Source organism: Kitasatospora sp. NPDC088264 (genome assembly GCF_040685715.1).
In the GTDB taxonomy this organism is placed as follows: Bacteria; Actinomycetota; Actinomycetes; order Streptomycetales; family Streptomycetaceae; genus Kitasatospora.
Map to the genome: position 1 here is coordinate 1 of NZ_JBFBIR010000019.1, position 115,343 is coordinate 115,343.

General features: G+C 73.2%; 94 protein-coding genes. 27 read left to right on the forward strand and 67 right to left on the reverse strand.

Annotated features, from left to right (window positions below):
* Positions 1-242: 242 nt before the first annotated feature.
* The 3 genes from AB0O82_RS17285 to AB0O82_RS17295 all read right to left on the reverse strand — a co-directional run bounded on the left by AB0O82_RS17285 (position 243) and on the right by AB0O82_RS17295 (position 2,158).
* Positions 243-1,046 (reverse strand): DUF3710 domain-containing protein, encoded by an 804-nt coding sequence (locus tag AB0O82_RS17285; protein WP_363584459.1) that lies wholly within the window; start codon positions 1,044-1,046, stop codon positions 243-245.
* Positions 1,047-1,115: 69 nt separating this feature from the next.
* A complete protein-coding gene (dut, locus tag AB0O82_RS17290) occupies positions 1,116-1,583 on the reverse strand; it encodes a dUTP diphosphatase (protein ID WP_363584461.1) in 468 nt (155 codons plus the stop codon).
* On the reverse strand, positions 1,580-2,158 hold the full coding sequence (locus tag AB0O82_RS17295; RefSeq protein WP_063351415.1) for a PaaI family thioesterase: 579 nt from the start codon (positions 2,156-2,158) through the stop codon (positions 1,580-1,582). Before AB0O82_RS17295 ends, dut begins: the two co-directional genes overlap by 4 nt.
* 135 nt (positions 2,159-2,293) lie before the next feature.
* Here AB0O82_RS17295 and AB0O82_RS17300 point away from each other — a divergent pair, with 135 nt between their 5' ends.
* Positions 2,294-2,743, forward strand: coding sequence for a DUF3093 domain-containing protein (locus AB0O82_RS17300; RefSeq protein WP_350880051.1), 450 nt, complete (start codon positions 2,294-2,296; stop codon positions 2,741-2,743).
* Positions 2,744-3,037: 294 nt separating this feature from the next.
* On the opposite strand, the gene AB0O82_RS17305 is transcribed toward AB0O82_RS17300, so the two are convergent.
* The 4 genes from AB0O82_RS17305 to AB0O82_RS17320 form a co-directional block, all read right to left on the reverse strand.
* Positions 3,038-3,337, reverse strand: coding sequence for a DUF4193 domain-containing protein (locus AB0O82_RS17305; protein WP_030057692.1), 300 nt, complete (start codon positions 3,335-3,337; stop codon positions 3,038-3,040).
* Between the two features lie 473 nt (positions 3,338-3,810).
* Positions 3,811-4,794 (reverse strand): acyl-ACP desaturase, encoded by a 984-nt coding sequence (locus AB0O82_RS17310; protein WP_363584463.1) that lies wholly within the window; start codon positions 4,792-4,794, stop codon positions 3,811-3,813.
* Positions 4,795-5,033: 239 nt separating this feature from the next.
* A complete protein-coding gene (locus AB0O82_RS17315; RefSeq protein ID WP_363584465.1) occupies positions 5,034-6,317 on the reverse strand; it encodes a HAMP domain-containing sensor histidine kinase in 1,284 nt (427 codons plus the stop codon).
* 124 nt (positions 6,318-6,441) lie between these two features.
* Entirely contained in the window at positions 6,442-7,095 is a 654-nt protein-coding gene (locus AB0O82_RS17320) for a response regulator transcription factor (protein ID WP_188296105.1), read from the reverse strand.
* A gap of 442 nt (positions 7,096-7,537) precedes the next feature.
* Here AB0O82_RS17320 and AB0O82_RS17325 point away from each other — a divergent pair, with 442 nt between their 5' ends.
* Entirely contained in the window at positions 7,538-7,723 is a 186-nt protein-coding gene (locus AB0O82_RS17325; RefSeq protein WP_030057688.1) for a hypothetical protein, read from the forward strand.
* Positions 7,724-7,864: 141 nt separating this feature from the next.
* Here the strand turns inward: AB0O82_RS17325 and AB0O82_RS17330 are convergent, their stop codons facing one another.
* Positions 7,865-8,683, reverse strand: a complete 819-nt coding sequence (locus tag AB0O82_RS17330) for an inositol monophosphatase family protein (protein WP_363584467.1) — start codon at positions 8,681-8,683, stop codon at positions 7,865-7,867.
* Between the two features lie 32 nt (positions 8,684-8,715).
* A complete protein-coding gene (locus AB0O82_RS17335) occupies positions 8,716-9,873 on the reverse strand; it encodes a ferrochelatase (protein ID WP_363584469.1) in 1,158 nt (385 codons plus the stop codon).
* 127 nt (positions 9,874-10,000) lie between these two features.
* Between AB0O82_RS17335 and AB0O82_RS17340 the strand changes: the two genes are divergently transcribed.
* Together AB0O82_RS17340 and AB0O82_RS17345 are read left to right on the forward strand one after the other, a co-directional pair.
* Positions 10,001-11,269 (forward strand): MFS transporter, encoded by a 1,269-nt coding sequence (locus tag AB0O82_RS17340; protein WP_363584471.1) that lies wholly within the window; start codon positions 10,001-10,003, stop codon positions 11,267-11,269.
* Positions 11,270-11,373: 104 nt separating this feature from the next.
* Entirely contained in the window at positions 11,374-12,696 is a 1,323-nt protein-coding gene (locus AB0O82_RS17345) for a D-arabinono-1,4-lactone oxidase (protein ID WP_363584473.1), read from the forward strand.
* Here AB0O82_RS17345 and AB0O82_RS17350 read toward each other — a convergent pair whose 3' ends face one another.
* Entirely contained in the window at positions 12,697-13,581 is an 885-nt protein-coding gene (locus tag AB0O82_RS17350; protein ID WP_363584475.1) for a hypothetical protein, read from the reverse strand. It lies immediately after the preceding gene.
* Between the two features lie 517 nt (positions 13,582-14,098).
* On the opposite strand from AB0O82_RS17350, the gene sepH reads away from it, so the two are divergent.
* Positions 14,099-15,157, forward strand: coding sequence for a septation protein SepH (sepH, locus tag AB0O82_RS17355; protein WP_363584477.1), 1,059 nt, complete (start codon positions 14,099-14,101; stop codon positions 15,155-15,157).
* Positions 15,158-15,247: 90 nt separating this feature from the next.
* Here sepH and AB0O82_RS17360 read toward each other — a convergent pair whose 3' ends face one another.
* A complete protein-coding gene (locus AB0O82_RS17360; protein ID WP_363584479.1) occupies positions 15,248-16,123 on the reverse strand; it encodes a sulfurtransferase in 876 nt (291 codons plus the stop codon).
* A gap of 182 nt (positions 16,124-16,305) precedes the next feature.
* Between AB0O82_RS17360 and AB0O82_RS17365 the strand changes: the two genes are divergently transcribed.
* Positions 16,306-17,046, forward strand: a complete 741-nt coding sequence (locus AB0O82_RS17365) for a VOC family protein (RefSeq protein WP_363584481.1) — start codon at positions 16,306-16,308, stop codon at positions 17,044-17,046.
* Between the two features lie 18 nt (positions 17,047-17,064).
* Here AB0O82_RS17365 and AB0O82_RS17370 read toward each other — a convergent pair whose 3' ends face one another.
* The 4 genes from AB0O82_RS17370 to AB0O82_RS17385 all read right to left on the reverse strand — a co-directional run bounded on the left by AB0O82_RS17370 (position 17,065) and on the right by AB0O82_RS17385 (position 22,520).
* Positions 17,065-17,718: a thymidine kinase gene (locus AB0O82_RS17370; RefSeq protein ID WP_063349376.1), complete on the reverse strand. Its 654-nt coding sequence runs from the start codon at positions 17,716-17,718 to the stop codon at positions 17,065-17,067.
* Between the two features lie 61 nt (positions 17,719-17,779).
* On the reverse strand, positions 17,780-18,967 hold the full coding sequence (locus AB0O82_RS17375) for a nucleotide pyrophosphatase/phosphodiesterase family protein (RefSeq protein ID WP_363584483.1): 1,188 nt from the start codon (positions 18,965-18,967) through the stop codon (positions 17,780-17,782).
* A 35-nt stretch (positions 18,968-19,002) separates the two neighbouring features.
* On the reverse strand, positions 19,003-19,602 hold the full coding sequence (locus AB0O82_RS17380) for a DUF5998 family protein (protein ID WP_063349374.1): 600 nt from the start codon (positions 19,600-19,602) through the stop codon (positions 19,003-19,005).
* Positions 19,603-19,694: 92 nt separating this feature from the next.
* Positions 19,695-22,520 carry a GNAT family N-acetyltransferase gene (locus AB0O82_RS17385; RefSeq protein ID WP_363584623.1) on the reverse strand — a complete coding sequence of 942 codons (2,826 nt, stop codon included), beginning with the start codon at positions 22,518-22,520 and terminating at the stop codon, positions 19,695-19,697.
* 233 nt (positions 22,521-22,753) lie between these two features.
* Between AB0O82_RS17385 and AB0O82_RS17390 the strand changes: the two genes are divergently transcribed.
* Entirely contained in the window at positions 22,754-23,035 is a 282-nt protein-coding gene (locus tag AB0O82_RS17390) for an HPr family phosphocarrier protein (protein WP_360258304.1), read from the forward strand.
* Between the two features lie 141 nt (positions 23,036-23,176).
* Complete coding sequence (locus AB0O82_RS17395; protein ID WP_363584485.1) at positions 23,177-23,989, forward strand: LAGLIDADG family homing endonuclease; 813 nt, start codon at positions 23,177-23,179, stop codon at positions 23,987-23,989.
* Positions 23,990-24,027: 38 nt separating this feature from the next.
* On the opposite strand, the gene AB0O82_RS17400 is transcribed toward AB0O82_RS17395, so the two are convergent.
* The 3 genes from AB0O82_RS17400 to AB0O82_RS17410 form a co-directional block, all read right to left on the reverse strand.
* The gene (locus AB0O82_RS17400; RefSeq protein WP_363584487.1) at positions 24,028-25,221 is read right to left on the reverse strand and encodes an RtcB family protein; all 1,194 of its coding nucleotides are present in this window, start codon (positions 25,219-25,221) and stop codon (positions 24,028-24,030) included.
* A 315-nt stretch (positions 25,222-25,536) separates the two neighbouring features.
* Complete coding sequence (locus AB0O82_RS17405) at positions 25,537-26,901, reverse strand: pitrilysin family protein (RefSeq protein ID WP_350880226.1); 1,365 nt, start codon at positions 26,899-26,901, stop codon at positions 25,537-25,539.
* Positions 26,902-26,921: 20 nt separating this feature from the next.
* Positions 26,922-28,283 carry a pitrilysin family protein gene (locus AB0O82_RS17410; protein ID WP_363584489.1) on the reverse strand — a complete coding sequence of 454 codons (1,362 nt, stop codon included), beginning with the start codon at positions 28,281-28,283 and terminating at the stop codon, positions 26,922-26,924.
* A 250-nt stretch (positions 28,284-28,533) separates the two neighbouring features.
* Here AB0O82_RS17410 and AB0O82_RS17415 point away from each other — a divergent pair, with 250 nt between their 5' ends.
* Together AB0O82_RS17415 and AB0O82_RS17420 are read left to right on the forward strand one after the other, a co-directional pair.
* Positions 28,534-30,984 (forward strand): DNA topoisomerase IV subunit A, encoded by a 2,451-nt coding sequence (locus tag AB0O82_RS17415; protein WP_363584491.1) that lies wholly within the window; start codon positions 28,534-28,536, stop codon positions 30,982-30,984.
* A gap of 95 nt (positions 30,985-31,079) precedes the next feature.
* Positions 31,080-31,982, forward strand: a complete 903-nt coding sequence (locus AB0O82_RS17420) for a sucrase ferredoxin (RefSeq protein WP_363584493.1) — start codon at positions 31,080-31,082, stop codon at positions 31,980-31,982.
* A 196-nt stretch (positions 31,983-32,178) separates the two neighbouring features.
* On the opposite strand, the gene AB0O82_RS17425 is transcribed toward AB0O82_RS17420, so the two are convergent.
* The 3 genes from AB0O82_RS17425 to AB0O82_RS17435 all read right to left on the reverse strand — a co-directional run bounded on the left by AB0O82_RS17425 (position 32,179) and on the right by AB0O82_RS17435 (position 35,050).
* A complete protein-coding gene (locus AB0O82_RS17425) occupies positions 32,179-33,255 on the reverse strand; it encodes an ABC transporter substrate-binding protein (RefSeq protein WP_350880086.1) in 1,077 nt (358 codons plus the stop codon).
* Positions 33,256-33,360: 105 nt separating this feature from the next.
* Complete coding sequence (locus tag AB0O82_RS17430; protein WP_363584495.1) at positions 33,361-34,236, reverse strand: ABC transporter permease; 876 nt, start codon at positions 34,234-34,236, stop codon at positions 33,361-33,363.
* Positions 34,226-35,050, reverse strand: coding sequence for an ABC transporter ATP-binding protein (locus AB0O82_RS17435; RefSeq protein WP_063349366.1), 825 nt, complete (start codon positions 35,048-35,050; stop codon positions 34,226-34,228). The genes AB0O82_RS17430 and AB0O82_RS17435 overlap by 11 nt, the downstream gene beginning before the upstream one ends.
* Before the next feature lie 219 nt (positions 35,051-35,269).
* On the opposite strand from AB0O82_RS17435, the gene AB0O82_RS17440 reads away from it, so the two are divergent.
* Both AB0O82_RS17440 and AB0O82_RS17445 read left to right on the forward strand, forming a co-directional pair.
* Complete coding sequence (locus AB0O82_RS17440; protein WP_363584497.1) at positions 35,270-36,865, forward strand: sensor histidine kinase; 1,596 nt, start codon at positions 35,270-35,272, stop codon at positions 36,863-36,865.
* The gene (locus tag AB0O82_RS17445; RefSeq protein WP_363584499.1) at positions 36,865-37,554 is read left to right on the forward strand and encodes a response regulator; all 690 of its coding nucleotides are present in this window, start codon (positions 36,865-36,867) and stop codon (positions 37,552-37,554) included. The genes AB0O82_RS17440 and AB0O82_RS17445 overlap by 1 nt, the downstream gene beginning before the upstream one ends.
* 67 nt (positions 37,555-37,621) lie before the next feature.
* Here the strand turns inward: AB0O82_RS17445 and AB0O82_RS17450 are convergent, their stop codons facing one another.
* From AB0O82_RS17450 to AB0O82_RS17475, 6 genes are all read right to left on the reverse strand, one after another.
* Complete coding sequence (locus tag AB0O82_RS17450) at positions 37,622-39,358, reverse strand: cation acetate symporter (protein WP_363584501.1); 1,737 nt, start codon at positions 39,356-39,358, stop codon at positions 37,622-37,624.
* The gene (locus AB0O82_RS17455) at positions 39,355-39,918 is read right to left on the reverse strand and encodes a DUF485 domain-containing protein (protein ID WP_363584503.1); all 564 of its coding nucleotides are present in this window, start codon (positions 39,916-39,918) and stop codon (positions 39,355-39,357) included. Before AB0O82_RS17455 ends, AB0O82_RS17450 begins: the two co-directional genes overlap by 4 nt.
* 125 nt (positions 39,919-40,043) lie before the next feature.
* Positions 40,044-40,739: a response regulator transcription factor gene (locus tag AB0O82_RS17460; RefSeq protein WP_363584505.1), complete on the reverse strand. Its 696-nt coding sequence runs from the start codon at positions 40,737-40,739 to the stop codon at positions 40,044-40,046.
* A 73-nt stretch (positions 40,740-40,812) separates the two neighbouring features.
* Complete coding sequence (locus AB0O82_RS17465; RefSeq protein ID WP_363584507.1) at positions 40,813-41,973, reverse strand: histidine kinase; 1,161 nt, start codon at positions 41,971-41,973, stop codon at positions 40,813-40,815.
* A 54-nt stretch (positions 41,974-42,027) separates the two neighbouring features.
* A complete protein-coding gene (locus tag AB0O82_RS17470; protein WP_363584509.1) occupies positions 42,028-42,513 on the reverse strand; it encodes a CcdC protein domain-containing protein in 486 nt (161 codons plus the stop codon).
* Positions 42,514-42,676: 163 nt separating this feature from the next.
* A complete protein-coding gene (locus tag AB0O82_RS17475) occupies positions 42,677-44,788 on the reverse strand; it encodes a DNA topoisomerase IV subunit B (protein ID WP_363584511.1) in 2,112 nt (703 codons plus the stop codon).
* Positions 44,789-45,325: 537 nt separating this feature from the next.
* Here AB0O82_RS17475 and AB0O82_RS17480 point away from each other — a divergent pair.
* A complete protein-coding gene (locus AB0O82_RS17480; protein WP_363584513.1) occupies positions 45,326-45,559 on the forward strand; it encodes a hypothetical protein in 234 nt (77 codons plus the stop codon).
* Positions 45,560-45,752: 193 nt separating this feature from the next.
* Here AB0O82_RS17480 and AB0O82_RS17485 read toward each other — a convergent pair whose 3' ends face one another.
* The 7 genes from AB0O82_RS17485 to AB0O82_RS17515 form a co-directional block, all read right to left on the reverse strand.
* Positions 45,753-46,682 carry a serine protease gene (locus AB0O82_RS17485; protein WP_363584515.1) on the reverse strand — a complete coding sequence of 310 codons (930 nt, stop codon included), beginning with the start codon at positions 46,680-46,682 and terminating at the stop codon, positions 45,753-45,755.
* A gap of 171 nt (positions 46,683-46,853) precedes the next feature.
* On the reverse strand, positions 46,854-48,491 hold the full coding sequence (locus AB0O82_RS17490) for an RNA polymerase sigma factor (RefSeq protein ID WP_363584517.1): 1,638 nt from the start codon (positions 48,489-48,491) through the stop codon (positions 46,854-46,856).
* Positions 48,492-48,945: 454 nt separating this feature from the next.
* Positions 48,946-49,878, reverse strand: coding sequence for a FadR/GntR family transcriptional regulator (locus tag AB0O82_RS17495; protein WP_363584519.1), 933 nt, complete (start codon positions 49,876-49,878; stop codon positions 48,946-48,948).
* Positions 49,879-49,996: 118 nt separating this feature from the next.
* Positions 49,997-50,920: a hypothetical protein gene (locus AB0O82_RS17500; protein WP_363584520.1), complete on the reverse strand. Its 924-nt coding sequence runs from the start codon at positions 50,918-50,920 to the stop codon at positions 49,997-49,999.
* Between the two features lie 3 nt (positions 50,921-50,923).
* Positions 50,924-52,399, reverse strand: coding sequence for an ATP-binding cassette domain-containing protein (locus tag AB0O82_RS17505; protein WP_363584522.1), 1,476 nt, complete (start codon positions 52,397-52,399; stop codon positions 50,924-50,926).
* Between the two features lie 228 nt (positions 52,400-52,627).
* Entirely contained in the window at positions 52,628-53,386 is a 759-nt protein-coding gene (locus AB0O82_RS17510; RefSeq protein WP_350880113.1) for an NUDIX domain-containing protein, read from the reverse strand.
* 106 nt (positions 53,387-53,492) lie between these two features.
* Positions 53,493-55,616 (reverse strand): glycogen debranching N-terminal domain-containing protein, encoded by a 2,124-nt coding sequence (locus tag AB0O82_RS17515; RefSeq protein WP_363584625.1) that lies wholly within the window; start codon positions 55,614-55,616, stop codon positions 53,493-53,495.
* 762 nt (positions 55,617-56,378) lie between these two features.
* Between AB0O82_RS17515 and AB0O82_RS17520 the strand changes: the two genes are divergently transcribed.
* Positions 56,379-57,692: an alpha/beta fold hydrolase gene (locus AB0O82_RS17520; RefSeq protein WP_363584524.1), complete on the forward strand. Its 1,314-nt coding sequence runs from the start codon at positions 56,379-56,381 to the stop codon at positions 57,690-57,692.
* Positions 57,693-57,753: 61 nt separating this feature from the next.
* Here the strand turns inward: AB0O82_RS17520 and AB0O82_RS17525 are convergent, their stop codons facing one another.
* A complete protein-coding gene (locus tag AB0O82_RS17525; RefSeq protein ID WP_363584526.1) occupies positions 57,754-59,331 on the reverse strand; it encodes a DUF4192 family protein in 1,578 nt (525 codons plus the stop codon).
* Positions 59,332-59,559: 228 nt separating this feature from the next.
* Between AB0O82_RS17525 and AB0O82_RS17530 the strand changes: the two genes are divergently transcribed.
* Positions 59,560-61,755 (forward strand): RecQ family ATP-dependent DNA helicase, encoded by a 2,196-nt coding sequence (locus AB0O82_RS17530; protein WP_363584528.1) that lies wholly within the window; start codon positions 59,560-59,562, stop codon positions 61,753-61,755.
* Positions 61,756-62,114: 359 nt separating this feature from the next.
* A complete protein-coding gene (locus AB0O82_RS17535; protein ID WP_363584530.1) occupies positions 62,115-62,813 on the forward strand; it encodes a hypothetical protein in 699 nt (232 codons plus the stop codon).
* 255 nt (positions 62,814-63,068) lie between these two features.
* Here the strand turns inward: AB0O82_RS17535 and AB0O82_RS17540 are convergent, their stop codons facing one another.
* From AB0O82_RS17540 to AB0O82_RS17550, 3 genes are all read right to left on the reverse strand, one after another.
* Complete coding sequence (locus tag AB0O82_RS17540) at positions 63,069-63,746, reverse strand: hypothetical protein (protein WP_363584532.1); 678 nt, start codon at positions 63,744-63,746, stop codon at positions 63,069-63,071.
* A 99-nt stretch (positions 63,747-63,845) separates the two neighbouring features.
* Positions 63,846-64,544 carry a ribonuclease HII gene (locus AB0O82_RS17545; protein ID WP_363584534.1) on the reverse strand — a complete coding sequence of 233 codons (699 nt, stop codon included), beginning with the start codon at positions 64,542-64,544 and terminating at the stop codon, positions 63,846-63,848.
* A gap of 125 nt (positions 64,545-64,669) precedes the next feature.
* Positions 64,670-65,221 carry a TetR/AcrR family transcriptional regulator gene (locus AB0O82_RS17550; protein WP_363584536.1) on the reverse strand — a complete coding sequence of 184 codons (552 nt, stop codon included), beginning with the start codon at positions 65,219-65,221 and terminating at the stop codon, positions 64,670-64,672.
* Between the two features lie 372 nt (positions 65,222-65,593).
* On the opposite strand from AB0O82_RS17550, the gene AB0O82_RS17555 reads away from it, so the two are divergent.
* Complete coding sequence (locus tag AB0O82_RS17555; protein ID WP_363584627.1) at positions 65,594-67,135, forward strand: MFS transporter; 1,542 nt, start codon at positions 65,594-65,596, stop codon at positions 67,133-67,135.
* Between the two features lie 142 nt (positions 67,136-67,277).
* On the opposite strand, the gene AB0O82_RS17560 is transcribed toward AB0O82_RS17555, so the two are convergent.
* The 9 genes from AB0O82_RS17560 to nrdR form a co-directional block, all read right to left on the reverse strand.
* Positions 67,278-68,795 (reverse strand): DUF4173 domain-containing protein, encoded by a 1,518-nt coding sequence (locus tag AB0O82_RS17560; RefSeq protein ID WP_363584538.1) that lies wholly within the window; start codon positions 68,793-68,795, stop codon positions 67,278-67,280.
* A 290-nt stretch (positions 68,796-69,085) separates the two neighbouring features.
* Positions 69,086-70,033, reverse strand: coding sequence for a carbohydrate ABC transporter permease (locus tag AB0O82_RS17565; RefSeq protein ID WP_363584540.1), 948 nt, complete (start codon positions 70,031-70,033; stop codon positions 69,086-69,088).
* Positions 70,030-71,052: a sugar ABC transporter permease gene (locus tag AB0O82_RS17570; RefSeq protein WP_363584542.1), complete on the reverse strand. Its 1,023-nt coding sequence runs from the start codon at positions 71,050-71,052 to the stop codon at positions 70,030-70,032. The genes AB0O82_RS17565 and AB0O82_RS17570 overlap by 4 nt, the downstream gene beginning before the upstream one ends.
* Before the next feature lie 209 nt (positions 71,053-71,261).
* Positions 71,262-72,665: an ABC transporter substrate-binding protein gene (locus AB0O82_RS17575; RefSeq protein WP_363584544.1), complete on the reverse strand. Its 1,404-nt coding sequence runs from the start codon at positions 72,663-72,665 to the stop codon at positions 71,262-71,264.
* 419 nt (positions 72,666-73,084) lie between these two features.
* Positions 73,085-73,648, reverse strand: a complete 564-nt coding sequence (locus AB0O82_RS17580; RefSeq protein WP_363584546.1) for a Clp protease N-terminal domain-containing protein — start codon at positions 73,646-73,648, stop codon at positions 73,085-73,087.
* A 3-nt stretch (positions 73,649-73,651) separates the two neighbouring features.
* Positions 73,652-73,888: an RNA polymerase subunit sigma-70 gene (locus AB0O82_RS17585; RefSeq protein WP_363584548.1), complete on the reverse strand. Its 237-nt coding sequence runs from the start codon at positions 73,886-73,888 to the stop codon at positions 73,652-73,654.
* A 48-nt stretch (positions 73,889-73,936) separates the two neighbouring features.
* On the reverse strand, positions 73,937-74,686 hold the full coding sequence (locus tag AB0O82_RS17590; RefSeq protein ID WP_363584549.1) for an NAD(P)H-binding protein: 750 nt from the start codon (positions 74,684-74,686) through the stop codon (positions 73,937-73,939).
* Between the two features lie 188 nt (positions 74,687-74,874).
* Positions 74,875-77,760, reverse strand: a complete 2,886-nt coding sequence (locus tag AB0O82_RS17595; protein ID WP_363584551.1) for a vitamin B12-dependent ribonucleotide reductase — start codon at positions 77,758-77,760, stop codon at positions 74,875-74,877.
* Between the two features lie 203 nt (positions 77,761-77,963).
* Positions 77,964-78,461 (reverse strand): transcriptional regulator NrdR, encoded by a 498-nt coding sequence (gene nrdR, locus AB0O82_RS17600; RefSeq protein ID WP_063349343.1) that lies wholly within the window; start codon positions 78,459-78,461, stop codon positions 77,964-77,966.
* A 356-nt stretch (positions 78,462-78,817) separates the two neighbouring features.
* Here nrdR and lexA point away from each other — a divergent pair, with 356 nt between their 5' ends.
* Positions 78,818-79,699, forward strand: a complete 882-nt coding sequence (lexA, locus tag AB0O82_RS17605) for a transcriptional repressor LexA (RefSeq protein ID WP_363584553.1) — start codon at positions 78,818-78,820, stop codon at positions 79,697-79,699.
* Positions 79,700-79,823: 124 nt separating this feature from the next.
* Here lexA and AB0O82_RS17610 read toward each other — a convergent pair whose 3' ends face one another.
* Genes AB0O82_RS17610 through AB0O82_RS17630 form a run of 5 tightly spaced genes read right to left on the reverse strand, consistent with a single transcriptional unit; the run spans position 79,824 to position 87,605 of the window.
* On the reverse strand, positions 79,824-81,965 hold the full coding sequence (locus AB0O82_RS17610) for an ATP-dependent DNA helicase (protein WP_363584555.1): 2,142 nt from the start codon (positions 81,963-81,965) through the stop codon (positions 79,824-79,826).
* Positions 81,966-81,977: 12 nt separating this feature from the next.
* Complete coding sequence (locus tag AB0O82_RS17615; protein WP_363584629.1) at positions 81,978-83,771, reverse strand: IucA/IucC family siderophore biosynthesis protein; 1,794 nt, start codon at positions 83,769-83,771, stop codon at positions 81,978-81,980.
* 7 nt (positions 83,772-83,778) lie between these two features.
* A complete protein-coding gene (locus AB0O82_RS17620) occupies positions 83,779-85,233 on the reverse strand; it encodes a SidA/IucD/PvdA family monooxygenase (RefSeq protein WP_363584557.1) in 1,455 nt (484 codons plus the stop codon).
* 9 nt (positions 85,234-85,242) lie between these two features.
* On the reverse strand, positions 85,243-85,812 hold the full coding sequence (locus AB0O82_RS17625) for a GNAT family N-acetyltransferase (protein ID WP_363584558.1): 570 nt from the start codon (positions 85,810-85,812) through the stop codon (positions 85,243-85,245).
* Complete coding sequence (locus tag AB0O82_RS17630) at positions 85,809-87,605, reverse strand: IucA/IucC family protein (protein ID WP_363584559.1); 1,797 nt, start codon at positions 87,603-87,605, stop codon at positions 85,809-85,811. Before AB0O82_RS17630 ends, AB0O82_RS17625 begins: the two co-directional genes overlap by 4 nt.
* 334 nt (positions 87,606-87,939) lie before the next feature.
* Between AB0O82_RS17630 and AB0O82_RS17635 the strand changes: the two genes are divergently transcribed.
* Together AB0O82_RS17635 and AB0O82_RS17640 are read left to right on the forward strand one after the other, a co-directional pair.
* Positions 87,940-89,112: a hypothetical protein gene (locus AB0O82_RS17635; protein WP_363584561.1), complete on the forward strand. Its 1,173-nt coding sequence runs from the start codon at positions 87,940-87,942 to the stop codon at positions 89,110-89,112.
* Between the two features lie 67 nt (positions 89,113-89,179).
* Positions 89,180-90,304 carry a hypothetical protein gene (locus AB0O82_RS17640; RefSeq protein WP_363584563.1) on the forward strand — a complete coding sequence of 375 codons (1,125 nt, stop codon included), beginning with the start codon at positions 89,180-89,182 and terminating at the stop codon, positions 90,302-90,304.
* 157 nt (positions 90,305-90,461) lie between these two features.
* On the opposite strand, the gene hflX is transcribed toward AB0O82_RS17640, so the two are convergent.
* From hflX to miaA, 5 genes are all read right to left on the reverse strand, one after another.
* A complete protein-coding gene (gene hflX / locus AB0O82_RS17645; RefSeq protein WP_363584565.1) occupies positions 90,462-91,964 on the reverse strand; it encodes a GTPase HflX in 1,503 nt (500 codons plus the stop codon).
* Positions 91,965-92,068: 104 nt separating this feature from the next.
* Positions 92,069-94,408: an HD domain-containing protein gene (locus tag AB0O82_RS17650; protein WP_363584567.1), complete on the reverse strand. Its 2,340-nt coding sequence runs from the start codon at positions 94,406-94,408 to the stop codon at positions 92,069-92,071.
* Positions 94,409-94,605: 197 nt separating this feature from the next.
* Positions 94,606-95,517 carry a diaminopimelate epimerase gene (gene dapF / locus AB0O82_RS17655; RefSeq protein WP_363584569.1) on the reverse strand — a complete coding sequence of 304 codons (912 nt, stop codon included), beginning with the start codon at positions 95,515-95,517 and terminating at the stop codon, positions 94,606-94,608.
* Between the two features lie 98 nt (positions 95,518-95,615).
* Entirely contained in the window at positions 95,616-96,116 is a 501-nt protein-coding gene (locus AB0O82_RS17660; protein ID WP_363374361.1) for a hypothetical protein, read from the reverse strand.
* A 226-nt stretch (positions 96,117-96,342) separates the two neighbouring features.
* Complete coding sequence (miaA, locus tag AB0O82_RS17665; protein WP_363584571.1) at positions 96,343-97,308, reverse strand: tRNA (adenosine(37)-N6)-dimethylallyltransferase MiaA; 966 nt, start codon at positions 97,306-97,308, stop codon at positions 96,343-96,345.
* A gap of 188 nt (positions 97,309-97,496) precedes the next feature.
* Between miaA and AB0O82_RS17670 the strand changes: the two genes are divergently transcribed.
* Complete coding sequence (locus AB0O82_RS17670) at positions 97,497-97,760, forward strand: antitoxin (protein ID WP_363584573.1); 264 nt, start codon at positions 97,497-97,499, stop codon at positions 97,758-97,760.
* A gap of 15 nt (positions 97,761-97,775) precedes the next feature.
* Here AB0O82_RS17670 and AB0O82_RS17675 read toward each other — a convergent pair whose 3' ends face one another.
* On the reverse strand, positions 97,776-98,474 hold the full coding sequence (locus AB0O82_RS17675) for a class III extradiol dioxygenase subunit B-like domain-containing protein (RefSeq protein WP_363584575.1): 699 nt from the start codon (positions 98,472-98,474) through the stop codon (positions 97,776-97,778).
* 98 nt (positions 98,475-98,572) lie between these two features.
* Entirely contained in the window at positions 98,573-100,075 is a 1,503-nt protein-coding gene (miaB, locus tag AB0O82_RS17680; protein WP_363584577.1) for a tRNA (N6-isopentenyl adenosine(37)-C2)-methylthiotransferase MiaB, read from the reverse strand.
* 85 nt (positions 100,076-100,160) lie between these two features.
* On the opposite strand from miaB, the gene AB0O82_RS17685 reads away from it, so the two are divergent.
* Complete coding sequence (locus AB0O82_RS17685) at positions 100,161-101,180, forward strand: TAXI family TRAP transporter solute-binding subunit (protein ID WP_363584579.1); 1,020 nt, start codon at positions 100,161-100,163, stop codon at positions 101,178-101,180.
* Positions 101,181-101,296: 116 nt separating this feature from the next.
* Here the strand turns inward: AB0O82_RS17685 and AB0O82_RS17690 are convergent, their stop codons facing one another.
* Together AB0O82_RS17690 and AB0O82_RS17695 are read right to left on the reverse strand one after the other, a co-directional pair.
* Entirely contained in the window at positions 101,297-102,730 is a 1,434-nt protein-coding gene (locus tag AB0O82_RS17690) for a HAMP domain-containing sensor histidine kinase (RefSeq protein ID WP_363584581.1), read from the reverse strand.
* Positions 102,731-102,736: 6 nt separating this feature from the next.
* A complete protein-coding gene (locus tag AB0O82_RS17695) occupies positions 102,737-103,492 on the reverse strand; it encodes a response regulator transcription factor (RefSeq protein ID WP_350880177.1) in 756 nt (251 codons plus the stop codon).
* 371 nt (positions 103,493-103,863) lie between these two features.
* On the opposite strand from AB0O82_RS17695, the gene AB0O82_RS17700 reads away from it, so the two are divergent.
* The 5 genes from AB0O82_RS17700 to AB0O82_RS17720 all read left to right on the forward strand — a co-directional run bounded on the left by AB0O82_RS17700 (position 103,864) and on the right by AB0O82_RS17720 (position 109,085).
* Positions 103,864-104,637: an amino acid ABC transporter ATP-binding protein gene (locus AB0O82_RS17700; RefSeq protein ID WP_363584583.1), complete on the forward strand. Its 774-nt coding sequence runs from the start codon at positions 103,864-103,866 to the stop codon at positions 104,635-104,637.
* A 120-nt stretch (positions 104,638-104,757) separates the two neighbouring features.
* Positions 104,758-105,660 (forward strand): glutamate ABC transporter substrate-binding protein, encoded by a 903-nt coding sequence (locus tag AB0O82_RS17705; protein ID WP_363584585.1) that lies wholly within the window; start codon positions 104,758-104,760, stop codon positions 105,658-105,660.
* Between the two features lie 55 nt (positions 105,661-105,715).
* Positions 105,716-106,366, forward strand: coding sequence for an amino acid ABC transporter permease (locus AB0O82_RS17710; protein ID WP_363584587.1), 651 nt, complete (start codon positions 105,716-105,718; stop codon positions 106,364-106,366).
* Positions 106,363-107,214, forward strand: coding sequence for an amino acid ABC transporter permease (locus AB0O82_RS17715; RefSeq protein WP_363584589.1), 852 nt, complete (start codon positions 106,363-106,365; stop codon positions 107,212-107,214). The genes AB0O82_RS17710 and AB0O82_RS17715 overlap by 4 nt, the downstream gene beginning before the upstream one ends.
* A 122-nt stretch (positions 107,215-107,336) precedes the next feature.
* Positions 107,337-109,085 carry an FAD-dependent monooxygenase gene (locus AB0O82_RS17720; RefSeq protein WP_363584591.1) on the forward strand — a complete coding sequence of 583 codons (1,749 nt, stop codon included), beginning with the start codon at positions 107,337-107,339 and terminating at the stop codon, positions 109,083-109,085.
* Between the two features lie 68 nt (positions 109,086-109,153).
* On the opposite strand, the gene rny is transcribed toward AB0O82_RS17720, so the two are convergent.
* From rny to AB0O82_RS17750, 6 genes are all read right to left on the reverse strand, one after another.
* On the reverse strand, positions 109,154-110,623 hold the full coding sequence (gene rny, locus AB0O82_RS17725; protein WP_363584593.1) for a ribonuclease Y: 1,470 nt from the start codon (positions 110,621-110,623) through the stop codon (positions 109,154-109,156).
* Between the two features lie 156 nt (positions 110,624-110,779).
* Positions 110,780-111,532, reverse strand: a complete 753-nt coding sequence (gene recX / locus AB0O82_RS17730; RefSeq protein ID WP_363584631.1) for a recombination regulator RecX — start codon at positions 111,530-111,532, stop codon at positions 110,780-110,782.
* 340 nt (positions 111,533-111,872) lie between these two features.
* Positions 111,873-112,991, reverse strand: coding sequence for a recombinase RecA (gene recA, locus AB0O82_RS17735; RefSeq protein ID WP_363584595.1), 1,119 nt, complete (start codon positions 112,989-112,991; stop codon positions 111,873-111,875).
* 177 nt (positions 112,992-113,168) lie between these two features.
* Positions 113,169-114,302 (reverse strand): AI-2E family transporter, encoded by a 1,134-nt coding sequence (locus AB0O82_RS17740; protein WP_363584633.1) that lies wholly within the window; start codon positions 114,300-114,302, stop codon positions 113,169-113,171.
* Between the two features lie 207 nt (positions 114,303-114,509).
* On the reverse strand, positions 114,510-114,704 hold the full coding sequence (locus AB0O82_RS17745) for a DUF3046 domain-containing protein (RefSeq protein WP_363584597.1): 195 nt from the start codon (positions 114,702-114,704) through the stop codon (positions 114,510-114,512).
* Complete coding sequence (locus tag AB0O82_RS17750; RefSeq protein ID WP_363584599.1) at positions 114,701-115,291, reverse strand: GNAT family N-acetyltransferase; 591 nt, start codon at positions 115,289-115,291, stop codon at positions 114,701-114,703. Before AB0O82_RS17750 ends, AB0O82_RS17745 begins: the two co-directional genes overlap by 4 nt.
* Positions 115,292-115,343: the final 52 nt, after the last annotated feature.

Here is a 115,343-nt window from a genome sequence, read left to right on the forward strand (position 1 = left end):
GGAACGGACACTTCCTTCGGACCGCCTTCCAGCGGGCCCTCCGGGCGCTTCGTTCTTTCGTGTTTCAAGCTTATCAGATGTTTTCCGCTCCGTTTTCCGGAGTTTCATTCATCGGAATTCGCTTTCCGCTTGCCCCCGCTCTCTCGCGGCGACTCCGGAACTGTACGGGGACAGGACCGCCACATGCAAATCGCCCCCGCCCGGGGTCCCGGGCAGGGGCGATCAGTGCGACGCGGACCAGGTCAGCGGACCTCGGTGATCTCCGGACCGCGGGCGAACGGGTCGAGGGCCGCGCTGCCGAAACGGTTGTCGCCCTCGCCGGCCGCCGCAGCCGTACCGCCGCCGTCGGCGACCATCTGGGCGTCCTCGGGGAGCTTCAGCACGATCGGGTCGCGGGGCGCCATCGGGCTCTCGCCCCGGACGACGACCGTCTGCTGGAAGACCTGTTCCAGGATCCCGGCCATTTCCGGCTGCACGGCGGCCTGGCCCGAGATCACACCCCGCAGGAACCAGCGCGGGCCGTCGCAACCGACGAAGCGCACCAGCTGTACGCCCTGGGTGCCGTCCGGCAGCTGCACCGGGACCTGCGCGCGGAGGTGCCAGCCGAGCGGGCCCTCCTCCTCCTCGATGAGGCCGCCCTGCGCGGTGATGCCGTTGGCGATCTCCTCCCGGACCTCCCCCCAGATGCCCTCCGACTTGGGAGCGGCGAAGGCCTGCAGCTGGATGGCGCTGTTGCCGAGGACGAGGGTCGCGGCGACGATCGCGTCACCGGCGACCTCCACCCGCAGCTCCATGCCCTCGACGCCGGGGACCAGCAGACCCCCGAGGTCCACTCGCCCCTCCTCGGGGTTCTCCAGCTCGGAGTGGTCCCACGGACCGTCCGGCCGCGGGGCCGGCGGCAGGCCGACCTTGTCGGACGGGTCCAGCTCGGTCACGTTCTCGCTCTCGGCGGAACCTTCGACGTCATCGGCCGTCTCGTCGGCGCTGATGGCGTCGTCGGCGAGCTGCTCGACAGCGTCCTCGCTCTTCTGGCGACGACGGAACACGGTCACTGTCCTTCCCGGTCCAAGACCGATGCGAATACCTGCTCGGCTTCCTGCGAGGCCGCGGGAATGCTAGACCGCGGCGTGGCCGCCGGTCGACCCGAACCCGCCCTCGGCACGTGCCGACCCAGGCAGCTCGGCCACCTCGTGGAAGCGGGCCTTCTCGACCTGCTGGATCACCAGCTGGGCGATCCGGTCCCCTCGGCGGAAGCTGACCCCCTCGCGCGGGTCCAGATTGACGACGATCACCTTGATCTCTCCACGGTACCCGGCATCGACCGTCCCCGGGGCGTTCACGAGAGCAACTCCGCAACGAGCTGCCAGCCCGGACCGGGGGTGGACGAAGGCCGCGTAGCCGTCCGGGAGGGCGATCGCGATGCCGGTGGGCAGGACGGCCCGCTCACCGGGGGCCAGCTCGGCGTCCACGGTGGTGCGCAGATCGGCTCCCGCGTCGCCGGGCTGCGCGTAGGCGGGCAGCGGCAACTCGGGGTCGGTGCGCCTGATCAGGACGTCCAGCGGCGGGCGGGGGGTGTTGCTCAAGGGTTCACCTCAAAGGCTCGTGCGCGCTTCATCAGATCCGGGTCGTCGAGGACCTTCTCGATGTCCTCGGGACGACCGTGCGTGGTGAAGTGTTCCAGCTTCACCTGGATGAAGAGCGCCTGCGCACGCACCGCGACCGGTCCGTCGGGGCCGCCGATGCGCGCCTCGGCGGCGCTGTAGATCTTGCGGCCGTGGACGCCGGTGACCCAGGCGCGCAGGTGCAGCACCGAGTCGACCGGGACGGGGCAGAGGAAGTCGGTCTCCAGCCGGCCGGTGACGGCGGGGGCGTGCAGCAGCCAGTTGAGCGTGCCGAGGGTCTCGTCCATGGCGGTGGTCAGCACTCCGCCGTGGGCCAGGCCCGGACCGCCCTGGTGGACGTCCCGGACGGCGAACTCGGCGGTGACGTCGAGTCCCTCGCCGGCGACCGCGTCGATCCGCAGCCCGCCGGGGTGTTGCGGTCCGCAGCCGAAGCAGTGCTCGTAGTGGGAGCCGAGCCGGGTGCCGGGGGCGGGCGCCTCGGGGGCGCGCGGCGGCAGTACGGCGTCCGGCGGCGGGGTGGTCGGGGACGGCGGCAGCGCGGGCGCCGGCCGGTCGGCGGGGGCGGTGGGGGTGGTCGAACCGGTCACGGGGCCCCAGCCTACCCAGGGGTAGGCGCGCGGCCGGTGGGGGTGGCGTCCCGCTACCGGCGTCAGGGCGCCCACAATGGGGGCATGTACGACGAACGCCTCACGGTGCCGCGCTCCTGGTGGCTGCTCCCGGTCGCGACCGGGCTCACGCTCGCCCTGATCCTGCTGCGGGTCAGTGGTCTGGCCGCGCTGGTCGGGCTGGTGGTCGGCATCGCCGCCGGCGCGGTCGCGATCAGCAGCTACGGCTCGGTCCGGATCCGCGTGGTGCAGGGCTCGCTGGTGGCCGGGCCGGCCCGGATCCCGGTGGACGCCCTGGGCACCGCGCACCCGCTGAGCCCCGCCGAGGCGGTGGCCTGGCGCGGGCCGAAGGCCAACCCGCGCGCCTTCATGCTGCTGCGCAGCTACGTCCCGACGGCGCTGCGGATCGAGGTGACCGACCCGTCCGACCCGACGCCCTACCTCTACCTGTCGACCCGCTCGCCGATGAAGCTGGCGGAGGCGCTGGAGGAGGCCCGTCGCGGCGCCCGCACCTAGGGCCTGTCCGGCCGACCCTGCCGGGACAGCACCTGGCGGAGGGACCCGCGCACGCCTGGGGCAGCCCCGGAACGCGCACAGGCCCGAAAAAACGGAGAGGGACGGTTCCGCTGATGCGGGACCGTCCCTACGACTTTGTGCCGGCCGACGTGCTCATGGCCGACCCCGTCCTCCCGGTGCCGTCCGTCAGGACGGCGACCGGACCTGCCGTCCGGCCCCGCTGCCCGGGGCCGGAAGGGGCGCTGTGCCGGCCCCGCGGAAGCCGCGGGTGCCGGGCCCTGTCCGCCGCGGTGCTCAGGCGCCGCAGTCCCGGCAGATCGGGTTGCCGTTCTTCTCGCTGTACAGCTGACTGCGGTGGTGCACCAGGAAGCAGCTCATGCAGGTGAACTCGTCGGCCTGCTTCGGCAGCACCCGGACCGCGAGCTCCTCGTTCGAGAGGTCCGCGCCCGGGAGCTCCATGCCCTCGGCCGCATCGAACTCGTCGACGTCGACAGAGCCGCCGCCCTTGTCGTTCCGCCGAGCCTTGAGTTCCTCGATGCTGTCTTCGTTGAGCTCGTCGTCGGTCTTGCGTGGGGTGTCGTAGTCCGTTGCCATTGTTCGCTCTCCCCCTCCGGGTTTGTGCGGTGTGTGCGGTATCTCCAGCGCACGTAACGCATGGGGGGTCGGTCTTGTGCCCGACCCGAGGCGGAGATTTTGCCTTACTTCAAGCCCTGTTACTCAATCGACACTCAGCCAGGGGTCCGTTGGGGTGATCCACCAGGCTGCGGGAGGCCTCACGCTGGGCCATCGCCAGCCTCCTCCAGCATCCGCTCAGCGGCCACTCACAGTGAGCACGGGTCGCACTGATGCTCGTCCGTTCCCTTGCCCACCTGGGGTGCCGGCCAATCATCCGGCCGGGTGCGGACCCGAAATCCGGTCACGGACTGCGATCGGCACCCCAGTTCGGGTGATCACTCTCCGAGGTCGGGTGAAGTCACGGAGCGACACGATGTGAGCTTGGTCACGTTCAGAATCTTCCAGGGCAAACCACGGAAAATCCACCCACTTCGGCTGCTCCGTCGAACACCCTAGTCGGTGCTCCGGCGCGCGGCCCGACGGGCCAGGATCGCGGCCTGGCGCTCCTCGAACTTGCGCGCCTGGCCGTCCAGCTCGTCCAGGAAGACGCCGAGCTCGTTCTGCGCCAGCAGGCCCTCCGGGCCGAGACCGCCGATCTCCATCACGCGCAGGTGGCGCAGCACCGGCTGCAGCACGTCGTCGTGGTGGATGCGCAGGTTGTAGACCCCGCCGAGGGCGATCTGCGCGGCGGCCCGCTCGAAGCCGGGGATGCCGTGGCCGGGCATCCGGAAGTCGGTGACCACGTCGGCCACGGCCCGCATGGCCTGGTCGGGGGCGATCTCCAGGGCGGCCTTCAGCAGGTTCCGGTAGAAGACCATGTGGAGGTTCTCGTCGTTGGCGATCTTCGCCAGCAGCTGGTCGCAGAGCGGGTCGCCGGCGTGCTTGCCGGTGTTGCGGTGCGAGATGCGGGTGGCGAGCTCCTGGAAGGCCACGTACGCGACCGACTGCAGCATGCTGTGCGCGTTGTCGGACTCGAAGCCCTCGGACATGTGGCTCATCCGGGCCCGCTCCAGCTCCACCGGGTCGACGGCCCGGGTGGCGAGCAGGAAGTCGCGAATCGCTATCCCGTGCCGGCCCTCCTCGGCGGTCCAGCGGTGCACCCAGGTGCCCCAGGCGCCCTCGCGGCCGAACATGCTGGCGATCTCGTGGTGGTAGCTGGGGAGGTTGTCCTCGGTCAGCAGGTTCACCACCAGCGACACCCGGCCGAGCGGCGTCACCTGGGACTGCTCGACGGCCCAGGCGTCGCCGCCCAGCACGCCGTCGAAGTCACGGCCCTGGCTCCACGGCACGAACTCGTGCGGCATCCACTCCTTGGCCACGGCGAGGTGGCGGTTGAGCTCCTTCTCCACGACCTCTTCGAGGGCCAGGATCAGCCGGGCGTCGGTCCAGCCAGTCGATCCGAGGGAGGCGCTGCTCTGCACAGGGGCGATGGTCACGGTCTTGCTCCTGGGGGACGGCACGCGCGGGACGGGCGCGTTGGGCGGGCACGTCTGCGACGCACTTACGGTTCCGTAGGTTACGACACCGTAAGTTGCCCGGGCGGGAAATGACAAGCCGCCCCCGCCAGGCCTTATGTCGTCTTGACGGGCCTGACGGGGGCGGCGGTGAACGGTCGCTTACGGAGCGCGGCGGCGGGGAGGGCGCGGCGGGCCCGGGAGGGGCCCGGCGGGCGGGGTCAGGGGTTGGGGATCCGGACCCGCATGGTGAGGCCGCCACCGGCGCGCGCAGTGGCCTCGATGGTGCCACCGTGGGCGCGCACCACCGAGCGGACGATGGACAGGCCGAGCCCGACCCCCTTGTCGCTGCGGGTGCGGTCGGCGCCCTTGACCCGGCGGAACGGCTCGAAGATGTGCTCCAGCTCGTAGCCGGGCACCACCGGGCCGGTGTTGGACACCACCAGCTCGCCGCCGCCGGGCACCTCGGCGGTGGCCAGCTCGACCCAGCCGCCGGGGGTGTTGTACCGGACGGCGTTCTGCAGCAGGTTGAGCGCCAGTCGCTCCAGCAGCACGCCGTTGCCCGCGACCACGGCCGGAGCGAGCTTGGAGCGCAGCTCGACCTCGCGCCGGTCCGCCTCGGCCCTGGTCTGCTCCAGGGCTCGGGTGGCCACCTCGGAGAGCTCCACCGGGCGGCGGTCGGTCAGCTCGTTCTCGCTGCGGGCGAGCAGCAGCAGGCCCTCCACCAGCTGTTCGCTGCGCTCGTTGGTGGCCAGCAGGGTCTTGCCGAGCTGCTGGAGGTCGGGCGAGGCGGCCGGGTCGGAGAGCTGGACCTCCAGCAGGGTGCGGTTGATCGCCAGCGGGGTGCGCAGTTCGTGCGAGGCGTTGGCGACGAAGCGGCGCTGGGAGTCGAAGGACCGGTCCAACCGGTCCAACATGTCGTCGAAGGTGTCGGCGAGTTCCTTGAGCTCGTCGTCCGGCCCGTCCAGCTCGATCCGCCGGTGCAGGTCGGAGGAGGCGACGTCGCGGGCGGTGCGGGTGATCCGGCCGAGCGGGCGCAGCACCCGGCCGGCCAGCGCGTAGCCGGCCGCGAAGGCGATCACGGCGAGGCAGACCAGCATCGTGAGCGACTTGCGCAGCAGGGTGTTGAGCGCCGAGTTGGAGCGCAGCAGGTAGTCGCCGGCCTGCTCCTGGTTGAACTGCGCGCTGTTCATCGGGACACCGTTGACCCGCAGGCTGCCGTCGAACTGGAACGTGCGCGGCGCCAGGTTGTTCACGGCGTCCTGGAAGAACACGTACATCAGCAGCAACAGGACCACGCCGGCCATCAGGAACATGCCGCCGTAGAGCAGGGTGAGCCGCATCCGGATGGTCGGCCGGAAGGGCAGCCAGGCGAGCATGCCGTCGCCGGGTGCGTAGCGTCCGGACTGGGGCGCGCGCGGGGGGTGCTGGGGCTTGGGCGGTACGGCGCGCGGGCCGCCGGCAGGCGCGCCGGAGGGCCCGCCGGCCGGGGGCGGGGTGGTCATGATGGTCCTCTCGGGGCGTCCGCCGGGGCGGGCGCGGGGTGGGGGGGAGCCCGACCGGGTCCGGCGAACGGATCCGGTCCGCTCGGATCCGGTCAGGTGGTCCGGCGCGTCCGGTCAGATCCGGTCAGATCCGGTAGCCGGAGCCCGGGACGGTGATGATCACCGGCGGGTCACCGAGCTTGCGGCGCAGCGTCATCACGGTGACGCGCACGACGTTGGTGAACGGGTCGGTGTGCTCGTCCCAGGCCTTCTCCAGCAGCTGCTCGGCGGAGACGACGGCGCCGCCGGCCCGCATCAGCACCTCCAGGACGGCGAACTCCTTGGGGGCGAGCTGGACGGTGCGGCCCTCGCGGATCACCTCGCGGCGGCCCGGGTCGAGCGAGATGCCGGCCCGCTCCAGCACCGGGGGCAGCGGAACGGTCGCGCGGCGGCCCAGCGCCCTTACCCGGGCGACGAGTTCGCTGAAGGCGAACGGCTTCGGAAGGTAGTCGTCCGCGCCGATCTCCAGGCCCTCGACCCGGTCGCTGATGTCGCCGGAGGCGGTCAGCATGATCACCCGGGTGGCCAGGCCCTGTTCGACCACCTTGCGGCAGACGTCGTCGCCGTGGACCAGCGGGAGGTCGCGGTCCAGGACCACGACGTCGTAGTCGTTGACCGCGATGCGCTGGAGCGCGGCCTCCCCGTCGTACACCACGTCGACGGCCATCGCCTCGCGGCGCAGGCCGGTGGCGACAGCCTCGGCGAGCAGCTGCTCGTCCTCGACGACGAGAACCCGCACGATCGTTGTCCCTTCTCCAGGCCGGCCCCGGAAGCGGACGCGCGGCTCCGACGGTGCCCCCATCCTGCCTGGTCCGCCGGTAAAGCAGCGATAAGCTGCCGCTCAGGCACGGAGCGTTGGCAGCGGGTGATGACCGTTCGTGTCGGGACCAGTCCGGTTGGACTGTGACACAGGCAACTTTCTCGGGCCGGAAGGTTTCCCCATCTCCCCGGCGGGGAGGACAGCTTCACACCCGCGATCTGGCTGTTGGCCGATCGCACCCACCCGCCGTGCGTTCATCCGCGCCGGCCCTGGGGCTGGGACGTCACCGGGAGCGGCCGAAGGCCGTCTCCGCGCTCGACCGGAGATTCACGATCTGCCGGACGGGGCGCTGCCGCTGGCCACACCTCCTCGGGGCGGAGAACGTACGACCGTGCACGTCCGACACAGTAAGGGGGCCCGTATGGACGCCTTCAAGGCCGGAATCCTGCAGCGCATAGCCAACGCCGAGCAGGATCTGCACCGCGCGATCGAGGCCGGGGACGAGTTCCTCGCCGAGGTGGAGCAGTCCGAGCTGGACGACCTCCGCCGGCTCGCCGCCGAGCACGGCGTGGACACCGTGCTGGAGCGCCACCGCACCGCCGCCTGATCCACCCGACCTTCCGACCCGACGCCGGACCTCCGGCACCAGCGGCCCTGCGGGGGTCGTGCGAAAATCCCAGGCCCTGGCATCCCCCGTATGCCAGGGCTCTTCGCTGTCCAGGACCGTCCAAGGGCCCAGGGCGTGTCCTCAGTCCGCCCAGGCGCGCAGTGCGGCCAGTCGCTCCTGCAACGGCTGGTACACGCCCGGCGCGGCGGCCACGGTCAGCTCGCCGTCCGGGCCGTGCCCGGGACGGCCGCCGACCAGGGCCCCGGCCTCGGCGGCGATCAGGCAGCCGGCCGCGCGGTCCCAGGGGGCGAGGCCGCGCTCGTAGTAGCCGTCCAGCCGCCCGGCGGCGACGTCGCACAGGTCCACCGCGGCGGCCCCGCCCCGGCGGATGTCCCGCACCTCGGGCATCAGGGACAGCAGCACCTCGGCCTGGCGGGTCCGCACCGACTGGACGTAGTTGAAGCCGGTGCCGATCAGCGCCTGGCCCCACGGCGGGGCCGGGCGGGTGGAGAGCGGTCGGCCGTCGAGCCGGGCGCCGCGCCCGAGGACGGCGTGGAACAGCTCGCCGCGGGCCGGCGCGTACACCACGCCGACGACCGCCCGACCGTCCAGCTCGGCGGCCACGCTGACCGCCCAGGAGGGCAGCCCGTACAGGTAGTTGACCGTGCCGTCGAGCGGGTCGACGACCCAGCGCACCCCGCTGGTGCCGGGCCGCTCGGCGCCCTCCTCGCCGAGGTAGCCGTCCTCGGGGCGGCGCTCGGTGACCAGTTCCAGGACGAGCTTCTCGGAGGCGAGGTCCATCTCGGTCACCACGTCGACCGGGCTGCTCTTGGTGCCGGCCACGCCGAGGTCGGCGGGCCGGCCGTCACGCAGCAGGGCGCCGGCCTGCCGGGCCGCGTCCAGGGCGACCTCCAGCAGGTCGTCGAGGAGCCGGTCGTCGGGCAGGGCGGGAGTGGGCACGGGTCTCTCCTCCGGGAAAGCGGGACGGGCGGTCAGCGCTCGGCGGCGGCCGGGCGGGGGGCTCGCGGGTTGGGGCAGCAGGCCACCGCGCACACGTCGTGGCTGGGGCCGAGCGCGCCGAGGGCGCAGCGGTTCACCGGCTCGCCGCGCTCGGCGGCGGCCCGCTCCAGGACCAGTTCGCGCACCGCGGCGGTGAACCGCGGGTCGGCGCCGACGGTGGCGGCGCGGGCCACCGGCAGGCCGAGTTCGGCGGCCTTGGCGACGGCCTCGGTGTCGAGGTCGTACTTGACCTCCATGTGGTCGGAGACGAAGCCGATCGGGACCATCACCACGGCGGGCGCGCCGTCGGCGTGCTGGGCCTCCAGGTGGTCGCAGATGTCCGGTTCCAGCCACGGCGTGTGCGGGGCGCCGCTGCGGCTCTGGAACACCAGCTCCCAGGGCCGGTCCGCGACGCCGGTGCGTTCGGCGACGGCCCCGGCGATCAGCCGGGCGACGTCCAGGTGCTGGGCGACGTACGCGCCGCCGGGGCGGCCGCGGGCCGGGTCGTCCGGGGCGCCGGAGGTCTCGGCCATGGTGTCCGGGATGGAGTGGGTGGTGAACGCCAGCCGGGCGCCGGCCCGGACGTCCTCGGGCAGCCGCGCCAGGGCTGCCAGGGTGGCGTCGATCATCGGCTGGACGAAGCCGGGGTGGTTGTAGAAGTGCCGCAGCTTGTCGACCCGCAGCTCGGGCAGGCCCTCGGCGGCGAGGGCGGCCAGCGCGTCGGCCAGGTTCTCCCGGTACTGGCGGCAGCCCGAGAAGCCGGCGTAGGCGCTGGTGGCGAGGACGGCGACGCGGCGGTGGCCGTCGGCGGCCAGTTCGCGCAGAGTGTCCACCAGGTAGGGCGCCCAGTTCCGGTTGCCCCAGTAGACCGGCAGGTCCAGGCCGTGCTCGGCGAAGTCCTTGCGCAGCGCGGCGAGCAGTTCGCGGTTCTGCTCGTTGATCGGGCTGACCCCGCCGAACAGGAAGTAGTGCTTGCCGACCTCCTTCAGCCGCTCCTTGGGGATGCCGCGGCCCCGGGTCACGTTCTCCAGGAACGGGACGACGTCCTCGGGGGCCTCGGGCCCGCCGAAGGAGAGCAGCAGCAGGGCGTCGTACGGCTGCGGCGCTGCCGGGGCGGCGCCGGACGGTGAGGGTTTGCGCGCGTCGGACATGGCACCGATCCTGCCATTGAGGGGCCGGAGACCCCCGTCGGGGCTGCGAGGGTGTCCGGAAAATACTGTTTGCCAAGGTACGTAAGCTGTGTTGACCAGCCTCGTTCCTTACCCCCGCGGAGCTCCCGTGCTGTCCAGCTACCGCCAGATATTCGCCTCCCCCGGCAGTCTGGCCTTCTCCACCACCGGCTTCGTCTCCCGGCTGCCGATCTCCATGACCGGCATCGGCATCGTGACCATGCTCTCCCAGCTCAGAGGCTCCTACGGGGTGGCGGGCCTGGTGTCGGCGACCCTGGCGATCTCCGCCGCGCTGCTCGGCCCGCAGGTCTCCCGGCTGGTGGACCGGCACGGGCAGCGCCGAATAATCGTCCCGGCCATGGCGCTCACCATCGTCGCCGTGGTCGGCCTGCTGCTGTGCGCCCGGTTCAAGGCGCCGGACTGGACTCTCTTCGTCTTCGCGGCCGGGATGGGCGTCATGCCGAGCACCGGCGCGATGGTCCGCGCCCGCTGGGCCCACCTGTACCGCGACGACGCCCCCAAGCTGCACACCGCGTACTCCTTCGAGGCCGTCGTCGACGAGGTCTGCTTCATCGTCGGCCCGATCCTCTCGATCGGCCTGGCCACCTCCGTCTTCCCCGAGGCCGGCGTCCTGCTCGCCGGGGTCTTCCTCGCCGTCGGCGTCCTGCTGTTCGCCGGGCAGCGCGCCACCGAACCGCCGGTCCACCCGGGCGCCCGGCACGTCGGCGGCTCGGTGATCCTCAACCGCGGCCTCCAGGTGCTGATCCTCACTTTCGTCGCCACCGGCGCGATCTTCGGCTCCGTCGAGGTCGTCACCGTCGCCTACTCCGAGACCCAGGGGCACAAGTCCATCGCCAGCGTGATCCTCGCGCTGTGGGCGCTCGGCTCCTGCCTGGCCGGCGTGGTCTTCGGCACCCTCAAGCTCACCGGCTCGATGGCCGGCCGCTTCTTCGCCGGTGTCCTGTTCATGGCGCTCAGCATGGCGCCACTGCTGCTGGTCGCCGAGTCGGTGCACGGAGTCGGCGGCCTGATCGCGGTCGGCGGCGCGCTGCTGATCGCGGGCATCGCCATCTCCCCCACCCTGATCACCGCGATGGCCCTGGTCGAACGGCTCGTCCCGGCCGCCCAGCTGACCGAGGGCATGACCTGGACGACCACCGGGCTCGCCCTCGGCGTCGCCGTCGGCTCCTCCGCCGGCGGCTGGGTGGTGGACGCCGCCGGCTCCGCCGCGGGCTACTGGGTGCCGCTGACCGCCGGGGTCTTCGGCGTGGTCACCGCGCTCGCCGGGCTCGGCCGCCTGCGCGCCGGGCTCGCCTCCGAGCAGACCGCCGACGAGCCCGCCGAAGCAGCCGAACAGACCGTAGACCTCGAACGGTGAACTGACTAATCTCTCCCTACCCGCGGGCCTACCCGTGGGTAGGGCGGCCCCCACCGCCCCGGACCGCGCCGACCCCGGTCGGCCACGGAGCAGGAGGCGGCGCCATGCCCCAGGCCAGTACCGCGACCCCCACCCGGTGGACCAACTGGGCCGGGAACCAGAGCGCCCGGCCCACCCGGGCCGCCACCCCCGGCACCGCGGAGGAACTGGCCAAGGAGATCCTGCGCGCCGCCGAACAGGGCCGCACCGTCAAGGCCGTCGGCTCCGGCCACTCCTTCACCTCGATCGCCTCCGCCGGCGACGGCGTCCTGCTCCGCCCGCACGCGCTCACCGCCGTCCGCGAGATCGACCGTGAGGCCGGCACCATCACCGTCGAGTCCGGCCTCCCGCTCGCCCGGCTCAACCGGATCCTCGCCGCCGAGGTCCTCTCCCTCACCAACATGGGCGACATCGAGGTGCAGACCGTGGCCGGCGCCACCAGCACCGGCACCCACGGCACCGGCCGCGACTCCGGCTCGCTCGCCGCCCAGATCCGCGCCCTGGAGATCGTCCTCGCCGACGGCAGCGTCCGGCGCTGCTCCCCCACCGAGCACCCCCGGCTCTTCCAGGGCGCCCGGCTCGGCCTCGGCGCCCTCGGCGTGATCACCGCGCTGACCTTCGCCGTCGAACCGGCCTTCCTGCTCACCGCGCACGAACAGCCGATGGCCTTCGACGAGGTGCTGGAACGGCTGGACGACCTCACCGCGGTCAACGAGCACTTCGAGTTCTACTGGTTCCCGCACACCGACCGCTGCGCCACCAAGCGCAACAACCGCAGCCAGGGCCCGGCCGCCCCGCTGCCCCGGTTCAAGGAGTGGCTGGAGGACGACTTCCTCTCCAACACCGTCTGGGAGGGCGCCTGCCGGGTCGGCCGGCGCTTCCCCGCCAGCATCCCCGCCATCGCCTCGCTGGCCAGCCGCGCCTGGTCCGACCGCAGCTACACCGACACGGCGCACCGGGTGTTCACCAGCCCGCGCAAGGTGCGCTTCGTGGAGATGGAGTACGCGGTGCCGCGCGCGGCCGTCGCCGGAGTGCTGCGCGAGCTGAAGGCCCTGGTCGAGCGCTCCGACTGGAAGGTCGGCTTCCCGGTGGAGGTGCGCTTCGCCCCCGCCGACGACCTCTGGTTCTCCACCGCCTCCGGCCGGGACAGCGCCTACATCGCCGTCCACCTCTACCGGGGCACCGCCGACCAGGGCTACTTCACCGGCGTCGAGCAGCTGATGTGCGCCCACCAGGGCCGCCCGCACTGGGGCAAGCTGCACACCCGGGACGCCGAGTACCTGTCCGGCGCCTACCCGCACTTCGGCGACTTCACCGCCCTGCGCGACGAGGTCGACCCGCAGCGCGTGTTCGGCAACGACTACCTGCGCCGGGTCCTCGGCGCCTGATCACGGGGTGGCGCCCTGGGTCGGCGCCGCGGGCTGCGGCGGGGCCACGGAGGCGGGGGCGTTGCTCGGCACCGGCGGCTGCGGGCTCGCCCCGCCGGAGGTGCCGGAGGGCTTCCCGCCGTCCGCGGTCGGTGACGAACCGGCCGACGGCGTCATGCTCGGGCCCGCCGAGGGCGAGGCCGTACCTCCGCCGTGCTCACCGGCCCCACCGCTCGGGCCCGCGCTCGGGCCGGTGCTCGGCTCCCGGCTCGGCCGCGTCGTCGGCGGGGCCGAGGCACCGCCGGACGGCGAGGGCTCCGAGCCGCGCCCGCCGCCGGTGGAGGGCCGCTCCGTCGGCGGCGTCTCCCGCGGGGTGGAGGACTTCGGGCTCACCACGCCGCCGAAGGAGGTGCCGTTGCCCGACTCGCCCTTCACCGTCGCCGACACCGGCTGCCCGGTGGCCAGTTCGAACGCCAGGATCGGCGTCATCGCCACCACGAACACCAGCCCCGACACCGCCGCGTAGGTCTTCCACGTCCACCGCCGACGCGCCCGGACCACCTGCGGCTCGTTCCACTCCGAGGAGATCGCCGACGGCGCCGGCTCCACCGGACGCTCCGGCACCTGGCGCAGCCCGTTCGCGGCGTGGCCGGGCCCCCGCTCCACCACCGCCTCGCGCAGCTGCTCTCCGGTGCGCCGGAAGACGTGCTGGAACACCGCACCGCCGGTGGTGGCCCCGACACTGACCACCGCCGCACCCAGGATCGTTCCGTACACGCCGAGTTCGGAGGCGAGCAGCGCCCCCACCACCGTGGCCAGCGCACTCGCAGCGACCTGAGCCACGCTCAGATCGATCCGCTTGCGCTCCTTCTTGCCGCCCTCCTCGGCGGGGCTCCGCTCCGGCATCAACATCCCTCGGTCCGTACGACTGTTCCTCGAACAAGTCACTCCATCTTGCCCAAAGAAGGACACAAGGGACGAAAATGCGGTTCTCCGGCCCCGATATATGTGAAGATGATCACCGTTCACCCGCCGGTGGTCCGCCGTTGGGGGCATGCGCTCTTGAGATTCCCGTGAATCGCGGGAGACTTGAGCGGCGAGCCGCCCCTTCGGATGCCACGAATGGAGTACTGTTCGTAAAGCCTGAGCCTTGGGTCGACTTGTCGACTGCGCCCACACCGGTAGCTTGACGAAGAGCCACGGAACAGGCACGCACGGCGACGCCCGTCCCGGACCGTCGCGAACACTCCGCGTGCGAGGACGGCCGGGGCACCCAGGCGCGACGTCGACGGATGGCGTGGCAAAAAGGCAACCGTGCCACAGCGGCGTGACCGGGCGTACGCCCGACACGCCGGGGAACTCAGCAAGGTTGTGGCCAGTCGCGAGCGGGCAGGCCACACTCAGTACGGGAGCAGCGACGCAGGTGACGTCGGCAGGCACCACCCGGGAGGTAACCGTGCCCGAACTGCGGGTTGTGGCCGTCAGCAACGACGGCACACGGCTGGTGCTCAAGGCTGCCGACAGCACGGAGTACACCCTTCCCATCGACGAGCGGCTGCGCGCCGCCATCCGTGGGGATCGTCCGCGCCTCGGCCAGATCGAGATCGAAGTCGAGAGCCATCTGCGGCCCCGGGACATCCAGGCCCGGATACGAGCCGGTGCCTCCGCCGAGGAGGTCGCCCAGGCCGCCGGCATCTCCGTCGACCGGGTCCGCCGCTTCGAGGGTCCGGTCCTCGCCGAGCGCGCCTTCATGGCCGAACGCGCCCGAAAGACCGCCATCCGCCGCAACGGCGAATCCACCGGGCCCCAGCTCGGCGAGGCCGTCGCCGAGCGGCTCGCGCTGCGCGGCGCCGAGAAGGACACCGAACGCTGGGACTCCTGGCGGCGCGACGACGGCACCTGGGAGGTCATCCTCGCCTACCGTGCCGACGACGAGGGCCGCAGCGCCTCCTGGACGTACGACCCGCCCCGGCGCCTGGTCCAGCCCAACGACGACGAGGCCCGCGCGCTGATCGGCGAGAACGTCGAGCGCGAGGAGGAGTCGGTCTTCCCGTTCATCCCGCGGATCGCCCGGCTCCCCCAGGACCGGCCGCCCCGCCCGATGATCGACCGGCCCTCCGCCGACCGCATCATGTCCGCCCGCGAGGCCACCGCCGAGTCCAGGGACTCCCTGACCAGCCTGCTCGACGTGGTCCCCGCCTTCCGCGGCGACCTCGCCGTCGGCCCCGCCCCGATCGAACCGGTGCCCGCAGAGGTCGCCGAGGAGAGCGAGGAGGCGGCCGCGGCCGCCGCACCGGCGGTCGGCGCGGGCTCGGCCTACGCCGACATCCTGATGCCGCGGGCCGTCGCCCCGCACCGCGAACGACTGGTCGGCACCACCGACCGCCAGGCCGAGGCGGACGGCGTCCGGCCCGGCCGCCGGGCCACCGTGCCCAGCTGGGACGAGATCGTCTTCGGCAGCCGGCGCAAGAAGCAGGAGTAGCAGAAGCAGAGTGATGCGGGGCGCCGGCTGAGCCGGCGCCCCGCATCACTCTGTGCGCGTCAGGAAATCCCGCCTCAGACCGCCCCCGGCTCAGCCCGGCTGGTCGGTCACCGCCACCGGGCGGGCCTCGTCGCTCGACCACTCGCTCCACGACCCCGGGTACAGCGTCGCCGGCAGGCCCGCCACCTCCAGCGCCAGGATCTGGTGCGCCGCCGTCACCCCCGAGCCGCAGTACACCGCCGTCTCCCGCTCACCCACGCCCAGCGCGCGGAACCGCGCCGCCAGCTCCGCGGCCGACCTGAACCGCCCGTCGGCCGCCACGTTCTCGGCCGTCGGCGCCGACACCGCACCCGGGATGTGCCCGGCGCGCGGGTCCACCGGCTCGCTCTCGCCCCGGTAGCGGTCCCCCGCCCGGGCGTCCAGCAGCAGCGCACCGCGCGCCCAGGCCGCCGCACCGTCCGCGTCCACCACGGGCAACTGCCCCGGGACCGGCTTGAAATGACCCTCCGCCGGCGCCGGGACCTCCGCCGTCACCGGCAGTCCGGCCGCCGACCAGGCCGCGTACCCGCCGTCCAGCACCCGGACGTCCCGGTGCCCGGCCCAGCGCAGCAGCCACCAGGCGCGGGCCGCCGCCAGCGAGGCCGCGCCGTCGTACACCACCACCGGGCGGTCGGAGTCCACCCCCAGGCGGCGCATCGCCGCGCCGAACTCCTCCGGGTCCGGCAGCGGGTGGCGGCCGCCCCGGCCTGGGGCGCCCGGCGGGGCCGCGAGGTCCCGGTCCAGGTCGACGAAGCGGGCGCCGGGCAGGTGCCCGGCCCGGTACTCCTCGGCGGCGGTCGGGCCGGACTGCGCGGCACCGACCAGCCGGTAGCGCACGTCCAACAGCACCGGCGGGAGCGCGGAGGCGAGCGCCTGCGCCAGCCCGGCCGCGGAGATCAGCGGGGAACCGTCGTTGTAGGTGGTCATGGCGGCCATTGTCGCGCAGCGCCGCCACCCCGCCGCTCTTTGTGCGGTCTTTGCCGGAATTTCCGCGCGGCCCGAGGGTTCGACGCGCGCCAGAGTGGAAGCATCACCCTCGCGCGCGAGGATTTCCGTGCGCCAACCACCCGTTGCGCCAACCACCCATGAGGGGGCCCGCATTGCCCGCGGTGGAACTCCGACTGGCCCAGGGCACCCCCTGCTGGGTCAGTCTGCTGACCGACGACCTGGCCGGCGCCCGCGTGTTCTACGCCGACCTGCTCGGCTGGACCTACACCCCGGGCCCCGGCCAGCTCGGCGCCTACGTCCGCGCCGAACTCGACGGGGCACCGGTCGCCGGCCTCGGCGTCTCCACCGCCACCGGCTTCCCGGTGCAGTGGACCAGCTACTTCGCCGTCGACGACGCCGACCACACCGCCCAACTGGTGCGCGCCTGCGGCGGAACCGTGGCCGTCGGGCCGCTCCAGGCCGAACGCGCCGGGCGGATGGCCATCGCCGCCGACGTCTCCGGCGCCGTCTTCGGCCTCTGGCAGGGCGAGGAGCACACCGGCCGGGAGGCCGGGCCCGAACCCGGCGGACCGGCCTGGACCGAACTGCTCACCCCCGACACCGACGGCGCCGTCGCCTTCTACACCGCGGTACTCGACCGCCCCGTCCGGCACGCCGACGACGAGTCCACGCTACTCGTGCACGGGCGACCGGTCGCCGGCATCCGGCACCGCGCCGAACTGCGCGGCCATCCGCCCCGCTGGCGGGTCCACTTCGCCGTCCGCGACGCCGACGCCACCGCCCGGCACGCCGTCGGACTCGGCGGCCGCGTCCTGGTCGAACCGCACGACACCGCCCGCGGCCGCGCCGCCCGGCTGTCCGACCCGCAGGGCGGGCACTTCTCGGTGCTGGAACTCCGTTAGCGCGCCCGGGAGCAGGACTCAGACCTGCTGCTCGAAGGGCAGCACGTCCGGCGAGAGCACCGAGGCCCGGGCCGTCGCGGCGGTCAGCCGGCGGCGGTGGTGCCGGCGGCAGAGCACCTCGTACCCGACCTCGTCCTCGTTCACCGAGATGTCGCCGACCACCACCTGGGCGCCCTCGACCACCATCACCCCGCCCACCGTCCGGGCGTTGTGCGTCGCCCGCGCACCGCACCAGCACAGCGCCTCGACCTGGAGCACCTCCACCCGGTCCGCCAGCTCGATCAGCCGCTGGGAGCCGGGGAACAGCCGGGTGCGGAAATCCGTGGTGATCCCGAACGTGTAGGCGTCGATGTCGAGTTCGTCCACCACCCGGGCCAACTGGTCGACCTGCTCGGCGGCGAAGAACTGCGCCTCGTCGCAGATCAGGTAGTCCACCCGGCCGCCCGCCGAGAGCCGGTGCACCACGTACGCGTGGAAGTCGAAGTCGTCCGTCACCTCGACCGCGTCCGCCCGCAGGCCCAGCCGGCTGGAGATGGTCGCCGCACCAGCGCGGTCGTGGCGGGTCAGGATGAGGCCCTGCCGGCCGCGGGCGGAGTGGTTGTGGTCCATCTGCAGCGCCAGCGTCGACTTGCCGCAGTCCATCGTGCCCGAGAAGAACACCAGTTCAGCCATGGGTGGAGCAAAGGCCTTTCACATCAGGGGAGTTCGGGCACAGAAGAGTCAAGGACCCGGCTCAGCCGCGAACTTCGAGCAGCGGCACGAACTGCTCGACCGGGGTCATCGAACCGTGCAGGCCGATCATCGCGGACTCGCCCGGCTCGTTGCGGGAGGCGGTGATCGCGATGTCGTCCCGCGCCGCGGCCACCACGTCGCCGATCCGCCCGTACACCCGCTCGTCCACGGCCGGACCGAACCAGCCCGCCGCGATCGCCTGGTCCCGGGTGGCCACCCACATCCGGTCGCCCAGGACCTCGCTCCAGACCGCGAACACGTCGGCCGCCGCACCGGGCACCGCGTACACGTGCCGGGCCCGGCCCTCGCCGCCCAGCAGGGCCACGCCGGCACCCAGCTCCCAGTCCTCGTCGAAGTCGATCCGGTCCTCCGGCGCGATGTCGATCATGCCGTGGTCAGCGGTCACGTACATCGCCGAACGCGGCGGCAGCCGCTCGGCCAGCCGGCGGGCCAGCCGGTCCACCGCGTCCAGGGTCATCCGCCACTCGTCCGAGTCCACCCCGAAGCGGTGGCCCGCACCGTCCAGCTCGCTGACGTACGTGTAGACCAGCGCCCGGTCGTGCTCGGCCAGCCAGGAGGCCGCCAGGTCCATCCGCTCCTCGCCCGTGGTCCGGCCCAGGAAGGTGCCGCCGGACAGCGCCACCCTGGTCAGCGGCGTCTGCGAGAACAGCGGGGAGGACACCTGCGCGGTCGCCACCCCGGCGGCGTCCGTCCGCTCGAAGACCGTCGGGTACGGCTGCCAGACGTGCGGGTCGGTGTGCGGCTGCCAACGCAGCTGGTTCATCAGATAACCGGCGCCCGGCACCGCGACCGTGTACCCGGCCAGGCCGTGCAGCCCCGGCGGCGTGCCGGTGCCGACCGAGGCCAGCGAAGTCGCCGTGGTCGACGGGAAACCAGCGGTCAGCGGGCGGCCCGAACCACCCATCGAACTCCCGGCCAGCGCGGACAGGAACGGCGCGTACTCCGGGTGCCGCAGCAGCAGCTCCCAGCCCAGGCCGTCCACCAGGAACACCACCACCCGGTCCGCCGGGGCGATCGGCAGGGTCGCGGTGAAGCCCGGGACGCCCAGGCCCGCCGCCACCGAGGGCAACAGGTCGCAGAGCGAACCACTGCCGTACGGGGGCGCGGGAGCCGCGGCCGGGTCGAGGATCTCGAAGGCGTCGAAGCCGCCGGAGGGTGCGAAGGACATGAAACCGGATTCGTAGCAGTCGAAGGCGGCGGCGCTCAGACCCGCGGGCCGTTGCTGATCGTCGCGTCGGAGAGAGCGCGGGCGAACACCAGCGCCTGGGCCACCGTCTCCGGGCCGTCACCGGCCTCGCTCACCCGCAGTGAGAGATCGTCAGCCGTCGCCGAGCCGGTGTAGCCGTGGTCAGCCTCGCAGTTCGGATCCGAACAGCCCGCGGGCTCCAGGTCCAGCCGCTGCACCGCACCCCAGCCGATCGTCAGCACCACCTCGCGCGGCAGCGTCCCCGGCGTGTACGTCTCCGGGTTCGCGACCATCCGGCTCAGCACGACCGAACCGATCCGGTCCAGCCGGACACTCTCCGTCGACGTCGTCGCGAACGGCACCGCCGGGCTGCCCGCGTCCCCCGACTGCTCATCGGTGTGGCTCACCACGAACCGCGTCGGGGTCAGCACCAGCACCGTCACGTGCCGACGCACCTCGTTGGCGTCGAAGGTCGTCTCCTGGTGCACCAGGTAGGAGCTGATCGGCTCCGGGCCCACCGCGGCCTCGACCGCCTCGGACACCAGGGCCGGGTAGTAACCGCTGCGCTCGATCGCCGAGCGCAGGTCCTGAGTGCTGGTGGTACCGGTCTTCGCCATAACTCCATCCTGGCATGGTCCGCCGACGAAGCGGGCGGCACGGCGCCGAGCTTCGAACAACAGCGCCCACAGGCAGGCGCAACCAAGGAAGGTTACAGGGTGCTCATCGCGCGCGGGCCCAGATCGCTGCGGACGGGCAGCGGCGCGATCCGCACCCGCGCCCCCAGGATCGCCAGCCCGTACGGGGCCACGACCACCGGTTCGAGATCCACCGAGGCGATCTCCGGCACGTCGTCCACCAACTGCGACACCCGCAGCAGCAACTCCTCCAGCGCGTCGGTGTCCACCGCCTCCGCGCCCCGCCAACCGAACAGCAGGGGCGCCGCGCGCACCTCCCGGACCAGCCCGGCCACCTCCTGGTCGGTCGCCGGGACCAACCGGTGCGCCACATCGCCCAGCAGCTCGGCGGGCGCCCCGGCCAGGCCGAACGACAGGATCGCGCCGACCGCCGGATCCACCGTGGCACCGATCACGGTGTCCACCCCGCGCGGCGCCATCCGCTGCACCACCAGCTCCGCCTGCGCCGCACCGCCCAGCAGCGCGTCCAGCTCGCGGTGCGCCCGGCGCAGCCCGGGCTCGCCGGTCAGATCCAGCCGCACGCTGCCCAGGTCCGGGCGGTGGCGCAGATGCGGGGCGGTGGCCTTCAACGCCACCGGGTAGCCGAGCGTCGCCGCGGCCCGCACGGCCGCCTCCTCGTCCGGGGCCGGCAGCGCCGGGAAGACGTCGATGCCGTAGCGGGCCAGCAGCTCGCGGGCCCCGGCGTCCGGCAGGGTGATCCGGGCGCCGCCCGGCTGCGTCCGCGCGGCAATCGCCGTCCGGGTGCTCAACGCCGCCTCGACCAGCGCGCGGGCGCCCGGCTCGTCGATCCGGTCCAGCTCGGGCACCCGGGCCGTCTCCTCCGCCTCGGCCGTCCGGCGCCGCCACTGCGCGTAGTGCACCGCGTGCGCCAGCGCCCGCACCGCCCGCTCCGGCGCCGCGAACGCCGGCACGCCCCCCGGGCGCAGCCGGACCGGCAGATCGGTCAACGCCAGATGGGCGAGCACCAGCGGCTTGCCCAACTCCCTTGCCCTTCGGCTGGCTTCGAGCAGTGCGTCGGCGATCTCCGGATCGTCCGAACCCATCTCCGGATCGTCCGGGCCGGTCAGCCGGCCGCCCATGAAGGCGTGCGCGGACGTGCCGATCGGCGGGATCGCCACCGCGATCACCGCGTCCACCGCCGGATCGGCCAGCGCCACGTCCAGCGCGATCCGGAAGTTCTCGCCCGTCGCGGCCGTGGTCAGGTCCACCGGGGTGCGCGGCCGCAGGCCCGCGCTCAGGCAGGCGTCGTAGGTCAGCAGGCCCAGCGAGTCCGAGTTGCCGACCACCGCGACCCGGTCCCCCGGCGGCAGCGGCTGCAGGGCCAGCAGCTCCCCGGTGTCGTACAGCTCGGTGATCGTCTCCACCCTGATCACGCCCGCCTGCTCGAACAGCGCGTCCACCGTCGCGTCGCGCAGCCCCGTCGCGGTCGCCGGCACCGCGTGGCCCGGCGGCAGGCTGCCGGTGTGCCGGGCGCCCTTCACCACCACGACCGGCTTCACCGCGGCCAGCCGGCGCGCGATCCGGGTGAACTTGCGCGGGTTGCCGAAGGACTCCAGGTAGAGCAGCACCACCTCGGTGGCCTCGTCCTCCGCCCAGTACTGCAGGAAGTCGTTCCCGGAGACGTCCGACCGGTTGCCCACCGAGGCGAAGGAGGACACCCCCAAGCCCCTGCGGTGCGCCGACTCCAGCAGGGCCACCCCGATCGCACCGGACTGGCAGAAGATCCCGAACCCGCCCCGGCCCGGCAGCTGCGGAGCCAGCGAGGCGTTCAACGGGCGGTCCGGATCGGTGTTGATCAGGCCGAAGGCGTTCGGGCCGATCACCCGCATCCCCGCCGCCCGCGCCTGGCGCACCAGCGCGCGCTGGCGGTCCCGGCCCTCCGGACCGGTCTCCGCGTACCCGGCGGTCACCACCACCAGGCCCTGCACCCCGTGCGCACCGCACTCGGCGACCGCCGCCGGGACGGCCCCCTCCGGGACGGCGATCACCGCGAGATCCACCGGCCCCGGAATGTCCAGAACCGAACGGTGCACCGGGACGCCGTCCAGCTCGGTGCCCGGCGGGGCGTTGCGGTTCACCGCGTACACCGGGCGCGTGTCGTCGGCACTGCCCAGCAGGTCCCGCAGGATCGCCCGGCCCACCGTCTGCGGATTGCGCGACACCCCGATCACCGCCACCGACCGCGGGGTCAGCAGCCGCTGCACCGACTTCGCCTCCGCCCGGTGCTCGCGCGCCCGCATCACCGCCAGCGAACGGTCCGTCTGCTCAAGATCGAACTCCAGGTGCACCACACCGTCGGTGAAACTGCGGCGCTGCGTGTAGCCGGCATCGGTGAAGACCTTCACCATCTTCCGGTTCTCCGGCAGCACCTCCGCCTGGAACCGGCGGATCCCGCGCTCCTGCGCCACCGCCGCGATGTGCTCCAGCAGCGCCGACGCCACCCCGCGGCCCTGATGGGCGTCCTGCACCAGGAACGCCACCTCGGCGTCCGTCCCGGCCTCGGACGGACGGCCCTGCGCGTCGATCCGGTCGTAGCGGACGGTCGCGATGAAACGGTCCCGGACCACCACCGCCAGCGCCACCCGGTCCACGAAGTCGTGGTGGGTGAAACGGCGGACGTCCTTCTCCGACAACCGGGGGTAGGGGGCGAAGAAACGGAAGTACTTGGACTGGTCCGATACCTGTGCGTAGAACTCCACCAGACGCTCCGCGTCCTCCGGCGTGATCGGCCGGATGCGGGCCGTACCGCCGTCCCGCAGCAGGATGTCGGCCTCCCAGTGCTGGGGGTAATCCGGTCCGGATTCCCGCCGGTCACCGGGGTCCTGCTCGGGCTGCGCCACTGCGGAGTCGTCCACATTCGTCAGGTTATCCGGCAGTGAGCCGAATGGCGCCGGGTGCACACTGGCTGCAGGGTGGGCAGGGCCGCCGGCCGGGCCTTATGCCCCGAAAAGAAACAATCACAAGTCCCGAACGCAGCGGCTCGCAGGGACCGCCTGCGTGCAACACTGGTCTAGACAACATGGCCGCTTCCCCGAGCACGGCCGTAACCAGCTTCACCGGAAAGGCACGTCTCATGGCTGAGCGCCGCGTCACCATCGGTTGGGCCGAGGGCCTGCACGCCCGTCCCGCCTCCGTCTTCGTCCGGGCCGTCACGGCCACCGGCGTGCCGATCACCATCGCCAAGCCCGGCGGCAACCCCGTCAACGCCGCCTCCATGCTCGGCCTGCTCGCCCTCGGCGCCCAGGGCGGCGACGAGGTCGTCCTCGCCTCCGACGCCGAGAACGCCGACGACGCGCTCGACCGCCTCGCCAAGCTCGTCCAGGAAGGCCTCGACGAGCTCCCGGCCGCGGCCTGAGCCGACTCGACCGACGGAAGCGCCCGGCAGCCATAGCGCTGCCGGGCGCTTCTGTTCGCGGAATCGATCGTATCCACACCATTGAGCGAACTGGTGAGCGATCACGCTCCTTCGGCGATTGATCGCACAGATGCTCGCCGCATGACGTTCTTCGACCTCGAACGACCCGAGCACGCCTACATGTTCGCCTTCCTCCAGGCAGACGGACACCTCACCGAGCAGTCCCGCAACCGTGGTCGGCTCTCCGTGGAACTCTCCGCGCGCGACGCGCCCATCCTGGAGGAGTTCCAGCGGCTCTGCCCGTACAACAGCAGCATCCGATACCGGACGCGCAGCACGAACTTCAAGACGGAGCACACCTCGGTGATGTGGACCGTCTGTGCCCGGGAGTTCCGCGAGGAGTTGCAGGGCCTCGGCCTGCCGGTGGGGCGGAAGTCCGAGATCGTCGCGCCGCCGAGCGTGCCGTTCTCCGAGCGCGACTACCTGCGCGGCCTCATCGACGCCGACGGCTCGGTCGGCCTCACGTCCAAGGATCTGCCCTTCGTCAGCCTGGCCACCAAGAGCGACGCAACGGCCGTCTTCACCGCCACCTATGCAGAACGCCTCTGCGGAGCCCGACGCAAGCTCAACCGCAACAAGCGCGACAACATCTACAACATCCTCTTCCTCGCGGAAGCTGCTGTGGCCTTGACTACCGATCTCTACTACCCGGGCAGTCTGGCACTACCCCGCAAGCAGGCCGGTGCCGATCGAGTCAGCGCGTGGGTTCGCCCACCGACCATGGGGTTCGCTCCCCCTCGGCGCGGTTGGACTCCAGAGGAGGACGAAGTGATCCTCACCGCACCAAACATGGAAGCGGCCTCCGAGTACCTGGGCCGAACGCTCAAGAGCTGCAAGGTCCGTCACTGGCGACTTGCCGGCCCGAAACGTCCGAGAGTCTTTCCGCAGCGGTGAGGATGGCCCCTGGCGATGCCGGGGGCCATCTCGTCCGACTACCCCTTGACGCAGACGACCTGCTTGAGGTGGGCGACCACCTCGACGAGGTCCTTCTGCTGCTCGATGACCTTTTCGATGGACTTGTAGGCGCCCGGGATCTCGTCCACGACACCGCTGTCCTTGCGGCACTCCACACCCTTGGTCTGCTCCACCAGATCCTGCGTGGAGAACCGCTTCTTCGCGGCGCTACGGCTCATCTTGCGGCCGGCGCCGTGCGAGGCCGAGTTGAACGCCGCCTCGTTGCCGAGACCGCGGACGATGTAGGAGCCGGTGCCCATGGACCCCGGGATGATCCCGTAGTCGCCCGTGCCGGCCCTGATCGCGCCCTTGCGGGTCACGAGCAGGTCGACACCGTCGTACGTCTCCTCCGCCACGTAGTTGTGGTGGCAGCTGATGACCTCGTCGAAGGTGACCTTCGCCTTGGGGAACTCGCGACGGACAACGTCCTGGAACAGCGCCATCATCACCGCGCGATTGTTCTTGGCGTACTCCTGGGCCCAGAAGAGGTCCTGTCGGTAAGCAGCCATCTGCGGGGTCTCCGCGATGAAGACCGCGAGGTCCCGGTCGATAAGACCCTGGTTGTGAGGAAGAGACCGTGCCACCTCCATGTGGTGCTCGGCTAGTTCCTTGCCGATATTGCGCGATCCAGAATGCAACATCAACCAAACAAAACCGGTCCCATCTAGGCACACTTCCGAAAAGTGGTTGCCGCGCCCGAGCGTTCCTATCTGCTGCATGGCCCGCTCACGCCGCCAATGCACCGCCGGAGCGACCCTCTCAAAGCGCTGCCAGAAGCCGTTCCAGCCAGCCGCCTGAAAGCCGTAGAGCTTCGTCGGGTCAACCGGTTCTGTGTGAACGCCAGCGCCAACCGGGATGGCCTGCTCGATCTTGGAGCGGAGGCGGGACAGGTCGTCGGGGAGGTCCTTTGCGGTGAGGGAGGTCTTCACCGCGCTCATTCCGCAGCCGATGTCGACACCGACCGCCGCCGGGCAGACGGCGCCCTTCATAGCGATGACGGAGCCGACGGTCGCGCCCTTGCCCAGGTGGACGTCGGGCATCACGGCGAGGCCGTGCAGCCAGGGCAGGGAGCTGATGTTGCGCAGCTGCTGCAGGGCCTGGCCCTCGACGGTGGCCGGGTCGGTCCACATCCGGATCGGGACCCGGATTCCGGGCACCTCGGTGTACGTCATGGTCGAACGACCTCCAGCGGTCGGGTGGTTCGGGGAAGGGGGTGCCGTGCGAAGAAGCCCGGTGCGGCTCGGGGAAGTTCGGGGGTAGGGCTCAGGCGCCCTGGGCACAGGGGGAGGACGGCCTCGGGGAGCGTCGGCGTATGGCTCGCTCGACCCGCATGGTGACCGCCTCCCTTCGTTCGTCGTCGTTCGTCGTCGTTCGTCCGTGTGTGCCGGGGATATCTATCCACGGAACGCCGCTGGCCCGCAACGGATTTAACAACGCGACGGCCCGGCGGAGCGGGTGCTCCACCGGGCCGTACGGGAAACGCCGGGTCAGCTGACGACGGTGACCTCGCCGATGCCGAGAGCCCGCACGTCGTCGGCGATGACGGCGGCGTCGCCGACCAGCACGGTGACCAGGCGGTCCGGCGGGAAGGCGGCGACGACGGCCTCGGTGGCGGCGGCGGTGGGCAGTTCGGCGAGCTGCCGGTAGACCTCGGCCTGGTAGTCGTCCGCGAGGTACTGCTCGACCTGGTCGGCCAGGGTGCCGGCGACCGAGCCCGCGGTCTCGTACTTCAGCGGTGCGACGCCGACCAGGAACTGCACGGCCTCGTCGCGCTCGGCGTCGGTGAGGCCCTCGGCGGCGAGGGTACGCAGGATGGTCCAGGTGTCGGCGAGCGCCGGGGCGGTGGAGGCGGTGTCCACCGAGCCGCTGATGGCGAGCAGCGAGCGGCCGCTGCCGTCGGCGGCGGAGCGCAGCGGCTGGGCGAAGGAGCGGACGCCGTAGGTGTAGCCCTTCTCCTCGCGCAGGACGCGGTCGAGGCGGGAGGTGAGGGTGCCGCCAAGGCAGTAGGTGCCGAGGATCTGGGCGGCCCAGACGGGGTCGTGGCGGTCGGGGCCGATGCGGCCGATGAGGAGTTGGGTCTGGACGGAGCCGGGGCGGTCGACGATGACGACGCGGCCGCGGTCGTCGGCGGTGACGGGGGCGTGGGCGGAGGCTTCGGCGGTGTTGCCGGTCCAGGTGCCGAGGGTGCTCTCCAGGAGGGCGGGCAGGTCGGTGCCGGTGAGGTCGCCGACCACGACGACGGTGGCGGTGGCGGGGCGCACGTGGGCGTCGTAGAAGGCCTTGACGGCGGCCCGGTCGATGGCCTTGACCGTGTCGGCGGTGCCGCTGCGGGGCCGGGAGAGGCGGTCGGCGCCGTCGAAGAGCTCGGCGTAGAGGGCCTTGGCGGCGCGCCGGGCGGGGTTGGCCTGCTCGTGGACGATCTCGTCGAGGCGGTTGGCGACGAGGCGCTCGATCTCGTCCTCGGGGAGGGCGGGGGCGCGCAGGGCGTCGGCGAGCAACGAGAGGCCGCGCTGCAGGCGGGAGGCGGGGACCTCCAGGGAGACGCGGATGCAGGGGTGGTCGGCGTGGGCGTCGAGGGTGGCGCCGGCGCGTTCGAGTTCGGCGGCGTACTCCTCGGCGGTGAGGGTGTCGGTGCCTTCGCTGAGGGCGCGGGCGAGGATGGCGGCGATGCCGTCGAGGCCGTCGGGTTCGGCGGCGAGCGGGGCGTCGAGGAGGACCTCGACGGCGACGAGCTGCTGGCCGGGCCGGTGGCAGTGCAGGACGGTGATGCCGTTGCCGAGGGCGGCGCGCTCGGGGGCGGGGAAGGCCCAGGGGCCGGGGGTGCCGGGCTCGGGCTGGGGGTGGAACGTCATGGCGGGGACGTAGTCGGTGCTCATGCGGCGGCACCCTCCTCATCGGTGGCGGCGGGGGCGTCGGTGTCGTCGGCCGTGGTGGGCTCGTAGACGAGGACGGCCCGGTTGTCGGGGTGGAGCCGGGCCTTGGCGACGGCCTGGACCTCCTCGGCGGTGATGTCGAGGACCTTGGGGAGGGCGTCGTTGAGAAGCTTGGGGTCACCGAACAGGACGGCGTAGCGGCAGAGTTCGTCGGCGCGGCCGGCAACGGTGGTGAGCCGGTCGAGCCATTCGCGCTCGATCTGGGCCTGGGCCCGTTCGAGTTCCTCGGGGGTGGGGCCTTCGGCGGCGAAGCGGGCGAGTTCCTCGTCGACGGCGGCGTCGATCTGCTCGATGGTGGCGTCGCCGGAGGTCTTGACGTCGAGCCAGCCGAGGCTGGGGGCGCCAGCGAGGCGGAGCAGGCCGAAGCCGGCGGCGACGGCGGTGCGGTCGCGGCGGACGAGCCGGTTGTAGAGGCGGCTGGACTCGCCGCTGCCGAGGATGGTGAGGGCGAGGTCGGCGGCGTCGGCGTCGCGGGTGCCGTCGTGCGGGAGGCGGTAGGCGGCCATCAGGGCGCGGGAGGGGACGTCCTCGCGGACGTGCTCGCGCAGTTCGCTGCCGATGGTGTCGGGGAGTTCGCCGGAGCGCGGCGGCTGCTTGCCGTCGTGGGCGGGGATGCTGCCGAAGTACTTCTCGACCCAGGCGATGGTCTGCTCGGGGTCGATGTCGCCGACGACGGTGAGGACGGCGTTGTTGGGCGCGTAGTAGGTGCGGAAGAACGCGCGGGCGTCGTCGAGGGTGGCGGCGTCGAGGTCGGCCATGGAGCCGATCGGGGTGTGGTGGTACGGGTGGCCGTCGGGGAACGAGAGCGCGGTGAGCTTCTCGAAGGCGGTGCCGTAGGGGACGTTGTCGTAGCGCTGGCGGCGCTCGTTCTTGACGACGTCGCGCTGGTTCTCCATGGACGTCTCGTCGAGGGCGGCGAGCAGCGAGCCCATGCGGTCGGCCTCCAGCCAGAGGGCGAGCTCCAGCTGGTGGGCGGGCATGGTCTCGAAGTAGTTGGTGCGCTCGAAGCTGGTGGTGCCGTTGAGCGAGCCGCCGGCGCCCTGGACGAGCTCGAAGTGCCCGTTGTTGGAGACGTTGGCGGAGCCCTGGAACATGAGGTGCTCGAAGAGGTGGGCGAGGCCGGTGCGGCCCTTGACCTCGTGGCGGGAGCCCACGTCGTACCAGAGGCAGACCGCGGCGACCGGGGTGAGGTGGTCCTCGGAGAGGACGACGCGCAGGCCGTTGGCCAGGCGGTGCTCGGTGATGGCGATGGCAGCGCCATGTCCTCCGGTGGAGGCGGATGCGGGGGCCGGGTTGGCCATGCGCTCGGGTCCTTCCCGTCGTCGATGTCGGGGTTCGTGTGGCGTCCCCCATTGTGGTGCAACGCGCGGGGGGCGTGTTCGTGTCCCGCGCAGACAGGGCGTTCGCCAGGGGCGGAAGAGGGGCGCTGGCCGGGAGTGTCGGCGCGAGGGTCCACAATGGGGGCGCCGAGCCCTGTTGACGAGGGTCGGCGGATGGACGTCAGAGACTGACCGAGACACAGCAAGCGAGACGTAAGGGAGCCCCGCCGCGATGGCCCGCCGCAGTTCGCAGACCCCGCCGCCCGGAGACTTCGAGGAGCGGATCCTCGATGTCGACGTCGTGGACGAGATGCAGGGCTCCTTCCTGGAGTACGCCTACTCGGTGATCTACTCGCGTGCGCTTCCGGACGCGCGGGACGGCCTGAAGCCGGTGCACCGCCGGATCCTGTACCAGGCCAACGAGATGGGCCTGCGGCCGGACCGCGCGCACGTGAAGTGCGCCCGTGTGGTGGGCGAGGTGATGGGCCGGCTGCACCCGCACGGCGACGCGTCGATCTACGACTCGGTCGTCCGGATGGCGCAGCCGTTCTCGATGCGGCTGCCGCTGATCGACGGGCACGGGAACTTCGGTTCGCTGGGCAACGACGACCCGCCGGCGGCGATGCGCTACACGGAGTCGCGGCTGACGGCGGCGTCGATGGCGATGGTGGAGTCGATCCACGAGGACACCGTCGACTTCGGTCCGAACTACGACGGCAGCGAGCAGGAGCCGTTGGCGCTGCCGGCGGCGTTCCCGAACCTGCTGGTGAACGGCGCGACGGGCATCGCGGTCGGCATGGCGACGAACATGCCGCCGCACAACCTGTCCGAGGTGGTGGCCGCGGCCCGGCACCTGATCAAGCACCCGACCGCGGACCTGGACACGCTGATGCGGTTCGTGCCCGGTCCGGACCTGCCGACGGGCGGGCGGATCGTGGGCCTGTCGGGGATCCGGGACGCGTACGAGTCGGGCCGCGGCACGTTCAAGATCCGGGCGACCACGACGGTCGAGGCGGTGACGGCGCGCCGCAAGGGCATCGTGGTGACCGAGCTGCCGTACAACGTCGGCCCGGAGAAGGTCATTTCGAAGATCAAGGACCTGGTCAACGCGAAGAAGCTGCAGGGCATCGCGGACGTCAAGGACCTGACCGACCGCGAGCACGGGCTGCGGCTGGTGATCGAGGTGAAGAACGGCTTCGTGCCGGAGGCGCTGCTGGAGCAGCTGTACAAGCTGACGCCGATGGAGGAGACCTTCGGCATCAACAACGTGGCGCTGGTGGACGGCCAGCCGCTGACGCTGGGGCTGAAGGAACTGCTGGAGGTCTACGTCGACCACCGGTTCACCGTGGTGCGGCGGCGCAGCGACTTCCGCCGGCGCAAGCGGGAGGAGCGGCTGCACCTGGTCGACGGCCTGCTGGTCGCGCTGCTCGACATCGACGAGGTCATCGCGATCATCCGGTCGAGTGACAACGCGGGGCAGGCGAAGGAGCGCCTGATGGAGCGCTTCTCGCTGTCGGAGACGCAGACGGCGTACATCCTGGACACTCCGCTGCGGCGGCTGACCCGGTTCGACCGGGTGGAGCTGGAGCAGGAGAAGGCGAAGCTGAACGCGGAGATCGCGGAGCTGACCGAGATCCTGGACTCGGACTCCCGGCTGCGCAGCGTGGTGTCGTCCGAACTCGGCGCGGTGGCGAAGCAGTTCGGGACGGAGCGGCGGACGGTGCTGCTGGAGGCGGGGGCGGCGCCGTCGGCGGCGCTGTCGGTGCCGCTGGAGGTGGCGGACGACCCGTGCCGGGTGCTGCTGTCGTCGACGGGCCTGCTGGCGCGGACGGCGGACGGGGAGCCGTTCGAGCTGTCGGAGAAGCGGTCGAAGCACGATGTGATCGTGTCGGCGGTGCCGGCGACGGCGCGGGCGGACGTGGGTGTGGTGACGTCGGCGGGCCGGGTGCTGCGGCTGCCGGTGATCGATCTGCCGGCTCTGCCGCCGACGCCGTCGCCGACGCTGGCCGGCGGGGCGGCGGTGGGCGAGTTCCTGCGGTTGGAGGCCGGGGAACGGGCGCTGGCGCTGACCACGCTGGACGAGTCCTCGCCGGGGCTGGCGCTGGGCACGGCGCAGGGCGTGGTGAAGCGGGTGGTACCGGAGTGGCCGGCGAACAAGGACGAGTTCGAGGTGATCGCCCTCAAGGAGGGTGACGAGCTGGTGGGCGCGGTCGAACTGCGCACCGGCGAGGAGGACTTGGTCTTCATCGCTTCGGACGCGCAGCTGCTGCGCTACCCGGCGGGGCAGGTGCGCCCGCAGGGCCGTCCGGCGGGCGGCATGGCGGGGATCAAGCTCTCCGACGGGGCGCGGGTGCTGTCGTTCACGGCGGTGGATCCGGCGTCGGACGCGGTGGTGGTCTCGGTGGCGGGGGCGTCGGGGACGCTGAGCGGCGAGGAGCAGACGTCGTGGAAGGTGACGCCGTTCGAGCAGTACCCGCGCAAGGGCCGGGCGACGGGCGGTGTGCGCTGCCAGCGGTTCCTGCGCGGCGAGGACGGTCTGACGTTCGCCTGGGCGGGCGTGGCCCCGGCCCGGGCGGCGTCCGACAAGGGCGCGCCGGTGGACCTGCCGGAGCGCGACCCGCGCCGTGACGGTTCGGGCACGCCGGTGACGGCTCCGATCGCGGTGGTGGCCGGCCCGGCGTAGGGCGCGGGCGTGGTGGAGGAGGGGTGCCGGAGCCGTCCGGCGCCCCTCCTTCGTCGTTCCGGGGCGCGGCGGGTGCCGAGGGTAGCCTTACCCGGGTGAGCACCTGTGCGACGCTGTCGCGTGAACTGTCGGAGCCGCTGACCGCCACCGCCGCGGTCGCGACCACCTGGCTGCTGGTGGAGCAGAACGGGCCGTGGGGCGCGAAGGCGCTCGGGGAGAGCCACCTGGACCCGGCGACGGGGCGGGCGCTGGACGCGGCCGCGGCGGGCACCGGGGTGCGGGTGGCGCTGATCCGGCGGCCGGGGCGGCACGCGGACTGCCTGCCGACGGCGCGGCACGAGGTGGTCGTGGCGCACACGGTGCCGGGTCGCGGCTGGGTGCGCCGGGCGGAGGTGGCCGATCCGGCGGAGCTGCTGGAGCTGGACTTCGCGGCGCTGGGCGTCGGTGACCACGGCGGTTTCGGGGTGGAGCACGTCGGCGGCCCGTTGGCGCTGGTGTGCACCAACGGGCGGCGGGACCGCTGTTGCGCGCTGCTGGGCCGCCCGTTGGCGGCGGAGCTGGCGGCGGCCGGGCACAGCGAGGTGTGGGAGGTGACGCACCTGGGCGGGCACCGCTTCTCCCCCACGATGCTGGTGCTGCCGTACGGCTACGCGTACGGGCGGCTGACGGCGGAGGCGGCCAAGGAGGTGCTGGCGGCGACGGCGGCCGGGCACATGGTGCCGGCCTGGTCGAGGGGCTGTTCGGGCTGGGAGCGTCCGGGTCAGGCGGCCGAGCACGCGGTGCGGTTGGCGACCGGGGAGACCGGGGTGGACGCGCTGACGCTGGCCCAGCGGCCGGACGGCGCGGGCCGTTGGCTGGTCTCGGTGCTGCACCAGGACGGCCGGGCCTGGGAGGTGGACGTGATCGAGGCGGTGAGCGAGCCGGCGCGTCCGGAGAGCTGCGGCAAGGCGGCGGGGACGCCGTCGCGGATGGACGTGCTCTCGGTGCGGGGTCGGTAGCGGGACGGAAGCGCGCCGGCAGGGTCTTCAGCAGGTCGGGAGCGCGCGGGCGGCCCCGCGCCCGTGGGGGTGAGCGCGGGACCGGAGCGCGCGGGCGGCCCCGCGCCCGTGGGGGTGAGCGCGGGACCGGAGCGCGCGGGCGGCCCCGCGCCTGCTGTCCACGGAGGTGCGCGGGGCCGTCACGTCGGGTGTCGGCTCAGCCGGTGACGGCCTTGCCTACGAACTCGGTGGTGTAGGTGCGGGAGAGGTCGATGGTGCCCTCCTTGCCCTTGACGTCCGGGTGGAAGGCGGCGAGCACGGCGAGGACGGTCTTGGGGCCGTCGGCCGGCATCACGCCGTCGGTGGTGAACATCGGCAGGGTCGCCTTGATCGCGGCCGCGTACTGCTCGGCGCCGCCCTGCGCGTAGTCGGCGGGCATCTTCGCGGCGATCTCCTCGGGGCTGTGCGTGGACATCCACTTGAGGGTCTTGACGAAGGCGTTGGCGAGCTTCTGGGTGGTGTCCTTGTTCTTCTCCACCCAGTCGGTGTTCATGTAGAGCGAGGACGACGGGTAGAGGCCGCCGAGGGCCTCGCGGGAGCCCTCGGGTGTGCGCATGTCGTAGAGGATTTTGCCGAGGCCCTTGTCGAGGACGTTGGCGACGGTCGGGTCGGTGGTCATCCCGCCGTCGATGCTGCCCTGTTGGAGCGCGGCGATGAAGGTCTGGCCGGCTCCGACCGCGATCGGGCTGAACTCGCTGACGGCGGTGCCGTTCTTGACGGCGAGGTACTTGGTGAGGAAGTCGGTGGAGGAACCGATGCTGGTGACGCCGAGCTTCTTGCCCTTGAAGTCGGCGCCGGACCTGATGGCGTCGGCCTGCTTGGTGGAGACGAGTTCGACCTCGCCGGGGGCCTGGGAGAACTGCACCACGGACTCGACGATCTTGCCCTTGGCCTGGAGGTCGATGGTGTGGTCGTAGAAGCCGACGGCGCCCTGGACGTCGCCGGCGAGCAGCGCGGTGGTGGCGTTGACGCCGGCGGGCTCGCTCATCAGCTCGACGTTGACGCCCGCGTCGGCGAAGAAGCCGAGCCGCTGGGTGAGCATCGCGGGCAGGTAGATGACCTTGTCCAGGCCACCGACCATGATCTTGACCTTCGGCCCGTCGACCTGCCGGCCGGCCGGGGCGGCGGCGCCGTGGGTGGTCGTGGCGGCGTCGTTGGCGCAGGCGGAGAGCGGGAGGAGCAGGACGGCGGCGAGGGCGGCCGCGGCGGGTCTGCCGATCGGGTTCGGGCGCATGGGTGGGGGTGCCTCTCTCTGCGAGGGGGGGATCAGCGGCGCAGGGGGTTCAGCGAAGCGGGGGGTTCGCGACGCAGGGGATGGGGTTCAGCGACGCAGAGGGGCTCAGCGGCCGTCGCCCGTGTCTGCGGGCTTCCAGCGGAACAGCTTCGTCTCGGCGAAGGTCAGCAGCCCCTCGGTGAGCAGCGCCACGACGGCGAGGATGGTCATGGCGGCGTACACGCCGGCCGCGTTGAAGGTGCCCTGGGCGGCGGCGACGAGCAGGCCGAGGCCCTTGGTGGCGCCGATGTACTCGCCGACGATGGCCCCGATCAGGGCGAAGCCGAAGCTGACGTGCAGGCTGGTGAAGATCCAGGTGGTGGCGGCGGGGATGACCACCTGGAGGGTGACCTTGCGGCCGTCGGCGCCGAGGATGCGGGCGTTGGAGACGAGGTTGCGGTCCACCTCGCGGGCGCCCTGGAAGGCGTTGAAGAACACCGGGAAGAACACCAGGACGACGGCGGAGGCGACCTTGGAGGCCGGGCCGAGGCCGAACCAGATCAGGAAGATCGGGGCGAGCACGATCCGCGGGATGGCGTTGAGCACCTTGATGTAGGGCCCGAACACGTCGGCCAGGAAGCGGACCCGGCCGAGCGCGATGCCGAGCAGCACACCGCAGATGACGCCGATCACCCAGCCGGTGAGGGCCTCGTAGAGGGTGTAGCCGATCTGTTCGCCGAGCGAGCCCTGCGCGGTGCCGTGGGTGATCCACTGCCAGATCTGGTCCCAGATCCTCGACGGCTGCGAGAAGTTGAACGGGTCGATGACGTCCGTGCGGGCGCAGACCTCCCACAGTCCGAGGAAGGCGACCAGGACCGCGACCCGGGCCCCGTAGACGGTCAACCTCCGGTTGCGGGCGGCCCGTTCGCGGGCCTCGGTACGGCTGGCGGGGGTGGCCGCCGGGGGCTTGTCGGCGACGGCCGACGCGGTCTCAAGCGGCACGACCCGCTCCTCTCTCCCGGGTGATGCGCACCTCTTCGCCGAGCGAGGCCCAGATCTCGCGGTACAGCTCGACGAACCTCGGTTCCAGCCGGACGGCCTCCACGGTGCGCGGTCGTGGCAGGTCGACGGTGAAGATCTCCTTGACGGTGGCCGGTCCGGCCGTCATGACGACGACCCGGTCGGCGAGCGCGATGGCCTCGTCCAGGTCGTGGGTGACGAAGACGACCGACGCGGCGTTCCCGGAGGACCTGGTCCCGGCCCACAGCTCCAGCAACTGGTCGGACATCAGGGCGCGGGTCTGCACGTCCAGCGCCGAGAACGGCTCGTCCATCAGCAGGATGTCCGGGTCGTTGACGAAGGTCTGGGCGAGCGCGACGCGCTTGCGCATGCCGCCGGACAGCTGGTGCGGGTAGCGGTCCTCGAAGGCGGCGAGGCCGACGCGGCCCAGCCAGTCCCGGGCCCGTTCCCTGGCCTCGGCGGTGGGCACGCCGCGGAAGCGCGGCCCGGCCATCACGTTGGACAGGACGGTGCGCCAGGGGAAGACGGCGTCCTGCTGGAAGACGAAACCGACCTTGGGGTGGATCCCGCGGACCGGCTCGCCGTCCACTCGGACCTCACCCTCGGTGGGCTCCTCCAGGCCGCTGACCAGGGTCAGCGTGGTGGACTTGCCGCAGCCGGTGGGCCCGACGACGGCGACGAACTCGCCTTGGGCGACGGTCAGATCGAGATCACGGACGGCGGTGTGCAGGGCCCCGGACGGGGTGCGGAACCGTTTCGTCGCGCCAGTCAGCTCGATCGCCGGGGTTGTGCTCATTCGATCCTCCCGGGTCTGTGCTTGCCCCGGAAAGGTAGGAGCGGGCCGGGCCCGGGCGGGAGCCTTCTCGGCGTACTGCGGTTTCTCCGCATTGAGGGGTGTTCTGCTCCTTTTGCTTCCGCTACAACTGCGGGGACGCGGCTGACAGAAACACGCCGGAAACGTAGGGTGTCCCGACCCTGACGTACCCGCCCCCACAGCCGCCGAGAGGAGGCCCGGATGAAGCTGCCCCGCTGGCCCCGCCGGGTCTTCGCGCAACTGCTGCTGAGCCAGACCGTCGTCACCGTCGGTGTCACCACCGTGACCGCCGGCCTGTTCCTGGCCCCGGTCAGCAGCGAGCTGGACCACGACGCGATGCAGCGGGCGCTGTCGATCGCCCAGGCCACCGCCACCGACGAGGCGATCGCCCGCGCCGCCGACGCCCGGGACTCGGCGACCGCGCAGCGCAACGCCGAGCAGATCCGGCTGGCCACCGGCGCGAGCTTCGTGGTGGTCACCGACCTGGACGGGATCCGGCTCTCGCACACCGACCCGGAGCGGATCGGCCACCGGGTCAGCACCGATCCGGAGCCGGCGCTCAGCGGGCTCAGCGTCACCGCGATGCAGCAGGGCACGCTGGGCCGCACCGCGCGCGGCAAGGTGCCGCTGCGGGCCGCGGACGGCCGGATCGTCGGCGAGGTGTCGGTCGGCATCAGCGACGACTCGATCCGCCGCCGGCTGCTGAAGATGCTCACCGGGATCCTGCTGTGCGCGGGCGCGGGCCTGGCCGCGGGGACGGTCGCCACGCTGGCGCTGGCCCGGCGGCTGAAGCGCCGCACCCACAACATCGCGCTGGCCGACATCTCGGCGCTGCTGGTGGAGCGGGAGGCGATGCTGCACGGCATCCGCGAGGGCATGGTGGCGCTGGACGAGCGCGGCCGGATCCGGCTGGCCAACGACGAGGCGGTGCGGCTGCTCGGCCTGCCGGAGGACTGCACCGGGCGGCCGATCCACGCGGTGCTGCCGCCGGGCCGGCTGGCGGACGTGCTGACCGGGCGGATCACCGGCGCCGACCTGCCGGCGGTCCGGGACGACCGGGTGCTGGTGGTCAACCGGATGGGCACGGCCGAGGGCGGCGCGGTCGTGACGCTCCGCGACCGGACCGAACTGGAGTCGCTGGTCCGCGAGTTGGACACCACGCGCAGCCTGACCGAGGCACTGCGCGCCCAGGACCACGAGCACGCCAACCGGATGCACACCCTGCTGGGCCTGCTGGAGCTGGGCCGCCACGAGCAGGCGGTGGCGTTCATCTCGGAGCAGTCCGGTTCGCACGCGGTGGTCGCGGCGCGGATCGCCGAGCAGGTGCAGGATCCGCACGTCGCGGCGCTGCTGGCGGGCAAGACGGCGGTGGCGGGCGAGCGCGGGGTGCGGCTGGCGCTGGCCCCGGCGGCGCACCTGCCGGACGCGGTGGTGGACGCGCGGGCGCTGGTGACGGTGCTCGGCAATCTGATCGACAACGCGGTGGACGCGCTCGCGGCGGGTGGGGGCGGCCGGCTGGAGGTGACGCTGGCGGCGGCCGGCTCCACACTGCTGCTCCAGGTCGCGGACAGCGGCCCGGGCGTGCCGGAGGAGCTGCGCGAGCAGGTCTTCGAGGAGGGGTGGACCAGCAAGGACGCGCCCGCGCACCGTCCGCGCGGGCTGGGGCTGGCGATGGTGCGGCGACTGGTCGAACGGACCGGCGGCCGGATCGTGCTCGACGCGGGACCGCTCGGCGGCGCCCGGTTCACGGTCGAGCTGCCCGAGGCCCTGCTCACCCCTCAGCTCGTGGAGGCCTGATGATCGACGTACTCGTGGTGGACGACGACTTCCGGGTCGCGGACGTGCACGCCGCGTACGTGGCCAAGGTGCCGGGCTTCCGGGTGACCGGTACCGCGCACTCGGCCGGGGAGGCGCTGGCCGCGCTGGAGCGCCGCCCGGTGGACCTGCTGCTGCTCGACCACCACCTGCCGGACGAGACCGGCCTGGCGCTGGTGCGCCGGCTGCGGGAGCGGCAGGTGGCCTGCGACGTGATGATGGTGACGGCCGCCCGGGACGTGTCGACGGTGCACGCCGCGATGCAGCACGGCGCGCTGCAGTACCTGGTCAAGCCGTTCACCTTCGCCGGCCTGCGGGACAAGCTGGTCGCGTACGCGCAGCTGCGGCACGCGCTGGCCGGCCCGGCGGCCCGGGAGGCCGGCCAGGACGAGGTGGACCGGCTGTTCGCCACCCTGCGCAGCGCCGCCGCCCCGGCCGGCCCGCTGCCGAAGGGGCACTCGGCGCCCACCACCGACCTGGTGCTGGGGGTGCTGCGCCAGGCGGGCCGCCCGCTGTCCGCGCAGGAGGTCGCGGACGCCACCGGGCTCAGCCGCTCGACGGCGCAGCGCTACCTCAAGCAGCTGGAGCGAGACAGCCGGCTGCGGCTGACCCTGCGCTACGGCGACACCGGCCGCCCCGAGCACCGCTACGGCCTGGCGGTCCGGACCTGACACCACGCCCGGACGTGGGGGAACCCCGGCGGCCCCAGGCCCGCCGGGGTTCCCCGGGGCGCGGCGCTCAGGCCGCGCCCGCACCGGTGAGGGCGCGCACCTCCAGCTCGGCGAAGCGGTCCGCGTCGGCCGGCTCGGGCGAGGTGATCGTCCCGATCCAGCCGGCCAGGAAGCCGAGCGGGATGGAGATGATGCCGGGGTTCTCCAGCGGGAACCAGTGGAAGTCGACGCCGGGGAAGAGCGCCACCTTGGTGCCGGAGACCACTGGGGAGAAGACGACCAGCACGATCGCCGGGACCAGCCCGCCGTACACCGACCAGACCGCGCCGCGGGTGGTGAACCGCGACCAGAACAGGCTGTACAGCAGGACGGGCAGGTTGCTGGAGGCCGCCACCGCGAAGGCCAGGCCGACCAGGAAGGCGACGTTCAGCTGCTGGGCGTAGAGGCTGATCGCGATCGCGGCCGCGCCGATCCCGACGGCCGCGAACCGTGCCACCCAGACCTCCTGGCGCTCGCTGGCCTCGCCCGTCGGCTCGGCCTCCGCCACGTCCCCCGCCTCCCCCGGCCGGGAGGCCGGGACGGCGGCACGCCGCCGGAAGGGGCGCCGGCGCGGCCGGCCGCGCCAGGCACCGGCCCAGATGTCGTGGGCGAAGGCCGCCGAGGAGGCCAGGGTGAGCCCGGCGACCACGGCGAGGATGGTGGCGAAGGCGATCGCCGAGATCAGCGCGAACAGCACCACCCCGCCGGTGCTGCCGTTGCCGCCGCCGAGCACCAGGGCGAGCAGCGGGACGGCGGTGTTCCCGGCCGAGTTGGCGTGCCGCACCTCCGCCGAGCCGACCAGCGCGGTCGCGCCCAGGCCGAGCGCGATGGCCATCAGGTAGAAGCCGCCGACCAGGCCGATCGCCCACATCGTGGAGCGGCGGGCGGCCCGCGCGGTGGGCACGGTGTAGAAGCGGGACAGGATGTGCGGCAGTCCGGCGGTGCCGAGCACCAGGGCGAGGCCCAGGCTGAAGAAGTCGAGCCGGCTGGTGAAGGTGGCGCCGTACTTGAGGCCGGGTTCGAGGTAGCGCCGCCCGGCGCCGCTGTGCTGGGCGGCCTGGCGCATCAGCTCGCCGACGTCGCCGTGGAAGCGGACCATCAGCAGCACGGTGAGCAGCACCGAGCCGGCGATCAGCAGGAAGGCCTTGACGATCTGGATCCAGGTGGTGGCCCGCATCCCGCCGATCGTGACGTAGACGATCATCAGTCCGCCGACGGCGACGATGGTCCAGGTCCGGGCCTGGGCACTGTTGGTGCCGAGCAGCAGGGCGACCAGCGAGCCCGCGCCGACCATCTGGGCGACCAGGTAGAGCAGGGTGACGACGACGCTGGCGCCACCGGCCGCGGCCCGGACCTTGCGGCGGCGCAGCCGCAGGGCGAGCACGTCGGCGAGGGTGTACCGGCCGGCGTTGCGGACCAGTTCGGCGACCAGCATCAGCACCACCAGCCAGGCGACCAGGAAGCCGATGCTGTAGAGCACGCCGTCGTAGCCGTACAGCGCGATCAGCCCGGCGACGCCGAGGAAGGAGGCGGCGGAGAGGTAGTCGCCGGAGAGCGCGAAGCCGTTCTGGAGCGGGGTGAAGTCGCGGCCGCCGGCGTAGAAGTCCTCGGTGGCGCTGCCCCGGCGGCCGACCCAGAGGGTGATCGCCAGGGTGACCAGGACGACGACGGCGAACAGCGCGATCGCGAGGTCGTGGTGGTCGCCGGTGGGGGCCACGGGGGGCGGGGTGGCGGTCGTCATCGCGGTCGTGATCGTGGTCGTCATCGCAGCTGGTCCTGGGTGTCCCAGCGCAGGCCCAGGGCGGCGCGGTCGCGCTTGGTCCGGGCGTTGCGGGCGTAGAGCCAGGTGAGCAGGAAGGTGGAGGCGAACTGCAGCAGGCCGAGCAGCCAGGCCACGTTGAGCGGGCCGGCCACCTGGCTGCGCATCAGGCCGGGGGCGGCGGCCTGCGCGGCGACGTACATCAGGAACCAGCCGAGGAAGGCTCCGCTGACCGGGAAGACGAACGACCGGTAGCTGCGGCGGATGTCCTGGAAGGCGTCGCTGCGCTGGACGGCCCGGTACACCTCGGTGCTGTTGGTGGCGGGCACCAGGGCCCGGGGGGCGGTCGCCGGTTCGACGGCGGGCTGGGCGGCGGGGGCAGCGGCGGCCCGGACGGGCGCCCGCTCGGCCGGTACCGGCTGGACCGCGCGGGTGGGGGCCGACTGGGCCGGTACCGCCGGTTGGCCGGGCACGTCCGGCCGGTCGGCGGCGGTGGCGGCGGCCGGAGCGGCCCACCAGTCAAATCGCTGCCCCTGTCCGGGACTGCTCGTCTGCTGCTGTGGCACAACTGCTCCTGGACCGGCGGGCACTCTGACCCCAACCATGATGGTGGCCGCCGGACAGCCCCTCTGACCATTGCCGATACCTTCACTCGATGAGGTGATCGATCATCCGACAGACACTCATCCGACTACTGCTGCGTACCGGTGATCCCGTGTCGAAAGGCGTACGAGACCGCCTGCGCCCGGTCCCGTACCGCGGTCTTGGCGAACAGGTTGTTGATGTGCGTCTTCACGGTGGCCTGGCTGACGAACAGCCGCTGGGCGATCTCGGTGTTGGAGAGCCCCTCCGCGATCAGCGCCAGCACCTCCGCCTCCCGGGCGGTCAGCCCGTCCGGGAGCTCCCCCGGCCGCCCGGCCGGCTTCCCGGCCCCCGGCGCGGATCCGGCCGCAGGCCCTGAAAGCCTTTCCAGCAAACGGAGTTGGATCTGCGGCGAGAGCCCGGCCGCCCCCGCGCGGACGTCCGCGATCGCCCGGGCGATCTCCTCGCCACCGGCGTCCTTGGTGAGGTAGCCGCGCGCCCCGGCCTGCAGAGCGGGGAACAGCGAGTCGTCGTCGGCGTAGGTGGTGAGCACCACGACCTCGGTCTGCGGGTGCGCGGCCCGGATCCGCCGGGTCGCCTCGACGCCGTCGACGCGCGGCATCCGCAGATCCATCAGCACCACGTCCGGGTGACACCGTTCCACCAGGGCGACGGCCTCCTCCCCGTCCGCCGCCGCGCCGACCACCTCGATGCCGGGCAGCAGCCCCAGCAGCATCACGATGCCCTCGCGCACCACCGTCTGGTCGTCCACCACCAGCACCCTGGTGACTTCTGCCTCGCTCATGCGCCCGCCCCGCTTCGCTCGGCAGTCGCTTCGCGAAATCCGCACCTGCTGATGATGAGCTCGCCGCGCTCGCTCATGCCGGCACCTGCAGCAGCACGCGCCACCCTCCGTCCTCGGGGCCCGCCAGCAGGGTGCCGCCGAGCAGTTCCGCGCGTTCGCGCATCCCCAGCAGACCGTACCCGCTGCCGCTGGCCGCCAGCTCCCCGGACGGTTCGCCGCGCGGAGGGCGGGAGTTGCGCACCTCCAGCTCCACCGCCTCCGTCAGGTAGCGCAGTTCGACGGTGCACCGGGCGCCGGGCGCGTGCTTGCGGACGTTGGTCACCGCCTCCTGCGCGGTGCGCCGCACCGCAAGGGCGGCCTCGGCGGCGAGCGGTCGGGGCGTGCCGGTGACGGTGAGCGCGGCCCGCTCCCGCCCGGTCAGCTCCACCAGGAACTCACCGACCGGGGTGAGCTCGCCGCGCAGCGCGGACAGCGCCTGCCGGGTCTCGACCAGCCCGTCCTGGGCCATCCGCCGGGCGGCGACGACCCGCTCGCGGATCTGCCCGCGGTCGGTGCCGGCGTCCAGCATCAGCCGGGCCGCCTCCAGGTGGACGAGCTGCGCGGAGAGGCTGTGCGCGAGCACGTCGTGGATCTCCCGGGCGATCCTGGCCCGTTCGGCGAGCGCCGCGCTCTCCGCCTCGGCGGCCCGGGCGGCGCGCTCCTGGGTGAGCAGCTGGCGGGCGGTGCCGCGGGCCTCGACGTCCAGCCGCAGCAGGTAGCCGAGCAGGCCGAGCCCGCCGATGGTGGCGAAGATGCTCACCCAGCTCGCCCAGCTGGCGGCGGTGTACGAGCCCAGCGCGGCCGCCGCGGTGAGCAGGCCGGGCGCGGGCGGCAGCCGGACCACCCCGACCACGGCCAGCCCGCACCAGACGAAGTCGGCCAGCAGGTAGGCCTGCCCCCAGTTGGCCAGCCAGGCGCTGCCGAGCAGGGCGACGGCCAGGCCCAGCGAGAGCGCCAGGCGCTGTTCCCGGGTGGCGTAGAGGTAGCCGGTGGCCAGGGCGGCGACCCCGAGCAGTCCGGCCGCCACGACCACCACCGCCCAGCCCGCGTACTTGCCGCCGGAGAACGTCCCCCAGCAGACGACGACCAGCAGGACGGTGCGGCCGAGCAGGGAGAGGGCCCGCCGCGGCCATCTCCCGACCTCGCGCTCCAGCCCCTCGCGGGACGGCCAGCGGGTCCAGTACCACTCGACCACAGGTGCCTCCTCGACGTTCTCGGACAGCGGGCCCGGCAGGCCCCGGCAGGGCGGTCAGCGCGGTACGGCGGCCTGTTGCGGCTGGTCCAGGGCCCGTGCCCGCCAGTTCACCACGAACGAGCGGGTCAGCAGCAGGACCGCCAGTCCCAGCAGCAGCGCGCTGCCCGCCTGGTGGACGTGCAGTGCCGCGCCGATGCCGTACAGGGCGAGCCGGATGGCGAGCATGCCGACCCAGGCGGCCACCGTGGCCTTGGTGCCCTTGGCCCAGACCGAGCCGTCCCCGGCCCGCCACAGCCGCACGGTCCAGCCCCAGACGGAGCCCATCGCGACCACCGCCGCCAGGCCGCACCCGACCAGGGCGGCGGACAGCGCGGTGTGCTGGTGGTCGATGAGCTGCGGGTCGCGCAGTGCGAGCACGCCGAGGATCAGCGGCAGCAGCCAGAAACGACGCTCGGTGTCCAGGCGCTGGGCGCGCATCTGGCGCTGGACCACGAGGACCATCACCGCGATGATCACGACGATGTTGACGAGGGCGGTCATCGGACTTCTCCGTCCCGACAGGAGGCTTGTACTGACCTCTCCGACGCTACGGATCCGGCGCCCCCGGTTGATCGGCGCCGGGGTGGACCACAGGTGGAACCGGCAGCACGAGGGCCCTCCACCCGTGGGTGGAGGGCCCTCGTGCAGGAAGGATCCGAAGGCCTCAGGCGTCGATGCGGGAGCGGTCCAGGGTGGCCGCCGAGTCCACGATGAACTCCTTGCGCGGGGCGACGTCGTTGCCCATCAGCAGGTCGAAGATCCGCTCGGCCTGCTCCAGGTCGCCCAGGTTGATCCGGCGCAGCGTGCGGTGGCGCGGGTCCATGGTGGTCTCGGCCAGCTGGTCGGCGTCCATCTCGCCCAGGCCCTTGTACCGCTGCACCGGCTCCTTCCAGCGCTGCCCCTTGCGCTGGAACTCCAGCAGGGTGGAGCGCAGTTCGGCGTCGGAGTAGGTGTAGTGGTACTTCTCCTGGCCGCGCTTGGGGCTGGTGAGCTCGATCCGGTGCAGCGGCGGCACGGCGGCGAAGACCCGGCCCTGCTCGACCATCGGCCGCATGTAGCGGTGGAACAGCGTCAGCAGCAGGGTGCGGATGTGCGAGCCGTCGACGTCGGCGTCGGCCATGAAGATGACCCGGCCGTAGCGGGCCTGGTCGATGTCGAAGGTGCGGCCCGAACCGGCCCCTATCACCTGGATGATCGCGGCGCACTCGGTGTTCTTGAGCATGTCGCTCACCGAGGCCTTCTGCACGTTGAGGATCTTGCCGCGGATCGGCAGCAGCGCCTGGAACTCGGAGTTGCGGGCGAGCTTGGCGGTGCCGAGCGCGGAGTCGCCCTCGACGATGAAGAGCTCGCTGCGGTCGACGTCGTCACTGCGGCAGTCGGCCAGCTTGGCCGGCAGCGAGCTGGTCTCCAGCGCGGTCTTGCGGCGCTGGGCCTCCTTGTGCTGGCGGGCCGCGACCCGGGTGCGGGCGGCCGCGACGACCTTGTCCAGCACGGCCCGGGCCTGGAGCTTCTGGTCCTTCTTGGCCGAGGTGAGGAAGGCCTTGAGTTCCTTGGCGACGACGGCGGCGACGATCCGGTTGGCCGCCGAGGTGCCGAGCACCTCCTTGGTCTGGCCCTCGAACTGCGGCTCGGCGAGCCGGACGGTGACCACCGCGGTGAGGCCCTCGGTGGCGTCGTCCTTGGTGATGTCGTCCTCGGCGACGCGCAGCAGCTTGGCCGCGCGCAGCGCCTCGTTGACGGTCTTGGCCAGCGAGCGCTCGAAGCCGGTCATGTGGGTGCCGCCCTTGGGGGTGGCGATGATGTTGACGAAGGAGCGCAGGGTGGTGTCGTAACCGGCGCCCCAGCGCAGCGCGATGTCCACGCCGAGCTGCCGGGTGACCTCGGTGGGGGTCATGTGGCCGAGTTCGTCCAGGACGGGCACGGTCTCCTTGAAGGTGCCCTCTCCGCGCAGCCGCAGCACGTCGCAGACCGGCTTGTCGGGCGCCAGGAACTCGCAGAACTCGGCGATGCCGCCGTCGAAGCGGAAGACCGACTCCTCGACCTGCTCGCTCTCGGTGAGCCGCTCGTCACGCACGACGATGGTCAGGCCGGGGACGAGGAAGGCGGTCTGCCGGGCGCGGCTGTGCAGGTGCTCCAGGGAGAGCCGGGCGTCCTTGAGGAAGATCTGCCGGTCGGCCCAGTAGCGGATCCTGGTGCCGGTGCGGGCCTTGGGCACCTTGCGGGCTCTGGTCAGGCCGTTGGCGGGCTCGAAGGGCGCGTCGGGGCTGGCCTCGGTGAAGATGCCGGGGGTGCCGCGGCGGAAGCTGATCGCGTGGGTGTGTCCGCTGCGGTCGACCTCGACGTCCAGCCGGGCGGAGAGGGCGTTGACCACGGAGGCGCCGACGCCGTGCAGGCCGCCGGAGGCCGCGTAGGAGCCGCCGCCGAACTTGCCGCCGGCGTGCAGCTTGGTCATCACGACCTCGACGCCGGACAGCCCGGTCTTGGGCTCGACGTCGACCGGGATGCCGCGCCCGTTGTCGCGGACCTCGACCGAGGAGTCCGGGTGCAGCAGGACCTCGATGCGGTCGCAGTAACCGCCCAGCGCCTCGTCGACGGAGTTGTCGATGATCTCCCAGAGGCAGTGCATCAGGCCGCGGCTGTCCGTCGAGCCGATGTACATGCCGGGGCGCTTGCGGACCGCCTCCAGGCCCTCCAGGACGAGCAGGTGCCGAGCGGTGTAGTTGGAACCGTCGTCGCCGGCCAGCAGTGCGGACGGCACGGTCGTTTCGGCACTCACGCGGCACTCTCCTCGGTGAAGTTCTGTCTCATCGGTCACATCCGGACGCATCCGGACCATCCGCCAGTGCAGCACGCCGCACCGACAGTCGTCGCCCGGTGTGCTCGCGCCCCTCCGCTGGGTGCACAGCACGGCGGGCCGCTCCCGCGCAGCTTGTACGCGCTGCGCGAACAAGGACCGCTCCGGTATCCGGACCCCGGGGCGCCATCTCCTCCCGGTACCACCGGTCCTGGCGGATCGTGGGGCCTGGCACAGGCTCCGGAACTGCCGTTATGCAGGCTACCGGGGCCCGGGGCGGGGCTTATGCTCCAACCCGGCAGAGGATTATGCTACGCGGACCTCGCACCCGGTCCCGATCGGGCGTTCGAGGGACGGGCGGATCCTGGGATTCGGTACGCATGAACCACCGGCCCCCGGGGCACGTCCTCATCAACACAGCAGAATCCTCAGAGAAGAAAAGCCACGAGCGGGAACGTTTTCGGCCTGGTTGGATGTTGACCCTGGTACGACAGCTCGTCGAGCTAGAGAAGAGGCGACGTGACTACTGTTCTGACACCTGCGAGCCCGCTCACCGCGGCTGACCGCTGCGACCGCTGCGGCGCCCAGGCCTACCTGCGCGTCGTACTCGCCAGCGGCGGAGAGCTGCTCTTCTGCGCCCACCACGGCCGGAAGTTCGAGCCCGAGCTCAAGAAGATCGCCGTGGAGATACAGGACGAGAGCGGCCGTCTCAGCGGCACCGCCAACGCCACGGCCGCCGAAGAAGAGCGCTGATCCAAGGCGCCACACCAGCAGTCGGCGTCGAGCTGTGTATCCGGTCGCGCACTCCGCGCGACCGGTGAGCCGGGCGACAGGTCCCCTCGGGAACCGGTCGCCCGGCTCTGCTGTTCACGGAGGCCGGCACGCTCCGCAGCGATGTGACGTCAGAACGTGACCAGTTGGCCACCGGCAACGGCCCGGGCGGCCCTCACAGCACCGAGCGCACCGCGTCCGCGACGGACGCCACCCTGGTGTAGACGCCCGGGTGGGCCGCCTCGGCGCAACCCGTCCCCCAGGAGACCAGGCCGACCAGTCGGCCGCCGACGACCAGCGGGCCGCCGCTGTCGCCCTGGCAGGCGTCCTTGCCGCCCTTCTCCTCACCCGCGCACACCATGCCCCGGGCGTCGAACTTGCCGTCCGGCCCGCCCGGGTAGGCCTGCGCACAGGTCTGGTCCGCGATGATCGGCACCTCCACCCCGCGCAGCGTGGGCGAGTAGTCACCGCGCCCGGTGGTGTCGCCCCAGCCGAAGACCCGCGCGGCGGTCCCGGCCGCGTACGGCTCGGTCTCGCCCTGGCCGACCAGGTCGATCACCGGCCGGGAGTCCTGGGGGTCGGCGAGGGTGAGCACGGCGACGTCGTTCAGGTTGGCGGTGAAGGAGTAGTCGGGGTGGATCCACACCGACCGGACGGGCACCTCGCGGCCGGCCGAGCTGCGCATGTCGTCCCGGCCGATGACGGCCTTGAGGCCCGGCCGGTCCACCTTGGCGCCCCTGGACTCGTCGTAGAAGCAGTGCGCGGCCGTCACCACCTTGGTCGGCGTGACCAGCGCTCCCCCGCAGAACTGGCCGGAGCGGCCGCTGCCGAACTGCTGGCGGCTGGACAGCGCCACCACCCACGGGTGGTCGACGGTGGTCTCGGCGGTGCCGCCGACCACCCGGCGCTGCGCCCCGGCCGGACCGGCCGCGCCGAGCGCGACCAGCGGGACGGGGACGGCGGCCAGCAGCGCCAGTACGGCGGCCCGTCGGCGGCGGCCCGCACGGGCGGCCGCCGGGCTCGCCGGGGGCGGGGCGGGGGTCGGCAGGGCAGCGCGGTCCGGGTTGGGCAGCACCGTGACTCCAGTCGGCTCGGCAGCAGGCAACCGCCACAGCGTAGGTGATCGACTACGCGGTGCGACCGCTTCCCGTCGCACCGCCACCCGGACGAGGGACAACGGCCACCCGGACGCTGACCCGCCCGGGCCCGGACAGCGGCGAAGGCCCGGAGCCGTGGGGCTCCGGGCCTTCGTCACACGCTTGCCGTACCGGCCTGATCAGTCCAGGTAGTCGCGCAGCACCTGGGAACGCGACGGGTGGCGCAGCTTCGACATGGTCTTCGACTCGATCTGGCGGATGCGCTCACGGGTGACCCCGTACACCTTGCCGATCTCGTCGAGCGTCTTCGGCTGACCGTCCGTCAGGCCGAAGCGCATCGAGACCACGCCGGCCTCGCGCTCGGAGAGGGTGTCCAGCACCGAGTGCAGCTGCTCCTGGAGCAGGGTGAAGGAGACCGCGTCGGCCGGGACGACCGCCTCGGAGTCCTCGATCAGGTCACCGAACTCACTGTCGCCGTCCTCGCCGAGCGGGGTGTGCAGCGAGATCGGCTCACGGCCGTACTTCTGGACCTCGATGACCTTCTCGGGGGTCATGTCGAGTTCCTTGGCCAGCTCCTCCGGGGTGGGCTCGCGGCCCAGGTCCTGGAGCATCTGGCGCTGGACCCGGGCCAGCTTGTTGATGACCTCGACCATGTGCACCGGGATGCGGATGGTGCGGGCCTGGTCGGCCATGGCGCGGGTGATCGCCTGGCGGATCCACCAGGTGGCGTAGGTGGAGAACTTGTAGCCCTTGGTGTAGTCGAACTTCTCGACCGCACGGATCAGACCGAGGTTGCCCTCCTGGATCAGGTCCAGGAAGAGCATGCCGCGGCCGGTGTAGCGCTTGGCCAGCGAGACCACCAGGCGGAGGTTGGCCTCCAGCAGGTGGTTCTTGGCGCGGCGGCCGTCCTCGGCGATGATCTCCAGCTCGCGCTTGAGCTTGGGGGCGAGCTTGTCGGCGGCCGAGAGCTTGTCCTCGGCGAACAGACCGGCCTCGATGCGCTTGGCGAGCTCGACCTCCTGCTCGGCGTTGAGCAGCGGGACCTTGCCGATCTGCTTCAGGTAGTCCTTGACCGGGTCGGCGGTGGCACCGGCGACGGCGACCTGCTGGGCCGGCGCGTCGTCCTCGTCGTCGTCGGAGAGCACGAAGCCCTGCGACTCCTCCTCGGGCTCCGCCTCCTCGCCCGCCTTGTCGCCGGGCAGCGCGACGTCCTCGAGCAGCTCCTCCTCGCCGATGAGCTCCTCGTCGCCCTTGCCCGCCTTGGCGGCGGTCTTCTTGGCGGCGGTCTTCTTGGCCGGCGCGGCGGTCTTCTTGGCCGCGGCCTTCTTGGCAGGGGCGGCCTTCTTCGCCGCGACCGCCTTCAGCCCGGAGGCGACCCCGGTCGTCTCCGAGGTGATCTCGGCGGACACCGTGGGGGCGGACGCCGTGGCGGCCGCCACGGCCGGGGCCGCGACGGGCGCACCGGGCGCGATCCGCACGGGCGGCTTGGTCGGGGCCGTGGGGGCGGCCGGGCTCCGGGTGGTGACAGCCTTGGTGGCGGTGCGCTTGGTGGGGCTCTTGGCAGCAACGCTCTTGCGCTTGGCGCCGGCCGGTTCGGCCGCGCTGACCATGAGGTCCACCCCCTCCTCAATCAGCACCTGGTTGAGGCTGCGCATGACGTTCTTCCACTTGGTGACCGGGATCTGGTCCGCCTCGAACGCCTGGCGCACGTCGTCACCGGCGATCTGCCCCTGGGCCTTGCCCCGCTCGATGAGCGCCAGCAGAGCTGCGGACTCGGCGATCTCGGGGGGAAGCGAACGGGATGTGCTGGCCGACACGAACAACCTCTCGGACGATGAGTGGACTCGAACCCGTACCGGCCGCCCGAGCGGGCGGGGAAGGAAATCGCGCGTCAGGCGCGCGGTGTCGATTCCGACCGACTCGGGCTTGAGGACTGGGTTTGCAGGACGGCAGCAGCGCCGCGGACCAACACAGCATTGTGACATGTTGAAGTATTCCGGAGCTGCTCCCGCTCAGGAGACATCGCTGCTACTCGTCAAGTGTTACGCATGGCCTTCGTGTCGCGGGTCACACCACTCGGCGCCCGCGGCCACGGGGCCGGAATCCATCATCGCGCACTCGCACCGAAACCCGTTGTCATGGACGGGGCATCAAACGTTCGGGTCGGACCGCCGACATGCAGAAGCCCTCCGGCTGCGCCGCGCGGGTGCGGCCGGAGGGCCCTGGAGGAACGGAGGACGGACGGGGCGCCCGCTCACCGGAACGGCCCGCTCAGTGCTCCCGAGGGGCGGGGACGGACGGCTCGATCTCGGGGTGGACGGTGAGCAGCGCCCGCATCGCGGCCTCCCCCGCGGTGCCGTCGCCGGTGCCCAGCGCATCCACCAGCCTGGCGTGCAGGCTGACCGAGGACTCGGAGGCGCGCTCGCAGGAGATGGCCGGCCCGCCCGACACCTGCAGCGCGCCGGCGACGATCCCGGACAGGTGCTCCAGCATCCGATTGCCGGCCATCTGGAGGATCAGGCCGTGCAGCTCGGCGTCGGCCCGGGCGTAGGTGGAGAGGTCGGCCTGGGCGGCGGCGTGGCCCATGATCTCGACCAGCTCGACCAGCCGCTGCTGGACGTCCTCCCGGCCGTGGCCGGCGGCGAGCCGGGCGGCCAGCGGCTCGATCGCCCAGCGGAGCTCGAACAGCTCCCGGCGCTGCTCGTCCCGCTGCGGGCCGAAGGCGCGCCACTCGATGATGTCCGGGTCCAGCAGGTTCCAGTCGGCGACCGGACGGACTCGGGTGCCGACGTTCGGCCGGGCGCTGACCAGGCCCTTGGCCTCCAGGACGCGCAGCGACTCGCGGACGACTGTGCGGGACACCTCGAACCGCTGGCCGATCTCCTCGGGCACGAGCGGACGGTCGGCGCCCAGGTCGCCGGAGACGATCATCTGGCCGAGCTGCTGGACCAGCTGGCCGTGCAGACCGCGGCCGCGACTACTGGTGGTCTTGCGGCCGACCCGGGCGAGATCGGACTCGGCGCCCTCCCAACGGGGCGCCGGCGGAGTCGGCCGGTCGGCGTACGAGAAGCGGTCCAGATCGCCGGGGCCGTGGATGGGTCCGTCGGCGGAACGGGCGGGGGTCATGGTGGGGTGCGCAAGGGTACTCACAGCTCCTTTGTCGGCGATCGGCGGGCGCAGCTTGAGAATTCTCGTGAAAAGCACACGAAAGGGTGATCGACCGCGACTGGATAATTGACTTCTTATCAGGAAGAACCGCGCATTACGGTCACTGCTGGTCGATCTTGATGCTTCGGCGCGGCCGCCCCCTCGGCGCCCGGCGTCAGAGCGCGCGCCGCCGGACCTGCACCAGGAGCGCCGCGAGCAGCAGGACGGCCGCGGGCGCCGCCACCGCCGCGAGCAGAGCCGGATCCGTCAGCGCCGCGCTCCCAGCCACCGCCTCGTGCTCCCCGCGGTAAACCCAGCCGTAGGCCCATTCGACGCCGGACTGGAACGGCAGCAGCTCGGCCGCACGGGTCGGCCACGGCCTGCCGGTCTCCCGCAGCAGCAGCGCCACACCGGACTCCAGCAGCGGCGGCAGCGCGCACAACAGCAGCACCCCGACCGAGGCGCTGCGGGTCAGTGACGTCGTCAGCACCCCGGTCCAGCCCGCCACGACGGTCAGCAGGACGAAGGCCAGCAGGGCCGCCGGCGCCCCGTGGCCGGCCGCCAGCGCCACCGGGGCGAACACGCCCGGCAGGTCGGTCAGGCCCGGCAGGTCGGCCAGGCCTGACAGCCCGGTGGCGGCCAGCGCCTGCGACACCTGGTCCGACAAGGCCGAGGACTCCGCCCAGGCGGCCACCGTCACCCCGCCCGGCAGCGCCAGCTGCACCGCCACCGCGTCGAGGAGCAGGGTCGCCAGCGCCAGCAGCCCCGCGACGGGACCGACCACCAGCAGCTTGGCCAGCAGCAGTCGCACCCGCCGCGGGTACGACACCTGGGAGGCCGGCAGCCCCGGGTGTCGCACCTCGTGCCCGTACGAGAGCGCGCCCAGCACGCCGGCCCCGAGCGCGGCGAACGGCAGCGGGATCAGCGGTACGGCGGCGGTCAGCAGCCGCACCCCGGCCGGGACGGCCAGCGGGCCGGCCGGGGCCTGGCTCGCCAGGACGGCGGCCGTGACGGCGTCGCACAGCAGCACGGCGGCGAGCAGCAGCCAGGTGGAACGCAGGCCGCGCAGGCGGCGCAGCTCGTAGGCCAGGACACGCACGGTTCACTCGCTCCGGTGGTCGTCGGGGGTGGCGGGGCTGACGGGACCGCCGGGGGCCGGGGTCGCGGCCGGAACCTGGGCCCCGGCCGGGCGGCCGAGCCGGACGGTGTCGTCGGTCAGCAGGTCGGCGGCGCTCTCGCGGCGGCCCCTGGTCGGGTCGGGCGCGGGCCTCCCGTCGCCGACAGCGGGGCCGGGGTCGGGGTCGGGGGCCGGGGCGAGGGCCGACGCGGATCTGGCCAGGGCGCCGGGGCCGTCACGGAACAGCCGCTCCACGACGACGGTCGGGGTGGGCTCGGCGGGCTCGGCCTGGCGGGGGGTGGCGCCGAGGGCGGAGAGGGCGGTCGCGGCCGAGGCGGCCGGCAGGGCGCGGGTGGGCAGCGCCGCCTCGTCCCGGTGGTGGGCGGCCGCCGGGCGGGCTTCCGGGCGGCGGGCGCCCCGGTGGCGCGGGACGGTGACGGCCTGGACGTCGGAGGCCGGTTCCTGAGCGGGCTCAGGGCCGGGTTCGGGGCCGGGTTCGGGACCCGGCTCGGCAGCGGTGGGGCCCGACTGGACACGGAGGTGGCCGGAGCGGCCCGATGCGACCGGCAGGGCGACCCGGGGCGCCGGCTGCTCGACCACCCGGTCGGCCAGCTCGTGCAGCAGGATGCCGTGGCGATAGGCGAGTTCACCGATCTCGGTACGGTCGACGCCCGCCACCGCGAGGCCCGCGCCGCCGTCCCGCCGCACCTCGGCGCCCTGACTGACCAGCAGGTCGGCCAGCCGCGCCATCTGCGGCCCGCGGACGGCCACTTCGGGGCTGAGCCTGGTCCGGCGGAACTCCGCCACCGGCTGGTCCGCCACCAGCCGGCCGCGGTCCAGCGTGATGACCCGGTCGGCGAGCTGCGCGGCCTCCTGCGGGGTGCGGGTGGTCACCAGGACCGTCCCGCCGGCGACGCCGAACGAGTGCAGGAAGGAGTGGAACCACTCGACGTTGCGCGGGGACAGGCCCTCGGTCGGCGCGTCCAGCAGCAGCGTGCCGGGGTCGCCGAGCAGGGCCGCGGCCAGGGCCAGCCGGCGGTGCATGCCGGGCGAGAAACTGCGCAGCCGCTGCCCGGCGACGGCGGCCAGCCGGGTCTGCTCCAGCAGTTCGTCGGCCCGCCGTGCGGGGGCGCCGACCGCCGCGGCCAGCATCCGCAGGTGGCCGTGCGCCTTGCGGCCCGGGTGGCCCGCCACGGCGGCCGCGCCCGGCCCGGGACCGGGCAGCAGCACGCCGACCTCGCGCTCGGGGCGGCGCAGCCGGCGGTAGGTGCGACCGTCGAAGAGCGTGATGCCCTGGCCGCGTTCGAGTTCGAGCATCAGCCGCAGCGCGGTGGACTTGCCCGCGCCCTCGGCGCCGAGCAGCGCGGTCACCATGCCGGGCCGGGCGTCGAAGGTCAGATCGAGCACCGCGGGCGGCGCGCCCTTGCGGTAGACCTTGGTCAGTCCGGTGATCTGGATCATCGCTGCCTGCTCCCATGCCCTCGGCCGACCTGCCCGACGCGGGGCGCCCCCTGGTGTGTTGGCGCGTGCCAGCACGGCCCCGCGCCAGCACATTAGGGGCCGGTGGCGGAGATTCCGGGCATTACGGGAGCGGCGCGGGCCCGTCGGCCACCCACCTCACCCGATCAGGGGACAATCCGATCCTGCGATTCCCGGGTCGGGGGGAGTCGACGGCGGGCCGGGGCCGGGTCAGGACTCCGGGCGCAGCATGGGCGGGTTGAGGACGGTCGCGCCGCCCGCGGTGAACAGCTGGGCGGGACGGCCACCCTGACGGGTCGTCGTGCCACCGGAGGGCAGCAGGAAGCCGGGGGTGCCGGTGACCTTGCGGTGGAAGTTCCGCGGGTCCAGGACCACGCCCCAGACCGCCTCGTAGACCCGGCGCAGCTCGCCGACGGTGAACTCGGTGGGGCAGAAGGCGGTGGCGAGGGAGGAGTACTCGATCTTGGAGCGGGCGCGTTCCACGCCGTCGGCGAGGATCAGCCCGTGGTCGAAGGCGAGCGGGACGCCGTCGACCGGGCTCCGGCCGAGCAGTTCGCCGACCGGGGCCCAGCGGGCACTGCTGGCGTCGCCGCCGGCCCGGGGGGTCGGCAGGTCGGGGGCGAGGACCAGGTAGGCGACGCTGACCACCCGCATCCGGGGGTCGCGCTGCGGGTGGCCGTAGGTGGCGAGCTGCTCCAGGTGGGCACCGGCCGCGCCGGGGCCGACCGCCTCGTGGCCGGGGGCGGAGTGTGCGCGCAGGCCGGTCTCCTCGGCCAGCTCCCGGGAGGCGGCCTCGGCCAGGCCCTCGTCCGGGCGGACGAAGCCGCCGGGCAGTGCCCAGTACCCCTGGAACGGCGGCTCGCCGCGTCTGACCAGCAGGGCGCAGAGCGCGTGGTCGCGCACCGTCAGCACCACCAGGTCAACCGTGACAGCGAACGGGGGGAAGGCCGACGGATCGTAGCGCGACATGGCGACGATCATAGTCGTCTCTCTGACGATAAGCACAGGCCCGTACACGGACCGCGCCCGGCCCTCCTGAGGTGTCGCCGGAGCCGGGCGGGCCCGGGCAGGGGTGTCAGCGGGCGCCCAGTTGCAGCTCCGCGGAGGCCTCCTCGACCATCGCCACGCCGATCCGGCTCACCCGGACCGAGAAGGGCTCGCCGGCGACCCGCAGGCCGGTCAGCTCCAGCTCGCCGAGCGGAGCGGTGCTGGCCGGGCGGACCAGGACCCGGCCGCCCGGCACGTCGGGGCGGACCCCGGCGAGCGCGAACACCGCGTGCGCGGCGCCGGCCGCCGAGACCGCTGCCGGGCGGCAGGCGGCCGGGTGCGGCACCGGCGGGCAGCCGGGGATCCGCTGCTCCCCCGCGTACATCTCGGGCAGCCGCCCCTCGTAGTGGGCGGCCGCGGCGAGCAGGCCCTCCAGCAGGGCGCCGGCCTCGTTCTCATGGCCGGCTTCGGCCAGCCCGGCGATCGCCAGCGCGGTCTCGTGGACCCGCACCGCGCCGCCGCGGTGGCCCAACGGGTTGAAGCGGGGGGACTTGGCGCTGAGCGTGCGCAGGCCCCAGCCGCTGTCCAGCTCCGGCGCGGCCAGGCGCTGGGCCAGCAGTCGGGTCTGTTCCCGGTCCAGCAGGCTCTCGTGCCGGCCGCCGTCGGCGGCGAGCCCGGTGTCCAGCAGGTGCACCAGGCAGGAGGCGACGGCCGGCAGCGGCTGGCCGCCCGGCGCCAGCGCGGCGGCGGGGCGTCCGCCGGAGAGGTCGTCGATCCAGAACCGCTCGCGGAAGCACCCGCGCAGTTCGGCGGCCCAACCGCGCCACTCCTCGGCGCCGGGGCGGCCGAAGGCCTCCAGCAGTTCGGCGCCGTGCAGGGCGGCGCGGTGGGCCTGCGCCTGGACCTCGGCCCGGGCAGCCACCGGGTGGGCGGCGCGGTCCTCCGCCGGGCGGCTGAGGTCGGTGACGAAGCCGTCGACCAGGCCCTCGCGGAGGGCGGCCAGGGCCCGCTCCGCGGCCGGGAGCAGGTCGGCGGTCTCCGCACGGGGCAGGCCCCAGCGCCAGGCCTCGGCCAGCACGGTGACGAACAGCAGGGTGGCCTCGGTGGCGGTGCAGGTGGGCGGCAGCTCGGGGCCGCCGTGCCGGAGGGCGCCGGGCAGCAGGCCTTCGGTGCGGCCCGGGGCGGCGGCGGGCTGCTGACGGCGGGCCAGCGCCCGGAGGGTGCCGGCGGCGAGCCGAGTGCCGAGCGGCAGGGTGAGCCGGGCGGCCCAGAGCGCGTCGGCCGGGGCGAGGCCGAAGCGCCAGGGCGCGCCGGAAGCCGGGTAGAGGTCGGTCGGGCGGTCCGGGTCGGCGAACAGCAGCCCGCCGAGGGCGTCCAGGGAGCGGGTGACCAGCAGGGCGGCCCGGGCGTCGTCGCTGCGGACCTCCGGTTGGGCCCAGGGCAGCGGCACGCCCGTGCCCCGCCCGCCGGGCGGCCGCGGGCCGGGGGCGGTGCTCTCCAGTTCGGCGCGCAGCTCGACCGACCAGCGGGCGCCGGGTTGCACCTCCAAGTCCCACCGGAGCACCCCGGCCCCGGCCAGCACCGCGTGCGGGGAGGGCTTGGCGCTGACCACCGCGCTGTGCGCCGGGCCGGCCCAGCGCAGCCCGGCGGACTGCACCTGGCCCGGCAGGTCGGCCGGGCGGTGCCCGGCGGCGATCTCGGCGACCGGGCCGAGGTCGGTGCCGAGGGCGATCTCCATCGGCAGCCTGGCGGGCCGGCCGCCGGTGTTGCGCACGATGACGGTCTCCACTCCGTCCGCGTGGCGCAGCCGCTCGACGGTGAGCGCCGGGTCCGGGTCGAGGTCGCCGGGGAGCCGGACGGCGCCGAGGAAGCGGGCCTGCGCGGTGCTGGTCAGGGCGCCCTGGAGCGGCAGCGGCTCCATGTCGCCCAGACGCAGCTCCATCCGGGCGAGCACCCGGACGCCGTTGCGGTAGAAGCCGTGCAGGCCGTGGCCGCGCAGCTGGCCGTCCGGTCCGGAGGCGGCCATCGCGGGGGCGTTGACGCAGAGCACCGCGTGGTGGACGGCGGGGGGCTGCGGCCTTGGCGGGGCCGTGAGCCGACTCGGGCCGACGGGTGCCCCCGCCGGTCCGGCCGTCTGGACCTGGTCGGGACGGCCGATCGGTCTCGGCGCGCCGACCACGCTCTCGGCCGGCATGGCCTGTGGTGGCCTCATGGCGGTCACCGGACTCTCCTCCCCTCGGCGGTCCGGTGGCCTGGTCAGGCCGGTGGGCCGCGAGCACGCTCGATCGCGTGCTGATGGTGCCGGGCCGGCGGGGTGCCCCGTCGGCGGGTGTGCCGTGTCTGGCCGTACCCGGTGCCGGGCCGTGCCATGCGGTGCGCGGTACCGGGCCGGTACCGGCGCGCCGCACCTTCGCGTCGGGCCCGCCTCGGTGCCCGGCGCGTCGTCAGGTCCGGTGACCCGGACCGCCGGTGGCGCCCGACCCGTGGGCCGCGGCGGCCGAGCCAGGTGACCCGAGCGGGCCCCGCACGCTCCGGTGCCCCGGCGCCGTGGCCGCCCCGCTCGGCGGGCGGTCCGCCCGGAACCTGCCGCCGGACGGCCGTCGGACGGTCGCCGGGCCCCCGGGGTGAACGCCGCGCACCGCCTCCAGGTCACGCCCGGCGACGGGTGCGGCCCGTCGAGCCCGGCCCGCCGGGCGGTCGTGCCGCAGCCGTCGAGCCGTCACGGTCGGGCCGTCACCGGGCTGCCACCAGGGCGGCGCGGTCTCGCCACCGGGTGGCGGCGGCTGCGTCCCGGCCCGCGGCCTGCCGTGCAACCCGCCCCGGCCCGGCATCGTATGCCTGGCCGAGTGGGCGGTGACCGTCGAACCGGTGCCCGACCGCGGTCAGGATACGGTGCGGGGGTCGCGGCGCCCGCACCCGGTGACCCCGTGAGCCGCGACCTGACCGCTGTGACCAGCAGAGACCGAGGAGTTGCATGTCCACCGTCAGCCGGCTGCCCGGGATTGTTACGACCGACCACATCTTCCAGGCCCCCCTCGACCACGCCGACCCGCAGGGCGAGCAGATCGAGGTGTACGCCCGCGAGGTGGTGGCCGCCGGCCGCGAGCAGGCCGACCTGCCCTGGCTGGTCTTCCTCCAGGGCGGTCCCGGCGGCAAGGCCGCCCGCCCGCTCGGCCGCGACGCCTGGCTGGAACGCGCCCTCGACGACTACCGGGTGCTCCTGCTCGACCAGCGCGGCACCGGTCGCTCCACGCCCGCGACCCGGCAGACCCTCGCCCGGCGCGGCGGTGCCCAGGAGCAGGCGGACTACCTGGCGCACTTCCGCGCGGACTCGATCGTGCGGGACGCCGAGCTGATCCGCCACCAGCTGCTCGGCGCGGACCGGCGCTGGAGCGTGCTCGGCCAGAGCTTCGGCGGCTTCTGCACCCTCACCTACCTCTCCTTCGCCCCCGAGGGCCTGGCCGAGGCCTTCATCACCGGCGGTCTGTCCGGCCTCGGCAGTTCGGCGGACGACGTCTACCGCGCCGCCTACCCGCGGGTGGTCCACAAGAACGAGGACCACTACGCCAGGTTCCCGCAGGACGTCGAGGCGGTACGGCGGATCGCCGCGCACCTCGCCGCCGCCCCCGCGACGCTGCCCGACGGCGGACTGCTGACCGTCGAGGCGTTCCAGGCCCTCGGGCTGATGCTCGGCGGCGGCAGCGGCTCCGGCACCCTGCACTACCTGCTGGAGGAGGCCTGGGTGGACGGCGCGGCCGGCCCCGAGCTGTCCGACACCTTCCTGGCCGGTGTCCAGGCCAAGCTCTCCTTCGCGGAGGGCCCGCTGTACGCCGTGTTGCACGAGTCGATCTACGGCCAGCGCTCGGTGGACCAGGGCGGCACCGCCTGGTCTGCCGATCGGGTCCGCAAGGAGTTCCCGCAGTTCGACGCCCGGGCGGCGCTGGACTCCGGCGCACCGGTGCTGTTCACCGGGGAGATGATCTACCCCTGGATGTTCGACACCGACCCGGCGCTGCGCCCGCTGAAGGAGACCGCGGACCTGCTGGCCGCCCGCACCGACTGGCCCGACCTGTACGACCCGGCGCGGCTGGCCGCCAACACCGTCCCCGTCGTGGCGGCGGTCTACCACGACGACATGTACGTGGACACCGCCGACTCGCTGGCGACCGCCCGCGCGGTGCGCGGTCTGCGGACCTGGATCACCAACGAGTGGGAGCACGACGGCCTTCGGGCGAGCGGCGGCAAGGTGCTCGACCGCCTGATCAAGCTGGCGCACGGCGAGGCCTAGCGAAGCCCGCCCGGGCCGGGCGGCGAGGCTCCGGACGGCCCCTGACGGACGCCCGGCGAGGTCAGCGCGCATGGTGGGCTCCCCTCGCCGCCCGACGGACGCCCCGGCACCGGTGGCGCCCGACGGCCGACGGTGCGGCGGCGGCCCGGGACACCGCTGTCCGGCCGAGCCGCAGACCCCGGGCGGACCGCTGCCGGGGCACCGGAGCGCACCCGGGCACCGGTAGCAGGGCGAGCGGGCCCGGACCGTCCGGACGCGGCGTCGGCTCGGCGGGGCCGGCCGGGCCGACGGGGCCGTGCTCGGCCGCCGCCGCTGTGGCCTGAGCCGCCTTCGAGGCCTTCCGGCGGGCGGGCCGGCGGCGGCGTGAGGCCCCCGCCGGCCCGGGCAGCCCCGACGGCCCACCGCGGCCAGCCTGGTTACCACCCGGGCCCTCGGTGGGCGCCGGCCCCGGTTCGCCGCCGGGCGCCGGCACGGGCCCACCCGCCTCGCGCCGCCGACGCTGCGCCTCGACCGCCGCGAGCAGCGCGTCGGGCGTCATGCCGTCGTTCAACGACTCGTACAGCAGCTCGGCCAGCAGGTAGGACGGGTCGAGCCGGAGGACGTGGCCCAGCACGACGCGGGCCGTCGCGGTGTCCCCCGCCACCCAGGAGGCCCAGGCCAGCAGGGTGAGCGGGGCCACCGCACAGCCCTCGTAGGGCGGCACGGCGCGCCGGGCGAGGAAGCGCCAGAGCCGCTCGGCGGGCGCGAGCTCGGCGGGCCGGGCGTACTCGACTCCGCGATCCCGGGTGAGGCGGTCCCGCAGGGCGACCAGCAGCCGGGCCGCCCGCTCCTCGTCGAGCTCCCGGGCCCCGGCCGCGAACTCGGCGAAGGCCTGGTCGAGCAGGTCGGCGCCCTGCTCCTGGACGGACGCACCCCCGGAGCCCCCAGCGCCGTCAGCACCGTTGGCGGCCTCAGCGGCCTCGGCCCGGGCGAGCGCCGCGCGCTGGGCGTCCGCCCCCGGCGGGCCGATCGGGGCCAGCCCGCCGATGATCGCCTTCCGGCTGCCACGCGGCGCGAGGCCGGCGAACGCCGCGGCGGCGGCCGCCGGGCCCGGGCCGGGGGCACGGCGGATCGGGTTGCCCGCCGGATCGCAGCACCCGGCGCGGCGGCAGAGGAAGGACCACCAGCGGCCGTCCGAGACGCAGAGCGACTCTTTGACGGCCACCCCCCTGCGCCCGAAGGCCGCGCGGAGGTCGCCCGCCAGCGGCCGCAGGCCGTCCACCACCGGAGGGGCGTGCGCCGTGGTCGGGTCCTGGCAGAGGTAGAGGAGCACTTGGACCGGCCGCTCGCCGTGCCGCTCGGAGAGCGCGACCAGCAGGGCGGCCGTCTCCTCCGCCGCAGCCGGCCACTGCTCGGGCGACTCCGGGACGTCCGCCCGGATCACTCCGCCCTGGTGCAGGTCGGGGCCCTGGAGGCCGACCGCGACGATGCTGTCGTCGGGGTAGAACCCCAGGAGGTAGGGCAGCAACTCGGCCATGTCGGCCGGGCCGCGCATGGTGACCGGCCGGTGGCCGGAGGACGGGCCGAGGGACAGGGTGACGCGCTCGTTGTTCATGACGCTCCCGTTGTTCATGACGCTCCGGTTGTTCGCGGCGTTCATGACCGGAAGCGTGACGCAATCCGAGAGACGCACCGGATTTTTCTCATTTCCTGTGGATAACCCCGCCCTCGTTTTCCGCTTCCCTCATTCGGAGCACACCGCGCCCACTCCCCCGGGTGATTAGTCGGCGGCCGTTCAGCTGATGAGCTGATGAAATACATCCGGCCTCCACCTCTCCGCAGCCCCGGCATTCGCCCCATGTCGGCGGCTCGGGGTTACATGGACGCCATGCAGCAGTCCGAGAACCACACCACCGCCACCGCCGACCGCGCCGAGGTCCGGGCGCGGGCCGAGGCCGTCCTGCGCGAGCTCGCCGGGCCCGGTGCCGCCCTGCGCGAGGACCAGTGGACGGCCATCGAGGCCCTCGTGGTCGACCACCGCCGCGCCCTGGTCGTGCAGCGCACCGGCTGGGGAAAGTCCGCGGTCTACTTCATCTCCACCGCCCTGCTCCGGGCCCGGGGCGCCGGGCCGACGGTGATCGTCTCCCCGCTGCTCGCCCTGATGCGCAACCAGGTCGAGTCGGCGGCCCGGGCCGGCATCCACGCCCGGACCATCAACTCGGCCAACACCGACGAGTGGGACGAGATCCAGGCCGAGGTCTCCGCCGGGAAGGTCGACGTCCTGCTGGTCAGCCCCGAGCGGCTGAACAACCCCGACTTCCGCGACCAGGTGCTGCCCAAGCTCGCCGCCTCCACCGGCCTGCTCGTGGTCGACGAGGCCCACTGCATCTCGGACTGGGGCCACGACTTCCGCCCCGACTACCGCCGGCTGCGCACGATGCTCGCCGAGCTCCCGCCCGGCGTCCCGGTGCTGGCCACCACCGCCACCGCCAACGCCCGGGTCACCGCGGACGTCGCCGAGCAGCTCGGCACCGGCAGCACCGACGAGCACGCCCTGGTGCTGCGCGGGCCCCTCGACCGGGAGAGCCTCACCCTGGGCGTGCTGCCCCTGCCCGACCCGGCGCACCGGCTGGCCTGGCTCGCCGACCACCTCGACCGGCTGCCGGGCTCGGGCATCGTCTACACCCTGACGGTGGCCGCCACCGAGGAGGTGACGGCCTTCCTCCGCGAGCGGGGCTTCCCGGTGGCCTCCTACTCCGGCCGCACCGAGGACGCCGAGCGCCGCACCGCCGAGGCCGACCTGCTGGCCAACCGGGTCAAGGCGCTGGTCGCCACCTCCGCGCTGGGCATGGGCTTCGACAAGCCCGACCTGGGCTTCGTGGTGCACCTGGGCTCGCCCAGCTCGCCGATCGCCTACTACCAGCAGGTCGGCCGGGCCGGGCGCGGCGTCGACCGGGCCGAGGTGCTGCTGCTGCCCGGGCGCGAGGACGAGGCGATCTGGCGCTACTTCGCCTCGCTGGCCTTCCCGCCGGAGGAACAGGTGCGCCGCACCATCGACGCGCTGGCCGAGGCCGGCCGCCCGCTGTCCACCGCCGCGCTGGAGCCCCGGGTGGACCTGCGCCGCACCCGGCTGGAGACCATGCTCAAGGTGCTCGACGTGGACGGCGCCGTCCGCCGGGTCAAGGGCGGCTGGACGGCCACCGGGCAGAGCTGGGCGTACGACACCGCCCGGTACGCCAAGGTCGCGGCCTCCCGCGAGGCCGAACAGCGGGCGATGCGCGAGTACGCGGCGACCACCGGCTGCCGGATGGAGTTCCTGCGCCGCCAGCTGGACGACGAGCAGGCCCGTCCGTGCGGCCGGTGCGACAACTGCGCGGGGCCGCTGCACACCGCCGAGGTCTCCGCCGAGGCGCTGGACGCGGCCCGGGCCGCCCTCGGCCGCCCGGGCATCAGCTTCGAGCCGCGCCGGCTCTGGCCCACCGGGATGGACTCCCTCGGCGTGCCCCTCAAGGGCCGGATCCCGGCGGGCGAGCAGGCCGAGAACGGGCGGGCGCTCGGCCGGCTGTCCGACATCGGCTGGGGCAACCGGCTGCGCACCCTGCTGGCCGACCAGGCCCCGGACGTACCGGTCCCCGGAGAGGCCGTGGACGCCCTGGTCGCGGTGCTCGCCGACTGGGCCCGCGGCCCCGGCGGCTGGGCCGGGCCCGCGACGGCGGACGGCGCCCGGCTGGAGCGGCCGGTCGGCGTGGTGGTCATGGCCTCCTCGACCCGCCCCCAGTTGGTGGGCAGTCTCGGTGCGCGGATCGCCGAGATCGGCCGGCTGCCGCTGCTCGGCCGGATCGAGTACGCCGACGGTCGGCCCCCGCACGGCGCGCGCAGCAACAGCGCCCAGCGACTGCACTCGCTGGCCGGCGCGCTGACGCTGCCGCCGGAGGTGGCGCAGGCGGTGGCCGAGGCCGGCGGGCCGGTACTGCTGGTGGACGACCTCGTCGACTCGGGCTGGACGGTCACCGTGGCCGCCAGGCTGCTGCGCCGTGCCGGGGCGAGCGCGGTGTTGCCCCTGGTGCTGGCCGTGCAGGGGTGACCGGGCGGCAGCGGGCCGCCACTCCACCCATCACTCGAATGGCCTAACGAAGGGAGAAGGCAGCCCACTCGCGAACACGCGGGACGCCGGAGCGGGGAAAGGAGTGGTCACCGTGCCGACAGCGGTTCACCGGACCCCGCACACGGTCTGGATCAAGGTCCAACGCCGCCCGAACGACGCTCGGAACACGGTGGAACATATCCGGCGGAACGTGGGCTTTCGGGTGGCGTTCATCGTTTCATCGTTGCCGCTCCACCCCGGATACCGCGAGAATTGGCGCGTACCCGAAACCCTGTCCGCTGGACCCGGCCTTCGGCGTACCCACGTACCCGCGTGCCAGTGGGTCAGGAAGGAGGATCGTGATCAACGGTATCGGCCGAGGTCAGCATCCCCTCGCCCGGAGTTCGGCGCCCAGACGGCTGCTGGACCTGGAGACCTGGACCGCCTCGGGGATCCCGTTGCTGCGCGACCCGCGCGAGTTCGTCGTGGAACTGCACCAGCGCCACCTGCCCCAGCCGGGCACGGTCGTGATCGCCGTCCTCAACGCGCTGCACCACGTGTCCGCCTCGGCCTCGTTCACGCCCTGGCCACACGACACCGACGGCTGGCAGCACCGCAACGCCGTGCTCACGCACCTGCGCCAGATCACCCCGCACGACCTGCGGCTGGCCGAACCGACCCGCACGGCCGTGCTGTTGCGCTGCCGCGAGGGCGCACCCGGCTGGACCGAACAGGACGGCGCCTGGATGTGGGCGCTGCGGGACGCGGCCGTCCTGCACGGCCTGCGCTGCGGCTCGTACATCGGGCTCACCCCGGCGGGCTGGCACGTCCTCGGGGACGGCCGGAGCGGACGCGATCCGCACGCGGGCTCGTGGGCGGACGGGGTGGTGCACACCGTCACGGAACTGCCGCCGCGCTCGGCGCTGGACGCCCCGCGCGGCCAGCGCGCCCGGCACCAGGCGGCCGAACGGGCCCAGCACGCCCGGCAGTCCGAGCACCCGTGGCCCCCGGCGCGGGTCGCCGCCGTCCAGCCGGCCCGGCGCACCGGCACCTGCTGACCCCACTGGTCCCGCCGACACCCACGGGCCGCGGCCACGGGCGACGCCACGATCGCAGACGATGCCACGGCCGGAGCCGACCCCAAGGCCCGACAGCCGACACCAGGACCAGGCACGGGCGCGAGACCAGGCACGGGCGCGAGACCAGCCACGGGTCGGCCCGCGCCCCGGACCGTACGCCCTCGCCGCCACCGGGGCACGACGGACCCGGGCCCGGCACCGTACGGCGCCGGGCCCGGGGTGGCTCCGTCGTGGTCAGGCGCCGATCGAACGGCCGGGCGCGGTTCCGGCCGCCCCGGTGGCGACCGGGCCGGCGTCACCGCAGACCACGAGCAGCGCGGTCGTGTGGCCGAGCGCCTTGGCGTGGGCCTCGGCGGCCCGGACGGCCGTCCCGCCGTTGACCACCAGGACGACCACCTCCCGGTGCACCGGGCGGGTCAGCGCGACGTCCGCGTAGAACACGTCCCCGCCCTCGGCGAGCTGCGCCCAGTAGCGCTCCTCACCGAAGGAGAGTTCGTGCTGCTGCCACGGGTGCGCCTCGCCGACCGTCAGCACCAGGATGTCGCCCGGGTCGCGGCCGGCGTCCAGCAGTCGGTCGACCGCGGCGTCCGCGCGTTCCAGCGCCCGCGCCGGGGTGGCGGCGACGCGCTGGATCTCGACCTGCGGTTCGGCGCCGCCCGAACGGCGCTGCGCCGGCGAGGGCTTGGGGATCAGTCGTGGCGAACCGGAACGGTCGGCGCGCGGGGGTGCCGGGCGCGGCGGTGCCGGACGGGGGCCGGGCACCGGAACGGCGGCGACGGTGGTGGGTGCGGTGGAAGAAGCGCCGCCGTTGGCAGGCGCGCGGAGGGCTTGTGCGTCCGACTCGCGGGGGAAGGGAACGCCGGGGCCCGGGAGGCTCTCGTGAATCTCCGACTCCTCGGGGAAGACAGGCATACCCGGATATCTATCAAATGCCGCTCGAACACGCACGCGCACCCCACCCATTGGGCACCGCACACCCACCGCCCCACCCAGGCAATTCCAGACGGACCGTCAGAAACCGAGCGTCAACTGTTCGTCGGCGGAGCCTTCGACCGCACCCGCGACGTCCCGGACGCGCTTCAGGTGCCGCCACTTCGGCAGCGCGTCCAGGTATGCCCAGGAGAGCCGGTGATGCCCGGTGGGGCCGAACTCCTCCAGCGCGGCGCGGTGCACCGGGGACGGGTAGCCGGCGTTGTCCGCGAAGCCGTATTCCGGGCATTCCTCGCCGAGTTCGGCCATCAGCCCGTCGCGGTGGACCTTGGCGAGCACCGAGGCGGCGGAGACGCAGATGCAGGACTGGTCCCCCTTGATCACCGTACGCACCCGCCAGGGGCCGCCCAGGTAGTCGTGCTTGCCGTCCAGGATCACCGCGTCGGGCTCGACCGGCAGCGCCTCCAGCGCGCGGACGGCGGCCAGCCGCAGCGCCGCCGTCATGCCGAGTTCGTCGCACTCCTGCGGCGAGGCATGGCCGAGCGCGTAGGCGGTGACCCAGTCGGCGAGGACCGGGGCGAGCGCGCGGCGGCGCAGTTCGGTGAGCAGCTTGGAGTCGGTCAGCCCCTCCGGGGCCTTGCGCAGGCCGGTGACGGCCGCGCCCACGGTGACCGGGCCGGCCCAGGCGCCGCGCCCGACCTCGTCCAGGCCGACGACGATCTTGGCGCCGGCCCGGCGGAGCGAGCGCTCGACGGAGTGCGTCGGCGGGACGATGGGCATCGCGAGTTCCGTTCGGCGGAGGGGCAGCCCGTTCAGCTGGGCAGCATCCAGCCTAAGCCCCGCCGCTCAGCCGCCCGGGCCGGCTGCCGACAGCCCCGCCCGCGGAGCCGCAGCAGCGGCCGCACTCAGGCGCGGATCAGCGGGTACAGCACCTCGTCCAGCAGCCGGGCCCCGAAGTCCGGCCCCGTGTTCTCCCGGCCGCAGATCTTCACCTGGTAGAGCAGCATCGCCGGGACGACGTCCGCGACCAGCGCGGTGGCCGCGCCGGGCCGGACGTCGCCGCGGTCGGCGCCGCGGCGCAGGATCGCCAGGATGGTCTCCTTGGTCGGCTCGATCACCCGCTGGCCGATGAAGTCCTTGAACACCTCGGCCCGTTCATGGTCGATCTCGCCCATCAGCGTCTGGATCGCGGCGCCCGTCGGGGAGTTCATCGCGCCCATGAACACCTCGATGAGCTGCCGCAATTCGAGATCCGCGGACCCGAGGTCGGGGGTGTCGTAGGGGCGTGGGAGAGTGGCGTCCAGGGCGTCGATGACCAGTTCGTCCTTGGACGCCCAGCGCCGGTAGAGCGCGGCCTTCCCGGTCCGCGCCGCGCCGGCGACGCCTTCCATCGTCAGCCGCGCGTATCCGCCGGAGGTGAGCTGGTCGATCGTGGCCTCGAAGATCGCGTTCTCCAACTCCTTCCCCCGGCGCCGCACCGGCCGCGTGAGGGCCTCGCGGGCGACCCGCATCGGGCAGTGAGCCGCCGGCTCGGGCATCGCCCCCGGTCGCGCCGCGGGTGACGGGGGCGCGTCCGCCGCCGCAAGCGGTCGGGCGCCCGCCCGACCGGTCGCCCGGTCCGCCGTCAGACGCCGCACCAACCGATCCATCGCCACCATCCTTAGGGAACGCTTGCGTTCACAATCAGGCCCAGGATATCGTCCACATTAGTGAACGATCCCGTTCCTTCCTAGCCCGCGCCAGACCGTGGGCTCACGCCGGACCAGTCGGTCCGCAGCGTACGAAGCACGCAGCCAGGCACATAGCCAGCAGGGGGCACAATCGTGGCTATCTCCGACACGATCAGCAAGAACTCACCACCACAGAGCAGTCGGGGCCGGGGCAAGGGCATCACCCTGACCGTCATCGCGGCCACGCAGTTGATGGTGGTGCTCGACGCCACCATCGTGAACATCGCGTTGCCGCAGATCAGGGACGCACTGAACTTCTCGACCACCAACCTGTCGTGGGTCATCAACGCCTACACGCTGACCTTCGGCGGGCTGCTGCTGCTCGGCGGCCGCGCGGGCGACATCCTCGGCCGCCGCCGGGTGTTCATCTTCGGGACCCTGCTGTTCGGCTTCGCCTCCCTGCTGGGCGGCTTCGCCCAGGACGGCGGGATGCTGCTGGCCGCCCGCGCGCTCCAGGGCATCGGCGGCGCGATCTGCTCACCGACGGCATTCGCCCTGATCGCCACCAACTTCGAGGAAGGGCCGGAACGCAACAAGGCGTTCGGCGTCTTCTCGGCGGTGGCCGGATCCGGTGCCGCGATCGGCCTGCTGGCCGGCGGTCTGCTCACCGAGTACCTGGACTGGCGCTGGGTCTTCTTCGTCAACGTGCCGATCGCGGCGCTGATCGCGCTCGCCGCACCGCGCTACATCGCCGAGTCCGAGCGCCACGCGGGCCGCTTCGACCTGCCGGGCGCACTCACCTCGACGCTCGGCCTGGTCGGCCTGGTCTACGGGTTCATCCGGGCCGCCTCGGACGGCTGGTCGGACAGCATCACGCTCGGTTCCTTCGCGGGCGGTGTGCTGCTGCTCGCCGCGTTCGTCGTGATCGAGAACCGCACCGACCAGCCGATCACCCCGCTGCACCTGCTCGCCAACCGCAACCGCACCGGCGGCCTGGTGATGATGCTCTGCCTGGCCGCGGCCATGTTCGGCATCTTCTTCTACATCACGCTCTTCGTGCAGGGCCCGCTCGGCTACAGCCCGCTGAAGGCCGGCGTGTCCTTCCTCCCGATCAGCGTGTCGATCATCATCGCCGCGCAGCTCGCCTCCAGCCTCCAGGCCAAGTACGGCCCGAAGCCGTTCATGGCGGGCGGCGCCCTGCTGGTCACCGTCGGCCTCACCTGGCTGACCCAGATGAGCAAGGACAGCGGCTACCTGGACGGGGTGCTCGGCCCCACGGTCATCTTCGGCTTCGGCATGGGCCTGATCTTCGTCCCGGTGATGCTGCTCGCGGTCGCGGGCGTCCCCGGCCAGGAGACCGGTGCCGCATCCGGCCTGCTGAACTCCATGCAGCAGATCGGCGGTTCGCTCGGCCTGTCGATCCTGACCACGGTCTTCGCGCACTACGCCACCGCCGAGGGCAAGCTCCAGCAGCCGAAGTTCCTCCAGTCGGCCACTCCGGACCAGCTGGCCTACCTCCAGCAGCACCACGAGTTCCCGAAGGGCACCGACGCCGCCAACTCGGTCCTCACCCAGGGGATTTCGCACGGCTTCATCGTGGGCGCCGTACTCGCCGGGCTGGCGCTGGTGGTCTCGGTCTTCGTGATCAAGGCCAAGGCCAGCGACCTGCCGAGCGGGGCCTCCGGCGTCGCGATGCACTGAGCCCGACCAGGGCGCACCGCACCACACCGGGCCGACCAGGAGCAGCACGCTCCCGGCCGGCCCGGCCGCGTTTCCCGGCCGCGTTTCCCTGCCGCACACCAGCCCCGCCCCAAACGCACGCCCCCCGAGACAGGCGCAGGCGTCAGGGCCAGAGGTCCTGGTACCTCATCCCGGCCCGCTCGCAGGAGGTGCGCCCCTCCTCCAGCTGGTCCACCAGCGGCCGTTGCGCCAGGATCTCCCGGGCCCGGGCGGCGGAGGCGCTGGTCGCGTACCAGGGCTGTCCGGGGTGGTTCTCCAGCCCGGCGCGGATCAACTGCAACGCGCAGGTCCGCTGGGCGGCGGGGAGCCGGTCCAGGGCGGGGGCGGCGTCCGGCGAGAGGTCGCGGACGTTGCGCAGGTCGATCCGGGAGGTCCGCTCGAAGCGGGCGACGTTCTGCTCGGCGATGATCGCGTCCGGGCCCATCAGCCCGTACACCGCCGCCGTGAGCATGCCGCTGAGGACGACGACGCGGGGCAGCCAGCCCGCCGAGCGGGTCAGCCCGGCGGTGATCAGCAGCAGCAGGACGGCGCCGAGCCAGCCCTCGACCACCAGCACCCAGAGCCGCAGCCTGGTCAGTCCGGAGGCGTCGACGTAGAACCACATCCGGCCGAGCGCCGAGGCGACCACGACCAGGGCGAGCACGCAGAGCGCGCCGAGCAGGATCCGCGCCACCCGGCGGTCGGCGGGCGTGCTGCGCGGGGCCCAGCGCTTGGCGACCGCCACCACGACCAGGGTGAGCGCGGTGATCACGCTCAGCTGCCAGAAGCCCTGCCGGGCGTACTCGGAGCGGCTCATCCCGGTGTTGCGCAGGACGGCGTCGGCGCCACCGAGCACCACCAGGGCCTGGATCACCGCGAAGGCGCCGAACATCAGGTTGAGCGCGACCAGCGGCAGCGCCCACTCCAGCCGGCGGCGGGCCCGGCCCGGCCGGACGACCGTACGGTCCCAGCGGCGGGGCCCGGCCGCGATGTGGGCGAAGCCCAGGGCGGTGAACGCCCCCAGTGCGAACAGCACCGCGCGCAGCGGGAGCCCGCCGAGGTCGAGGCTGGGGCTGAGGCTGCCCAGCAGGTCCGCCATGGCGGCGTCCGCACCGGCGAACAGCAGGCCGAAGACGGTCAGCAGGACGGCGGCGACCGCGAGCGCCTTGAGCACCGGGACGATCCGGCCCCGGTGGGGCAGGCTCCGGCCGCGCAGCCCGTCCCTCAGCCAGAGCGCGCCGGGCGGCAGCTGCCAGAGGACGGCGGGCAGGGGGAGCAGGACGCCCGCCCAGCGGCGGCCGCCGTGCAGCGCGAGCGAGGCCAGGCCGAGCGCGCACCCGATGGACAGCGTCACCGGCCAGCCCGCCTCCCAGAGCGCCGGGACGGCGAGCAGGGCGACGGCGAGCAGGCTCCACACCACCGTCCAGGGCCGGATCCGGCGGCCCGCCGACCGGGCGGCGAGACCGGCCGCGGCAGCGGTGGCCCCGGCGCAGATCAGCAGGTTGACGCCCACCCCGTCGAACAGCAGCCAGGCCGTCAGCAGGCCGGTGAGCAGCGCCAGGAGGAGGACCCGGGGCGTGGCGGCCGCCCTGCGCTCGGGGTCGCTCGGACGCAGCCACCCGTGGTGCGGCGGCACGGTCACGCCGGACCCCCAATGGGGGCCGGGCGGCGTCGCGGGTCCGGGCTCGGGTGGCAGGTCGGCCGGGGCGGGCGTGGACGGGCCGGACATGAGTCCCCCTCGGTGGTCGGCGGGCATGCGGAAGCCGCCCTTGGGGCAGTCCGCCGTCGGGCGCGCTCGGCGCCGCGGCTGCAGCCGACTGTAGACCATTCTGAACAGGTTCAAAACTCAGTTCTGAACAAGTTCAGAACTCTTGGCCCGCCTTCCCGCCACCGCTCCCGCAGCCCTCCCGCGGCCCCTCCGCCACCCCTCCGTTACCCCTTCACCGACCCCGCCAGCAAGCCCCGGACGAAGTACCGCTGCAAGCTGAAGAAGACGATCAGCGGGACGATGATCGACAGGAACGCCCCGGCCGTCAGCAGCTCCCACCGCCCGCCGAAGGACCCGGACAGCTGCGCCAGCCGGACCGTCATCGGCGCCACCTCCGGCGTGCCGCCCGCGAAGGTCAGCGCGACCAGCAGGTCGTTCCAGACCCACAGGAACTGGAAGATCGCGAACGAGGCCAGCGCCGGGGTGCACAGCGGCAGCACGATCGAACGGAAGATCTTGAAGTGCGAGGCCCCGTCCACCACCGCCGCCTCCATCAGGTCCCGCGGCAGCTGGGCGATGAAGTTGTGCAGCAGGAACACCGCCAGCGGCAGCGCGAACATGGTGTGCGCCAGCCACACCGGCGCGTAGCTGCCCTTCAGGTCCACCGCCGGGATCAACGTCAGCGAACCCAGGTGCGCGCCGCCGGAGAAGAGCCGCAGCAGCGGGATCAGCGCCATCTGGATCGGCACCACCTGGAGCGCGAACACCCCGAAGAACACCGTGTCGCTCCCCCGGAACCGCACCCAGGCCAGCCCGTACGCCGCCATCGCCGCCAGCACCAGCGGGAACAGGGTGGCCGGGACGCTGATCGCCAGCGAGTTCACCAGGAACGGCATCAGCCCGGTGGAGACGCCGGAGCCGCCCTCGAACAGCACCGTGTGGTAGTTGCCCAGGCCCAGGTCCGGGTGGAGGAAGGCGTTCCACCAGCCGTTCGCCGTCACGTCCTGCTTGGGGCGCAGCGAGGTCACCATCAGGCCCACCGTCGGGATCGTCCACAGGACGGTCACCGCGATCACGAAGACCGAGGCCAGCGGGCTGCTGAAGGCCTTCCGGACCGGGCTGCCGTGCGGCGCGCTCATCGCGCGGGCCGGCCTGTCGTGCGGTGCGCTCATCGGACCCCACGCTCCTTCCGCAGCTGGACGATGTTGTAGGCCACCAACGGCAGCACGGCGAGGAAGAGGATCACCGCGAGGGCACTGCCCCGCCCGGTGTCGAACTGCACGAAGGACTGCGAGTACATCTCGTTGGCCAGCACCTGGGTGCCGAAGTTGCCGCCGGTCATGGTGCGGACGATGTCGAAGGCCTTCAGCGTGATGATCATGATGGTGGTCAGCACCACCACCACCGTGGTGCGGATCATCGGCACCGTGACGTACCAGAACAGCCGCACCCCCTGCGCGCCGTCCAGCCGGGCCGCCTCGGTGACCTCGTCGGGGATCGCCTTGATCGCCGCCGACAGCACCACCAGCGCGAAGCCCGTCTGCACCCAGACCATCACCGCCATCAGCAGGAAGGTGTTCAGCGGCTGCGAGAGCATCCAGTTCGGCGGGTCGTCCCAGCCCACCGCGATGGCGAGTTGGCTCAGCAGGCCGATCTGCGACTGGCCCGGTCCGCGCGACTCGTAGACGAACTTGAAGATGATCGAGGCGCCGACCAGCGAGATCGCCATCGGCATGAAGATCAGCGACTTGTACACCGCCTGGCCGCGCATCCGGTCCACCAGCAGCGCCAGCACCAGGCCCAGGCCGGTCGCCGCCAACGGCGCGACCACCAGCCAGAGCAGCGTGTTGACCAGCACCTTCTGCACCGAGTCGGTGGTGAACGCCCAGCCGAAGTTCTCGCCGCCGACGAACCCGCTGCCGTCGGCGTTCTGCAGGCTCAGATAGACCGTGCGGATCAGCGGCACGACCAGGCCCACCAGCAGCAGCACCGCGGCCGGGCCGAGGAACACCACCACCGACAGCGGGCGGGAGAGTCGGCCCCGGGCCCGGCCCGCGGCGAAGAAGACCAGCAGCAGGATGCCGAGGAAGCCCGCGACGGCGCCGAGGCTGTTGCCGAACTTGACCGCCGCGTCGCCCCAGGAGCCGGCGGCGAGGGCGGTGACCGGTGAAGGGGTTCCGGGTACGGACATGACGGTGCGTCCCTCCTGTTCTGGTGGGAAGGGGCGGGCGGTGCGGGTGGGTGGCCCCGCACCGCCCTCGACAGGTGGTCCTGAACGGCGCCCGGCCGGGCCCGGCACGAGTCCGGCCGGGCGCCCACTGCAGCCAGGCGCCCACTGCGGCCGAGTACCCACCACGGCCAGGCGCCCACTGGGGGCGTGCGCCTCGTACGGGCGGGCGGCTACTGCGGCCAGGCGGCGTCGATGTCGGCGGCGGTCTTCTGGATCGACTGCCCCTCGGCGAACCAGGCGGTCAGCGACTTCCACTCCTGCCCGGAACCGATGGCGGCCGGCATCAGGTCGGAGCCGTCGAAGCGGAAGGTCGCCGCCGGGTCGGTCAGCGCGTCCGCCGACAGCCGGTCGATCGGGTCGGTGTACAGGCTCTTGTCCACGCCCTGGTTGGCCGAGACCCAGCCCGTCGCGGTCTTCACCCGGCTGCTCGCCCAGTCCGAGCTGGACAGGTAGTTCTGCACCGCCTGCACCTCGGGCCGGCCGGAGAAGGCGGCCAGGAACTCGCCGCCGCCCTCGACCGGGTTGGGGATCGCCGGGTTCACCGCAGGCAGGTGGAAGGCGAACACGTCGCCGTCCGGGCCGACCTTGGTGCCCTTGGGCCACTGCGCCTCGTAGAACGACGCCTGCTGGAGCATGGCGCACTTGCCGGTGAGAACCGGCGCGCCCGCGTCCTGGAAGGTGGTGGTGGCGATCGACTTGACGTCGCCGTAACCGCCGTTGACCCAGGCCGGGTTCTGCATCCAGCCGACGACGGTCTTCATCGCCGTGGTGATCTTCTCGTCGGAGAACTTCACCTGGTGGCCGACCCACTGGTCGTACACGTCACCGCCGTACGTGCCGAGCACCACCTCCTCCAGCCAGTCGGTGGCCGGCCAGCCGGTGGCCGTGCCCGAGGCGATGCCGCCGCACCAGGGCTTGGCGCCACCGGACTTGGCGATCCGGTCGCTGAGCGCCATCAGGTCCGCCCAGGTCTTCGGCACCTCGTAGCCGCCCGCCTTGAAGGCCTTCGGCGAGTACCAGACCAGCGACTTCATGTTGGCGCTCATCGGCGCCGCGTAGAAGGTGCCGTTGACCGAGCCGTAGGTCTTCCAGATCGGACTCCACCGGTCCTCGTTGGTGACCGTCTGGGCGGGTGGCTTGACCACCTTGCCGCTCTTCACCATCTGCGCCAGCAGGCCCGGCTGCGGGATGATCGCGAAGTCCGGGGCGTTGCCGCCGGCCACCCGGACCGGCAGCTGGGACTCGAAGTCGTTCGAGCCCTCGTAACTGATCTTGATGCCGGTGCACTTGGCGAACTCGGCCCAGGACTTCTCCAGGTTGTCCGACTCCGGACTGAGGATCGAGGCGAACATCGTCACCGTGGTGCCCGAATGCCCGGCGTACGGCTGGTACTTGGCACAGTCGCCGGACAGCGACGGGACCGCCGCGTCACCCCCGCCGCCCGAACCGCCGGAGCTGTTGGAACAGGCCGCGGTCAGGGCCAGCGCCGCGAGCAGGGCGGGTACGACGGCCAAGCGGCGGCCGGAACCGCGATGACCGGAACTCCTGGACGGCGCGGTCGGGTTGAGGGTCAATGCGGTCCTCCTCGCCAGGGCGTGCTGCCGACGGTGGGCTGAACAACATCGCGCTGTACCGGAGACGGGCGTGCAGAGATCGCGAGCGGGCGACGGACGAACCGATCCGATGACGTTAACGCAGCCGCCAGCCGCCGCCAAGGTCCACGTCGACCTTCATCCGTCGACACCCCGACCGAGAGCTCCGCCCCCGCTCGACAGCACGACGGCCCCGCCCGGAAACCCGGACGGGGCCAAGCACCTTGACCGACTGTCAGTACGGCCGGACCGGCAGCACCTCGATCGCCGTAGTGGCGATCACCTCGGCGGCCTCCTGAGCCGGGAAGGGGTAGCCGTGCTCGCCGTACGGGTAGCTCAGGCGCGCCCGGTCGCCCCCGGCCGGGCGGCCGTCCGGCCCGCGCGCCGCCGAACCCGCCGGTTCACGCCAGCACCCCCTCGACAGCCCGCCGGACGGCCTGAGGATCCAGTCCGTGATCGACGATCACCCGGGCGCCGAAGCCGTCCCCCTCCCGGAGGACCCCCAGCAGCAGGTGCCCGACCGCGATCTGACCGGACTTGAGCCGCAGCGATTCGCGCAGCGACAGCTCCAGCGCCTTCTTCGCCCGGGCACTGAACGGACTCCGGCCCGCCCTCGAATCCAACCTGAACCAGCCCCGCCGCTTCGGCTCCTCCTCGGCCGGCGCGTCCAGCGCGCCCTCACCGAAGGCCGATTCGACCGCGGCCCGAACGGCGTCCAGGTCCACTCCGATCGAGGCCAGCGCCTGCGTGTCGTCCCCCGGCCCGAGCAGCCGGACCACTGCCCGCCGGGCGGCCCCGTGGTCCAGCCCCAGCCCGATCAGGACGCCGGCGGCCGGGTCGTCCGGCCGGGCCAGGATCGCCAGCAGCAGGTGCTCCGTCCCGATGCGGTCGTGCCGCAGCTCCCCGGCCTCCTGCTGGGCCGCAGCCACCACCTGCCGCGCCGGGTCGGTGAAACGCTCGAACATCGTTCAGCCTCCGTCCTGGTCCTTGCCGGGCCCGCGCCGGGCGTACTTCTTGTGCACCGCCTGCCTGGTGACCCCGAGGCAAACCGCGATGTCCTGCCAGGACCAGCCCCGCGACCGGGCGTTGCCCACCTGCAGGCCTTCCAGGCGGTCCGCCAGGTCGCGCAGCGCGCGGACCGCCCGGAGCCCGACCGCGGGGTCACGGCTGCTCGCCGCGGCCGCGAGTTCTCCGCTCTCACTCATGGCGTCAACTGTGGTTGACAGTTGCGGCGATGTCAACCCTGGTTGACATCAGTGGTCGCCGAACCGCTCCGCCAGCACCTCCTCGAAGGTCCCCCGGCCCACCTTCCGCTCCGGGGTGAGGTTCCCACCCGCCCGCAGCGCCCGCCCCGAGGCCCCCGGCACCCGCACCGGCAGCAGCACCCGACGCCGACCCGACGCCCGCAGGTAGGCCTCGGCCAGCTCCCGGTACGGCCGCACCCGCGGCCCGCCCACCTCCGGCGCGTACCCGGCCGGCCCCTCCCCCACCAGCTCCGCCACCCGCGCGGCCACCTCCCGCGCGTCCACCGGCTGGACCCACGCCCCACCCGGCACCGGGAACACCGGCAGCCGCGCCGACACGTCGAAGATCCTCAGCAGCAGGTCGTGGAACTGCGTCGCCCGCAGCACCGTCCACCCCAGCCCCGACTCCCGCACCACCCGCTCACAGGCGAGCTTCGCCCGGTAGTACGGGATCGGCACCCGGTCGACCCCGACGATCGACACGTACAGCAGGTGCCGCACCCCCGCCCTCCCGGCCTCCGCCACCAGCGTCCGGACCGCGGCCACGTCCTTCCGCCCCACCGTGGTCGCGCAGTCCACCACCACCTCGACCCCTGCCACCGCCCCGGCGACCCCCTCCCCGGTCACCAGGTCCCCGACCACCCACTCGACCCCCGCGCCCCCGCTCCGCACCCGCCGGCTCAACCCCCGCACCGCCACCCCGCGCGCGACCAGCAGCCGCACCACCTCCCGCCCCAGAACCCCCGTCGCCCCAGTCACCAGCACCGTCCCCATCACCACACCACTCCTCCCGCCGAACGCCGTCACCCCTACCGACCGCCCACCGCCCCCATCCGTGACATCGGCGTCCGCGAAGTGCCCGGACAAACGAGAAGAGGCGGGGCGAGGACGTGAAGTCCTCGCCCCGCCTCAGCGGTGGCTCACCCGCGCGGGGTCAGTACCGGCGGTCAGCTGCAGCCGCTGGTGGAGCCGCAGCCCTCGCAGAGGTAGCAGCTGCCGGCGCGGCGCATCTTGGTTCCGCAGGAGAAGCAGAGCGGGGCGTCGGCGTTGAGGCCGAGCTGGATCTCGATCAGCTCCGTGGAGTTGTGGGCCTGCGCCGGGGAGGCCTTGGGGGCCTTGGGCGCCTCGACGGCGGGGGCCGGGGTGGCGACCACCGGCGCCGACTGGGCGAGCGACTCGGTGTCGAGCTCCTCGGCCTCCAGCGGCTCGTAGGAGCCCGTGTCCAGGTGGCGCTGGCGCTCCTCGACGGAGTGGATGCCGAGCGCCGAACGGGTCTCGAACGGCAGGAAGTCGAGCGCCAGGCGACGGAAGATGTAGTCGACGATCGACTGCGCCATCCGCACGTCCGGGTCGTCGGTCAGACCGGCCGGCTCGAAGCGCATGTTGGTGAACTTCGAGACGTAGGTCTCCAGCGGCACGCCGTACTGCAGGCCGACCGAGACGGCGATGGAGAAGGCGTCCATCATGCCCGCGAGGGTCGAGCCCTGCTTGGACATCTTGAGGAAGACCTCGCCGAGGCCGTCGTCCGGGTAGGAGTTGGCGGTCATGTAGCCCTCGGCGCCACCGACCGTGAAGGAGGTGGTGATGCCCGGGCGGCCCTTGGGCAGGCGCTTGCGGACCGGGCGGTACTCGACGACCTTCTCGACCGCGGCGGCCGGGGCGGCCACCTCGAGCTTGGGCTCGGAGTCCTTCTTCTTCGCCGAGAGCGGCTGGCCGACCTTGCAGTTGTCGCGGTAGATGGCGAGCGCCTTGACGCCCATCTTCCACGCCTCGAAGTAGATCTCCTCGATCTCCTCGACGGTGGCGGACTCGGGCATGTTCACGGTCTTGGAGATCGCGCCGGAGATCCACGGCTGGATCGCGGCCATCATCCGGACGTGGCCCATGGCCGAGATGACCCGCTCGCCCATCGCGCAGTCGAAGACCTCGTAGTGCTCGGCCTTGAGGCCCGGGGCGTCCACCACGTTGCCGTGCTCGGCGATGTGGGCGACGACCGCCTCGATCTGCTCGTCCTGGTAGCCGAGGCGCTTGAGGGCGCGCGGCACGGTGCCGTTGACGATCTGCATCGAGCCGCCGCCGACGAGCTTCTTGAACTTGACGAGCGCCAGGTCCGGCTCGACGCCGGTGGTGTCGCAGTCCATCATCAGGCCGATGGTGCCGGTGGGGGCGAGCACCGAGGCCTGGGCGTTGCGGAAACCGTTCTGCGCACCGATCCGCAGGACGTCCTGCCAGGTGTCGTTGGCCACGGCCCAGACCGGGGCGTCCAGGTCGTCGAGCGAGACGGCGGCGAGCGAGGCGTCCGCGTGCTGCTTCATGACCAGCTGGTGCGGGGCGGCGTTGCGGGCGTAGCCGTCGTACGGGCCGACGACGCCGGCGAGTTCGGCGCCGCGGCGGTAGGCGGTGCCGGTCATCAGCGAGGTGATGGCGCCGGCCAGGGCGCGGCCGCCCTCGCTGTCGTAGGCGTGGCCGGTGGCCATCAGCAGGGCGCCGAGGTTGGCGTAACCGACGCCGAGCTGGCGGTAGGCGCGGGTGGTCTCGCCGATCTTCTCGGTGGGGAAGTCGGCGAAGCAGATGGAGATGTCCATCGCGGTGATGACCAGCTCGACGACCTTGGCGAAGGTCTCCGCGTCGAAGGAGTCGTCATCGCGCAGGAACTTCATCAGGTTCAGCGAGGCGAGGTTGCAGCTGGAGTTGTCCAGGTGCATGTACTCGGAGCAGGGGTTGGACGCGTTGATGCGGCCGGACTCCGGGCAGGTGTGCCAGTGGTTGATGGTGGAGTCGTACTGGATTCCGGGGTCGGCGCAGGCCCAGGCGGCCTCGGCCATCTTGCGGAACAGCTTCTTGGCGTCGACGGTCTCGATGACCTCGCCGGTCATCCGGGCGCGCAGGCCGAATTCGGTGCCGTTCTCGACGGCGGTCATGAATTCGTCGGAGACGCGGACGGAGTTGTTGGCGTTCTGGTACTGGACGGAGGTGATGTCGTCGCCACCGAGGTCCATGTCGAAGCCGGCGTCGCGCAGGGCGCGGATCTTCTCCTCCTCCTTCACCTTGGTCTCGATGAAGGCCTCGACGTCGGGGTGGTCGACGTCGAGCACGACCATCTTCGCCGCGCGGCGGGTGGCGCCGCCGGACTTGATGGTGCCGGCGGAGGCGTCGGCGCCGCGCATGAAGGAGACCGGGCCGGAGGCGTTGCCGCCGGAGGACAGCAGTTCCTTCGAGGAGCGGATGCGGGAGAGGTTGAGGCCGGCGCCGGAGCCGCCCTTGAAGATCATGCCCTCTTCCTTGTACCAGTCGAGGATCGACTCCATGGAGTCGTCGACGGACAGGATGAAGCAGGCGCTGACCTGCTGGGGCTGCTTGGTGCCGACGTTGAACCAGACCGGCGAGTTGAAGCTGAACACCTGGTGGAGGAGGGCGTGCGTCAGCTCGTGCTCGAAGATCTCGGCGTCGTCCTTGGTGGCGAAGTAGCCGTGCTTCTCGCCGGCGGCGCGGTAGGTGAGCACCACGCGGTCGATGATCTGCTTGAGGCTCCACTCGCGCTGGGGAGTGCCGACGGCGCCGCGGAAGTACTTGGACGTGACGATGTTGACGGCGTTGACCGACCAGAAGTCGGGGAACTCGACGCCGCGCTGCTCGAAGTTGATGGACCCGTCGCGCCAGTTGGTCATGACGACGTCGCGGCGCTCCCAGCGCACCTCGTCGTACGGGTGCACGCCAGGAGTGGTGTAGATGCGCCCGATCCGCAGACCGCCCTTGGGCGCCTTGCCGCCGCCCTTGGCCGTGGTCTTGTCGGACTTCGACCCGCGTGCGGAACCGCTCGTGGTGTCTGTCACTTCTTCCTCCTCCTGGGCAAACGCCCGAGGTGCCCCGAAAAGTCCGGGCACCGCTGGTTCGTTCTTCCGGTGTGCGGGCAGGCGGAGACCTCGCCTGCTTGCGCACGGTTTGTTGTGTTCTGTGCCCTTTTTTCGGGCATGCGTGGGCCCCGTGGGACCCGTGGTGCAGCAAGGCCCGCCAGGGGGCCGGGTGCCGGCGCCTCCTAGGGCGCGGCGGCGGCGACGGGCACGCAGGTGCCGTCCGCCTCGGGGACGGGCCGTTCGGCGCGGAGTTCCGCGATGGCGGCCTCGAAGTCTTCCAGTCCGTCGTACGCCTGGTACACGCTGGCGAAGCGCAGGAAGGCGACCACGTCGAGCTCCTTGAGCGGGCCGAGTATGGCCAGCCCGACGTCGTGGGTGGTCAGCTCGGCGTTGCCGGTGGCGCGCACGCACTCCTCGACCCGCTGGCCGAGCTGGGCGAGGGCGTCCTCGGTGACCGGGCGGCCCTGACAGGCCTTGCGGACGCCGGTGATGACCTTCTCCCGGGAGAAGGGTTCGGTGACCCCGCTGCGCTTGATGACCATCAGCGCGGCCGTCTCCACGGTGGTGAAGCGGCGGCCGCAGTCCGGGCACTGCCGACGACGGCGGATCGAGCTGCCGTCCTCATTGGTCCGGCTGTCGACAACACGGCTGTCGGAGTGCCGGCAGAAGGGGCAGTGCACCTGAGGATCCCTCCCTGGCAGGACGTGCGGACCTGTTGAGTCTATGCGATGCGACCCCGGCCTCGGCAAGCTGATCATGCGCCGCAACCACTAGTACTGGGCACGGAGAGGACTGTAGCCACTAGATGTAGGTCTCCGGGGGAAGCGCCACCCCTGGCGTGTCGGCACCGATTAGACTGCCGAAGTCGAGATCCGCTCGAACATTTACTCGATGCACAACCTCGATGTACAGCAAAGCCTTGATCGAGTCAGCCAACTCTCGAATAATTCACTCGAACGTGTGTTTGGCGCAACCTTTCGATAGGAGGGGCGTTGGGCTGGAAAAGGGGAGAGGACAGCCGTCGAGAGGGGCCGCCGTGAACACCATCGAAAGCAACACCATCCCGGTGCAGGAACACTCCCAGTTCAAGGTGGGGCAGCGCACCACGAATCAGCAGAGCGTGGACATCAGCATGGACCGTAGCGAAGACCAGCGCCTCTCCGGCCCGGCCCTTTCCAGCACGGGCCGCGTTCCCGACCAGCCGATCGAACACTCCCCCGCGCTCGATGACGCCCACCAGGCGCCCACCCGCGCGCTGCCCGGCCGCCCCCCCGGCATCCGCACCGACGAGGCCGGTCTCACCGAGCGCCAGCGCCGCGTGATCGAGGTCATCCGGGACTCCGTCCAGCGCCGCGGCTACCCGCCGTCCATGCGCGAGATCGGCCAGGCCGTCGGCCTGTCCAGCACCTCCTCGGTCGCCCACCAGCTGATGGCCCTGGAGCGCAAGGGCTTCCTGCGCCGCGACCCGCACCGCCCGCGCGCCTACGAGGTCCGCGGCGTCGAGGTGGCCCGCCCGAACACCGCCGAGACGGCCGGCCGGCCGTCCACCTCGTACGTGCCGCTGGTCGGCCGGATCGCCGCCGGCGGCCCGATCCTGGCCGAGCAGACGGTCGAGGACGTCTTCCCGCTGCCCCGCCAGCTGGTCGGCGAGGGCGAGCTGTTCGCGCTCACCGTGCGCGGCGACTCGATGATCGAGGCGGCCATCTGCGACGGCGACTGGGTCACCGTGCGCCGGCAGCCGGTCGCCGAGAACGGCGACATCGTGGCCGCGATGATCGACGGCGAGGCCACGGTCAAGCGGCTCAAGCGCGAGGACGGCCGGATCTGGCTGATGCCGCACAACCCGGCGTACGAGCCGATCAACGGCGACAACGCCACCATCCTGGGCAAGGTCGTCGCGGTCCTGCGCCGCCTCTGACGCCTCGCACGCACCCAGCGGGAAGGGGCTCCACCGCGCGGTCGCGGGGAGCCTCTCCGGGGGCTTCCGGGCCCCGCCTCGGCCCCGGGGGCGGGCTGGACGGAACCCCGGATCACCGCACCGCTCAGCCCCGCTTCACCACCGGCTTGACCGGCGGCGCCGAGGCGTCGATCGCCGCCAGCGAGCGGCGCACCTGGTTGCGGTCCGTGGTGTACCAGAACTCCGGCATCGAGGAGCGGAAGAAGCTCCCGTACCGCTTGGTCTCCACCCGCGGGTCGAGCACCGCGACCACGCCCCGGTCCTCGGCCGCGCGCACCAGCCGGCCGGCGCCCTGCGCCATCAGCAGCGCCGCGTGCGTCGCCGCGACCGCCATGAAGCCGTTCCCGCCACGCTGTTCGACGTCCTTCTGGCGGGCGCTCATCAGCGGGTCGTCCGGCCGGGGGAACGGGATGCGGTCCATCACGACCAGCTGGCAGGCCGAGCCGGGCACGTCCACGCCCTGCCAGAGCGAGAGCGTGCCGAACAGGCAGGTGGACGCGTCGGAGGCGAAGTCCCGGATCAACTCGCCCAGGGTGTCCTCCCCCTGGAGCAGGATCCGGTTGTCCAGCCGCTCCCGCAGCGCCTCTGCGGCCGTCTGGGCGCCGCGCATCGAGGAGAACAGGCCCAGCGTGCGCCCGCCGGCCGCGCCGATCAGCTCCGCCAACTCGTCCAGCATGTCCGGCCGTTCGGGATCGCGGCCGGGATCTGCGAGGTGCCGGGCGACGTACAGGATGCCCTGCTTGGGGTACTTGAACGGCGAGCCGACGTCGATGCCGCGCCAGTGCGGCACCGCGTCCTCGCCGAACCCGGAACCGGCCGAAGGATTGTCCCCGGGGGTGCGCTGGTCCGGCAGCCGGGAGTCCGAGGGCAGGCCGACGGAGGCGGCGACGCCGTTGAAGTCCCCGCCGAGCTTGAGGGTGGCCGAGGTGAGCACCACCGAGCGCTCCTTGTAGAGGCCCTCGCGCAGCAGCCCGGAGACGCTGAGCGGCGCGACCCGCAGCGAGCCGGTGCCCATGCCGAAGCGGTCGCTGCGCTCGATCCAGACCACGTCGTACTCGGAGTCCTCCAGCAGCCGCTCGGCGGTCTCGTGCAGCGACTCGGCGGAGGCCATCGCCTGCTTGCGGACGGCGTCCTCGTCGCTGAGCCCCTTGTCGCGGGTCTCGCCGAGCGAGCTGATCACCTGGCGGGCGGCGTCCCGGATCGAGGTGACCGCGTACGCCAGGTACTCGGGCAGTTCCTCGACCCGGCCGGGCTGGGCGGTCTCCATCAGGCCGTGGTAGTTCTCGGCGGCGGCCTGCAAGGCGTCCACGGCCTTCTCGTTGGCGAGCCGGGCGGCGCGCTTGACCGCCCGGTTGACCGCGCCGACGGTCAGTTCGGCGGTGGCCGCGCCGGTGACCCGGTTGACCAGCTCGTGCGCCTCGTCGACGATCAGCAGCCCGTGCTCGGGCAGCACCGGCGCGCCCTCGATCGCGTCGATCGCGAGCATCGCGTGGTTGGTGACCACGACGTCGGCCAGCTTGGCCCGCTCCCGGGCCTTCTCGGCGAAGCACTCCTGCCCGTACGCGCAGCGGGTGGCGCCCAGGCACTCCTTGGAGGTGACCGCCAGCTGGGCCCAGGCCTTGTCGGAGACGCCGGGGCTGAGGTCGTCCCGGTCCCCGGTGTCGGTCTCGTCGGCCCACTCGCGCAGCCGCAGCACGTCCTGCCCGAGCTTGCTGGCGGGCCCGCCGAGCGCCTCGGCCGCGTCGAACAGGCCCTCGCCCTCGTCGCTCGGGGTGCCCTCGTTGGCCCGGTGCAGGCACAGGTAGTTGGAGCGGCCCTTGAGCATCGCGAACAGCGGGCGGCGGCGCAGCACCGGGTGCAGCGCCTCGACCGTGCGCGGCAAGTCCCGTTCGACGAGCTGGCGTTGCAGCGCCAGGGTGGCGGTGGCGACCACCACGCGGTCCCCGTGGGCGAGCGCGGGCACCAGGTAGGCGAGGGACTTCCCGGTGCCGGTGCCGGCCTGGACGAGCAGGTGCTCGGCGTTGTCGACGGCGTCGGCGACGGCCTCGGCCATCCGGACCTGACCGGGGCGCTCGACGCCGCCGACGGCCGCCACCGCGGCGTGCAGCAGGTCGGGGATGCGGGAGCGCGGGACGGCGACGGCTTCCTCGACGTCGGCGGCGGCGCCGCCGTCCTCGCCAGGGAGCTCGGTCTCGCCGGGGAGCTGGGTTTCGGAGTCGTTCGTCATGACCCTCCCAGCCTACGGGGCGGGGGTGACAATCCGGCTCCGTCGCCCGGGAAGATCCGCCTCCAGGGTCACCAGGGCGTTGGGGACGGTCCCGTACCGGGCGGCGTGCGGGCGGTGCGGGCGGTCCTGGTAGCCGTCGAGCAGCAGCCGGTTGCGGTTGAGGCAGAGCCGGTCGATCCGCGGCCGGAACAGGTCGAACAGCTCGAAGCGCTCGCCCAGGCCGGGGAAGCGGTCCTGGTAGCGGCGGATCTCGGCCCGCAGCAGGGCCCAGAACTCGGCCTCGGGCAGCCCGGTCTGCGCCTCCAGCAGCGGGGCGAGGTAGCGCAGGACGCCGATGAACAGCCCGGAGTGGAGGAACTGGCAGAGCCCCTGCGGGCCGTCCCGCAGCAGGACGTCGTCGACCTCGGCGGGCAGGTCGCGCAGTTCGGGCAGGTCCTGGTCGCTGAGGTTGACGTCGTCGACGAAGTCCTTGACCGCGAGCCGGGTCGGCGCGTCGTGCTCGTCGAAGACGACGATGGCGTTCTCGCCGTGCGGGGAGAAGACCAGCCCGTACCGGTAGAGGAAGTGCAGCAGCGGCGGCAGCACCGCGCCGAACAGCCGGCCGGTCCAGGCGGCGGGGGTGAGCCCGGAGCGGGCGATCAGTTCGGCGGCGAGCGCCCGGCCGTCGGAGCCGGTCTGCAGCAGGGCGGCCAGGGTGCGGGCGCGTTCGCCGCCGTCCAGGAAGGGGCCGAGGGGTTCGCGCCAGATCGCGCCGAGGAGTTCCTTGTACTGGTAGGGCGCCTCGGGCAGCTCTCGGTAGAGCGGGTGGTCGACGGTGACGGAGGCGATCTCGCCGAGCAGGATCACCCGGCACTCGTCGCGCAGGTACGGGTCGGCGTCGCGCAGACCGTGGATCCAGGCGGTGACGGCGGGCGCGGCGAGGGTGCGTTCGGTGGGCAGGCCGCGCCAGACCAGGGTGTTGAGGACGGACAGCGGCAGTTTGACGGTGCAGCGCTCGGGGTGGGCGGTGTTGAAGAAGGAGCGGATGGACTGCTGGGGCAGCCGTGGGTCGCCGTCGGAGGGCAGCGGGACGATCTCGCCGGAGGCGATCCAGGGTGCGAACAGCGGGACGATCGTCTCGTCCCACTGCCAGGGGTGGACGGGCAGCAGCAGGTAGTCGTCGGCGGCCGGGCCGAGGGCGGCGCGCAGCGCGTCCGGGTCGTCGAGTTCGCGGGCGTACAGCTGCTCGGGCCGATCCAGGCCGGGCACGCCGCGGTACTCGGCGAGCCGGCGGTGGACGGCGATCCAGGGCAGCGGGCGCGGGGTGCGGGCCTCCGGGGCCCAGCGGGCGGCGTCGGTGGCGGAGAAGCCGATCCGGCCCTTGTTGGGGACGATCCAGGGGTGGCCGTCCTGGCGGCCCTCCAGGGCGGGGTGGTCGAGGTCGGCGAGTTCGGCGGCGGTGAGCGCGGTGGCGAGCTGGTGCGCGTCGGCGGTCAGGGTGGCGGTGAGTTCGCGGATCAGGTGGCCGGTGGTCTCGCCGCGCAGGCCGAGGGCGTGCCGGGCGTGCGGGAGGAAGCGCAGCGGGTCGAGGCCGTCCGGGTCTGAGCAGCGGACCGACTCCGGGTCGACCCGCCAGCTTCCGTATGCGCCGCGGCGGGCGGTGAAGCGGTACTCGGCCTCGGGCAGCCAGAGCAGGTACTCGCCGTCGGCGGCGGCGCGGACGGGCGTGAGCAGTTCCTCGTAGGCGAACTCGCCGAGCATCTTGGCCAGCAGGGCGCGCCCGGCCCGCCGCCAGTGCCCGGCGGTCAGGTGCGGGGGCAGGTACAACGGCGGTTCAGCGGCCGACGGTTGCGGCACGGGTCAGCTCCTGGGGACGGGGGACGGTGGGGGTGCTCTCGGTGGGGGTGCCCTCGGCGGCAGCGGCGACAGCGGCGGCAGCGGCGGCAGCGGCGGCGCCCGCGGCGGGGGCGGTCCCGGGCGGCGCGAAGCCGGTCCAGGCGGTGCGGGCGGGCAGCCGGTGGACGGTCCGACCGGTGACGGCGTTGAGGATCACGGCGGCCCGGTGGGCGCCGAGTCCCAGGTCGGGGGCGCCGACGCCGTGGGTGTGCAGTTCGGCGTTCTGGACGTAGAGGCCGCCGGTGAGTTCGGGCCGGGTGGCGACCCGGTGGTCGAGGTCGACCCGGTAGCGCCCGCCCCGGTCCCAGTCGATCAGCCGGGCGAGCGGTTCGAGCGCGGCCGGCCGGGCGGCCCGGTAGCCGGTGGCGAGCACCACGGCGTCGGTGCGCAGGACGTGTTCGGCGCCGGAGTCGCCGTGCCGGCAGTGCAGTTCGAGGCCGCCGCAGGGGCCGGGGCGGGCTTCGGTGACGGCGGTGCCGGGGGTGATGTCGACCGGGGCGGTGTCGATCGGGCGGCCGATGGTGCGTTCGTAGAGGTGGTCGTGGATCTCGGCGAGGGTTTCGGCGCTGGCGGCCTTGTGGAGTTGCCACTGGGCGGCGACCAGGGTGTCCCGGACGGGTTCGGGCAGGCTGTGGAAGTAGCGGGTGTAGTCGGGGGTGAAGTGCTCCAGGCCGAGCTTGGAGTACTCCATCGGCGCGAGCGCCCTGGTCCGGGTGAGCCAGCGCAGCCGGACGCCGTCGCCGTCGTGGCGGCGGAGCAGGTCGAGGAAGACCTCGGCGCCGGACTGCCCGCTGCCGACCACGGTGATGTCCCGGGCGCCGACGAGGTCGCCGCGGCGGTCCAGGTAGTCGGCGGAGTGGAAGGCGCGCGGGTGACCGTCGAGGGCGGTGAAGGCCTCGGGCAGGACGGGCCGGGTGCCGACGCCGAGGGCGAGGTTGCGGGCGTGCACCTCGGTCCGCCGCCCGGTCGCGGTGTCGGTCAGCTCGGCCCGGAAGTGCGGGGCTTCCCAGTGCAGGGCGGTGACCTCGGTGCCGAAGTGGCAGTTGGCGAGCCGTTCGGCGGCCCACCGGCAGTAGTGGTCGTACTCGCGGCGGGGCAGTTGGAAGCGCTCGGCGAAGTAGAACGGGAAGAGCCGGTCCTGGTCGCGCAGGTAGTTGAGGAAGGACCACGGGTTGGTCGGGTCGACGAGGGAGACCAGGTCGGCGAGGAACGGCACCTGCATCCGGGCCCCGTCCACCAGCATGCCGGGGTGCCAGCGGAACTCCGGGCGCTGGTCGCAGAAGAGCGTGCGCAGGCCGGGGACGGGCGCGGCGAGCGCGGCGAGCGAGAGGTTGAAGGGGCCGATGCCGACGCCGAGCAGGTCGTACGGCGGCTGGGGTGCTGGGGTGTCCACGGGGGTGTCCTAGGCGACGAAGGGGACGCGGGCACGGACCATCAGGGCGGCGCGCTTGTCGGGCAGGTCGAGTTCGGTGTCCAGCCGGAATCCGGCCCGTTCGAAGGCCCGGACGGAGCGCCGGTTGCGGACGTCCGGTTCGGCGACGACCCGTTCGCAGCGGGGCCGTTGCCGCAGGATCCGCTCGGCGAGGGCGGCCAGCAGGACGGCGCCGAGGCCCCGGCCGCGGCTCTCGGCGGGGCCGAGCAGGAGGTGGACGCCGGTGTCGTGCGGCCGGGCCGGGTAGTGCCGGGCGAGCGGGTCGAGGTCGGCGCGGTAGACCTCCCAGTAGCTCGTCGGGGCGCCGTCGAGCAGGCCGAGGCAGGGCACGCTGCGGCCGTCGCCGTCGAGTTGGGCCCGGAGGTGCCGTTCGGTGGCGTCGGGCGGCCCGGCGAGCTGCCAGAACGCGGCGATCTCGGGGTCGTTCATCCACCCGGCGAGCAGGTCCAGGTCGGCGGGCAGCCGGACCGGGCTGAGCCGGAACTCGCCGGCCGGGGTGGGGATCGCGCCCCATCCCGGCGGGTCGTCGAGCAGGCTCATGCGCCCGCCAGCGGGTTGGGGATGTCCACGTAGACGGACTGGGTGGCGACCGGGCCGACCAGTTCGTCCAGGCCGTTGATCCGGGTGAGCAGGTTGGCCTTGCACGGCAGGGTGGGCGCGTCGAGCAGCAGCCCGGGCAGCGCCGAGCCGGTGGCGGCGGCCCGCGGGCCGGCCAGGAAGCGGCGCAGCCCGGCCAGCAGCACGGTCTCGTCGGCGAGCCCCTGGCTGCCGAAGGCGCCGACCAGGCCGAGGACGTGGTTGATGCCGAGGTAGTAGGCGAAGTGGTGGTCGATCACCTCGTCGGGCAGGAAGGTGTCGCTGTGCTCGCCGAGCCCGGGCAGCCGCGCGGTGAGCCGGTCGGCGGCGCTCTCCCGGTAGTAGTAGCCCTGGTTGTCGCGGTAGCGGCCTCCGCTGGGCCAGCCGTCGGCGTCGAGCAGGACGAGGCTGTTCTGCTGGTGCGCCTCCAGGGCGATGCCGGCCGTGCCGTCCAGCCAGAGGACGGGCAGCACGACGGCGTCCAGGTAGCGCAGGAACCATTCGGCGGCGACGGTCCGCAGCGGACGGCCGCAGCGGACGGCGAGCGCCCGCAGGGTGTCGCCGAGCCGGGACGGCACGGTGTCGCCGGTGCCGAGCGGCTGTTCGGCGACCAGCCCGGCGACGCACAGCGCGCGGTCGGCGGGGGCGAAGGGCTGGGCGCGCAGCACGGTGTCCAGGCCGCCCGGGTCGCCGAGGGCGGGGTGGTCGACGCCGATCCAGGCCGGGTCGCGGACGATGTCGAAGCCGGGGTGGGCGCGGTGCCATTCGGCGGCCAGGCCGCTCTCCAGCAGCCGGTGCACCTCCAGGCCGCGGTGGAGTTCCTTGCGCAGGTTCTCCCGGCGGGAGTTGGTGATCCGCAGGCCGAGCGAGAGCTTGAACATCCAGGGGGTGCCGGGGCGGTAGACGGTGCGCACCGAGGAGGTGGGGTGCCAGGGTTCGCCGGCCGGGCCGAGGTCGTGCAGCAGCCCGTCGGCGAGCAGGGCGGCGACGGCCGGGCGGTGGGCGAGTTCGCGGGCCTGCCAGGGGTGCAGCGGCAGGGCGGCGGTGCCGGGCGGCAGGGCGGCATGGTCCCCGAGCAGGTCCGCGGTGATCCGGTCGGCGCTCTCGGTGAGGGCGGAGCCGGCGGCGAGCAGGTCGCGGTGGACCGCGTACCAGTGGAGTTGGAAGGAGCCGTGCAGTTCGGGCGAGTAGGCGGCGCTCTGGGCCGGGCCGAGGCCGTCGCGGCTCTTCGGGGTGGGGTGCAGCGGGTGGCCGAGCAGCAGGGACTGTTCGGCGGCGAGGAAGTGCGAGCGTTCCGGGCCGCCGGCGGGGGCGGCGGTGCGGCGGTGGGCGAGGATGTCGGCGGTGCGGACGACCGAGTCGGCGACCCGGGCGGCGAGGTCGGCGACCTGCCCGGGGTCGGGGCGGTCGGCGGCCGCGGCGGCGAGCAGCGCGGCGGTGGTGACGGCGTCCACGGGGGCGTCGGCGGTGCCCTCCCCGGCGGAGAGGACGGCGGGGCCGAACCGGTGCCAGCCGCCGGGCGACCAGTAGCGGACGGGGGCGGAGAGCCGGGCGGCGCCGCCGAGGACGGCGATCCGCAGCCGGCCGTCGGGGCCGGGGCGGGCGCCGGTCTCGCGCGTCCAGCAGCGCAGCAGGGCTTCCAGTGCGGCCTGTTCGGCGGCGACGGCGGGGTCCGGGTGCAGCAGCGGATCGGGCTCGGCCGGCCGGTCCGCGGGCAGCAGCGGGGCGGGCGGGGCTCCGGTGAGGGCGGTGCTCAAGGCTGCTCCTTGGGGCGCGTGGGGGTGCGGACGCACGGGTGGTGGAGAGGATCGGCGGGCGCTCGCACCGTCGCGTCAGGTAAGGGTTACCTATCCCTGACGGGTGATCACAAGGTTGACTCACTCGTCCGGGTGAAGATCGGGGATTGTCCGCGTCCGGCGCGCGGGGCCCTGCTGGGCCGACGGGCCGTCGGCGGCCACGTCACGGATCGGTGACCTCCGGTCGGGGCCGCAACCCGGGGGGCGACCGCCGCCGTCCTGGTGACCGGTGGAAGACTCCACAGCGGCGAGTCGCCGCACGACAGCCCGATCGAGCACAGGGGGAAGCGCACACATGCCATCGATCCACCGGTCAGCCATGGCCGTCGCCCTCGTCACGGGGGCGCTGCTCGCGGCGAGCGCCTGCGGGCCGGACGGCCCGGCGGGCGACGGGGGCGGCAGCGCCGCGCCGCCGCCCGCGTCCGGCACCGCCGCCCCGGGGGGCGGCGTGATCGGCGGGATCACCCTCCCGTCGGGCATCCCGACCAGTCTGCTGGAGGGCCTGCCGAAGTCCTGGGACGACCTGAAGAAGTGGAAGTTCGAGGACTGGGACTCGTGGGCGTCCAAGCACGTCTTCAACAACCCGGTGGTGAAGGACTTCTGGAACCCGGACAAGATGGGCGACTCCAAGCCCGCCGATCCGGCCCCGCCCACCGCCAAGCCGGCCGCCGACAACGGCGTGACGGACCCGGACCCGCCGGTGGTCAAGGCCGTGCCGGTGCCCCGCCCGTACACCAAGCAGCCGTCCGGGAAGGTGTTCTTCAGTGCCCAGGGCGGCCGGGGCAACTGCTCGGCGACGGTGATCACCGACCCGCAGCACCCGGGCAGGAGCAATCTGGTCTGGACGGCCGGCCACTGCGTGCACGCGGGCAAGGGCGGCGACTTCTTCAAGGACCTGGTCTTCGTTCCCGCCTACAACAACTCGGGCGCCTCCAGCGGCGGCAAGAAGGCCCCGCTGTCCGAACTGGCCCCGCTGGGCACCTGGTGGGCCGACCTGGTCACCACCTCGCCGCAGTGGATGGTCGAGGGCGGCGGCACCGGTGACGCCGCGAACCAGTACGACTTCGCCGTCATGCGGGTGCACAACCAGAACGACTCCGGCAAGTCGCTGGAGGAGACGGTCGGTTCGGCCGTCCCGGTCTGGTTCGACGCCCCGCGCGACAAGGTGTCCGTCGCGGCGGTCGGCTACCCGCTCTACAAGCCGTTCGACGGCCAGGAGCTGTACAGGTGCGACGGCGGCAAGCCGACCCGGCTGTCGTTCGACGCCAAGCGCCCGTCGATGCTCACCATCGGCTGCAACATGACCCAGGGCTCCAGCGGCGGCGGCTGGTTCGCCACCATGCCGGACGGGAAGACCGCCCTGGTCAGCAACACGTCCATCGGCACCGAGGACCACACCTCGCTGAGCGGCCCGTACCTGGAGACGGTCGCCAAGCAGGCGCTGGACTGGATCTCCAAGAAGCCGTAGGCCCTTTCCGGTCGGACCGGACCAAGCCGTACGGGCGGCGGAGGCCGCCCCCGGGGGACGATGCAGCATGCCGAAGCACACCGGCCGCGGACCGCGGCGCCGATCCGGACCGACCGGCGCCGCGGTGCTCGCCGTGCTCGCGCTCGCCGCGACCGCCTGCGGGCCGGACGACTCCGGCGCCGCGGCGGCCGCGCCACCGCCCGCCCTCCCCACCTCGGCGCCCACCAGCCTGGGCGACCTGACGGGCTGGAAGGTGGAGGACTGGGCCCGGTTCGTCTCCGGCAGCGGCTTCGCCAACGAGGTGGCCCCGGGCTTCTGGTCGACCACCCGGATGGCCGCCGCCAAGGGCCGGCCCACCCCGGAGTACCCGCTCACCGCCGCACCGGACGGCGGCCGGCCGGACGCCCCGCCCGCGGCCGTCGCGGCCACGCCGCAGCCGCACCCGTACGGCCCGGCCACCGCCGTGGTCGGCCGGCTCTTCGTCACCACGCCCCAGGGCGACGCGGTCTGCTCCGCGACGGTGGTCTCCGACCCGGCCAACCCGGGCCGCAGCAACCTCGTCTACACCGCCGCGCACTGCCTGCACGACGGCAAGGGTGGCGGCTGGCTGCGGAACATCACCTTCGTGCCCGGTTTCAACCGGGACGGCCAGGCGGCCCGCGGCAAACCGCTCACCGAGCAGCAGGCCGCGCCGTACGGCCGGTGGGTGGCGGTGCGCGCGCTGGTGTCGCCGACCTGGCTCGGGGAGGACGGCGTCGGCGCCCACCACCAGTACGACTACGGGATCATCCGGGTGCGCGGCGAGGGCGGCTCCGGCGCGTCGCTGGAGGAGGCGGTCGGCGGCTCGGTCCCGGTCTGGTTCAACGCCCCGCGCGAGCAGATCGGCTCGGCGACCGCGTACGGCTACCCGACCGATCGGCCGTCCGACGGCCTGGAGCTCTCCCGCTGCGAGTCCCCGGTCCCGCCGGCCAGGCTCTCCCCCGACCGGAGCCGCCCGCCGATGTACGTCACCGGCTGCACCGTGACCGGCGGCTCCAGCGGCGGCGGCTGGTTCATCACCAAGGACGGCAAGCCCAACCTGATCAGCGTCACCGCGATCGGCAGCCGCAACCCGCCCGGGTACCTGGCCGGCCCCTCGCTCCAGGACCAGGCGAAGCAGGCCTTCGACTACTTCGCCAAGAACGTGAAGTAGCCCGCACGCCCGCACGCTCGGACGCCCGGACGCCCGGACGCCCGGACGAGCCCCCGCACGGCCCCGCACGCTCGCGCACGCGAAGGGCCCCCGCACGCTCGCGCGATGCCCAACGGCATCACGGTCGCGTCCGGGGGCCCTTCGTCGGCCCGTCGCCTCAGACCTGCAGCGCCACCGCGTAGCGCTCCAGTTCGGCGGCCAGCTCGGCCGGCACCTTGGCGTGCAGCAGCGTGCCCTCGCCGGTGTGCTCGGTGCCGAGCAGCTCGCCCTCGGCGTGCACCCGGGAGACCAGCCCGCCCTGGGTGTAGGGCACCAGGGCCCGCACCTCGATCGCCGGGCGCGGCAGCTCGTCGTCGATGAGCTTCAGCAGCTCCTCGATGCCCTCGCCGCTGCGGGCCGACACCACGATGGCGTGCGGCTCGCGGAGCAGCAGGCGCTGCAGCACGTGCGGGTCGGCGGCGTCCGCCTTGTTGATCACCACGATCTCCGGCACGTTCTGCGCGTCGACCGAGACGATGACCTCGCGGACGGCGGCCAGCTGCGTCTCCGGCTCGGGGTGCGAGCCGTCGACCACGTGCAGGATGAGGTCCGCGTCGGCGACCTCCTCCATGGTCGAGCGGAAGGCCTCGACCAGGTGGTGCGGCAGGTGCCGGACGAAGCCGACGGTGTCGGCCAGGGTGTAGAGCCGCCCGCTCGGGGTCTGGGCCCGGCGGACGGTCGGGTCCAGGGTGGCGAACAGGGAGTTCTCCACCAGGACGCCCGCCCCGGTGAGCCGGTTGAGCAGGGACGACTTGCCGGCGTTGGTGTACCCGGCGATGGCCACCGACGGCACCTGGTGGCGCTTGCGCTCCTGGCGCTTGGTGTCGCGGCCCTTCTTCATCTCGGCGATCTCGCGGCGGAGCTTCGCCATCTTCTCGCGGATCCGGCGCCGGTCGGTCTCGATCTTGGTCTCACCGGGACCACGGGTCGCCATGCCGCCGCCGGACGAGGCGGAGCCGCCACCACCCATCTGCCGGGACAGCGACTGACCCCAGCCGCGCAGGCGCGGCAGCATGTACTGCATCTGCGCGAGCGAGACCTGCGCCTTGCCCTCCCGGGACTTGGCGTGCTGGGCGAAGATGTCCAGGATCAGGGCCGTCCGGTCGACGACCTTGACCTTGACCACGTCCTCCAGGTGGATCAGCTGGCCGGGGGTGAGCTCACCGTCGCAGACCACGGTGTCGGCGCCGGTGGCCGCCACGATGTCGCGCAGTTCCTTCGCCTTGCCGGAGCCGATGTAGGTGGCCGCGTCGGGCTTGTCGCGGCGCTGGATCACGCCGTCCAGCACCTGGGAGCCGGCCGTCTCGGCGAGGGCGGCGAGCTCGGCCATCGAGTTCTCCGCCTCCTCCAGGGTGCCGTCCGTCCAGACGCCGACGAGCACCACGCGCTCCAGGCGGAGCTGGCGGTACTCGACCTCGGTGACGTCTTCGAGTTCGGTGGAGAGGCCGGCGACGCGGCGCAGGGCGGCACGCTCGCTGCGGTCGTACTGGTCGCCGTCGTAGTGGTGGCCGCGGTCCTCGTCGATGGCCGCGAGGTCCTCGTCCATGAGGGCTTCCGCCCGCAGACCGTTCAGGCGGCGCGGGGCGTCGGCGTGGTCGCGGGTGTCGGACGTGGAGGTCATTCTGTCCTTTGGTCGCTGGTGCGGATGGCCTGTGGGGACCGCCCTGTGCGGTCCCACCCGGAGTCTGCCCAGCTGCCGCCCCGGTTACCGCCGGGCGAGGTGAGCTACCCCTCAGGTCCTCGGGTGCCATCGGGGCTCCTGTGCCCTGAGAACGCCGTGGACCGGCCGTGAATTCCCCATGATGGTCCCACGCCCGGCGCGGACCGGTCATCCCCATTTTCCCCGGAGTGGCGGGCCCCGCCGGTGTCCGGGGCCTGCGGCCGGCTGACGTCGTACACCCCGGAGACCTTGAGCATCGCCCGCATCAGCGCGGGCAGCGCGGCCGGCTCGGGCAGTTCGACGGTGTAGGTGTGCCGGACCCGCAGCTCCTGCGGCGGTTCGACCTCGGCCGAGACGATGCCGACGTCCTCGGCGGAGATGGCCGCGGTGAGGTCGGCGAGCAGCCGGGGCCGGTTGAGCGCCTCGGCCCGCAGGGTGGCCCGGTGGCCGGCCGCCGGGGTTCCCTCCGGCCGCCAGCGGACCTCCAGCTCGGCGCGCCCGGCCGCGCGCATCCGCTCCCCGGCCGGGCAGCCGGTGCGGTGCACGGCGACGGCTCCGCCGCGGATCGGGTAGCCGGCCACCTCGTCCGGCGGCACGGGCGTGCAGCAGCGGGCCAGCCGGACCGGCGCCCCGGGCCGGCCGGCCACCGCGACCGGGGCCGGCCGGCGCTCGGTGGTGCGGTGCGCGGGCGGGACGGGCTGGCCGCTGGAGGGGCCGGTGCGCACCGCCGGGAGCCGGGCCGGGTGGTCGGCGAGCCAGCGTTCGATGGCCAGCCGGGCGGCCGGGGTCCGGGCGTGCGCGAGCCACTCGGGCGCGGGCCCGGAGGGTTCGGCGGGGCGCGGCCCGTCCTCGGTGAGCACGGTTCCGGTGGGCACGGCCTCGGTGAGCACGGCGAGCAGGTCGCCGTCCTGCAAGACGGTGGAGAGCGCGGTGAGCCGGCCGTTGACCCGGGCTCCGATACACCGGTGGCCGGTCTCCTCGCCGAGCAGGTAGGCGGCGTCCACGCAGGTGGCGCCGGCCCTCAGCTGAAGCGTTTCGCCGCTCTCCGTCACGACGGTGATCTCGCGGTCGCCGGCCAGGTCGGCGGTGAGCGCGGACCAGAAGGCGTCCGGGTCGGGCGTCTCCTGCTGCCACTCCAGCAGCCGGCTGAGCCAGCCGGGCCGGGCCGGGTCGGTGCGGTCGAGTTCGTCGGCGTCCTGGACGGCGCCGGCCGGCTCCGGGTCGCCGAGCGCGACCACCCCGGTCTCGGCGACCTCGTGCATCCGCCGGGTGCGCACCAGCACCTCGACGACCGTGCCGCCGCTGAGCGCCACGGCGGTGTGCAGCGACTGGTAGAGGTTGAACTTGGGGGCGGCGACGAAGTCCTTGAACTCGCCGGGCAGCGGCGTCCAGCAGGTGTGCAGCTCGCCGAGCACGGCGTAGCAGTCGGCGTTCTCCTCGACGACCACCAGCAGCCGCCCGAAGTCGGCGGGCTGCGGCCCCTGCGGCCGCCCGTCCGGGCCGGGCGCGGCGGCCCGCTTGAGCAGCACCCGGTGCAGCGACACGCAGTGCCGGGGCCGGACGGTGACCTCGGCGGCCACCCCGGTCTCGGACAGCTGGCGGGCCAGCAGCCGGGCGAAGGGGGCCAGCAGGGTGTCCGGCTCGCCCTCGTGACCGGCCATCAGGGCCCGGGTGCGGGCGTGCTCCTCGGGGTGCAGGGTGGCGAAGACGATGTCCTCCAGCTCCGCCTTGAGCACCTGGATGCCGAGCCGTTCGGCCAGCGGGATCAGCACGTCCCGGGTGACCTTGGCGATCCGCACCTGGCTGGCCGGTTTCATGTGCCGGATGGTGCGCATGTTGTGCAGCCGGTCGGCGAGCTTGATCACCATCACCCGGACGTCGTCGCCGGTGGCGACCAGCATCTTGCGGAAGGTCTCGGCCTCGGCGGCGGCGCCGAAGTCGACCTTCTCCAGTTTCGTCACCCCGTCGACCAGGTAGGCAACTTCGGGCCCGAAGCCGGCACTCACCTGATCGAGCGTCAATTCGGTGTCCTCGACGGTGTCGTGGAGCAGCGAGGCGACCAAGGTGGTTGTCCCGGCGCCGAGTTGGGCCAGGATCATGGTGACGGCGAGCGGGTGGGTGATGTACGGCCCGCCGCTCTTGCGCTTCTGGCCCCGGTGGCTGGCCTCGGCGAGCCGGTAGGCCCGGGCGAGCAGGCCGAGGTCGGCCTGCGGATGGTGCTCGCGGTGGACTCGGACGAGCGGTTCGAGGGCGTCCGGGACGGGCGGCCGGCCGGTGGCCAGCAGGGCGGCCCGCCCGGCCCGGCCGAGCGCGGCCCGGCCGAGCTCCCCCAAGGGCCGCCTGGCCCCGGCTTGCCGTGCGGACGTCGGCTGCCCCGTCAGGGACTGCCCGGCTTCGATGGTCATCGGCGCACCTCCGGCAGCGATCACCGGCCGCCACCCCGCCGAGGGGCGCCTTCCCGGTGGTCCATGCTACCGAGCAGAGCACGTTCCGCGATGCCTTGCTTCCCGTCCGCGACACGCGTCACTCGAACGGGCGGATTCACCGCCGCGCGAAATGGGCAAACCGGGCCGTCAGCTGTCCGAGCCGCGCCCCAGGCGTGTCAGACCCGCCCCAGTTCGGCCCACCAGCGGGCGTCGATCTCGCCGGCGGCCACGATGACCGCCGGGCCGGTCTTCTCGATCCGGCCGTCCGGGTGCTCGGTGATGACCAGTCGGCCGCCCGGCACGTCCACGGTGTAGGTGGCCGGCTCGCCGGTGACCGCCGGGTCGACGCCGTCCCGGCGGATGGCGGCCACCGCGACGGCGCAGGTGCCGGTCCCGCAGGAGCGGGTCTCGCCGGAGCCGCGCTCGTACACCCGCATGGCGACGTGCCGCGGCCCGCGGTCCACCACGAACTCGACGTTCACGCCTTCCGGGTAGGCCCCTTCGGGGCTGGTCAGCGGCGCGGACAGCAGGTCCCCGGCGTGGTCGAGGCTGTCCACGAAGGCCACCGCGTGCGGATTACCCATGTTGACGTTCAGCGCGGGCCAGCGCCGCGCGCCGACCGCGACCTCGACGCCGTCCGGCCCGGGCAGCCGGGCCCGGCCCATGTCGACGGTGACCTCGCCGGGCGTCCCGTCCCCGGCGTCCTCGGCGACCCGCACCGTCCGCACCCCGGCGCGGGTGGCGACCGCGAACTCGCCGGGCTCGGCCAGGCCGGCCTCGACCAGGTAGCGGGCGAAGACCCGCACGCCGTTGCCGCACATCTCGGCGATGCTGCCGTCGGAGTTGCGGTAGTCCATGAACCACTCGGCCCGGTCGGCCTGGTCCGCGGCGGCCGGCTCGGCGGCGGAGCGCACCACGCGCAGCAGCCCGTCCCCGCCGATGCCGGCCCGCCGGTCGCACAGCGCGGCGACGGCCGCGGGGCCGATCTCCAGCGCGCCGTCCGGGTCCGGGACGATGACGAAGTCGTTCTGGGTGCCGTGCCCCTTGAAGAAGGGGACGCCGACCGGCTGCGGGGAGGATGCGCTCACCCTCCCGATGGTACTGAACGGGCGCACCGGCCACCCGGGCGGTCCGACCGGTGGATCGGCGCGGGGCAGCAGGGGGGGCGACACCGGCAGCCCACGGATCAGCGCAGGTAGGCGACCCGCCAGACGGCCAGCGCACAGGCCACCAGCGCGATCAGGGTGTAGAGCGCGATCGCCTTCCAGCCGGCCCGCTGCCCGGAGCCGCGGCGCGGCAGGCCCGGCCACTTGTACCCGGCGTGCCGGGCGGCCATCGCCCCCCAGCCGACCGAGGCGGCGGTGAGCAGCAGCCCGAGCATGCCGACCATGGTGGCGCGCGCGCCGGCCGAGCCGAAGGCGAGCGGGAAGGCGAACATCAGCGAGCCGAGGATGCCCAGCAGGGCGATCGGCAGGGTCTGCCACCAGCGGAGCCGGCGCAGCGGTCGGATCTCCCGCTCGTGCACCGCGCCCGCCGGGGTGCGGGTGTCCAGGGCCGGCAGTGCGACCGCGTAGGAGGTGGGCGCCTCCAGGCCGGTCAGCACGGGGAGGTCACCCATCGTCGACTCGTCGGCCGGTGCGGTGACACTCCCGCTCTGGCCGGGTTCGGGGCCGGTACCCGTCGACACGCGGCCTCCCCTGACAGTTCGACACGAGCGGACTCGCGGTCGGGCACGGTCGGCCCGCGCGGCCGACCCCTACGCCTTCGATGATGGCATGTCCAGACGGGCGTTCCGGGCCTGACCGGCGTCGACGGGTGATCCGTGGCCATCACGTGATCGGGCCGTGACCGCCGGTTCGTCCTGCACGGCCACCTGCGCGCGCAGGTGCACCGCCGGATTGGCCGGAACCCGCCTACCCGGCCGGACGCTCCTGACGGTCGATCAGCTCCAGGGAGCGTTCCAGCAGCTCGACGGGGTCGGTGCCGGCCGGCCGGGACAGCCAGTTGATCCGGCCGTCGCGGCGGAACCAGGACTCCTGACGGCGGGCGAAGCGCTTGGTGGCCCGGACGGTCTCCGCCCGTGCCTCGTCCTCGGTGCACTCGCCGGCGAAGTGGTCCAGCACCTGCTGGTAGCCGAGCGCCCGGGAGGCCGTCCGCCCCTCCCGCAGCCCGACCCGCTCCAGCGCGCGCACCTCGTCCAGCAGTCCGGCCCGCCACATCAGGTCGACCCTCAGCGTGATCCGCTCGTCCAGTTCGGGGCGCGGCACCGCGACCCCGATCTGCACCGCGTCGTAGACGGCGGTGTTGCCGGGCAGGTTCGCGGTGAACGGCTGCCCGGTGATCTCGATGACCTCCAGCGCGCGGACGATCCGCCGCCCGTTGCCGGTCAGGATCGCCTCCGCGGCCGCCGGGTCCAGCTCGGCCAGCCGCCGGTGCAGCGCGAGCGGGCCGGCCTCCTCCAGCTCGGCCTCCAGCCGGGCCCGGACCGCCGGGTCGGTGCCGGGGAACTCCATCTCGTCGATCGCCGCCCGGACGTACAGCCCGGAGCCGCCGACCAGGACGGGCGTGCGCCCGGCCGCGAGCAGCCGGTCGATCTCGGCCCGGGCCAGCCGCTGGTACTCGGCGACGCTGGCGGCCTCGGTGACGTCCCAGACGTCCAGCAGGTGGTGCGGCACGCCGCCGCGCTCGGCGGGGGTGAGCTTGGCGGTGCCGATGTCCATGCCCCGGTACAGCTGCATCGAGTCGGTGTTGATCACCTCGCCGCCGAGGCTGCGGGCGATGGCGACGGCCAGGTCGGACTTGCCGGCGGCGGTCGCGCCGACGATGCAGACCACTCGGGGCTGGGCGGCGCGGGACTGGTCGGTACGGGAGCTGCTCACCGCTCCAGTCTCGCAAAACCGCCGCCGCACCGGTGACCGGGCTGCCCGTCGGCCCCGACTGCGCGACGATGTGACTGTGTCCAGCCGTCTCCGGCCATCTCCGCCGTTTCCGCAGTTGAGCCGGTTTGCGAACGGTTCGGCGGTGACGGACGTTGGGCAGGAGACAGGGACGAAAGGGTGAGATCGCCATGGGTCTGATGGACAACCTCAAGGGCAAGGCCGAAGAGCTCAAGGGCAAGGCCAGTGAGCTCGCCGGCAAGCACAGCGAGCAGATCGAGCACGCGGTGGACAAGGCCGGCGGCGCGATCGACAAGGCGACCAAGGGCAAGTACAGCGAGAAGATCGAGCACGGCGCCAGCAAGGCCAAGGGCGCGGTGGACGACTTCGCCCACAAGCCGAAGCCGGGCGAGGAGGGGCCGGCCGGCGGCAACGGCCAGGCGCCGCGGGCCTGACGCCCCGCGCTCCGATCAGCTCCAGGACGCCACGACGTAGCCGACCCCGTACGGGGCGTCCTGGTAGCCGAGCCGCGCGGTGAGGCCGGCGCCCTCCGCGGCGCCGGCCAGCACCTGCCAGGGCGCCCGGCCCTCGGCCTTGAGCTCGGCGGCCAGCCCGGCGTCCAAAGCGGCGAGCGCGGGCAGGTCGGCTGAGCCCAGCGCGGCGGCCAGGGCGGCGTCGAAGCCCTCGGCGCGCTCGTCCAGGTAGCCGGGCGCCTTCACCGAGCGGCAGGCGCTGCCGTCGCCCACCACCAGCAGGCCGACCCGGTCGGCCAGCTGGGCCAGGCCCTGGCCGAGCCCGAGCATCCGGTCGGCGGGCGCGTCGGCGGGCACCGCGCAGGCGTGCGTCGGCAGCGTCACCCCGGCGCGCTCCAGCAGCCAGGCGCCGACCGTCAGCGAGGGCGCCAGCTCCGGCCCCTCGACCCGGCCGCCGGGCAGCTTGGCGACCAGCGGCACCCCGTAGCGGTGGAAGGAGCCGGCCCCGCCCTCGGTCCACACCTCGGCCTCCGGGCCGGCGCCGACCACCACGACCAGCTGCGGTCCGGCCGCGATCAGCGCCGCGAGGGCCTCGTCGCAGGCGGCCCGCAGCGGGTCCAGTTCGGCGGCCGCCCCGGCGGCGACCTCGGGGACGAGCAGCGGCGGACAGGGGCACACGGCGGCGGCTACCAGCATGCGGATCACTCTAGCCAAACGGCGACGGCGGCCCGGCCGGACTCGAAGTCCCGCCGGGCCGCCGTTCGAGGAGCGGGACCCGTTCGAGGAGCGGGCCGTCAGTCGCCGCAGCAGGCCCCGCCCGCCGGAGCGGCCAGGGGCAGCGCGGCCGGGGCACCGATGCCCGGCAGGCCGAGCATCACCCCGGCCGGCTTGGCCGCGGGCTTGGCCTGGCGCTTCTCCCAGGCGTCGCCGGCCCGGGTGCGGCGCACCGCGAGCGACGGGCCCTCGGCGAGCAGGTGGTGCGGGGCGGCGTAGGTGATCTCGACGGTCACCAGGTCGCCCGGGCGCACCGGCTCCGTCGGCCTGGTGAAGTGCACCAGCCGGTTGTCGGGGGCGCGGCCGGAGAGCCGGTCGGTCTTGTCGTCCTTCTTGCCCTCGCCCTCGGCGACCAGGATCTCCAGGGTGCGGCCGACCTGCTTCTTGTTCTCCTCCCAGGAGATCTCCTCCTGGAGGGCGATCAGCCGGTCGTAGCGGGCCTGCACGACGGCCTTCGGCACCTGGTCCGCCATCTCGGCGGCCGGGGTGCCGGGGCGCTTGGAGTACTGGAAGGTGAAGGCGTTGGTGAAGCGGGCCTCGCGGACGGTGTGCATCGTCTGCTCGAAGTCCTCCTCGGTCTCGCCGGGGAAGCCCACGATGATGTCCGTGGAGATGGCCGCGTCCGGCATCGCCTCGCGAACCTTCCGGATGATCCCGAGGAAGCGCTCCTGGCGGTAGGAGCGACGCATCGCCTTGAGGACGGTGTCGGAGCCGGACTGCAGCGGCATGTGCAGCTGGTGCATCACGTTCGGCGTCTCGGCCATCGCGGCGATCACGTCGTCGGTGAAGTCGCGCGGGTGCGGCGAGGTGAAGCGGATCCGCTCCAGGCCCTCGATCTGGCCGGCGGCGCGCAGCAGCTTGGAGAAGGCCTCGCGGTCGCCCAGGTCGGAGCCGTAGGCGTTGACGTTCTGGCCGAGCAGGGTCACCTCGATGACGCCCTCGTCCACCAGCGCCTCGATCTCGGCGAGGACGTCGCCGGGGCGGCGGTCCTCCTCCTTGCCGCGCAGCGCGGGGACGATGCAGAAGGTGCAGGTGTTGTTGCAGCCGACGGAGATGGCGACCCACGCGGCGTACGCGGACTCGCGGCGGGTCGGCAGGGTGGAGGGGAAGGTCTCCAGCGACTCCAGGATCTCGACCTGGGCCTTGCGCTCGACCGCGGCCCGCTCCAGCAGCGCCGGCAGGTGGCCGATGTTGTGGGTGCCGAACACCACGTCGACCCAGGGGGCCTTGCGGACGATGGTGTCGCGGTCCTTCTGGGCGAGGCAGCCGCCGACGGCGATCTGCATGCCCTTGTGGCGGCTCTTGACCGGCGCCAGCTGCCCGAGGTTGCCGTACAGCTTGTTGTCGGCGTTCTCCCGCACCGCGCAGGTGTTGAACACGACCAGGTCCGGGTCGCCGTCCTGCCCGGCCTTGACGTAACCCGCGTCCTCCAGCAGGCCGGACAGCCGCTCGGAGTCGTGGACGTTCATCTGGCAGCCGTACGTGACGACCTTGTAGCTCTTCAATCCGCTCTCACCGCTCACCAGACCAGGGTACGGGCAGCCGCGAAGCGCTTTTCCCCCACCGTTTCCCCTCCCGTTCCGGCGGAGCGCCTGGCAGTATCCCTGCATGACCCCCACCACCCCGTCCCGTCTCGGCGCCGCCGTCCGCACCGCGGCCCGCAGCCCGCTGTGGCGGACGGTGCTGGTGCTGGTGCTGCTGGTCGCGGGGCTGGGCGGCTGGTGGCTGTCGGCGGGCCGCTCGCCCGGCTACCCGCGCGGCGAGACGCGCTTCGCGACCGGCGTGCAGCGCGGTGTCTACGACCGGTACGGGCAGCTGCTGGAGGCCCACGTCGCCAAGGCCATGCCGGGGGTGCGGCTGGCCCTGGACAACACCGAGGGCTCGATCGACAACCTGGCCCGGGTGACCAGCGGCCAGGACGACTTCGCGATCGCCACCGCCGACGCCGTCGCCGACTACCAGGGCCCGGGCAAGGACCGGCTGCGGGCGATCGCACGGCTGTACGACGACTACCTCCAGCTGATCGTCCCGTCCTCCTCGACGGTGCACCGCACGGCCGACCTCAAGGGGCTGCGGGTCGGCGTGGGCCTGCCGCAGTCCGGGGTGAACCTGGTGACCAGGCGGCTGCTGGCCGCGGCCGGCCTGGACCCGGACCACGACATCGTCCCGGTGTCGGCGGGCGTCGGGGACGCCGCCGACCAGCTGCGGGAGAACAAGCTCGACGCCTTCTTCTGGTCCGGCGGGCTGCCGACCAGCGCCCTCACCGACCTGTCCGACCACATGCGGATGCGGGTCGTGCCGCTGGGGGACCTCGCCGGGGCCATCCACAAGATGGAGGGCGGCGGCACCGATGCCTACCGGGCGGCCACCATGCCCAAGGGCACCTACCCGAACGCCGACCCCAAGGACGCCGTCTCCACCGTGGCCGTGCCCAACCTGCTGATCACCCGGGACGACGTGGACCCGGGCCTGGTCGAGGGCATGACCCGGGCGGTGATCGACAGCCGCGACCAGATCGGCGCTCAGGTGCACGCCGCCCAGCTGGTCGACCTGCGCACCGCCGTCTACACCGACCCGCTCCCGCTGCACGAGGGCGCGGCCCGCTACTACCGCTCGGTGAAGCCCTGAAGGTGGAGCCCTGAAGGTGGAGCCCTGAAGGTGGAGCCCTGAAGGTGAGGCCCTGAAGGTGAAGCCCTGAAGCCCGGAAGCCCTGACGCCGCACGGGCGCCGTGGGCCCGTACGGGCTACCGCTTCTCCGGCCGCGGCACCGCCAGCGTCACCGCGAGCCCGGTCGGCTGGACCGGGGCGAAGGCGAGCGAACCGCCGCCCGCCGCCAGCAGGGTGCGGGCGATCGACAGGCCGAGCCCGGAGCCGTCCACGTTCTGGTGCCGCGGGCTGCGCCAGAAGCGGTCCCCGGCGCGGGGCAGCTCGTCCTCGGCGAGGCCGGGCCCGGCGTCCGTGACGGTCACCGCGACCTCGTCCCGGCGCACCGAGACCTTCAGCCGCACCCCGCTGCCGGCCGGGCCGAACTTGAGCGCGTTGTCCAGCACGGCGTCCAGGGCGGAGCCGAAGCCGATCGGGTCCGCCATGCCGACGGCGAGCGCCGGGCCCTCCCAGCGCAGCTCGATCCCGCGCTGCTCGGCGACCGGCCGCCAGGCGTCGACCCGGGCCAGGGTGAGCGCGGCGAGATCGGTCTGCTCGGGTTCGGGGCGGGCGTGCTCGGCGGTGGCCAGGCCCAGCAGGTCGTCCAGCACCCGGGCCAGCCGGACGCCCTCCTCCCGGACGCCGCCGAGCTCCTCCTCGTGCCCCTCGGGCAGTTCCAGGCCGAGCACCTCGACCCGCAGCAGCAGGGCCGCCAGCGGGTTGCGCAGCTGGTGCGAGGCGTCCGCGACGAAGGCCTTCTGCTGGTCCATGGCGAGCACCACGTGGTCGGCCATCTCGTTGAACGAGCGGGCCAGCCGCTGCAGCTCGGGCGGGCCGCCGCCGGGCGCGACCCGGGCGGCCATCCGGCCGGTGGCGATGTCGTGGGTGGCCCGGTCGAGGGTGCGGACCGGGCGCAGCACCCACTCGGTGAGCCGACCGGCCAGCAGCACCGCGACGATCATCGCGGCGGCCTCGCCGGCGCCGATCACCAGCCAGCTGTGCAGGATCCGGGTGCGCAGCGCCCCGGTGGGGGACTCGCTGAGCACCACCGCGACCACGTCGCCGTCGCGCACCACCGGGGTGGCGACGGTCAGGGTGCGGTCGTCGGTCCACGGCCAGACCTGGGGCGGGTTGTGGCTGCGCCGCCCGTCCAGCGCCTCCTGGAAGGCCTGCGCGCCCCAGCCGCCGGGGGGCACCCGCCAGTCGGCGGGGGCGGCGGCGATCGGCACGCCGTCGCGCTGGAAGATGCCCAGCCGCACGCCGTACAGGTCGTGGTAGCGGCGGACCTCGGCGTCGATCGCGTGCCGGCGGCTGACGTCGCCGGGGGCGGGCTCCGGGTCGCCCTTGAGCGCGGACTCCACCGCCGAGGGGCCGGAGGTGGGCAGGTCCTGGGCGAAGCGGGCGGCGTCGTCGAGCCGGTCGACGACCACCTTGCTCTGCTCGGCCGCCGCGACCGCCGCCGCGAGCGGCAGCCCCAGGGCGGCCAGGACGCAGAGCATGAGGGCGATCAGGATGCCGAGCAGGCGGGTGCGCACGTGCGGTCAGCGCTCCGCGGGGGCGGGCGGGGCCGGGTCCGCGGCGGGCGCCGGGGACTCCGGGATCAGGCGGTAGCCGACGCCGCGGACGGCCTCGACCAGGCCGGGCAGCGCGAGCTTGTTGCGCAGCGAGCCGATGTGCACCTCCAGGGTGCGCCCGTTGCCCTCCCAGCCGCTGCGCCAGACCTCGCTGAAGATCTGCTCGCGCCGGTAGACCACGCCGGGGCTCTGGGCGAGCAGGGCGAGCAGGTCGAACTCCTTGCGGGTGAGCGGCACGTCCCGGCCGTCCACGCTGACCCGGCGGCGCTCCCGGTCGATCCGGATGCCGCGGGACTCCAGCGGGCCGCGCTGCTGCGGGACGGCGTCGGGCGCGGGCACCGCCACCGAGGCGGGGGCGGCGCCGCGGCGGGCCACCGCGTGGATGCGGGCGAGCAGCTCGCCCATGTCGTAGGGCTTGGTGACGTAGTCGTCGGCGCCCAGGTTGAGGCCGTGGATCCGGGAGCGGATGTCGGCGCGGGCGGTGACCATGATCACCGGGACGCCGCTGCCGGCCCTGATCCGGCTGCACACCTCGAAGCCGTCGCGGTCGGGCAGCCCGAGGTCGAGCAGCACCACCCGGTACGGGTCGTTCCCGTCCGGCACCAGGGCGTCCAGCGCCTCGTGCCCGCTGCGGGCGTGCCGGACCTGGAAGCCGTGCCGGCCCAGTACCGCGACCAGCGCGGCGGCCACGCGTTCGTCGTCCTCGACGAGCAGCAGTCGCATCCTGTTCTCCTCCTTCCCCCACCTGATCACCGGGACCGCCCGGTCGGGCCCCGGTCCTGCGCAGTATGAGCCAGTGGGCGGCCCGGCGCCAGGCTCGGTCGCCCGACGGCTGCCACGGGGCGGGGCGCGCCGGCGCGGACGCCCGCTTTCACATGCCCCGTTGGCGACCCGGCGAACGGCCCACGAGCAGCGTGTGGCCGTTTCGTGATCCTCAAGTTCCGCTCAGATCGGCTGACGGCACGTCGTCATCACTCCTATGGTCGGCCCACCGGGGGCTGCGGCTCCGCCGGTCGCGGCTCCCGGATTTCGTACCACCATTGCCGCCCAAGGGAGTTCAGACTTTCACGGGCCGACACGAGGGAGCAGGCGCGATGGCCGAGAATCCGGTCGAGGACTCCACCCCTGCAGCCGCCCCCCTGGTCGTGCTGAGCAGCGTGAACAAGCACTACGGAGCGCTGCACGTCCTCCAGGACATCGACCTGAAGATCGTCCAGGGCGAGGTCGTGGTCCTGATCGGGCCGTCCGGCTCCGGCAAGTCGACGCTCTGCCGGACGATCAACCGGCTGGAGACCATCGACTCCGGCACGATCACCATCGACGGCCGCCCGCTGCCCGCCGAGGGCAAGGAGCTGGCCCGGCTGCGCGCCGAGGTCGGCATGGTGTTCCAGAGCTTCAACCTGTTCGCGCACAAGACGGTGCTGGAGAACGTCGTCATCGGCCAGGTCAAGGTGCGCGGGATCGCCCGGGCGCAGGCCGAGAAGACCGCCCGCGAACTGCTGGAGCGGGTCGGTGTCGGCGCACAGGCGGACAAGTTCCCCGCCCAGCTCTCCGGCGGCCAGCAGCAGCGCGTGGCGATCGCCCGGGCGCTGGCGATGAAGCCCAAGGTGATGCTCTTCGACGAGCCCACCTCGGCCCTCGACCCGGAGATGGTCAACGAGGTGCTGGAGGTCATGCGCCAGCTGGCCGCCGACGGCATGACGATGGTCGTGGTCACCCACGAGATGGGTTTCGCCCGCTCCGCCGCCAACCGCGTGCTGTTCATGGCCGACGGCCGGATCGTCGAGCAGAACACCCCGGACGCCTTCTTCACCGCGCCGCGTTCCGACCGTGCCAAGGACTTCCTCTCGAAGATCCTCCACCACTGACGCTTCGAGACCACGCGGGACCGCCGCCGGCAAGGACGCCGGGCGGCCCTGCCCGCGCACGCACCTTCCAGACGCCAGAGCCCGGTTAGCCGTGGCCCAGCTCCCAGGAGACCAACCCTCATGAGGACTCGTCGCACCCTCGCCGTCGCGCTCTGTGCCGTCGCGCTCACCGCCACCGCCGCCTGTGGCAAGGACGGCACCCCCGGCGCCACCGCCGCGAACAGCGGCAACGCCCCGGCGCTGCCCACCTACACGGTCAAGACCGACGTCAAGATCGACTCGGCGATCCTCGCCGAGGCGAAGAAGCGCGGTCAGCTGATCATCGGCGCCAAGGCCGACCAGCCGTTCCTGGGCTTCGAGGACGTCGCCAGCGGCGACCGCAGCGGCTTCGACATCGAGATCGCCAAGATGATCGCCGCCGACCTCGGCTTCAGCCCGCAGCAGATCAAGTGGCAGACGCTGGTCTCCTCGCAGCGCGAGCCGGCCATCGCCAAGGGCCAGATCGACTTCTACGTCGGCACCTACAGCATCAACGACGAGCGCAAGAAGACGGTCTCCTTCGCCGGCCCGTACTACATCGCCGGCCAGGACTTCCTGGTGAAGGCCGACAACACCTCGATCACCGGCCCGGAGAGCGTCGGCGGCAAGAACATCTGCACCGCCACCGGCTCCACCTCGATCAAGAACATCCAGCAGTACAACCCGAAGATCACGCAGTTCGACACCTACTCGGCCTGCGTCGAGAAGCTGCTGTCCGGCGAGGTCGACGCGGTCACCACCGACGACGCGATCCTCAAGGGCTACGCCTCCAAGTACGCCCCCAAGCTCAAGGTGGTCGGCAAGCCGTTCACCAAGGAGAACTACGGCGTCGGTCTCAACAAGGACGACGCGGTCCTGCGCAACGCCATCAGCGACGCGCTCAAGGCCCACGAGGACAACGGCGACTGGAAGAAGGCCTACGACGCGACCCTGGGCGCGTCCGGCTCCGCCGCGCCGGCCGTGCCGGCCCTCGAACGCTACTGATCCGGTCCACGCCCGACCATCCGTCCTGACCATCTGATGAGAGGAGGGCCGCCGGATGGGGTTCCTGTTCGAGCAGGACAACTTCACGTTGTTCCGCGACGGCTTCCTGCAGACGATCGAGCTGAGCGCGCTCAGCGCCCTGCTCGCCCTGCTGCTGGGCACCCTGCTGGCGGCCTTCCGGGTCTCCCCGGTGCCGGTCCTGCGTGCCTTCGGCACCGCCTGGGTCACGCTGTTCCGCAACACCCCGCTGACCCTGCTGTTCTTCGCCGTCACCTTCGGCCTGCCGCCGCTCGGGGTGCACTTCGGCCACCTCACCTTCGCGGTGCTGGCGCTCGGCGGCTACACCGCCTCGTTCGTCTGCGAGGTGATCCGCTCGGGCATCAACACCGTGCCGCTCGGCCAGGCCGAGGCGGCCCGCAGCCTCGGCATGAGCTTCGGCCAGACCCTCACCCTGGTCATCCTGCCGCAGGCCACCCGGACCGTCCTGGCCCCGCTGAGCAGCGTGTTCATCGCGCTGCCGAGGAACTCGGCGATCGCCGGCGCGTTCAGCGTCAGCGAGCTGTACAGCGTGCAGCAGACCCTCTCCGAGCGCGGCTACGCGATCTTCGGGATCTTCTTCTGGGTGGCCTGTGCCTACCTGGTGATCAGTGCCACGGTCGCCACGCTGTTCCGCGTCCTGGAATCCCGACTGGCGGTGGCCCGATGAGCAACCTCTTCACCCGCACCCCCACGGCCAGCGTCCTCTACGACGCCCCCGGCCCGCGGGCCCGCACCCGGTACCGGCTGTTCGGGGTGCTGGCGCTGATCGGCGTCGCCGCCCTGCTCTGGTACGTCTTCGCCGCGCTCTCCGACAACGGCCAGTTCGACCCGCAGATGTGGGACGCGTTCCAGTACAACACCGTCCAGCAGCGCATCGTGGACGGCCTGCTCTCCACCCTGGAGGCCTTCGGCCTGGCCGCACTGTTCTCGCTCGCCCTGGGCGGCCTGCTCGCCGCCGGGCAGCTCTCCGACCACAAGCCGGTCCGCTGGGCGGCCGTCGGCTTCGTCCAGTTCTTCCGGGCGATGCCACTGCTGATCCTGATCGTCGCGCTCTACTACGCGTTCTTCGCGAAGGAGCCGATGTGGGCGCTGGTGCTCGGCCTCACCCTCTACAACGGCTCGGTGCAGGCCGAGATCATCCGCAGCGGCGTCAACGCCGTCCCGCGCGGCCAGGCCGAGGCGGCCTACGCGCTCGGCATGCGCAAGACCCAGGTGATGGCCGGCATCCTGGTGCCGCAGGCGATCCGCTCGATGCTGCCCTCGATGATCGGCCAGCTGGTCGTCACCCTGAAGGACACCTCGCTCGGCTTCGTCATCACCTTCCACGAGCTGCTGTTCGTCGGCAAGGCGATCGCCAGCCAGCCGATCAACGCCGCGGGCTTCCCCTACATCCCCGTGGTGCTGGTGATCGGTCCGATCTACATCGCCATGTGCCTGCTGCTGACCGCCCTCGCCCGGTGGATCGAAGCGCGCGGCCGTCGCGGCGCGAACCGGCGCACTTCAGCTGCTGCTTGACGCACACGCAGGTGAACTGTTGCATTGCTCTTCGTGACACCTCCCGGGAGCATCCACGCGGCATATGCGGCAGCGGTAACTGACGCCGGCCCATCGGCCGGTTCGTGCCCGGAGGTCACCACATGGACCCGGTGATCGTGGTCGGGGCCGGACCGGTCGGTCTGGCCCTGGCCCTCGCCCTCGCCCGGCACGAGGTGCCGACCATCGTCCTGGACGAGGGCTCCGGGCTCTGCCCCGAGGGCCCGCGCAGCGTCGTCCTCGGGGCCGACACCGCCGCCTTCCTCACTCGGATCGGCTACCCGCGGGCCGTCTCGGACTCCGCCCTCTGGGACTCCTTCACCGTCTGGCGCCGCCGCCAGGAGGTGCTGCGGATCGACCTCACCGACTCCCCCGCCTTCCACCTGCCCCAGCACCGCCTCCAGCGCGGCCTGCGCGACGCCCTCACCGGCACCCCGCTGGTCCGGCTGGTCCCGCTGAGCCGGGTCGTCGAACTGGAACAGGACCGCGACGGCGTCAGCGTCCGCACCCACGGCACCCAGGACGGCTCCAGCACCTGGTGGCGCGGCAGCCACCTGGTCGGCTGCGACGGCGCCAGATCCGCCGTCCGCAAGCTCCTGAAGATCCGCTTCCCCGGCCGCCCCGCCGTCGACCGCAACGCCATCGCCACCGTCCGGGTCGACCTGCCCTTCCACGAGGCCCGGCTGCACCGCGAGCCCCCGTGGCGCGGCGACCGCGAGGCCTCCGCACGCCCGCTGCCGGACGGCGTCTGGCGGCTCGACTGGCGGCTGCCCCCCGGGCGGCCCGCCCCCACCGAAACCGTCGACCCGCACGCCACCTGGCCCGGCGTCGTCACCGGCGACACCCTGCTCACCCGGGTCACCGCCACCCTCACCGGCTGGTGCGGCGAACTCCCCCGCTTCGACCTGCTCGCCGCCGCCGACCACACCGCCCAGCAGCGCCTCGCCGCCCGGTTCCGCAGCGGCCGCTGCTTCCTCGCCGGCGACGCCGCCCACCTGCACGGCGCGCTCGGCATGCAGAACCTGGCCGACGGGCTGCGCGACGCCGACAACCTCGCCTGGCGGCTCTCCCTCGCCTGGCACCTCCACTCCGGCGGCCCACAACCCGGAGGCTCCCTGCTGGACGGCTACGAGGCCGAACGGCGCGGCGCGGTCGGCGCCCGGCTGCGCGCCGTCGACCAGTCCATGCCGCTGCTGCGCCCGCTGCGCGGCTGGCAGCAGACCCGGCGCTCGCTGCTGGTCGGCGGCTTCCGCAAGCACGCACCGCTGCTCGCCGACGGACAGCTCGGCACCGGCCGCTTCGGCGGCGCGCCCGCCTACCCGGCCGCGCCCTCGGGCGTCCCCGGCCGGGTGCCGGTCCAGCGCGGCGCCCGCGGCACCACCTCGCTCAGCGAACTGCTGCCGGCCACTGCCCCCGGCGTGCTCGTCCCGGACCTGCCGGTGCTCGCCGCCGACGGCACCCCGGACCACCTGCACGCCCGGCTCGGCGTCACCTTCCTGCTGCTGCTGGTCGCCCCCGGCACCGCCGTCTGGTCCGCCGAGCACTGGCTGGGCGCCGGCCTGATGCCCCGGCTCGCCGAGGTCGCCGCCGCGCTGCCGGTGCCCGCCGAAGTGCTGGTCACCGAGGAGTACCCGGAGGCCGGGCCGCACACCGTGCTGCTGATCCGGCCGGACGGGCACCTGGTCGGCGCCACCCAGGGCGCCGCCGCCGAAGACCTGCTGGCGCTCGCCGACCGCGCCCGGGGCGGGCCGGCCCCGCTCGCCGGCGCACCCGAAGCCGAGCCCGACCAGGACCCCGCGCCGGAGCCCGCCGTCCGCCAGGCGCCCCGGCAGGTGGACTCACCCCGCGCGTAGGGCCCTGGCGCGCGCCCCGGGCGTGCGCCGGACAGGGCCTGGCAGGGCCTGGCAGGGCCGGGCAGGGCCTAACTCGCCACCGCGATGGCCCGGCTCTCCCGGACCACCGTCACCCGGATCTGGCCGGGATAGGTCAGCTCCTCGGCGACCTGCCGGGCGACCTCGCGGGCGATCAGCTGCGCCCCGAGGTCGTCCACCTCCTCCGGCCGCACCATCACCCGTACCTCGCGCCCCGCCTGCATCGCGTACACCTCGGCCACGCCCTCGTGCGCGCGGGCGATCTCCTCCAGCCGCGCCAGCCGCCGCACGTACACCTCCAGCGACTCCTTGCGCGCCCCGGGCCGCCCGCCCGAACAGGCGTCCGCGGCCTGCGTGAGCACGGCCTCCACGGTGCGCGGCTCCACCTCGCCGTGGTGCGCGGCGATCGCGTGCACCACCTCCGGGGACTCCCCGTGCCGGCGGGCGAAGTCCGCGCCGACCGCCGCGTGGCTGCCCTCGACCTCGTGGGTGAGCGCCTTGCCGATGTCGTGCAGCAGTGCCGACCGCCGTACCGGCTCCGGGGCCACCCCGAGCTCGGCGGCCATCATCCCGGCCAGGTGCGCGGACTCCAGCAGGTGCCCGAGCACGTTCTGCCCGTACGAGACCCGGTAGCGCAGACTGCCCAGGGTGCGGACGAGTTCGGGGTGCATCCCGCCGACCCGGGCGTCCAGCAGGGCGTCCTCACCGGCCCGGACGCAGCACTGCTCGACCTCCTCGCGGCTGCGCTCGTGGACGTGCTCGATCCGGGTCGGGTGGATCCGGCCGTCCTCGACCAGTTGTTCCAGGGTGAGCCGGGCGGTCTCCCGGCGGACCGGGTCGAAGCAGGAGAGCTGCACCGTCGCGGGGGTGTCGTCGATGATCAGGTTGACGCCGGTGACCGCCTCGGAGGCACGGATGTTGCGGCCTTCGCGGCCGATGATCCGGCCCTTCATGTCCTCGCTCGGCAGCCGGAAGACGGTGACCGCCGTCTCGGCGGTCTGCACCGTCGCCAGCCGCTGGATCGCCCCGGCGAGGATGCCCCGGGCCCGGCGCTCGCCCTCCTCCCTGGCCTCGCGCTCGAGCTCCCGGACCGTGACCGCGGCCTCCCGCCGGGCCGTGGTCGCGGCCTCGTGCAGGAGTTCGGCGCGGGCCTGCTCGGCGGAGAGTCCGCCGGCCCGCTCCAGCACCGCCACCCGGCGGGTCACCAGCGCCTCGGCCTCGCCCCGGGCGCGCTCCAGCTCGGCGGAGCGCGCGGCGAGTTCGTCCTCCCTGGTCCGGACCCGGCGCAGCTCCTCGGCCAACTGCTCCTCACGCCGGTCGAGTTCGGCCCGCTGCCGGGAGGTCTGCTGCTCGGCCCAGCCGCGAACGCGCTCGGCCTCGACGCCGGCGCGCCGCTGGGCGGCCCGGAGCCGCTTGGCCAGCAACCCGACCAGGACGGCGAGGAGCAGCAGGACGGCGCCGGCCGACCCGGCGAGGAGCAGCAGGGAGGCGTCCGATCCGGTGCCCGCAGAGATCCTCATGCCGCCCACTCCCCGTCACCGCTGTCCGCCGCCCGGCGTGGACCGCCGTCCGGAAGCGCCCCCGCACTGAGTGCGAGGCTAGGCGCGGGTCACGAAACGGTCAAGACTCGACCTGGACTGGACCAAGAAGCGTACGCAATAGCTACCGGACGGCCACTAGTCCCTCCCGGTTCCCGACGGTTCGCCCGGCTCCTCCTCGTCCAGCGCGCTCCGCACCACCCGGAACGCCAGCCCCTCGGAGTAGCCGCGCCGGGCCAGCACGCCGACCAGCCGCCGCATCCGGACCTGCGGGTCCAGCCCCCGGGTGGACCGCAGCTTGCGGTCCACCAGCGCCCGGGCGGCCTCGGTCTCGTCGTCGTGGTCGAGCTGGGCGACGGCCTGTTCGACCAGGTCCGCGGCCACGCCCTTGGTGCGCAGTTCCTGGGCCAGCGCCCGCCGGGACAGCCCCCGGACGGCGTGCCGGGACTCCACCCAGGCCGCGGCGAAGGCCGCGTCGTCGATCAGCCCGACCTCTTCGAGCCGGGTGAGCACCTCGTCGGCGACGTCGTCCGGGATCTCCCGCTTGCGCAGGGCGTCGGCGAGCTGTTTGCGGCTCTTGGCGGCGCCGGTGAGCAGCCGCAGGCAGATGTCGCGGGCACGGCCCTCGGGATCGGCCGTCTCCTCGGCCCCGGCCCGCTTCCGCGCGGTTCGGCCGGTACGGGCGGAGGGGTCTCGCTCGTCACCCGGAGCGCCCGCCTCGTCCGAGGCGTGCCCGGCGGAGCGCCCGGCCGCAGTGCGCCGCCCACGACGCGTCCCGGCACCGGTGCGCGGGGCCGGAGCGGTCACACCCCCGTGACCGACCGCCCCGGCCTCGCCCCGGCCGCTGCCCGCCGTCGCGGAGCCGGCCTCGTCGAACTCCTCGGCCGCCAGTGCCGATCGCCGCCTGCGGCGGCCGGTGGGCAGTTCGGAGGCGGAGACGAGCCCGAGCTCGTCCACCGTCGGCTCCGCCGGAGCCGGCCCGGGCGCCGCGCCGCGCACCGCCCGGGCCGGCGCCCGGTCGAACTCCGGCTCCGAACCGGATGCCCACTGTGCGGCGGAGGACCGCTCCCGCCGCCGCCCCTTCCGGGACTGCGACCGCGCCCGGGGCGTCGCCTCGAACGGCGGCTCCGGCTCCCCCGCCACGGCGGCGAACCAGTCCGGCGGCCCGTAGTCGTCGCCGTCCGGACCCGCCGGTCCGCCCTCACCCACTGCGTCGTGCTGCGTCAACGGTTCAGGCCTTGGCGGCCGCCGCCGTCTTCTTCGCCGCGGCCGTCTTGGCGGCGGTCGCGGTGATCGGCTTCGCGGCGCCGTCGGCGGCAGCGGCCACGGCCTCGCCCTCGGCCGGCTCCTCGGTCTTCGGGCCGATGCCGAGCTTGCCCTTGATCTTCCGCTCGATCTCGTCGGCGAGCTGCGGGTTGTCCCGCAGGAAGTTGCGGGCGTTCTCCTTGCCCTGGCCGAGCTGGTCGCCCTCGTAGGTGTACCAGGCGCCGGACTTGCGGATGAAGCCGTGCTCGACGCCCATGTCGATCAGGCCGCCCTCGCGGCTGATGCCGACGCCGTAGAGGATATCGAACTCGGCCTGCTTGAACGGCGCGGCGACCTTGTTCTTGACCACCTTGACGCGGGTGCGGTTGCCGACCGCCTCGGTGCCGTCCTTCAGGGTCTCGATCCGGCGGATGTCCAGCCGGACGGAGGCGTAGAACTTCAGCGCCCGGCCACCGGTCGTGGTCTCCGGCGAGCCGAACATGACGCCGATCTTCTCGCGCAGCTGGTTGATGAACACCGCCGTGGTGCCCGACTGGTTCAGCGCACCGGCGATCTTGCGCAGCGCCTGGCTCATCAGCCGGGCCTGCAGACCGACGTGCGAGTCACCCATCTCGCCCTCGATCTCCGCACGCGGGACGAGCGCCGCGACCGAGTCGATGATGATCAGGTCGACCGCGCCGGAGCGGATCAGCATGTCGGTGATCTCCAGCGCCTGCTCACCGGTGTCCGGCTGGCTGACCAGCAGGGCGTCGGTGTCCACGCCGAGCTTCTTGGCGTACTCGGGATCGAGCGCGTGCTCCGCGTCGACGAAGGCGACCGTGCCGCCGGCCCGCTGGGCGTTGGCCGCCAGGTGGAGGGTCAGGGTGGTCTTGCCGGAGGACTCGGGGCCGTAGATCTCGACCACCCGGCCGCGCGGGATACCGCCGACACCGAGGGCGACGTCCAGGGCGGTGGACCCGGTGGGGATCACGTCGATCGGCTCGTTGGCCTTCTCGCCCAGGCGCATCACCGAGCCCTTGCCGAACTGCCGCTCGATCTGAGCGAGTGCGTTCTCAAGGGCCTTCTCGCGGTCCGTACCTGCCATGGCTTCCACCCTCGGGTTCTGTGCTGTGCGCTTCATCGTCCTCGACGCTAGCGCGTCCCACTGACAAACGAGCCCGACCCGGCTCCGCCTGTGGAAAACTCCTCGCCGGAGAGTATAGAGAACAACTGTTCGATTCAAGCCTCGCACGTCCGAACGGTGCCGCCACCGCCGGCCGGGTCACCTCCCGTCGCCGCCGACCATCCGCCGCAGCCGCCGCGCCGCCTCCCGGCGCAGCTCCCGCCGGGCCCGCCGCTGCTCGCCCCGGTCGATCCGCGGGTCGGTGGCCACCTCGTACCGCCGCACGTACGTTCCGACGAAGCCCTGCAAGGTGGCCGCCGCCGGGATGGCGATCAGCGCGCCCACCGCGCCGAGCAGCGCCGCGCCCGCGATCACCGCGCCGAACGCGACCGCCGGGTGCACGTCCACCGTCCGCGCGGTGATCCTCGGGTGCAGCAGGTAGTTCTCGACCTGCTGGTAGACCACCACGAAGATCAGCACCCAGAGCGCGTCCACCGGCTGCACGGTGAGCGCCACCAGCACCGGCAGCGCGCCGGCCAGGTACGTCCCGATGGTCGGCACGAACTGCGACATGACGCCGACCCAGACCGCCAGCGCGGCCGCGTACGGCAGGTCGAGCAGCGCGAACATCACCCAGTGCCCGATCGCGGAGACCACCGCGAGCAGCGCCCGGGAGTACAGGTAACCGCCGGTCTTGGCGAGTGCGATCTCCCAGGCCCGCAGCACCTCGCCCTGCTTGGCGGGCGGCAGCATCGAGCAGACCGTCCGGCGGACCCGCGGGCCCTCGGCGGTGAAGTAGAAGGTGAACAGCCCGACCGTGAAGGCCTGGAAGAGCCCGCCGATCACGGTGGAGGAGAGGCCCCAGACGTTGTCGGCGGCCTGCTGGGCGTAGCTCTCGATCGCGCCGGAGTCCTTGAGCAGCTTCTTCTGCAGCTCGCCCAGCGACAGGTCCTGATGGAACGTCCGGTTCACCCAGTTGATCAGGTTGTCGACCAGGTGCGGCAGGTCCCCGGCGATCTTCGCGACCTGATCGACCAGCAGCGTGCCGAGCGCCGCGAGGAACCCGATCACCGCGATCCCCACCGCGACGAACACCAGGAAGGTGCCGATCCCGCGACGCACCCCGCGCGCCGCCATCCGGTCGACGGCCGGCTCCAGCGCCAGCGAGAGGAAGAAGGCCACCAGCAGCATCACGAAGAGGTCGATCAGCTGGTGGAAGGCCCAGTCGGCGAGCTGGAACAGCCCGACCAGCACCAGGGCCAGCACCATCGCCCGGGGCAGCCAGCGCGGCATCCCGCCACCCCAGAGGCCGCCGGCCGCGCCCTCCGGCAGCCGCGGTTCGGGCGGCGGGCCCGGAGCCTCGTCGGCGACCCGCGCCGTCCTGTCCGAATTCTGTGCTTCTGCGCTGCTTGTCACTCCGACAGTCTCACCCATCCCCCGGAACCGCCCGAGCACCGGGCACCCCGCCGGGGCGGGGTCGGTCCCGCGGGCGGGCGGTGGTCAGCGCAGCACGCCGGAGACGCCCTGGGTCTCGCAGACCACCCGCCAGACGTCCTTGGCCTCCCAGCCCGCCTCCAGCGCCTGCCGCACCGTCCGCCCGCCGAGTTCGCTCATCACGTGGTCGGAGGCGAAGGACTCCGCGTACGCCTCCCCGAAGTGCGCGTGCATCCGTCGCCAGAACTCCGTCAGCCTCATGGCTCCAGTATCCCGGACCGCGCGGCCCCGCTCCGGGCCCGCCACTGCCCGGCCGTCAGCGCGTACTCGACCTCACCGTGCTCGCTGCCGGGGATCGCCTCCGGGTAGTCCTCGTGGAAGGTGCGGACGAACGACAGCCCGGTCTTCTCCATGACCCGCCGCGAGCCCGCGTTGACCGTCATCGTGTACGCCACCACCCGCCGCACGCCCAGTTCGGTGAAGCCGCGGCGGACCAGCGCCCGCGCCCCCTCGGTCGCGTACCCGAGCCCCCAGGCGGCCCGGCGCAGCCGGTACCCCAGCTCGACCTCGGAGCGGTCGCCGTCCCGCGTCGGCCGGAACTCGAACCAGCCCAGGAAGGCCCCGCCGTCCCGCTCCTCGGCCGCCCACCAGCCGAGGTCGCCGTACCGCCGGTGGTGCGCGAGGTACAGCGGCAGCAGTTCGCCCTCGACCCGCTCCCGCGCGGTCGGCCGCCCGCCGGTGAGGTGGCGCATCACCTCCGGGTCGCCGTCCAGTTCGACCAGGTGGTCGACGTCCGCTGCGGTGAAGCGGCGCAGCACCAGCCGCTCGGTGGTGAGGAAGACGGTCACGCCCCGATCCTCACCCGCCGGCCCGGGCGGCGTCACCCGGTTTTCCGCCCGC

Coding starts and splice junctions, on each gene's coding strand:
- AB0O82_RS17375 (WP_363584483.1), bottom strand. CDS start 18,967: ATGTCCTTCGCACCCTCCGGCGGCTTCGACGCCTTCGAGATCCTCGAC.
- AB0O82_RS17435 (WP_063349366.1), bottom strand. CDS start 35,050: ATGAGCACAACCCCGGCGATCGAGCTGACTGGCGCGACGAAACGGTTC.
- AB0O82_RS17540 (WP_363584532.1), bottom strand. CDS start 63,746: ATGCCTGTCTTCCCCGAGGAGTCGGAGATTCACGAGAGCCTCCCGGGC.
- AB0O82_RS17390 (WP_360258304.1), top strand. CDS start 22,754: ATGGCTGAGCGCCGCGTCACCATCGGTTGGGCCGAGGGCCTGCACGCC.
- AB0O82_RS17710 (WP_363584587.1), top strand. CDS start 105,716: ATGGGGTTCCTGTTCGAGCAGGACAACTTCACGTTGTTCCGCGACGGC.
- AB0O82_RS17305 (WP_030057692.1), bottom strand. CDS start 3,337: ATGGCAACGGACTACGACACCCCACGCAAGACCGACGACGAGCTCAAC.
- hflX (WP_363584565.1), bottom strand. CDS start 91,964: ATGACCTCCACGTCCGACACCCGCGACCACGCCGACGCCCCGCGCCGC.
- AB0O82_RS17335 (WP_363584469.1), bottom strand. CDS start 9,873: ATGTCCGACGCGCGCAAACCCTCACCGTCCGGCGCCGCCCCGGCAGCG.
- AB0O82_RS17350 (WP_363584475.1), bottom strand. CDS start 13,581: ATGCCGGAGCGGAGCCCCGCCGAGGAGGGCGGCAAGAAGGAGCGCAAG.
- AB0O82_RS17585 (WP_363584548.1), bottom strand. CDS start 73,888: ATGAGTGAGAGCGGAGAACTCGCGGCCGCGGCGAGCAGCCGTGACCCC.
- AB0O82_RS17425 (WP_350880086.1), bottom strand. CDS start 33,255: ATGCGCCCGAACCCGATCGGCAGACCCGCCGCGGCCGCCCTCGCCGCC.
- AB0O82_RS17470 (WP_363584509.1), bottom strand. CDS start 42,513: ATGACCGCCCTCGTCAACATCGTCGTGATCATCGCGGTGATGGTCCTC.
- AB0O82_RS17715 (WP_363584589.1), top strand. CDS start 106,363: ATGAGCAACCTCTTCACCCGCACCCCCACGGCCAGCGTCCTCTACGAC.
- AB0O82_RS17570 (WP_363584542.1), bottom strand. CDS start 71,052: ATGTCCGTACCCGGAACCCCTTCACCGGTCACCGCCCTCGCCGCCGGC.
- AB0O82_RS17740 (WP_363584633.1), bottom strand. CDS start 114,302: ATGCCGCGCTGGCTGCCCCGGGCGATGGTGCTGGCCCTGGTGCTGGTC.
- AB0O82_RS17695 (WP_350880177.1), bottom strand. CDS start 103,492: ATGCGACTGCTGCTCGTCGAGGACGACGAACGCGTGGCCGCCGCGCTG.
- AB0O82_RS17520 (WP_363584524.1), top strand. CDS start 56,379: ATGTCCACCGTCAGCCGGCTGCCCGGGATTGTTACGACCGACCACATC.
- AB0O82_RS17510 (WP_350880113.1), bottom strand. CDS start 53,386: ATGTCGCGCTACGATCCGTCGGCCTTCCCCCCGTTCGCTGTCACGGTT.
- recA (WP_363584595.1), bottom strand. CDS start 112,991: ATGGCAGGTACGGACCGCGAGAAGGCCCTTGAGAACGCACTCGCTCAG.
- AB0O82_RS17580 (WP_363584546.1), bottom strand. CDS start 73,648: ATGTTCGAGCGTTTCACCGACCCGGCGCGGCAGGTGGTGGCTGCGGCC.
- AB0O82_RS17640 (WP_363584563.1), top strand. CDS start 89,180: ATGCCGAAGCACACCGGCCGCGGACCGCGGCGCCGATCCGGACCGACC.
- AB0O82_RS17515 (WP_363584625.1), bottom strand. CDS start 55,616: ATGAGGCCACCACAGGCCATGCCGGCCGAGAGCGTGGTCGGCGCGCCG.
- AB0O82_RS17370 (WP_063349376.1), bottom strand. CDS start 17,718: ATGGCTGAACTGGTGTTCTTCTCGGGCACGATGGACTGCGGCAAGTCG.
- AB0O82_RS17405 (WP_350880226.1), bottom strand. CDS start 26,901: ATGACGTTCCACCCCCAGCCCGAGCCCGGCACCCCCGGCCCCTGGGCC.
- AB0O82_RS17625 (WP_363584558.1), bottom strand. CDS start 85,812: ATGAGCCTGCTCGACGACCCGCCGGGATGGGGCGCGATCCCCACCCCG.
- AB0O82_RS17610 (WP_363584555.1), bottom strand. CDS start 81,965: ATGACGAACGACTCCGAAACCCAGCTCCCCGGCGAGACCGAGCTCCCT.
- AB0O82_RS17300 (WP_350880051.1), top strand. CDS start 2,294: ATGTACGACGAACGCCTCACGGTGCCGCGCTCCTGGTGGCTGCTCCCG.
- AB0O82_RS17445 (WP_363584499.1), top strand. CDS start 36,865: ATGATCGACGTACTCGTGGTGGACGACGACTTCCGGGTCGCGGACGTG.
- AB0O82_RS17745 (WP_363584597.1), bottom strand. CDS start 114,704: ATGAGGCTGACGGAGTTCTGGCGACGGATGCACGCGCACTTCGGGGAG.
- AB0O82_RS17530 (WP_363584528.1), top strand. CDS start 59,560: ATGCAGCAGTCCGAGAACCACACCACCGCCACCGCCGACCGCGCCGAG.
- AB0O82_RS17315 (WP_363584465.1), bottom strand. CDS start 6,317: ATGACCACCCCGCCCCCGGCCGGCGGGCCCTCCGGCGCGCCTGCCGGC.
- AB0O82_RS17450 (WP_363584501.1), bottom strand. CDS start 39,358: ATGACGACCACGATCACGACCGCGATGACGACCGCCACCCCGCCCCCC.
- AB0O82_RS17400 (WP_363584487.1), bottom strand. CDS start 25,221: ATGACGTACACCGAGGTGCCCGGAATCCGGGTCCCGATCCGGATGTGG.
- AB0O82_RS17565 (WP_363584540.1), bottom strand. CDS start 70,033: ATGAGCGCACCGCACGACAGGCCGGCCCGCGCGATGAGCGCGCCGCAC.
- AB0O82_RS17410 (WP_363584489.1), bottom strand. CDS start 28,283: ATGGCCAACCCGGCCCCCGCATCCGCCTCCACCGGAGGACATGGCGCT.
- AB0O82_RS17395 (WP_363584485.1), top strand. CDS start 23,177: ATGACGTTCTTCGACCTCGAACGACCCGAGCACGCCTACATGTTCGCC.
- AB0O82_RS17670 (WP_363584573.1), top strand. CDS start 97,497: ATGGGTCTGATGGACAACCTCAAGGGCAAGGCCGAAGAGCTCAAGGGC.
- AB0O82_RS17325 (WP_030057688.1), top strand. CDS start 7,538: ATGGACGCCTTCAAGGCCGGAATCCTGCAGCGCATAGCCAACGCCGAG.
- AB0O82_RS17525 (WP_363584526.1), bottom strand. CDS start 59,331: ATGAACGCCGCGAACAACCGGAGCGTCATGAACAACGGGAGCGTCATG.
- AB0O82_RS17700 (WP_363584583.1), top strand. CDS start 103,864: ATGGCCGAGAATCCGGTCGAGGACTCCACCCCTGCAGCCGCCCCCCTG.
- AB0O82_RS17675 (WP_363584575.1), bottom strand. CDS start 98,474: ATGCTGGTAGCCGCCGCCGTGTGCCCCTGTCCGCCGCTGCTCGTCCCC.
- AB0O82_RS17380 (WP_063349374.1), bottom strand. CDS start 19,602: ATGGCGAAGACCGGTACCACCAGCACTCAGGACCTGCGCTCGGCGATC.
- rny (WP_363584593.1), bottom strand. CDS start 110,623: ATGAGGATCTCTGCGGGCACCGGATCGGACGCCTCCCTGCTGCTCCTC.
- AB0O82_RS17360 (WP_363584479.1), bottom strand. CDS start 16,123: ATGACCACCTACAACGACGGTTCCCCGCTGATCTCCGCGGCCGGGCTG.
- AB0O82_RS17650 (WP_363584567.1), bottom strand. CDS start 94,408: ATGACCATCGAAGCCGGGCAGTCCCTGACGGGGCAGCCGACGTCCGCA.
- AB0O82_RS17685 (WP_363584579.1), top strand. CDS start 100,161: ATGACCCCCACCACCCCGTCCCGTCTCGGCGCCGCCGTCCGCACCGCG.
- AB0O82_RS17635 (WP_363584561.1), top strand. CDS start 87,940: ATGCCATCGATCCACCGGTCAGCCATGGCCGTCGCCCTCGTCACGGGG.
- AB0O82_RS17345 (WP_363584473.1), top strand. CDS start 11,374: ATGCCCCAGGCCAGTACCGCGACCCCCACCCGGTGGACCAACTGGGCC.
- AB0O82_RS17415 (WP_363584491.1), top strand. CDS start 28,534: ATGGCCCGCCGCAGTTCGCAGACCCCGCCGCCCGGAGACTTCGAGGAG.
- AB0O82_RS17705 (WP_363584585.1), top strand. CDS start 104,758: ATGAGGACTCGTCGCACCCTCGCCGTCGCGCTCTGTGCCGTCGCGCTC.
- AB0O82_RS17545 (WP_363584534.1), bottom strand. CDS start 64,544: ATGCCCATCGTCCCGCCGACGCACTCCGTCGAGCGCTCGCTCCGCCGG.
- AB0O82_RS17460 (WP_363584505.1), bottom strand. CDS start 40,739: ATGAGCGAGGCAGAAGTCACCAGGGTGCTGGTGGTGGACGACCAGACG.
- AB0O82_RS17505 (WP_363584522.1), bottom strand. CDS start 52,399: ATGATCCAGATCACCGGACTGACCAAGGTCTACCGCAAGGGCGCGCCG.
- AB0O82_RS17440 (WP_363584497.1), top strand. CDS start 35,270: ATGAAGCTGCCCCGCTGGCCCCGCCGGGTCTTCGCGCAACTGCTGCTG.
- AB0O82_RS17720 (WP_363584591.1), top strand. CDS start 107,337: ATGGACCCGGTGATCGTGGTCGGGGCCGGACCGGTCGGTCTGGCCCTG.